General features: G+C 37.4%; 100 protein-coding genes, 1 tRNA gene and 1 pseudogene (2 of these 102 cut by a window edge). 49 read left to right on the top strand and 53 right to left on the bottom strand.

Features of this window, described 5'->3' with window-relative positions:
* From AC1Z3T_RS13270 to AC1Z3T_RS13280, 3 genes are all read left to right on the top strand, one after another.
* Nucleotides 1–85, top strand: the final stretch of a protein-coding gene (locus AC1Z3T_RS13270) for a tRNA threonylcarbamoyladenosine dehydratase (protein WP_046761446.1). 686 nt of this gene lie to the left of the window's left edge; 85 of the gene's 771 nt are visible here — the last part of the coding sequence; its start codon lies beyond the left edge, outside the window; its stop codon occupies nt 83–85.
* Between the two features lie 558 nt (nt 86–643).
* The gene (locus AC1Z3T_RS13275; RefSeq protein WP_100884514.1) at nt 644–1753 is read left to right on the top strand and encodes a DUF695 domain-containing protein; all 1110 of its coding nucleotides are present in this window, start codon (nt 644–646) and stop codon (nt 1751–1753) included.
* Between the two features lie 76 nt (nt 1754–1829).
* Complete coding sequence (locus AC1Z3T_RS13280) at nt 1830–2339, top strand: hypothetical protein (protein ID WP_100884515.1); 510 nt, start codon at nt 1830–1832, stop codon at nt 2337–2339.
* 176 nt (nt 2340–2515) lie between these two features.
* Here the strand turns inward: AC1Z3T_RS13280 and AC1Z3T_RS13285 are convergent, their stop codons facing one another.
* Nucleotides 2516–2653: a hypothetical protein gene (locus AC1Z3T_RS13285; protein ID WP_004827656.1), complete on the bottom strand. Its 138-nt coding sequence runs from the start codon at nt 2651–2653 to the stop codon at nt 2516–2518.
* Nucleotides 2654–2754: 101 nt separating this feature from the next.
* Here AC1Z3T_RS13285 and AC1Z3T_RS13290 point away from each other — a divergent pair, with 101 nt between their 5' ends.
* A complete protein-coding gene (locus AC1Z3T_RS13290; RefSeq protein WP_100884516.1) occupies nt 2755–3645 on the top strand; it encodes a LysR family transcriptional regulator in 891 nt (296 codons plus the stop codon).
* A 75-nt stretch (nt 3646–3720) separates the two neighbouring features.
* On the opposite strand, the gene dusA is transcribed toward AC1Z3T_RS13290, so the two are convergent.
* The 5 genes from dusA to AC1Z3T_RS13315 form a co-directional block, all read right to left on the bottom strand.
* Entirely contained in the window at nt 3721–4725 is a 1005-nt protein-coding gene (dusA, locus tag AC1Z3T_RS13295; RefSeq protein ID WP_100884517.1) for a tRNA dihydrouridine(20/20a) synthase DusA, read from the bottom strand.
* A gap of 459 nt (nt 4726–5184) precedes the next feature.
* Nucleotides 5185–6426, bottom strand: a complete 1242-nt coding sequence (locus AC1Z3T_RS13300) for a hypothetical protein (protein WP_483396685.1) — start codon at nt 6424–6426, stop codon at nt 5185–5187.
* Nucleotides 6427–6572: 146 nt separating this feature from the next.
* Nucleotides 6573–8081, bottom strand: coding sequence for a BCCT family transporter (locus AC1Z3T_RS13305; protein ID WP_483396696.1), 1509 nt, complete (start codon nt 8079–8081; stop codon nt 6573–6575).
* 341 nt (nt 8082–8422) lie between these two features.
* Nucleotides 8423–9943: an HAL/PAL/TAL family ammonia-lyase gene (locus tag AC1Z3T_RS13310; RefSeq protein ID WP_100884520.1), complete on the bottom strand. Its 1521-nt coding sequence runs from the start codon at nt 9941–9943 to the stop codon at nt 8423–8425.
* A 759-nt stretch (nt 9944–10702) separates the two neighbouring features.
* Nucleotides 10703–11425 carry a FadR/GntR family transcriptional regulator gene (locus tag AC1Z3T_RS13315; RefSeq protein WP_004818986.1) on the bottom strand — a complete coding sequence of 241 codons (723 nt, stop codon included), beginning with the start codon at nt 11423–11425 and terminating at the stop codon, nt 10703–10705.
* Between the two features lie 128 nt (nt 11426–11553).
* Between AC1Z3T_RS13315 and AC1Z3T_RS13320 the strand changes: the two genes are divergently transcribed.
* The 9 genes from AC1Z3T_RS13320 (at nt 11554) to AC1Z3T_RS13360 (ending at nt 20751) form a co-directional block, all read left to right on the top strand.
* Complete coding sequence (locus AC1Z3T_RS13320) at nt 11554–12306, top strand: SDR family oxidoreductase (RefSeq protein ID WP_100884521.1); 753 nt, start codon at nt 11554–11556, stop codon at nt 12304–12306.
* Nucleotides 12307–12332: 26 nt separating this feature from the next.
* Nucleotides 12333–13175 carry a fumarylacetoacetate hydrolase family protein gene (locus tag AC1Z3T_RS13325; protein WP_100884522.1) on the top strand — a complete coding sequence of 281 codons (843 nt, stop codon included), beginning with the start codon at nt 12333–12335 and terminating at the stop codon, nt 13173–13175.
* 113 nt (nt 13176–13288) lie between these two features.
* Entirely contained in the window at nt 13289–14566 is a 1278-nt protein-coding gene (locus AC1Z3T_RS13330) for an L-fuconate dehydratase (protein ID WP_004827672.1), read from the top strand.
* Nucleotides 14567–14796: 230 nt separating this feature from the next.
* A complete protein-coding gene (locus tag AC1Z3T_RS13335) occupies nt 14797–15621 on the top strand; it encodes an amidohydrolase family protein (protein WP_046761375.1) in 825 nt (274 codons plus the stop codon).
* Nucleotides 15622–15656: 35 nt separating this feature from the next.
* Nucleotides 15657–16439, top strand: a complete 783-nt coding sequence (locus AC1Z3T_RS13340) for an SDR family oxidoreductase (RefSeq protein ID WP_100884523.1) — start codon at nt 15657–15659, stop codon at nt 16437–16439.
* 29 nt (nt 16440–16468) lie between these two features.
* Nucleotides 16469–16804, top strand: coding sequence for an L-rhamnose mutarotase (locus AC1Z3T_RS13345; RefSeq protein ID WP_483396687.1), 336 nt, complete (start codon nt 16469–16471; stop codon nt 16802–16804).
* Nucleotides 16805–16829: 25 nt separating this feature from the next.
* Nucleotides 16830–18059, top strand: coding sequence for an L-fucose:H+ symporter permease (gene fucP / locus AC1Z3T_RS13350; protein WP_009585742.1), 1230 nt, complete (start codon nt 16830–16832; stop codon nt 18057–18059).
* 90 nt (nt 18060–18149) lie between these two features.
* The gene (locus AC1Z3T_RS13355; RefSeq protein ID WP_100884524.1) at nt 18150–19466 is read left to right on the top strand and encodes a carbohydrate porin; all 1317 of its coding nucleotides are present in this window, start codon (nt 18150–18152) and stop codon (nt 19464–19466) included.
* Nucleotides 19467–19746: 280 nt separating this feature from the next.
* A complete protein-coding gene (locus tag AC1Z3T_RS13360; RefSeq protein ID WP_005030994.1) occupies nt 19747–20751 on the top strand; it encodes a GntR family transcriptional regulator in 1005 nt (334 codons plus the stop codon).
* A gap of 27 nt (nt 20752–20778) precedes the next feature.
* On the opposite strand, the gene AC1Z3T_RS13365 is transcribed toward AC1Z3T_RS13360, so the two are convergent.
* The 10 genes from AC1Z3T_RS13365 to AC1Z3T_RS13410 form a co-directional block, all read right to left on the bottom strand.
* Nucleotides 20779–21969 carry an ABC transporter substrate-binding protein gene (locus tag AC1Z3T_RS13365; protein ID WP_005030992.1) on the bottom strand — a complete coding sequence of 397 codons (1191 nt, stop codon included), beginning with the start codon at nt 21967–21969 and terminating at the stop codon, nt 20779–20781.
* A 229-nt stretch (nt 21970–22198) separates the two neighbouring features.
* Nucleotides 22199–23428, bottom strand: coding sequence for a carbohydrate porin (locus AC1Z3T_RS13370; RefSeq protein WP_483396688.1), 1230 nt, complete (start codon nt 23426–23428; stop codon nt 22199–22201).
* 267 nt (nt 23429–23695) lie between these two features.
* The gene (locus AC1Z3T_RS13375; protein ID WP_046761381.1) at nt 23696–24664 is read right to left on the bottom strand and encodes a CobW family GTP-binding protein; all 969 of its coding nucleotides are present in this window, start codon (nt 24662–24664) and stop codon (nt 23696–23698) included.
* 2 nt (nt 24665–24666) lie between these two features.
* Entirely contained in the window at nt 24667–24963 is a 297-nt protein-coding gene (locus AC1Z3T_RS13380; RefSeq protein WP_100884527.1) for a hypothetical protein, read from the bottom strand.
* 19 nt (nt 24964–24982) lie between these two features.
* Nucleotides 24983–25732 (bottom strand): SDR family NAD(P)-dependent oxidoreductase, encoded by a 750-nt coding sequence (locus AC1Z3T_RS13385; protein ID WP_005030985.1) that lies wholly within the window; start codon nt 25730–25732, stop codon nt 24983–24985.
* Nucleotides 25733–25819: 87 nt separating this feature from the next.
* Complete coding sequence (locus tag AC1Z3T_RS13390) at nt 25820–26590, bottom strand: SDR family NAD(P)-dependent oxidoreductase (protein ID WP_100884528.1); 771 nt, start codon at nt 26588–26590, stop codon at nt 25820–25822.
* Nucleotides 26591–26600: 10 nt separating this feature from the next.
* Nucleotides 26601–27980 (bottom strand): MFS transporter, encoded by a 1380-nt coding sequence (locus AC1Z3T_RS13395; protein ID WP_228153663.1) that lies wholly within the window; start codon nt 27978–27980, stop codon nt 26601–26603.
* 22 nt (nt 27981–28002) lie between these two features.
* Complete coding sequence (locus tag AC1Z3T_RS13400) at nt 28003–28887, bottom strand: polysaccharide deacetylase family protein (protein ID WP_100884529.1); 885 nt, start codon at nt 28885–28887, stop codon at nt 28003–28005.
* A 55-nt stretch (nt 28888–28942) separates the two neighbouring features.
* Nucleotides 28943–30289 (bottom strand): amidase, encoded by a 1347-nt coding sequence (locus AC1Z3T_RS13405; protein WP_483396689.1) that lies wholly within the window; start codon nt 30287–30289, stop codon nt 28943–28945.
* A gap of 738 nt (nt 30290–31027) precedes the next feature.
* Nucleotides 31028–32068, bottom strand: a complete 1041-nt coding sequence (locus tag AC1Z3T_RS13410) for a LacI family DNA-binding transcriptional regulator (protein WP_167387347.1) — start codon at nt 32066–32068, stop codon at nt 31028–31030.
* Nucleotides 32069–32232: 164 nt separating this feature from the next.
* Here AC1Z3T_RS13410 and AC1Z3T_RS13415 point away from each other — a divergent pair, with 164 nt between their 5' ends.
* The 6 genes and pseudogenes from AC1Z3T_RS13415 to AC1Z3T_RS13440 all read left to right on the top strand — a co-directional run.
* Entirely contained in the window at nt 32233–33123 is an 891-nt protein-coding gene (locus tag AC1Z3T_RS13415) for a nitrilase family protein (protein WP_100884532.1), read from the top strand.
* A gap of 17 nt (nt 33124–33140) precedes the next feature.
* Nucleotides 33141–34301 carry a hypothetical protein gene (locus AC1Z3T_RS13420; protein ID WP_100884533.1) on the top strand — a complete coding sequence of 387 codons (1161 nt, stop codon included), beginning with the start codon at nt 33141–33143 and terminating at the stop codon, nt 34299–34301.
* A gap of 29 nt (nt 34302–34330) precedes the next feature.
* Entirely contained in the window at nt 34331–35695 is a 1365-nt protein-coding gene (locus AC1Z3T_RS13425) for an amidase (protein ID WP_100884534.1), read from the top strand.
* Between the two features lie 69 nt (nt 35696–35764).
* Complete coding sequence (locus AC1Z3T_RS13430; protein WP_100884535.1) at nt 35765–36934, top strand: hypothetical protein; 1170 nt, start codon at nt 35765–35767, stop codon at nt 36932–36934.
* A 274-nt stretch (nt 36935–37208) separates the two neighbouring features.
* Nucleotides 37209–37853, top strand: a complete 645-nt coding sequence (locus tag AC1Z3T_RS13435; protein WP_100884536.1) for a HEPN domain-containing protein — start codon at nt 37209–37211, stop codon at nt 37851–37853.
* Between the two features lie 179 nt (nt 37854–38032).
* Nucleotides 38033–38182 (top strand): annotated as a pseudogene (locus AC1Z3T_RS13440) (IS3 family transposase); the annotation flags it as partial.
* A gap of 22 nt (nt 38183–38204) precedes the next feature.
* Here the strand turns inward: AC1Z3T_RS13440 and AC1Z3T_RS13445 are convergent.
* The 4 genes from AC1Z3T_RS13445 to AC1Z3T_RS13460 form a co-directional block, all read right to left on the bottom strand.
* Nucleotides 38205–38624: a hypothetical protein gene (locus tag AC1Z3T_RS13445; protein WP_100884537.1), complete on the bottom strand. Its 420-nt coding sequence runs from the start codon at nt 38622–38624 to the stop codon at nt 38205–38207.
* A 68-nt stretch (nt 38625–38692) separates the two neighbouring features.
* A complete protein-coding gene (locus tag AC1Z3T_RS13450; RefSeq protein WP_009585720.1) occupies nt 38693–39112 on the bottom strand; it encodes a lysozyme inhibitor LprI family protein in 420 nt (139 codons plus the stop codon).
* Between the two features lie 494 nt (nt 39113–39606).
* The gene (locus AC1Z3T_RS13455) at nt 39607–40797 is read right to left on the bottom strand and encodes an MFS transporter (RefSeq protein WP_100884538.1); all 1191 of its coding nucleotides are present in this window, start codon (nt 40795–40797) and stop codon (nt 39607–39609) included.
* Nucleotides 40798–40819: 22 nt separating this feature from the next.
* On the bottom strand, nt 40820–41251 hold the full coding sequence (locus AC1Z3T_RS13460; RefSeq protein WP_004827725.1) for a RidA family protein: 432 nt from the start codon (nt 41249–41251) through the stop codon (nt 40820–40822).
* 72 nt (nt 41252–41323) lie between these two features.
* Between AC1Z3T_RS13460 and soxR the strand changes: the two genes are divergently transcribed.
* Nucleotides 41324–41914 (top strand): redox-sensitive transcriptional activator SoxR, encoded by a 591-nt coding sequence (gene soxR / locus AC1Z3T_RS13465; RefSeq protein ID WP_009585678.1) that lies wholly within the window; start codon nt 41324–41326, stop codon nt 41912–41914.
* A 63-nt stretch (nt 41915–41977) separates the two neighbouring features.
* On the opposite strand, the gene AC1Z3T_RS13470 is transcribed toward soxR, so the two are convergent.
* Together AC1Z3T_RS13470 and AC1Z3T_RS13475 are read right to left on the bottom strand one after the other, a co-directional pair.
* Complete coding sequence (locus AC1Z3T_RS13470) at nt 41978–42853, bottom strand: S66 peptidase family protein (RefSeq protein ID WP_004827730.1); 876 nt, start codon at nt 42851–42853, stop codon at nt 41978–41980.
* Between the two features lie 24 nt (nt 42854–42877).
* Entirely contained in the window at nt 42878–43804 is a 927-nt protein-coding gene (locus AC1Z3T_RS13475; protein ID WP_010590755.1) for a DMT family transporter, read from the bottom strand.
* A gap of 929 nt (nt 43805–44733) precedes the next feature.
* On the opposite strand from AC1Z3T_RS13475, the gene AC1Z3T_RS13480 reads away from it, so the two are divergent.
* The 4 genes from AC1Z3T_RS13480 (at nt 44734) to AC1Z3T_RS13495 (ending at nt 48484) form a co-directional block, all read left to right on the top strand.
* Nucleotides 44734–45861 (top strand): Re/Si-specific NAD(P)(+) transhydrogenase subunit alpha, encoded by a 1128-nt coding sequence (locus AC1Z3T_RS13480; protein ID WP_004827733.1) that lies wholly within the window; start codon nt 44734–44736, stop codon nt 45859–45861.
* Between the two features lie 11 nt (nt 45862–45872).
* Nucleotides 45873–46193, top strand: a complete 321-nt coding sequence (locus tag AC1Z3T_RS13485) for a proton-translocating transhydrogenase family protein (RefSeq protein ID WP_005030974.1) — start codon at nt 45873–45875, stop codon at nt 46191–46193.
* Nucleotides 46194–46196: 3 nt separating this feature from the next.
* Complete coding sequence (locus tag AC1Z3T_RS13490) at nt 46197–47651, top strand: NAD(P)(+) transhydrogenase (Re/Si-specific) subunit beta (RefSeq protein WP_009585734.1); 1455 nt, start codon at nt 46197–46199, stop codon at nt 47649–47651.
* A gap of 125 nt (nt 47652–47776) precedes the next feature.
* The gene (locus tag AC1Z3T_RS13495; RefSeq protein WP_100884539.1) at nt 47777–48484 is read left to right on the top strand and encodes an XAC2610-related protein; all 708 of its coding nucleotides are present in this window, start codon (nt 47777–47779) and stop codon (nt 48482–48484) included.
* Between the two features lie 295 nt (nt 48485–48779).
* Here the strand turns inward: AC1Z3T_RS13495 and secF are convergent, their stop codons facing one another.
* The 9 genes from secF to queA form a co-directional block, all read right to left on the bottom strand.
* Nucleotides 48780–49751: a protein translocase subunit SecF gene (secF, locus tag AC1Z3T_RS13500; RefSeq protein ID WP_085944225.1), complete on the bottom strand. Its 972-nt coding sequence runs from the start codon at nt 49749–49751 to the stop codon at nt 48780–48782.
* A gap of 7 nt (nt 49752–49758) precedes the next feature.
* Nucleotides 49759–51660 (bottom strand): protein translocase subunit SecD, encoded by a 1902-nt coding sequence (gene secD / locus AC1Z3T_RS13505; protein WP_004827743.1) that lies wholly within the window; start codon nt 51658–51660, stop codon nt 49759–49761.
* 53 nt (nt 51661–51713) lie between these two features.
* Nucleotides 51714–52043 (bottom strand): preprotein translocase subunit YajC, encoded by a 330-nt coding sequence (gene yajC, locus AC1Z3T_RS13510; RefSeq protein ID WP_004827744.1) that lies wholly within the window; start codon nt 52041–52043, stop codon nt 51714–51716.
* Between the two features lie 134 nt (nt 52044–52177).
* Nucleotides 52178–53308, bottom strand: coding sequence for a tRNA guanosine(34) transglycosylase Tgt (tgt, locus tag AC1Z3T_RS13515; RefSeq protein WP_004827745.1), 1131 nt, complete (start codon nt 53306–53308; stop codon nt 52178–52180).
* Nucleotides 53309–53535: 227 nt separating this feature from the next.
* Nucleotides 53536–53952, bottom strand: coding sequence for a hypothetical protein (locus AC1Z3T_RS13520; RefSeq protein WP_004827746.1), 417 nt, complete (start codon nt 53950–53952; stop codon nt 53536–53538).
* A 290-nt stretch (nt 53953–54242) separates the two neighbouring features.
* The gene (locus AC1Z3T_RS13525; protein ID WP_005030971.1) at nt 54243–54812 is read right to left on the bottom strand and encodes a LemA family protein; all 570 of its coding nucleotides are present in this window, start codon (nt 54810–54812) and stop codon (nt 54243–54245) included.
* Nucleotides 54813–54831: 19 nt separating this feature from the next.
* Nucleotides 54832–55857, bottom strand: coding sequence for a membrane protein (locus AC1Z3T_RS13530; RefSeq protein ID WP_046761394.1), 1026 nt, complete (start codon nt 55855–55857; stop codon nt 54832–54834).
* A gap of 101 nt (nt 55858–55958) precedes the next feature.
* Nucleotides 55959–56975, bottom strand: a complete 1017-nt coding sequence (locus tag AC1Z3T_RS13535) for a hypothetical protein (RefSeq protein WP_100884540.1) — start codon at nt 56973–56975, stop codon at nt 55959–55961.
* 118 nt (nt 56976–57093) lie between these two features.
* On the bottom strand, nt 57094–58149 hold the full coding sequence (gene queA, locus AC1Z3T_RS13540; protein ID WP_046761451.1) for a tRNA preQ1(34) S-adenosylmethionine ribosyltransferase-isomerase QueA: 1056 nt from the start codon (nt 58147–58149) through the stop codon (nt 57094–57096).
* 184 nt (nt 58150–58333) lie between these two features.
* Between queA and AC1Z3T_RS13545 the strand changes: the two genes are divergently transcribed.
* Both AC1Z3T_RS13545 and AC1Z3T_RS13550 read left to right on the top strand, forming a co-directional pair.
* Nucleotides 58334–58420: transfer RNA gene (locus AC1Z3T_RS13545), tRNA-Leu, on the top strand.
* Between the two features lie 423 nt (nt 58421–58843).
* On the top strand, nt 58844–59860 hold the full coding sequence (locus AC1Z3T_RS13550; RefSeq protein WP_100884541.1) for a Fic family protein: 1017 nt from the start codon (nt 58844–58846) through the stop codon (nt 59858–59860).
* Between the two features lie 277 nt (nt 59861–60137).
* Here the strand turns inward: AC1Z3T_RS13550 and AC1Z3T_RS13555 are convergent, their stop codons facing one another.
* Entirely contained in the window at nt 60138–61304 is a 1167-nt protein-coding gene (locus tag AC1Z3T_RS13555) for a hypothetical protein (protein WP_100884542.1), read from the bottom strand.
* 383 nt (nt 61305–61687) lie between these two features.
* Here AC1Z3T_RS13555 and AC1Z3T_RS13560 point away from each other — a divergent pair, with 383 nt between their 5' ends.
* The 3 genes from AC1Z3T_RS13560 to AC1Z3T_RS13570 all read left to right on the top strand — a co-directional run bounded on the left by AC1Z3T_RS13560 (nt 61688) and on the right by AC1Z3T_RS13570 (nt 65175).
* Nucleotides 61688–63085, top strand: coding sequence for an amino acid permease (locus tag AC1Z3T_RS13560; RefSeq protein WP_058967306.1), 1398 nt, complete (start codon nt 61688–61690; stop codon nt 63083–63085).
* A gap of 98 nt (nt 63086–63183) precedes the next feature.
* On the top strand, nt 63184–64056 hold the full coding sequence (locus AC1Z3T_RS13565) for a DMT family transporter (protein ID WP_100884543.1): 873 nt from the start codon (nt 63184–63186) through the stop codon (nt 64054–64056).
* A 219-nt stretch (nt 64057–64275) separates the two neighbouring features.
* Nucleotides 64276–65175, top strand: a complete 900-nt coding sequence (locus AC1Z3T_RS13570; RefSeq protein WP_004827757.1) for a LysR substrate-binding domain-containing protein — start codon at nt 64276–64278, stop codon at nt 65173–65175.
* 19 nt (nt 65176–65194) lie between these two features.
* Here the strand turns inward: AC1Z3T_RS13570 and AC1Z3T_RS13575 are convergent, their stop codons facing one another.
* The 3 genes from AC1Z3T_RS13575 to AC1Z3T_RS13585 form a co-directional block, all read right to left on the bottom strand.
* Complete coding sequence (locus AC1Z3T_RS13575) at nt 65195–65773, bottom strand: pyridoxamine 5'-phosphate oxidase family protein (RefSeq protein ID WP_100884544.1); 579 nt, start codon at nt 65771–65773, stop codon at nt 65195–65197.
* A gap of 68 nt (nt 65774–65841) precedes the next feature.
* Entirely contained in the window at nt 65842–66033 is a 192-nt protein-coding gene (locus tag AC1Z3T_RS13580) for a 4-oxalocrotonate tautomerase (protein WP_004827759.1), read from the bottom strand.
* Between the two features lie 64 nt (nt 66034–66097).
* On the bottom strand, nt 66098–66799 hold the full coding sequence (locus AC1Z3T_RS13585; RefSeq protein ID WP_005030959.1) for an SDR family oxidoreductase: 702 nt from the start codon (nt 66797–66799) through the stop codon (nt 66098–66100).
* Nucleotides 66800–66917: 118 nt separating this feature from the next.
* Between AC1Z3T_RS13585 and AC1Z3T_RS13590 the strand changes: the two genes are divergently transcribed.
* Nucleotides 66918–67790: a LysR substrate-binding domain-containing protein gene (locus AC1Z3T_RS13590; protein WP_228153664.1), complete on the top strand. Its 873-nt coding sequence runs from the start codon at nt 66918–66920 to the stop codon at nt 67788–67790.
* Between the two features lie 383 nt (nt 67791–68173).
* On the opposite strand, the gene AC1Z3T_RS13595 is transcribed toward AC1Z3T_RS13590, so the two are convergent.
* The 5 genes from AC1Z3T_RS13595 to AC1Z3T_RS13615 all read right to left on the bottom strand — a co-directional run bounded on the left by AC1Z3T_RS13595 (nt 68174) and on the right by AC1Z3T_RS13615 (nt 76826).
* Nucleotides 68174–71107, bottom strand: a complete 2934-nt coding sequence (locus tag AC1Z3T_RS13595; protein WP_100884546.1) for an FAD-binding and (Fe-S)-binding domain-containing protein — start codon at nt 71105–71107, stop codon at nt 68174–68176.
* Between the two features lie 86 nt (nt 71108–71193).
* Entirely contained in the window at nt 71194–72477 is a 1284-nt protein-coding gene (amaA, locus tag AC1Z3T_RS13600) for an L-pipecolate oxidase (protein WP_004827763.1), read from the bottom strand.
* Between the two features lie 137 nt (nt 72478–72614).
* Entirely contained in the window at nt 72615–74108 is a 1494-nt protein-coding gene (amaB, locus tag AC1Z3T_RS13605; protein ID WP_005030953.1) for an L-piperidine-6-carboxylate dehydrogenase, read from the bottom strand.
* Between the two features lie 46 nt (nt 74109–74154).
* Nucleotides 74155–75534: a 2-oxoadipate dioxygenase/decarboxylase HglS gene (gene hglS / locus AC1Z3T_RS13610; RefSeq protein ID WP_483396690.1), complete on the bottom strand. Its 1380-nt coding sequence runs from the start codon at nt 75532–75534 to the stop codon at nt 74155–74157.
* Between the two features lie 14 nt (nt 75535–75548).
* A complete protein-coding gene (locus tag AC1Z3T_RS13615; protein ID WP_100884548.1) occupies nt 75549–76826 on the bottom strand; it encodes a 2-aminoadipate transaminase in 1278 nt (425 codons plus the stop codon).
* 253 nt (nt 76827–77079) lie between these two features.
* On the opposite strand from AC1Z3T_RS13615, the gene AC1Z3T_RS13620 reads away from it, so the two are divergent.
* From AC1Z3T_RS13620 to AC1Z3T_RS13635, 4 genes are all read left to right on the top strand, one after another.
* Nucleotides 77080–78351, top strand: a complete 1272-nt coding sequence (locus AC1Z3T_RS13620) for a Glu/Leu/Phe/Val family dehydrogenase (RefSeq protein WP_042089526.1) — start codon at nt 77080–77082, stop codon at nt 78349–78351.
* Between the two features lie 535 nt (nt 78352–78886).
* Nucleotides 78887–80164 (top strand): sensor histidine kinase, encoded by a 1278-nt coding sequence (locus AC1Z3T_RS13625; RefSeq protein ID WP_100884550.1) that lies wholly within the window; start codon nt 78887–78889, stop codon nt 80162–80164.
* A 153-nt stretch (nt 80165–80317) separates the two neighbouring features.
* Nucleotides 80318–83068, top strand: a complete 2751-nt coding sequence (gene glnE / locus AC1Z3T_RS13630; protein WP_151712739.1) for a bifunctional [glutamate--ammonia ligase]-adenylyl-L-tyrosine phosphorylase/[glutamate--ammonia-ligase] adenylyltransferase — start codon at nt 80318–80320, stop codon at nt 83066–83068.
* A 26-nt stretch (nt 83069–83094) separates the two neighbouring features.
* Nucleotides 83095–84021, top strand: coding sequence for a branched-chain amino acid transaminase (locus tag AC1Z3T_RS13635; protein ID WP_004827770.1), 927 nt, complete (start codon nt 83095–83097; stop codon nt 84019–84021).
* Between the two features lie 91 nt (nt 84022–84112).
* Here the strand turns inward: AC1Z3T_RS13635 and AC1Z3T_RS13640 are convergent, their stop codons facing one another.
* Together AC1Z3T_RS13640 and AC1Z3T_RS13645 are read right to left on the bottom strand one after the other, a co-directional pair.
* Nucleotides 84113–85135, bottom strand: a complete 1023-nt coding sequence (locus tag AC1Z3T_RS13640; RefSeq protein WP_100884552.1) for an NAD-dependent epimerase — start codon at nt 85133–85135, stop codon at nt 84113–84115.
* Nucleotides 85132–86301, bottom strand: a complete 1170-nt coding sequence (locus tag AC1Z3T_RS13645) for a nucleotide sugar dehydrogenase (RefSeq protein WP_100884553.1) — start codon at nt 86299–86301, stop codon at nt 85132–85134. Before AC1Z3T_RS13645 ends, AC1Z3T_RS13640 begins: the two co-directional genes overlap by 4 nt.
* A 235-nt stretch (nt 86302–86536) precedes the next feature.
* Here AC1Z3T_RS13645 and AC1Z3T_RS13650 point away from each other — a divergent pair, with 235 nt between their 5' ends.
* From AC1Z3T_RS13650 to AC1Z3T_RS13690, 9 genes are all read left to right on the top strand, one after another.
* Nucleotides 86537–87307: a hypothetical protein gene (locus tag AC1Z3T_RS13650; protein WP_004827776.1), complete on the top strand. Its 771-nt coding sequence runs from the start codon at nt 86537–86539 to the stop codon at nt 87305–87307.
* A gap of 40 nt (nt 87308–87347) precedes the next feature.
* Nucleotides 87348–88355 (top strand): capsular polysaccharide biosynthesis protein, encoded by a 1008-nt coding sequence (locus tag AC1Z3T_RS13655; protein WP_100884554.1) that lies wholly within the window; start codon nt 87348–87350, stop codon nt 88353–88355.
* On the top strand, nt 88345–89103 hold the full coding sequence (locus AC1Z3T_RS13660; RefSeq protein ID WP_004827780.1) for a glycosyltransferase family 25 protein: 759 nt from the start codon (nt 88345–88347) through the stop codon (nt 89101–89103). Before AC1Z3T_RS13655 ends, AC1Z3T_RS13660 begins: the two co-directional genes overlap by 11 nt.
* 107 nt (nt 89104–89210) lie before the next feature.
* The gene (locus tag AC1Z3T_RS13665) at nt 89211–90125 is read left to right on the top strand and encodes a glycosyltransferase family 32 protein (RefSeq protein ID WP_100884555.1); all 915 of its coding nucleotides are present in this window, start codon (nt 89211–89213) and stop codon (nt 90123–90125) included.
* A 73-nt stretch (nt 90126–90198) separates the two neighbouring features.
* Entirely contained in the window at nt 90199–90978 is a 780-nt protein-coding gene (locus AC1Z3T_RS13670) for a glycosyltransferase family 25 protein (RefSeq protein ID WP_100884556.1), read from the top strand.
* A gap of 12 nt (nt 90979–90990) precedes the next feature.
* Nucleotides 90991–91764: a glycosyltransferase family 25 protein gene (locus tag AC1Z3T_RS13675; protein ID WP_100884557.1), complete on the top strand. Its 774-nt coding sequence runs from the start codon at nt 90991–90993 to the stop codon at nt 91762–91764.
* A gap of 93 nt (nt 91765–91857) precedes the next feature.
* Nucleotides 91858–92652 (top strand): glycosyltransferase family 25 protein, encoded by a 795-nt coding sequence (locus AC1Z3T_RS13680; RefSeq protein WP_042089514.1) that lies wholly within the window; start codon nt 91858–91860, stop codon nt 92650–92652.
* Nucleotides 92653–92754: 102 nt separating this feature from the next.
* Entirely contained in the window at nt 92755–93522 is a 768-nt protein-coding gene (locus AC1Z3T_RS13685; RefSeq protein WP_100884558.1) for a glycosyltransferase family 25 protein, read from the top strand.
* Between the two features lie 86 nt (nt 93523–93608).
* Nucleotides 93609–94616, top strand: a complete 1008-nt coding sequence (locus AC1Z3T_RS13690; protein ID WP_100884559.1) for a capsular polysaccharide synthesis protein — start codon at nt 93609–93611, stop codon at nt 94614–94616.
* A gap of 14 nt (nt 94617–94630) precedes the next feature.
* Here the strand turns inward: AC1Z3T_RS13690 and AC1Z3T_RS13695 are convergent, their stop codons facing one another.
* The 4 genes from AC1Z3T_RS13695 to AC1Z3T_RS13710 form a co-directional block, all read right to left on the bottom strand.
* Nucleotides 94631–95497: a lysophospholipid acyltransferase family protein gene (locus AC1Z3T_RS13695; protein ID WP_483396692.1), complete on the bottom strand. Its 867-nt coding sequence runs from the start codon at nt 95495–95497 to the stop codon at nt 94631–94633.
* 10 nt (nt 95498–95507) lie between these two features.
* Nucleotides 95508–95726 (bottom strand): hypothetical protein, encoded by a 219-nt coding sequence (locus tag AC1Z3T_RS13700; protein ID WP_005030934.1) that lies wholly within the window; start codon nt 95724–95726, stop codon nt 95508–95510.
* A 138-nt stretch (nt 95727–95864) separates the two neighbouring features.
* Nucleotides 95865–97652, bottom strand: coding sequence for an aspartate--tRNA ligase (aspS, locus tag AC1Z3T_RS13705; RefSeq protein WP_005030933.1), 1788 nt, complete (start codon nt 97650–97652; stop codon nt 95865–95867).
* A 249-nt stretch (nt 97653–97901) separates the two neighbouring features.
* Complete coding sequence (locus AC1Z3T_RS13710; protein WP_100884561.1) at nt 97902–98672, bottom strand: DUF4184 family protein; 771 nt, start codon at nt 98670–98672, stop codon at nt 97902–97904.
* A 121-nt stretch (nt 98673–98793) separates the two neighbouring features.
* On the opposite strand from AC1Z3T_RS13710, the gene AC1Z3T_RS13715 reads away from it, so the two are divergent.
* The 4 genes from AC1Z3T_RS13715 (at nt 98794) to AC1Z3T_RS13730 (ending at nt 105352) form a co-directional block, all read left to right on the top strand.
* Complete coding sequence (locus tag AC1Z3T_RS13715) at nt 98794–100053, top strand: O-antigen ligase family protein (protein ID WP_100884562.1); 1260 nt, start codon at nt 98794–98796, stop codon at nt 100051–100053.
* A gap of 111 nt (nt 100054–100164) precedes the next feature.
* Entirely contained in the window at nt 100165–102267 is a 2103-nt protein-coding gene (gene znuD, locus AC1Z3T_RS13720; protein ID WP_100884563.1) for a zinc piracy TonB-dependent receptor ZnuD, read from the top strand.
* Between the two features lie 147 nt (nt 102268–102414).
* A complete protein-coding gene (locus tag AC1Z3T_RS13725) occupies nt 102415–103878 on the top strand; it encodes a phospholipase D family protein (RefSeq protein WP_100884564.1) in 1464 nt (487 codons plus the stop codon).
* 79 nt (nt 103879–103957) lie between these two features.
* Nucleotides 103958–105352: a tetratricopeptide repeat protein gene (locus tag AC1Z3T_RS13730; protein ID WP_100884565.1), complete on the top strand. Its 1395-nt coding sequence runs from the start codon at nt 103958–103960 to the stop codon at nt 105350–105352.
* A 26-nt stretch (nt 105353–105378) separates the two neighbouring features.
* Here the strand turns inward: AC1Z3T_RS13730 and AC1Z3T_RS13735 are convergent, their stop codons facing one another.
* On the bottom strand, nt 105379–105825 hold the full coding sequence (locus tag AC1Z3T_RS13735; protein WP_004827813.1) for a hypothetical protein: 447 nt from the start codon (nt 105823–105825) through the stop codon (nt 105379–105381).
* Between the two features lie 167 nt (nt 105826–105992).
* Here AC1Z3T_RS13735 and AC1Z3T_RS13740 point away from each other — a divergent pair, with 167 nt between their 5' ends.
* Entirely contained in the window at nt 105993–106490 is a 498-nt protein-coding gene (locus tag AC1Z3T_RS13740) for an RcnB family protein (protein ID WP_100884566.1), read from the top strand.
* A 150-nt stretch (nt 106491–106640) separates the two neighbouring features.
* Here the strand turns inward: AC1Z3T_RS13740 and AC1Z3T_RS13745 are convergent, their stop codons facing one another.
* Nucleotides 106641–107135: a phosphate-starvation-inducible protein PsiE gene (locus AC1Z3T_RS13745; RefSeq protein ID WP_005030925.1), complete on the bottom strand. Its 495-nt coding sequence runs from the start codon at nt 107133–107135 to the stop codon at nt 106641–106643.
* Between the two features lie 354 nt (nt 107136–107489).
* Between AC1Z3T_RS13745 and AC1Z3T_RS13750 the strand changes: the two genes are divergently transcribed.
* Complete coding sequence (locus AC1Z3T_RS13750) at nt 107490–107834, top strand: hypothetical protein (protein ID WP_004827821.1); 345 nt, start codon at nt 107490–107492, stop codon at nt 107832–107834.
* Nucleotides 107835–107898: 64 nt separating this feature from the next.
* Here AC1Z3T_RS13750 and AC1Z3T_RS13755 read toward each other — a convergent pair whose 3' ends face one another.
* The 5 genes from AC1Z3T_RS13755 to AC1Z3T_RS13775 all read right to left on the bottom strand — a co-directional run.
* Nucleotides 107899–109680 carry an acyl-CoA dehydrogenase C-terminal domain-containing protein gene (locus AC1Z3T_RS13755; protein ID WP_058967326.1) on the bottom strand — a complete coding sequence of 594 codons (1782 nt, stop codon included), beginning with the start codon at nt 109678–109680 and terminating at the stop codon, nt 107899–107901.
* A gap of 193 nt (nt 109681–109873) precedes the next feature.
* Nucleotides 109874–111676, bottom strand: a complete 1803-nt coding sequence (locus tag AC1Z3T_RS13760) for an acyl-CoA dehydrogenase C-terminal domain-containing protein (protein WP_010590750.1) — start codon at nt 111674–111676, stop codon at nt 109874–109876.
* Nucleotides 111677–112435: 759 nt separating this feature from the next.
* A complete protein-coding gene (locus tag AC1Z3T_RS13765) occupies nt 112436–112963 on the bottom strand; it encodes a hypothetical protein (RefSeq protein ID WP_100884567.1) in 528 nt (175 codons plus the stop codon).
* 166 nt (nt 112964–113129) lie between these two features.
* Nucleotides 113130–114776 (bottom strand): acyl-CoA synthetase, encoded by a 1647-nt coding sequence (locus AC1Z3T_RS13770; RefSeq protein ID WP_100884568.1) that lies wholly within the window; start codon nt 114774–114776, stop codon nt 113130–113132.
* A 233-nt stretch (nt 114777–115009) separates the two neighbouring features.
* Nucleotides 115010–115343, bottom strand: partial view of an AraC family transcriptional regulator gene (locus tag AC1Z3T_RS13775; RefSeq protein ID WP_100884569.1) — the 3' end only. Its footprint extends 716 nt past the window's final position; the window shows 334 of its 1050 coding nt (coding positions 717–1050); the start codon falls outside the window, past its right edge; it ends in the stop codon at nt 115010–115012.

Below are 115343 nucleotides of genomic sequence, written 5' to 3' on the forward strand. Positions count from 1 at the left end.
GGCTGTAGTGGTAACTTCTAGTTTTGCGATGGTTGCTGTTGCAGAAGTATTAAAAAAATTGGATCGTATTCGACCAATAAAGTAATTACGTGAGTTTGATAAAAATTCTTGATGAAAGATTATATCGTTAAACTGGCTGATTATTCATACGAGTGATTTCGATGATTCATTTATTTCGCCCTTTTGAATCATAGATGGTCTTGCTATCGAGAGGCGACATGGATGTCGCCGTTGGGTGGAGGTTCAGGACGTACTTCTCACCCAACGAAAGATTTTTGTCACTTTTCATCTCTGAAAAGTGAGGCATTGCCTTCGCAAAAGAATTTAAACTTTAGAAGTAAAGCGTGGCAGTGCAAGCTTTAGATCATCAAACAATCTATTGATTGCTTTCATTTTATTGATCAAGAGAAATGAAATGCTATAGATAGTTGCGCTTGCGGAGCTCCGCTCCTCATCCTAAAATTGCATGAAAACTCAGCAAGACTCCGCAGATATTTATGATTTTTCAATTGTTTGAAGATTTGATTGCATCGAACTCAGGTTAATTGTTAATTTTGCTTCATTATTGCTTGAGCACATTTAAAAACGAGATGAATTGAGTTAAATTAACCTGATTCATAAGCAATAATAGAGAATAATCAAAATGAACTTTTTTAAGAAACTATTTGGCAATAAACAACAAGCTACACAAAGTAATCAAAACCGTTATGCTGAATTTTGGCAATGGTTTCAGCAACATCAACAGCATTTTCATCGAATTGTCGATGAGATGAATCGAGACACGATTGAACAAGATTTTTTTGATCGATTATCGCCTGAATTAGCCAAAGTACATGCTGGGATTTTTTTTCTTACCGGAATGTCTGATCCAGAAACTGCTGAGTTGATACTGACGCCAGATGGAGTGATTGCTAATATTATATTTGTTGAGGAACTGGTGGCTGCTGCACCAGAAATTGCGGGCTGGAAATTTACCGCATTGAAACCCGCAAGTGACATTCATCAAACCAGTATTGCGATGCATGGACATGAATTTAGTCAAGACACCTTATCTTTTTATTTAAGAGATCATGCAGAATATCCAGATGAAATTGATTTAGTCGTTGCGCATGATCAATATAATGAAGAGCAAAAAGGTGAATTTTTACAAGCAGTTTATATTTTCTTAGATAATTATTTGGGTGAATACGATGCAATCACCAAACTGGATCAGGTGTCTGTTCAGTCAAAGCAAGATGCTGAAAAAGAATTGATGCCTATTGGCAATTTAAAAAATATTTTAATTTTAAAAAATAGTGAAATCTCGCGTTTAGATAAAGTCACACGTTCCAATACAGATGAAGATGAATATATTAGCCTGCAAGGAGAAACGAATGAGGGTTTGCCACTCATTGCAGTTCTAAACAGTACTTTGCTGGATTGGGATCAAAAAGCCTCACATCCATGGATGATGATTATTGAAATTAGCTACGATGGTCAAAACTCGAGTGGTATGCCACCAGCCCAAGTCTATGAGCAACTTGAAAATATAGAACAAGCACTATTGGCTGAGCTAAAAGATGTCGACGGTTATTTAAATATTGGTCGTGAAACAGGCGATCATTTAAGAACCATGTATTTCGCGTGTAAGGATTTTAGAAAACCGTCCAAAGTGATTGATCAAATTATTGAAAAGAATCACAAAGACTTCGACATCAATGTAAGTATTTTTAAAGATAAGTATTGGCGTAGTCTGAATAAATTTGGTCGATAAATTAAATATTTATGCGCTGAAATACTGATGACAGCGGTTTCAGGTTTAATCTATAAAATATGGATGTTGAATAACCATGTTTAGATGGGTAAATCATTTACAATTTAATCTTGGTCAGATCATACTGTTCATCTTGGTGATCATGGGTATAGGGTACGGTTGTTATGCAACTGTTCTCCACTTTCAAGCAGCCAGCCAGTTGAATGAAGCGCGTAAAGCAATGGATGATATCAGGCTAGTGCTGATTTGGTCAGTCAAGCAGCAGCCGAATGCTGTGGTAAAAACATGTAATTTTAACAATATACAACATGTGATCAAGCAAGATGAATTGAAGAGAATGAATCAACTACTCAATTGGAATCTAAATATTGTGCAGCAAACACAATATGTTGAGCATATAAAAGTGTATGCAATGAATGATTTACACACATGTATGATCAAAGCCTATTTTAAAAATGATCATTTTGTGAGTGAACACCTTGCTGGCAAGTATATTGCCTATCAATATGATCTAAAAAATAACAAAACAGAATGTTTGACTGATATAGAAAAGTATTCTTTAGTGAAATCCTGTACACGTTTATAGGATAACATGCCCAGTACTATTGATATGAATACATATCAAAGTTGTTTATAAATCTAAATCAAATCATGTCTGTTCTGATGGATGCTCTACTCATCGATGGTTGAATTTGAATAAGGATTTATCAGTATTCACAAACGATAAGCACTTGAGTTGCTACTTTAATAACGATGGTCAGTTTAGTCTTGTAAATAAATAAACGCTGATGGTTCGACTGCTTGCCCTGTTTGTGCAGAGATAAAACGATCAAAGCAACTCAATAAAAGAAAAATGCCAACGATACTGATAAAAATCAGGATTTGCTTAGAAATACTCATCGTTTTTCTGCCTAGATACTTTACTTAAATTCAGTCTAGTGATGTTTTTAAATCTAATCTAATATAGAAAAAAGCATGATTGATCTAATTTTGAGATGAATATGGCAACACTCAAGCAATTTAATTATTTGATTAGAATCGTTGAAGAAGGCGGGTTTATTGCGGCAGCAGAAAAATTATTTATCGCTCAGTCAGCATTAAGTCGGCAGATCAAACTATTAGAAGAGGAAATTGGATTTGAAATTTTTGATCGCAGTGACAAAAAAATAAAATTGACCAAAGCTGGGCAGTTTTTCTATTTGCAAGTGAAAAACAATTTGTTAAACCTCAATCATATTATTGAAAATGCAAGAGAAATCTCAAACGGTCTACACCGTTTAATTAAAGTCGCACACTCAAGCACCATCAGCATGAGTTTAGAAAAAGTTCAGTTATTTGATCAAGTCGCTAAACAACAAAGTATTAATTTTGAAATTAATAATTTATCTTCTGAGGATCAGGTCCTTGAATTATTGAAAGGCAATATTGATATTGGGTTTTTTCGCCCACCGATTCTAAATAGTATGGATGGATTAAGCGCTGTTCAATTATATGATGAACCTCTATATGTTGCTGTTCATCAAGATCATCATTTAGCAAAAGCAACTACGGTCAAAATTCAACAATTAGAAGATGAAGACTTTGTGTCAACACCTCATGCAGAACGTGGTGGGCTGAGCTATTTGGTGTCTAATATTTGTTTAAGTGCTGGTTTTGCACCTAAAAAAGCCCGAGTTCAATCTCGAAAAGTTTCGCAATTGCAATTGGTTGCTGCAAATATAGGGATTTGTATCGTTCCTGCTGAATTCAAAAATATAGTGCCTGAGCAAGTCAGGTTGATTGCTTTGGATATTGAACAGGTTCGCTCTGATGTTTTTATGGCATGGAACAGTCATGCTGATGATGCAGTGGTGAAATGCGCCAAAGAATTAGTCAAATGCTTTCAACAGTGAGCATTGATAAACGATGTACTTGAACAGCACATCGTTTAATATGAACTTAATTTTTGATGATTGTGATCAGTTGAATTAAACAGATTGCTCTCGAATATAGTCTTCAGTCCGTTTCATTGCTTCTTTAATATTGACAATAGCATGTTCAACATCAGCAAATGTTTTGGCATTGCCACCACTTAAAGCTTGACGCCATTTACGAGCACCCGGCAGGTTTTGAAATAACCCGAGAATGTGACGGGTAATAATTGACAACGGTGCGCCTTCTTGCATCCGTTTGGCAATGTAAGGCAACATTTGATCCATAATTTCAAAGCGATCAGGTAAATCTAAATTCCAAAGCTGTCCCAACTCTGCCAATAGATATGGATTATGATAAGCTTCACGACCAATCATGACCCCATCGACATGTTTTAAATGTTCCTGAGTTTCAGCAAAGGTTTTAACCCCACCATTGATTTCGATCAGCAACTCAGGACGATCTTGTTTTAAGCGATATACATCTTCATAACGGAGTGGGGGAATGTCTCGATTTTCTTTTGGTGACAAGCCTTGAAGTAATGCAATACGTGCATGCACAATAAAGTTATTGCATCCAGTTTTTGCTACAGTATCGACAAAATTTAGCATTTCATCATAAGATTGCATGTCATCAATCCCGATTCGATGTTTTACCGTGACGGGTATATCAACGGCATTACGCATTTCAGCGATACACTCAGCGACTAAATCTGGTTCAGCCATCAGGCAGGCGCCAATTTTGTTATTTTGCACGCGGTCGCTTGGACAGCCCACATTTAAATTGATTTCATCATAGCCCCAGTCTTGCGCCATTTTGCTACAGGAGGCAAGTTCTTTTGGGTTTGAGCCACCGAGTTGTAGAACAATTGGATGTTCTTCATGGTTATAGTCCAAATGACGATTTGCCCCACCATAGATAATGGCACCTGTGGTGACCATTTCTGTATACAGAATGATGTTTGGATTAAACAAACGTGCAAAAAAACGATAGTCACGAGTTGTCCAATCCATCATCGGAGCGACCGAAATACGGGGAGTTAGAGATTGGAGCTCAGACATAAAGTAAACCTGAAAAGATGAAAAAAGCAGAGTGCGGATTATACGTGCTTTATTTTAAAATCTATAGTCATATTCAAAAGATAGAATTTGTAAAATAAATTAACGTCATGATGTTGCTAAGTATTCTTAAACTAAAAAATGAGATTTGGCGTTCTTAATTCAAAATTTATCAATTTGGCACAAACACATCAAAAATCAAATAGATTAACTCATTGAATATTTTGATTTAAGAAAAAGGGGCAGGTGTTTGGAGCCTATCTCACAAGCATTCTGTAATAATATGAACGATCACTGTGATCTATATAAAGTACCAGTTTTAGTCAGTAAAAGAGAAAGTAGGCTAATTGCGTATTTTCTCTTTTTTGATGTTAAAAATTTCAAATCTTGTCAGACGAGTCTAATGATTAAGTGGATTTATATTAGAGATAAAATAATGATATTCATCAGAGCTACCTATACTTAAAAATAATAACCAATATTAACATTGACTTGATTTTCCCATTGATTGCTTCCACCTGCTGCAAGACTCTGACTATAACTACTTCCGCCGATATATGGGCTATTTTTTCCAAATAGCCATTCCGTAGCAATATATAGGTTTTTCTTATAGGTAAATGCTGAGCCGAATACCCATTGATGGGAGTCTAAAAATGCTTTTTTTGACTTGTCATATAAGCTGTAATGCATATATACATTGAAATCATTAATATCTTTTACATTAAATTCGGGGATTTTATAGTTTAAATCTAAACTGTAGAGTCTCCCTTCATTGGCGACATTGAAAGTTCCATCATAGGCGCCAAAAGTAGTTTGATCGTAAGGAGTATCAATATGATTGAACAAGCCGACGAACTTCAGACCTAAACGACCTTTGTTTATACCATAATGCAAAGCATAGATGCTTCTATACCCATCTTTATCTTCAGTCAGTTTTGACTTCAATTGAGCATAATATCCAGATATACCATAATTGGATGACCAATTTTCATACTGCTTAGAATAGTTATAATGTAAGGCAACTGCATCTTGTTCTTTATAAGAGGTACCATTGTCTAGATTTTTATCGGCAGGGATAATTTGATTAGAATAATAAGCACCTTGACTTGTTCCTTTTCCTTTCCAAGGATTGGTTGCATAGTAAGCTGCATAAATATCGTAATTGTCTTGCTTATAATGATATTTAGCGCCTACACGATATAAGTCTTCAATTCCTGCGATATAAGCCAGCGACTCAATAACGGTACTGGTGTAATAGGGTTGAAGACCAATAGGAACTTGATTTAAACCGACTTGAACTGATTGTTGTGAATCTACCGTATATTCAAGATACGCTTTTTTAGTGAAGTTAATATCGCCAATATGCTCTGTATAGTCATAGGTATATGCTCCACCTAAAAATCGATGCTCTATGTGACCAGAGAGTTGGTCATAATAAAAATCAAGTTTCACTATGGCAGTATCAAAACTTAACTTTCGAATATCTCGATCTGGATCATAATCAAAGCGCATACGTATAGCTCCACCAAGTTCTAAACGGTTTTGGATGGTATGTGTCTTATCCGCTATTTCGTCAGCATAACTTGGCGCATTCATCAGTGTGAATGTACAAAACAAGATAAGGGCTGAAAAAGTTTTAAATTGAAGTATCTGAGTAGATAAAACACAGCTCATCAATGCTGATATATTTAATAAAGTTTGCATATTTCATCCTTGAATATATTAGATCTGCCTTTGAATGACAAAACTTATCTTCTCGGTAAATCGAGTGTTCTTTAAATTATACTTTTTAATTTTAAGAGCAGTTTTTCCCGACTAAATCCAGTTTAGTCGGGAGAGGGAATATCTACCTACTCAACAGGTTTGTCATAGAAAAAAGTTTTAATAATTGAAAGCAGTTGCAGCATAAAGATAAATAGCACACAGAAGCCGCCACATACAGCTAAATATTTAATGCCATCAATTCCTTGACTACCACCGCCGAATGCGCTCATGATGATTGCAATCGAGCCAATCAAAACACCCCAGATAATACGTTGATAAGATGGTGCTTCCTCACCGATAGGGACATTTTTGCTACACATACCTGCGATTGTCGTCGTAATACTGTTGGCAGCAACAGCTGAAGAAAACAATGTTAAAACAAGGATTAGCGGTACAATGACAATACCTAATTTAAATGGGAGGTGTTGTAAGAAAGCCCATAGCCCCGAGACTGCACCATTATCCTTAATAATTTGAACTAAATCTAATGCTCCACTTTGTTGTAGATAAAGGGATGTGCCTCCCCAAACTGAAAACCAAATAAGGGCAAAACAAGAAGGTAGAATCCAGTTAACGATGATGAATTCTTTCAAGGTGCGTCCATACGCTATTAGTGCTAAGAACATTCCCATCAATGGTGCATAAGCAACCCATACCGCCCAATCAAACAAAGTCCACCACTGGGTTAAGGCTGGACCGCCAATATCAATTGGATCAAGACCCCAGAGAAAAAAGTTATCTAACCAAATCGCCATACCTGCGGTGGATGATCTGAGGATATAAAATGTTGGACCAGTGATAAATAATAAAATAAGTAGGAAATATAAAACTTTAGACTTGATACTTGCTAAAACTTTAAAACCTTTATCTAGTCCTAAATAAGAGGAAAAGGTAAAAAGGAAAGTGGTCAATGCACCCAAAAATATCCATAAAATTGTGGTTGCATGGTATCCGTAAGCAACTTTTAAACCAGTTACAACAACAGTTAAGCCTGTACCTAGACCAGATGCTAAGCTTAAAATAATAGCCATCGTTGCAAGAACATCAATAATATCTGCAATAATCCGATTCTGCGCGTATTTTCCCAGTAATGGTTCCAGAGTTGCTGCAATGGATAAGCCTCTTTTCTTGTTGTAGTACATATAAGCAGCGATTAAACCTGATAGGGTGTACATTGAATAAGGAATAAAACCCCAATTATAAAATACACGATCAAGACTCCAAATAGCAGCTTGATGTGTGAGTGGTTCCACACCAACCTGATTCAGTTCGCCATAAACGTTCCCAAAATAAATAATGGGTTCGTTAACGCCATAGGTAATTAGCCCTGTTGCAACACCACTACTTAGTGCCATTGCGAACCATCTTCCAAAACTAGTGCTTGCTTTAGCGTCTTTTCCTCCAATACGGATATGTCCATACCGTGATATCAGTAAGATTCCAACCAAGATAAGCGAAATCATTGAAATCCATTGGTATAGCCAGCCAAAGTTTTGGAGAGACCAGTTAAAAAAATCCTTTGTTAAACTGATCAAAAAATTACTATGTAAGATGCCAATAATCACTGAAGAAGAAATTAATAAAAATAAGGGAATAAAGACTCCCTAACGTATAGTTTTAATCTCTTGAGAAACATTTTCCATATACTCATCCTTTTGTATTTGGTGGAAATCAATTCAATACATGTCAGCAGTTAATCTATGTATTGATTGTTTTTTACTCAGATTAAACATTACATGCTTTAGCATGTATATACAACTAAAATTTTAAATTTAACTCATTGTTTTTTATTGAATTAAAATAATTTGAATGAGCGGGGCTGTGACCAAATTAAATGAATAAATGGCTAGATATTTTTTGAGCTTTGATATTTTTTCTACGATTGAAACTAGAATAATAATTGCATTTAAATATAAAATTTGAATGCTTTCATTATTTAATCTAATTTTTCAATTTTATCTTCAATCATTTTTAAAAGTACGCCATCGTGAATCATTCCTTTGATTTCATTAATAAAGCTGTAAAAATAGGTATCTTTATCTGAGATTTTGATACGTTTTTCTAAGGCTAGAATAACTGCCTGCATTGGAGGGCTTCGTCTTTTATTTTTTGGTAAAAAATGATGAGCGTAATAACCTGATAATAATTCAATGGCTAGAATATATTCCAACTTATCAACTATCGATATCGCTTTTTTTGCAGCGTTGTAACCCATTGCGACATAGTCTTCTTGGTTACCACATGTGGGAGTATTATCAATCGTTGAAGGGTGAGATAGAATACGCATATCATTTAAAAGCGCAGCTTGGGTGTATTGTGGGATCATCAATCCTGAATTTAAGCCAGGTTTTTGAATGAGGAAATAGGCAAATCCAGATAGGTGTCCATCAATTAAACGATTGTTCCTACGTTCAGACATCTTCGCTAAATTTGTTGCTGCAATTGCCGCTGTATCCATTGCTATGCCAACATAAGATGAGTCAGGATTACAGGCAGAAATGACTTCTTGCTGGTTTTGATCATGCCAAATGATCGGATTATCGCAACAAGCATTCATTTCAATTTCGATTGTGATTAATGCATCATTCAGAACTTTTTTTACAGCACCATGAAGTTGAGGTATGCATCTGAGCGAAAGTGCATCTTGTAATTTTGTAGGATGTCTGAGTTGAGCCAATTCTGAATCTTTCAATAAACGTCGAATATTAGATGCAGTTTGTGCTTGCTCTGGGTGAGGGCGTACATTCATTACCCGTTCATCAAAAGCAATTAGAATTCCTTCAAGTGACTCTAGGCTTAGAGCTGCAATAATATCAGCAGATTTAGCAGCATTTTGCATATCATACAGTGCTAAAGCAGCAAGAGCAGTGGTTGAGGTTGTGCCAGAAATTAATGCTAAACCTTCTTTGGCTTGTAATTTAATAGGTCGTATATTTTCCTCATTGAGTACTTCTTGAGCCGAACGCAATTCTCCATTTTTATAAAGTTTCCCTCGTCCTGTTAGTGTAAGTGCCAAATGCGCCTCGGGAGCTAAGTAGCCAACGGATCCTTCTCTCGGCATCCACGGAATTAAATTTAAGTTTAAAAATAAACGAATTTGATCTAATACTTCAAAACGTACACCACTATAACCTTGCCCTAAGTTTTGTAGAATCATCAGCATACAGGCACGAACTTGTTCTTGGTTTAGGGGGTCACCCACAGAAACAGCATGTGATAAAATTAAATTTTCTTGTAATTCTGCTGTTTGTTGTGGCGATATTTTTTCTGAACAGAGCGCACCAAAACCTGTGGTAATTCCATACATAGGTTCATCTGTTGACATCATGATATCTAGGACGCTACGTGATTTTTTTACACGTGCAACATAGTTTTCTGAGAATTCAAGTTGGGTCTTAAAACGAGCAACTTGAATAAATGTGTTGAGATCAATTTTGTCACCTAATTGAATGTTCATTGTTTCATCCTGATACGTTGTTTTCTGCCTGTAATCCCTGCATTTTCTTTTTAGAATGTTAGAGAAAAGCATTTCCATCGCTTTTCATTAAGGGAATTTACTTCCCAACATAACATAATGTATTTACTTGTATAGACATATTTATACTAGATTAAATTTAATTTTAAAAACATTTTTAATATTTTTTATACAAGACAGCTAAAATTTTATTTAATTCAGTAGATGTTGAAGATTGAGAGCCGCTATTGTTACTAGAACTATTTCATAATGCTGTTCCAGCTTCATGATTTACAGTTTGTGAATTTACAGGTCCATTTGGAGTAGAAATTGTATTAATCATTGCCAAATGTTTGAATCCAAACATTACAAACGAACTTATTCCTTCATTTCAAATTCACAACATATAAAGTGTGACCTCGACAAAAGCGAATAAAATTAGAATTTTCTAATAGAAAACTCCTCACAAGTTGATGATGTTATTCAAGTTGCTCAGTATTTGATAAATTGCGAATCTGCATGGATGAAACAGTCAGAATTGATACAGACTTAACTGATATACTTCACCTTATAGCCAGATAAAAACAACAGCCTTAAATATCCCACAATTCAGATTTTTATAGTCATATATAAATACTTCAATCTTTTTTAAGATTGATTCATGGACTTGTATTAAGGCGTTGTTACAATAACAAGCCGCACGTTAGCACTTTCCCAGAAGTACCCAACATTAGCTTAGTACCACAAAAACATACATTTAACCTAAACCTTCCTTGAAAAGATATTGATGACATTCTGCAAATGTTTTTGCATGGCTTTATATGCCGCTGCTCCATCTTGGCTCTGGATTGCTGCCATGATTTCTTGATGTTCATGCTGAGATCTTAATGGCATATCTTCAGGGGTATATAAACTACGCATACGACTGAACAGCTCGGTATATTGTTTCCCGAGCAAATATTTCAGAAAAAAAGAAAAAGCGCTATTTTGACTCGCTTCAGCAATACGAATATGAAATAAACGATCACCAATATGCTCGCTAGAATGTTCCAGATTATCTCGAACATTCATAAAAAATGCTTCTTTAATCTCTTCTAATTGTTCATCCGTACGATGCTTTGCTGCCAGTTCTGCAAGATAGGGCTCAATCTGCAAACGGGCTTCTAAGACTTCAAATGGCGTAACCGCGGAATCTTCTTTTAAATGAGGAATCAGCAAAGGATGTATATTGGTATTAAAACCCGTTTGTTCTAAATCCTGATCTTGTTGATCTTTAATGACATAGACACCACTCCCCAGTTTTACTTCAACAATTCCATTCACTTCAAGCGCAATGATTGCTTCACGTACTGAGGTACGACTTACACCTAACTGCTGCGCAAGATCTCGTTCAGGCGGTAACTTTGAACCTAACTGATAAATTCCATTCTTTATATCATCTTGAATCTTATTAAAGATATTTTGATAGAGACGAGTTTGAGTCATAAATTTCAACTTTTACAAAAATTGGTCTTGCCAAAACACTTTTGATCAATTAAATTGACTAGACCAATTAATTGGTCTAGTCAATTTGGCGTTTACCATAGTATAAAGTAAAAAGCAGGGACGAAGGAATGAGATTGATAAATAAAACGTGTGTGATTACGGCAGCTGCTCAAGGAATTGGTAGAGCCACTGCATTAAGCTTTGCAAAAGAAGGTGCAAGGGTCATTGCTACGGACATTAATTTAGAACTGCTTGAAGAACTCAAAAGCCATTCTGACAATATTCAAGTGGAATATTTAGATATTACTAATCGTCAGCAAATTATTGAATTTTCAAAAAAATATCAGCAAGTTGATGTGTTGTTCAATTGTGCTGGTTGGGTTCCTGCAGGTTCAATCTTAGAATGTGATGAAACACAATGGCAGCGTGCTTTTACGATGAATGTCGATTCGATGTACCACATGATTCAGGCTTTTTTACCCACAATGTTAAAAAGTGCCACTGCTTCAATCATCAATATGTCATCTGCGGCATCAAGTATTAAAGGTGTACCGAATCGCTTTTCCTATAGTGTCACTAAAGCTGCAGTTATTGGTATGACCAAATCGATCGCAGCAGATTTTATCGGTCAAGGAATTCGTTGCAATGCGATCTGTCCGGGAACTGTAGACTCTCCATCACTACATGATCGTATTGAAACCCAAGCCAAAGAGCAAAATAAAACCATTGATGAAGTTTATGCTCAGTTTGTTGCTCGCCAACCGATGGGAAGAGTTGGTAAGGCCGAAGAAATAGCTGCATTAGCGCTTTATCTGGCAAGTGATGAATCCTCATTCACAACTGGAACCATCAATATGATTGATGGTGGTTGGTCAAATTAATTTTCAAACAGATCTAGGATAGAACAATGAAATTATTAAGATATGGTGTAAAAGGACAAGAAAAGCCAGGAATCTTAGACCCACAGGGACAAATTCGGGATTTGTCTTCAGTGGTTCAAGATATCAATGGTCAGGTGCTCGCCACCGAGTTAGATAAGATTCGAAATCTGGATCTATCGAGCCTGCCTTTGGTTGCCGAGGATGTGCGCCTTGGTGCATGTGTGGGTAATATTGGTAAATTTATCTGTATTGGTTTGAATTATTCTGATCATGCCGCGGAAACAGGTGCAGAAGTTCCTGCTGAACCAGTGATTTTCAATAAATGGACCAGTGCAGTGGTTGGACCAAATGATGATGTGGAAATCCCAAAGCATTCATTCAAAACCGATTGGGAAGTTGAGTTGGGTGTCGTTATTGCTAAAGATGGTCGTTACATCAGTAAAGAACAGGCAATGGACTATGTTGCAGGTTATTGTGTGATTAATGACGTTTCAGAGCGCGCATTTCAGCTTGAAGGCACAGGGACTTGGGACAAAGGCAAAGGTTGCGACACTTTTGGTCCAACAGGTCCATGGCTCGTGACCAAGGATGAGATCGAAAATCCACATCAGTTAAAAATTTGGTTAGAGGTGGATGGTCATCGTTATCAAGATGGCAGTACCAATACCATGATTTTTGATATACCCACCATTGTGAGTTATTTAAGCCAGTTTATGAGTTTACAGGCCGGTGATGTGATCTCTACGGGTACGCCACCTGGTGTAGGGCTTGGGCAAAAGCCACCTGTGTATTTAAAAGCAGGGCAAGTGATGCGATTGGGTATTGAGGGATTAGGCGAACAACAACAGAACGTTGTGAATGCTGAATAAGCCAGATTTATCTGAATAGATTTAATTTTTAAGTTACACAAACAAGGCATTTAAATTCGATGCCTTAGGAAGACTTGTCTTTAAAAAAGCTCAGCATTTAAAAAGGAATAGGAATGTTAAAGATAACGGATTTAGAAGTATTGGATATTCGTTTCCCCACTTCACAGCAATTGGATGGTTCAGATGCGATGAATCCAGATCCAGATTATTCAGCTGCCTATGTCATCTTAAAAACGGATCGTCCAGCGCTGACAGGACATGGTCTCACATTTACCATTGGTCGTGGTAATGAAATCTGCTGTGCAGCAATTGAAGCGATGCGCCATCTGGTGGTTGGTCTAGATATTGATGAGATTAAGAAAAATCCTGCCTTGATGTGGCGACATTTAACTTCAGATAGTCAACTCCGTTGGATTGGACCAGACAAGGGTGCGATGCATCTAGCGACTGGCGCAGTGGTAAATGCGATTTGGGATTTATGGGCAAAAAGTGAAGCTAAACCGGTTTGGAAACTGGTTGCGGATATGACCCCTGAACAATTAGTAAACTGTATTGATTTTCGTTATTTAACTGACTGTATCACGCCTGATGAAGCTTTGGACTTATTAAAGTCGAATGAAATTGGTAAAGCGCAACGTGAGAAAACTTTACTTTTAGAAGGTTATCCTTGTTATACGACTTCAGCAGGTTGGTTGGGGTATAGCGATGAAAAACTTGCGCGACTTTGCCAAGAGGCTGTGGATGAAGGCTTTAACTATATCAAATTAAAAGTAGGTCGCGATGTTGAGGAAGATAAACGTCGGGTCAAAATTGCACGTGAGATCATTGGTCCTGATCGTCACTTAATGATTGATGCCAATCAGATTTGGGAACGTGAGCAAGCCATTGAGTGGGTGAAGCAACTGGCATTTTCCAATCCATGGTTTATTGAGGAACCGACTTCACCCGATGATGTCGAAGCGCATCGTGCAATCCGATTTGCGATTCAGCCGATTCAAGTGGCGACAGGTGAAATGTGCCAGAATCGCATCATGTTTAAACAATTTATTATGCGTGAAGCGATTGATATTGTTCAAATTGATGCTTGTCGCATGGGTGGAATCAATGAAGTGCTAGCAGTATTGCTCATGGCAGCAAAATACAAACTCAAAGTTTGTCCGCATGCAGGTGGCGTAGGGCTGTGTGAATATGTTCAGCATCTTTCTATGATTGATTATTTATGGTTCTCAACCTCAAAAGAAGGTCGTGTCACAGAATACGTGGACCATTTGCATGAGCACTTTATCGATCCTTGTGTGATTCAAAATGCAGCTTATATGCCTCCAACTCTTGCAGGCTTCTCAATTGAAATGAAGCCAGCATCTATTGAGAAATATAGATTTAAGGGCTGATAGGCTGAATTTTTCAGTGACAAAAGTGATTCATGCTAAAGGAATGTAGCATGCAAATACGGTGAGATCAGCCTGATACACGAGAGTTAGACTCTAGTATCACAGGGCATGATTCACAAAGTAAAACGCGCTGATTTGTGGTTTTATCGTGGATGAGTTTTTAAGGATGATTTTACAGTTCATCCATTGAGAAAAGAATGAAACTGCATAAAGCCACAAGGAGTATATAAGTGATTGATAGCCATATTCATTTTTGGAAATACAATCCAGTTGAATTCCCTTGGATGACGGATGATTTAAGCGCCATTGCAAAAGACATGTCTCCTGAAGATTTGTTCATGCAATTGCCTGCCAGAATAGAAGGTTTGATCGCTGTTCAGGCAAGACCGTCTTGGGAGGAAAATGAATATCTGAATGGACTGGCAGAGCAACATTCGATTATCAAAGGCATTGTGGCATGGTTTGATTTTAAAAAAGACGCTGAAATGCAGTTGGAAAAATTCAAACAAAATAAGCGGATAAAAGGCTTTCGTCACATGCTTCAAGATGAGCCTGATCCTACAGCCTATATGTTGAACAACCACCAATTTAATCTGGGCGTAGAAAAAATTCAGCAAGCTGAGTTGCTTTATGGTGTTTTGATTCATCAGAAAGATTTGGATGCAGCCGTAAAATTTTCCCAACGACATGATCAATATGCGTTGGTGATTGATCATTTAGCCAAGCCACAGATCTATTCCAGTGATGGTTTTACTGTGTGGAAAAAGAACATGAAAGAATTAGCCGCATTAGCACATGTGAACTGCAAAATTTCAGGTTTGGTGACAGAGGCGGGTGCACACTGCAAAGCACAAGATTTTCAAGCCCACCTTGATATTGCCTTAGAACTCTTTGGTCCTGAACGCTTGCTTTGGGGATCGGATTGGCCTGTTTCTTTTGCGACCCATCGCTATGACACATTGTTGGCATTTTGGGATGAATGGACACGCAACTGGAGTGACTCAGAACGTAAACAAGTCGAAACAGATACACCTAAACGCTTATATAAGCTATGAAATTTAAAAGATTTTAAATGTAGGAGATAGGAAAGATGGATTTACACCTCAAAAATAAAGTCTTTATCGTTACAGGTGGTGGTGCCGGAATTGGTGGGGCAATTTCATTATTACTGGCACAAGAGGGTGCAACGGTTGCCATTTTTGGTCGTTCAGCCCTGAGTTCAGAATTCGAAGCATCTTTACAGGAAACACAGACGAACTACTCCTTTCATCAACTGGACTTGACCGATGAAAAAGCCTGCCAAGAAAACGTTCAGAAGGTTATTGATTTATATGGACGTCTAGATGGCTTAGTCAACAATGCTGGAATAAATGACAATGTCGGACTTGAAGACAGTATTGATGCGTTTAGAAAGTCCTTAGATAAAAACCTGATTCATTATTTTACAATGGCGCACTTTTGCATACCGCATCTCAAACAAAGCAAAGGCAGCATCGTCAATATCGGCTCTAAAGTTGCAGTCACAGGGCAGGGACATACCAGTGGTTATGCAGCAGCAAATGGCGGTCGATTGGCTTTGACACGAGAGTGGGCTGCGCAATTTAAAGATGATGGGGTGAGGGTCAATGCGGTTTTACCTGCTGAAGTCATGACACCACTGTATCAACGTTGGGTGGATAGCTTTGATAACCCGACCCAGAAATTAGCACAAATTACCCAAAATATTCCGTTTGGTCATCGTATGACGACGACCCATGAAATTGCAGATACCACGGTATTTTTACTGTCTGATCGTTCCTCGCATACCACTGGACAACTTTTATATGTTGATGGCGGTTATACCCATTTAGATCGTGCCTTAGATCAAGATTAAGACAGATATGCCGAAAACTGGAGCGAAAGATGAAACGCTATTGTTTGGCTTTAGACCTTGTGAACGATGCTGAAAAGATCCAGCAATATCAACAGTATCATCAAAAAGTATGGCCAGAAATCACCACCAATATTCGCAATCGTGGTGTGTTGGATATGCAGATTTGGCAAGTCGAAAATCGCCTTTTTATGATTATGGAAACCACTGACGATTATGACGCTGACCTAGCACAAAGTGTTGCAGTTTCAGAACCGAAAAATCTTGAGTGGGAAACTTTGATGTCGCAATACCAGCAAGTACTGCCAAGTACAAAACCTGGTGAAAAATGGATCGAAATGGAAAAAATATTTGATCTAAAACAATAATCCGAATGATATAAGGAATTCAGCCATGAAGGCAAAAATTACAGAACCCCAATTTAGGATGGGGTTGATATTGGTCACGACACTCTTCTTTATGTGGGGATTGTCGTATGGTTTGGTCGATGTTTTAAATAAACATTTTCAGGAAGCTTTGCATATTTCTAAAGCACAATCGGGGCTGATTCAGGCTGCTTATTTTGGTGCCTATTTTGTGATTGCTCTACCTGCAGGTTTATTTATTGAAAAAAGAGGTTATAAAGCAGGGATTATTCTCGGTCTTTCCCTTTATGCAATCGGGGCGCTGCTCTTTGTTCCTGCGGCTAATATGATGACATTTAGCTTTTTCCTATTTGCATTATTTGTACTGGCTCTAGGATTAGGATGTTTGGAAACGGCTGCAAATCCTTACTCATCTGCATTGGGAGATCCGTCGACTGCTGAACAGCGGCTTAATTTATCTCAGTCTTTTAATGGCTTGGGACAATTTTTTGGTCCGTTGATTGGAGGTTTGTTCTTCTTTAATTCGGTTGAAGGTGACAGTGCTGCAAGTTTTGATGCTGTGACTTATACCTATGTCGGTATTGCTGCAATTGTTATTGTTTTGATTGTATTTTTTGCTAAAGCAAAACTTCCTGATCTACGTGAAAACGAAGCGAAATTGGATGCAGCCAATCTTCAAAATAATAGTGCATCGATGTGGTCACATTCAGAATTTAAATTTGGTGTTATTACGCTGTTTTTCTATGTCGCAGCACAGGTTGGCGTAGGTGCATTTTTTATTAACTTGGTGGTTGAAACTTGGCCACAGAGTTCAAGCCAACAAGGCGCATATTTCTTATCTATTGCCATGCTGGCTTTTTTGATCGGGCGATTTGTCAGTACTGGCATCATGTCGAAAATCTCCGCGAATCATTTGTTGTTGATTTATGCCGTAATTAACAGTGTGCTGTGTGTCGTGATTTTATCTGGCGCTGAATATATTTCAGTGATTGCAGCGATTGGCATCTTCTTCTTTATGTCGATTATGTTCCCGACCATTTTTGCGATGGGTGTTAAGAATCTCGGTTCTAAAACAAAAATCGGCAGCTCATTTATGATCATGGCGATTGTGGGCGGTGCGATTATGCCTTTTTTCATGGGGAAATTGGCTGATCACTATGGAACACACATTGCCTATGTATTGCCATTGATCTGCTTCCTAATCGTAATTTTTTATGCGAAAAGCTACCAAAAAATCACACTGGCACAAGTCAATTAATAACCGAATTTTATCGCATTGAACGCGATAAATAAGAGAAAACCGCCATTTAATCATAAGGGCGAAGATAAGATCATTAAGGACAATATCATGAAAATTCAAAATGGAAGTCGTAGAAAAGTACAACTCACAATCATTGCATTATCAAGTGGGTTAACGATGAACGCTGCAATCGCAGCAGATGCTTTTCGTGTAGATAGCCCGTGGATGTTTGGAGATTGGAACGGTAAAAGAACCCAGTTAAAAGATCAAGGCTATGACTTTAATGTGGGGTATACAGGTGAGTTTGCAGGTGTCATGAGTGCTGATCGTGATGGCAAGGGCAATGCTTATGCAGATCAATGGGCTTTTGGTGCAAACTTTGATTTAAATAAGATATTGGGGTGGCGTGATACAGAAGCAAAAATTGTCATCACCCATCGTGGTGGAAAAGCACTCAATACCGAAGCCGATGTCATGGCGCCACAATTTAACCAGACGCAAGAAGTATATGGTCGAGGTCAAACTTGGCGTTTAACGGACCTCTGGATTAAAAAGAAATTTGTTGATCAGCGTTTGGATATCAAGTTGGGACGCTTTGGTATTGGTGAAGACTTTGCTGGATTTGATTGTGAATTTCAAAACCTTGCTTTATGTGGTGGTCAGGTTGCAAACTGGGCTGGAGATCAATGGTACAACGGTCCTGTGAGCCAATGGGCAGGGCGAGTTAAATACAATATTCATCCAGAATTAGCCGTTCAAATGGGAATATATGAACGCAATACTGTTAACGCCAATGCGACTACGGCAAGTGATGGTTTTAATTTAAGTACTGATGGTTCAGATGGTGCTGTGATTCCATTGGAAATTGTCTGGCAACCGAAAAAAACCAGTGCAAATTTAAGTTTACCGGGAGAATACCGACTTGGTTACTTTACCAGTACTGTGGACACACAGAATGTACAGGTGGATTATTCAGTTCCGGGAATTTCCCAAAAGTTTGATGCTGATAATCATAAATGGGCGGCTTGGCTTTCAGCAAAGCAGCAATTGACTCGTCACCATGGCGATGAATCTCGTGGTTTGACCTTGATGGGACAAGCGACATTTTATGATGATAAAACCAGTGCCTATAGTGATGCGCAAAATATTGCAGTGGTCTACAAGGGATTATTTGATGCTCGCCCAAGCGATGAAATTGGAATTGGTTTAGCGAGGATTGGTGTAAATACAGATGCAATAAAGTTTAAAGGCAAAGTCAACAATGAAAAGTTTGATGATGAGTTGGATGCAGAAATTTATTATGGCTTAAAAGCCGCTCCTTGGTTAACAGTGCGTCCAAATATTCAATATGTCAAAAATATTGGTGCCAATAAAGCCTATGGTGATGCGTGGGTAGGTGGCGTGAAATTTAATATGAATTTCTAATGCTGCACTACTTTAAATTTTGTTGTTATTGAAAATAGAAAAGTTACCTTGAATCATAGCGTTGTCGGGTTGTGATTAAAATAGGTAACTTTTTCTTTTGTTACGCCATATGAATTTTTATATTTGGCTATATTGACCTTTTTAAGATATAACATGAAAGCCAATTGAATCTGAGTCATTGTTTTCTAAAATTGTTTTGATCACATTGTCTAGCTTGATCATTATTGGTGTAAATTATGATTTACTAGATTCCAGTCCATTTTAAATTGTATATCCTGTTATGACGGCTCAAACATTTTCTCAGGCAAATTCACGCTATCAAAGTATTTTTGAGACTTTGCAAAATGTGATTCGCAGTCATACGCTTTCCACTGGCGTTGTTCTGTTAGAAGGACCGCTCTCGAATATTTTTAATACTAGCCGTGTTCCTGTTCGTAAGGCATTACAACTTTTATTTGATCAACAATTAATTTCACGTTTTGAAGGTCGAGGTTATTTGGTTAACCCAGAACAATCAAATGATATTGAACCGATTAGACTGGAGATCACTCGAGAATTATTGGGGCTAGCATCTGATGAGGACATTATTGATACCCGTTTATTAAGCGATAAAGTCTATGATGAGCTGTATCAATGCATATCTTATATTATTTTACATGGACACTATCGACTTGATGAACAGCGCATTGCTGAGCATTTTAATGTGGGACGCAATGTTGTACGTGAGGCATTAAAAAGTCTACATTTACAAGGCTTAGTCGAAAAAGAGGCATACGGAGATTGGCTTGCTGGTCCATTAACTGCACAAAGCGTAATCGAAAACTATGAACTGCGCTTAATTCTTGAACCATTGGCGCTAAAAGCCAATATTCATCATATTTCTTATGACGATATTCAGCAGATGTTAAATCGTATTCGCTATGCACAAACCCATAAACAGGATGTGAATGCCTCATTGATCCAACAGATTGAAGCTGATCTGCATCAAACCTTGTGCAATATCAAATGGCATAATCAGAAAATGGCAAATATTTTATACAATGCGCAGAGCTCTATTTTGATTAGCCGAGTGATCCATGATGCGATTCATCTGAGCAATTATGAGTTGATGTTAGAAGAACATAACGCAATTCTAGAAGCCTTGTTGTGTGGCTCGATAGATCAAGGCTTGGAATATTTAGAAAAGCATTTGATTAATGCAAAAAAGCGTTCGGTTGAATATTTAAAAGTCTTTTCAATTATTCCTGAACCGAATATTCCTCCATATCTAGAAAGAATTTCCTAATCATTTAAATGGAATAGCGATCGTAGCCTAGTGTTGCATCAAGTTTTTCCATTTTCTGACTAAGTAGTTGTGTTCATCCATAACAGAATTCCAGACTCCGATATGCCCCATTCTTTCTATATAGGAACCGCCTTGGCGCAGCATACCTTTTTTAATTAAAGGTTGTTGATCAATTCCCATTAACGCTTCCGCAGCAGGTTTACCCATATACCAAAAATCCCATTCAGCCGAGCTTAAATATTCTCGTGCTCGCAGTGGATTGGAAATATACATGCCTTGTCTTGCCATCATGGCACCTGCCCAACCATCAAGCCACCAGTTGAGATACGCATAAGCATGATCTTTCATTTGTCCCTGCAAATTTCGAGATAATGCCAATCCGCCAAACCAAGCACGGTATCCTTCTACAGGTTTTGCAATTTTAAAATCTCGTTTTGCTTTTAGTAATTTGATCAGTGCGGGGTACCATAAACTGCCGATATGAATATTTTGATCGACAATTAAATTATAAGCATGTGCATCATCAGCCCAAAAATCTTTGAAATGTTGTTGCTGTTTAAGCTCAAGTAAGATTGAAGTCAATTGATCAATTTCAGATAAAGATAAATTACCTATATCTTTAAACTGCAATTGACCCGAACCCTGTACTGCCATTGCTAAATCGAGTGCACCAATCGCAGCATCGTTTTGTACCGTGACACAACCATTCCAATTTTGCTCTAATAGCCATGCCCAACTTTCGGGTTGATCATGTAAGTTTTTAGGTAAAAATTTTGGAAAATAAATAAAACTGTCTACATTGTGGGTAAGGGGAAGCATGCTGATATATTCAGATTCCTGACTACTCAACGTACCATCTTTTTGTACATATAATCGTTGACTTGGAACGCCACCTTTTGCCAACGGTTGATCAGCAAGTAAAGTTCCTTTCTTTGCTAAATCATTGACTTCATCCCAGCGGTGAATTTTCTTAATTTCTATGGGCTGAATGGACCTGACTGGCCAAACAAAATCAATATTATGGAACCATTGATCATAAAGGTCATATTGATCTGGATTTAATACTGCAATACGTTGTGCGGTTTGAGGGTCGTGAATTTGATATTCAATATCAAAACCAAGATCTATTTCAGCTTGTTTTCTTATTGCTTCAATTAGGGTGACTGAAGTACCTAAGACCCTTAAAGTCGGTTTAGATGATGTTTTCAAAGTATGCATTATCCTGCTTTTTTAGGGACAAACGACCATTACAAACGTTGTCTTTAAACCAAAAATATGATTTAAAACCCTTAGAACTGATCATCATGATCAAGCTTAAGTATTGTATATGCTGATTTTACTTTTTTGTAAATGACAGGCTTTTGCTGACTATAACTTAGCTTTAAGTTAAAACGTAGTGTATACAAGTCACTACGTTTTAACTTGGTGGAGTGCTGTTGAAGCCATGTTAAAAGTTTAGATTAAACTTTAACCCAGCTACCCAGGCATCACCCTGATTTTTATTTGCGCCAATACGGTCAATATATTGCAGGTTGGGGCGCACTTTAAGCCACGGTGTTGCGAGCAGACTATAATACAATTCAGCATTGATCTCGTTATTCAAATGGGGATTTTGCCGACTGTCGACAGCAATTCGTGATATACCTAGCCCAATTTCATCTTGTTTACGCTGATCAAATAGACCTTTATAAGTCACAGCAAGTGTTTCTGCATCATTAAAAATACTGGTTTTATTGTCATAAACAGCAACTTGCCCCATCAATGTTAAACCTCGATTTACATCGCCAGCATGGCTTGTTAACTGTTGCTTGGCTGAAATCCAAGTCCCGTTCTTATGTTCTTTACGATCGTTTTGGATTTGCACGTTTGTTACATCAGCTGTGCTGTAGTAATAACCTAAACGATATTCACCAGCCAAGTTTTGAATTAAATTTTCAGATTTCCAAATCAGCTCTATTGGAAGCAGTGCGCCCTTGGAACCATCTGTACTCAGGTTAAAGCCTTTGCTTCTTTTTAGATTTTCAGGATTGTATTCATAGACACCAACTTGCGCTGATAAATTTGGAGAGATATTCCATTTAACACGAGTTGCCCATTGGCTTACAGGACCGTTATACCATTGATCTCCTGACCAATGTCCAATTTGACCTGCACATAGAGCAAGATTTTGAAATTCACAATCAAAACTGGCAAAGTCTTCTCCTTCACCAAATCGTCCGATTTTTACATCTAACTTCTGGTCGAAGAATTTCTTTTTAATCCATAAGTCCGTTAAACGCCATGTTTGTCCTCGACCATACACTTCTTGAACTTGACTGATATGTGGAGACAACACCTGTGACTTATTTTCAACTTGCTGACCTGAGCGATAAGTAATATTGATCAACGCTTCAGTATCGTTCCAATCCAAAATTTTATTTAAGTCAAAATTTCCCAAAAAGCTCCATTGATCTGCATAAGCCGAGTCTTTTTCACTACTGATTTGGGTATCAAGTACGGTTGCACCTTGCCCCGTATAACTTATGCCAAAATCATAGCCTTTTTCAATTAAAGCTGTACGTTGACCTTGTCCATCGCCCAACATCCATGGGCTGTCACTTGCAAAAGCATTTTTTGCATAAATAGATGATGTTGATGATAATCCTGCGAATGTAATTGCCCATACGATTTTTTTCATTTTTTGCACCTTATTTTTGAGTAACTCATGTTCTTTTCTCGATAAAAAAAACAGAAGATTTAAACGTTCAGTATCCCTACTTTATGAATTGTTTTAGTCCATGATGGCTCCTTAAACTTTGCTCTATTTATTTTTTAGAAGTCGTGTGAATTCTGAGAAAACTGAAAATTTGGGTCTATAAAAAAAGGCTTTTTAGCCAAATCAAGACGCAGAAACCCTATTCCATGCTTTAAAAAACATAGAACTCTAAATGCTTTAGTAATTAACTTAGTTCAGCTTTTCCATAAAAATTTGAAATGACTTTTTTATCTGTTCAAGATCAACATGTCTCACAATCATGACAATACGTGAATAGTGATCTTCCCACGGCCATTGAGCTAAATGCTCTGGTGGGTATAAACAGTGTTGTACGCCGTGAATCAAAACAGGTTGGTCAAATTCAGTTAAGTTTAAAATCCCTTTTATCCGTAGAATATTTTCACCATATTGTTTGAGTAATAGATTTATCCATAGTCCGAATACCATCCAATCCAGTTTTGTTGTCCATTCCAGCACGCAACTTTGAGTCATTGCATGCTGGTCTTGTTGAGTTTTTAGAAAAAATTGCGGTCGTGAAAGATGTTGTTGCTGCGCTAAATCTTGAGAAAAAATGTCATCAACGCAATCAATTTGATTGATGGATTGAATATTCACTTCAGGGTGAAGCTGTTGGATTTTCTCAGATAAAAGCTGTTGTGTTGAAAGATCAACCCGATCAGTCTTACTCAAAATAATCTGATGTGCAGCAACGACTTGGGTTAACCATTCTGGATGCAACCTAGCCTGTAAATGACCTAACTCGGCATCAACAACCGTACTTAAGCCATGTACATAAAACTGATTTTTAATATGTGTATCATGATGAATTGTATTTAAAATCGCTGCTGGATTAGCTAAACCTGTGGTTTCAATAATGACACGCTTAAAATCTGGAATCTCTCCCTGTTTACGTTGTTGTAAGAGTTTTAACAAGCTATCTTTTAAATCGGTTAAAACACTGCAACACATACAACCATTGGCGAGCAAATAGGTATTCTCAGCGACTGTTTGTACCAACAGATGATCAATACCGACTTCACCCAATTCATTAATTAAAACGATCGTGCTGTCATTTTGTGTTTGTGTCAGTAGTTTTTTTATCAACGTGGTTTTTCCACTGCCTAAAAAACCAGTCACAATATGCACAGGTATCGTCATATTTATAAAGCCTCTAAATGTGATAACAGTCGAGGATCAAGAACATCTATTTTTTGCCCCGTTAATTGCTGGATTTCGTTCCATAATTGATCAAGCCCATTGGCAATACTTTGTTTGCCGGTAGGTGTTTGAATTAGATAATTCACGCCCTGAAAGTCAGTAATTGATAAGCGATAGGGTGCAGTAATGTGATTAAGCATTTTAATTTTACGTAAACGCTCTCGCCGTCTAGGCAGATCAGAACTTAGGCTGTCTGTCCAATCCTGTTGTTCACCTATCAATCCACATAATCCACACATTGCACTATTACTCCATTGATTAAGGCATCACATCGCCACTGTTTGGTCCGAGTGTCTGACCCACGTACAAATTACCGCCAGGATCCGACGCCAATAAAATTACGGTTGGCGCAATTTCTTCAGCTGTTCCAAAACGCCCCAAAGGTAATTGTTTGGCTTTTTCATCTTTCCAGCTTTGGCTAATACCATCGACCAGTGGTGTGGCGATTGGACCCGGTGCTATTGCATTGACCAATACATTATCTTTAGCGACTTCTTGAGCTAAAGATTTGGTAAAACCGATTACACCGGCTTTGGCTGCGCAATAATGTGCCAGTTCAATCCCGCCTTTAATCCCAAGTTGGGAGGAAATATTAATAATACGCCCCCATTTTTGCTTGATCATATGAGGTAAGGCCCGTTGACTGGTTAAAAACACACTGGTTAAGTCAATACGAAGCATGTCGTCCCACATTTTCTTGCTGAGTTCTGTACACGGGGCTTGGGTTAAAATGCCTGCGTTATTGACTAAAACATCTATTCCACCATAGGTTTCAACACAGCAATCCACAGTTTGATGCGCACCTTGTTCAGTGCCCAGATCTGCGATAATGGTGGTCACTTGCGTAGCAAATTGGCGGCAGAGCAGGGCAATTTGTTCTAGACCTTCAGCATTTAAATCGCATAACACCAAACGGCTATTTTGCTTAGCAAATGCTTGTGCAATCGCAGCACCAATACCACTGGCGGCTCCCGTCACCACAACACGACATTCATTTAATGGTTTCATGTATTCTTCCAATAAAAAGAACAGCTTGACCTCATCAATAAATTTCAAAATCAAGCTTGTTCAACATATGAGTAGGGGGATTGTTGATTAATCAGGCCAACGAATGGTTAGCCCACCATCAACAATAATGCTTTGTCCTGTGATATAGCTGGCATCATCACTGGTTAAGAAGCGAACCAGTTTGGCAACTTCATCGGCACGACCGACACGTCCTAAGGGAATTTTCTGTCCAGCAAGTTTTAAACCTTCAGGACCAAGAGAATTTTGCGCATCTAAGGATTGTGGGGTTTCAATCAAACCGGGAATAACCGCATTACAACGAATTCCTCTAGGTGCCAATTCAACAGCCAAAGATCTACATAAGCCGGGGATACCTGCTTTGGCAGCAGCATAATGGCTATGTGCTTGCCAACCATAAACACCCCCTGCGATAGAGGAAATGGCAACCATTGCACCTGAACTTTGCATATATAGACTTGCTGCACGGAAGGTACGCATTACACCAGTTAAATCAACATTTAACATTTCATTCCATGCTTGATCTGTCATGTCGATGATTGAGCTTTGACGTAACAAACCTGCATTGGCAATCGCATAATCTAAGCGCCCAAAATGTGTTATTGCACTTTGTACTGCGCTTTGTACAGACTCAGTATCGGTCACATCTACTGCAACCATGACACATTGTCCGCCTGCCTCTTTGACCAGTTGTTCAGTGATGTTTGGGTCATGTGGATCTTTCTCAAAATAACCGCCAACTACTCGAATATTCTGTTTTGCATATGCAACAGCCAAAGCTTGTCCAATCCCACTGGCAGCTCCAGTAATAAATGCTACGGGAGTATTGTTTAAATTCATGCTCATTTCCTTATTTCACATCTTCAGGTTTTACATGGCGTGCCATAAGCATGACCAAACCAGACAAGAAGCAAGGTAGGGCACCAAACCAAATTGCCGCACTTGCCCAAGCTCCACCACCAGTGAGAATACTGGTGATACCTGCACCAGCTAAAATTGCACCGATCGGTCCCATCGCATGCACAATTGCGCCACCCGTTGCGCGTATGCGTGTTGGAAAAGATTCCCCCATAAAAAACAACATTGCAGAGTAAGGACCTGTTAAGAAAAATAAACCAACACTATAAAGGGCGACCACTGTGACCAGGTCATGAGAAGCAACGATCATGGCATAGAACGCCACACCACCACACATCCAACCCATGGCAACAGTATTACGACGACCAATACGATCTCCTAACCAACCGTGAACCAAATAGCCAACAAAACCGATCAGATTCGAGAGAATCAAAATGATTAAGGAGTTTTGAAAAGACAAGTTGTGAACATTCACCAACACAGATGTTCCCAATACACTAAAGACTTGGATGGCAGACCAGTTCAGCAAAATCGCTAAACTTAGTACTAATGTTGGGCGTAATGCCGAACCTTTAAAAGCAGCCATCACGCCCACTTTTTGTTGTTCTGGGTCATCTAAATGGTACTGACGAGCCAATTGATCTGCTTGTTCATTTTCGCCAGACTGTTTCAGTTGATTAATTTTTTGCACAACTTGAAACTGGGGACTTTCTTTTAAATTTCTGGCTAGAAAAGCAATGATAAATGCTGGAATAGCAGCAAAAATAAAACAACCTTGCCAACCCACATAAGGAAGTAAAATTGCAGTCAATGCTGCTGCAAGTAATGCCCCTACAGGCCAGCCACTTTGCACCAAAGAGTAGATAAAGCCTTTACGTTTTTGAAATTTTTCATCTTTTGACGTGGCATACATTTCGGTGAGATAAGTTGCATTTACCCCTTCTTCGGCATAACCCAGACCAGCAACAGAACGAATGGCAACCAGTGAGCTTTTTCCAACTCCTGCCATGGCGGTCATCGCTGTAGCGATTGCTGTACCTGTCATGGTGAAAATAATCCCTTTACGCCGACCAATACGATCTACAATTGGTCCAATAGCGAACGCAACAATTGCACCGCCGATGGCAATCCAAGTGACTAAACTGGCTTGTTCAGCTTCATTCCAGTTGAAATGACCGCCCATGACAGGCAATAAAGTACCAAACAAAATAAAGTCATAAACTGCAAACACCCATGCAAAAAAAGCAATCCAAGATGCATAAGTGATATCTTTTTGCTGAATTTGCTCAGGATGCCAGTTGATTAATTTATCTTGCGAAGCAGCCTGATTCACATCAATGCTGCTTTTAACATCTATGTTTTCGCTCATCATTCCTTTTCCTTCTATGGAATTTTTAACCTTTGCGAGGACAGCGCTGCGCGAAGTCGTTTGCAATTTCATCCATGGTGACGAATTTCACCCCATCGTGGGCTTTGAAGTGTTCAATCAGACGTTCCAACATCAATAAAACTTGTGGTCGACCAGAAACGTCTGGGTGTAGGGTGATCGGGAAAACGGCATAATCCATTTCTCGATAGACCCAGTCAAATTGGTCTTTCCACATTTGTTCGATATCACGAGGATTGACAAAACCATGACTATTTGGAGATTTTTTAATAAACATCATCGGGGGTAAATCATCGAGATACCAATTGGCAGGAATCTCAATCAAGTCCGTTTCCTCACCACGAAGTAGTGGTTTCATCCATGTTTCAGGCTGTTGGCTATAATCAATTTTGGTCCACGAATCACCCACACGAACGTAATAAGGTGTGAAATCGTTATGCATCAAACTATGGTCATATTTGATGCCTTTTTTTAACAAAAGTTCGTTGGTAACATTACTGAATTCCCACCATGGTGCGACATATCCTGTTGGACGTTTGCCCGATAATTCAGTAATGAGCGCAATTGCTTTATCCAGCACTGCTTCCTCTTGTTCAGGTGTCATCGCAATTGGATTTTCATGGCTATAACCATGCATACCAATTTCATGTCCAGCATCTACAACGGCTTTCATTTGTTCAGGGAATGTTTCTACAGAGTGCCCTGGAATAAACCAAGTGGTTTTTAAACCAAACTTTTTAAATAGATTCAGTAAACGTATTGCCCCGACTTCACCTGCAAACAAGCCTCGTGAAATATCATCTGGCGAGTCTTCACCGCCATAAGATCCTAGCCAACCAGCGACTGCATCAACGTCAACTCCAAATGAAACTAAGATTTCCTTTTTAGCCATGTCATCATCCTCGATAAAATAAAGTTAAGTGTGTGGTGGAACTAAAATGATTGTGCTAATCATTGTTGTGAAGAATATGTTCAATACTCAGGGCGACAGATAAAAGGCTTTGATCATTACCACTGTAGCTTGAGAGTAAAATTCCTGTAGGGCGCCCATTTGAGTCGGTTCCATTCGGAAGTGAGATACTTGGCATATCTAAATAACTGCCGGGCATGGTTAATCTAAGCGTGTTGAGATTTGTTTGGATAAATAAGGCTTCATCTGCCTCTAAAGGTGCAAGTTCAGGTGCAGTATGTGCAGTAGTTGGCGTCAGTAAAAATCCTTCAGCCAGTTCTTTTTTTAAGCTTGCTTTTAAATGCTGTGCCATTTGATAAAGATGGATTTGGCTAGAAGCCAAGGTATCTTTTGCCGAAAGCAGGCGTTTTCTCACCCGCTGATCCATGAGTTCTGCTTGATCACTGTATAATAAGGCTTCATGTAAGGTATATGCCTCAGCAGCACCTAGCCATTGACCTGAGTCAATCAGGGTTTGTGCTTGATCAAATGCACCTATGCGTTTATGCACCACACGGATTTCTGCTTGTTCGAGTATTTCAATCGTTTGTAAGAAATTATGCTTCACACAATCCTGAACGCTTGGGTGGTTAAGCATGTCTAAATCGACATAGATTTGCATGTTTTTTGATTGCGGTTGAGAGGGGATATTTGACTGAATTTGTCCAAGCATAAGCTGATCTAAAACAATACAGTCACGAACACTACGACTGATTGGACCTACGCTATCTAAGCTTGCGGCAAGAGGAAAAACGCCTTTTTTACTATAACGTGAACTGCTACTTCGATAACCCACTAAGCCATTAAAGGATGCAGGAATCCGAATTGAACCTGCGGTATCCGTACCCATAGAAATAGGAACAATTTTTTGTCCTACAGATGTTGCTGCGCCAGATGATGATCCCCCAGGAATACATCGTGGATCAACCACATTCTTAGGTGTGCCAAAGTGTGGGTTTAAACCTAACCCAGAGTAAGCAAATTCAGTCAAATTGGTTTTTCCCAGATTGACCATACCCATACGAGTCAGTTGCATGACGCCATCTGCATCTTGCTGTGCAACGGCATGATGCTCTCGGGTTTTTGAACCTGCTGTGGTCACAGTTCCTTGCACATCAAAAAGGTCTTTCCATGCAATGGGAACACCATCAAATAGAGATAACGGTGCATGAGCTTTCCAACGTTCAGTCGAAGCGTGTGCTTCTCGATAAGCACGTTCTATGCTTAAGGAAATAAAAGTGCTGTCATTTACCTGTTGTATAACATCAAACGCTCTTTCCAACTCTTGAATTGGATCGGTGATTCCTTGTGCATATTGCTGTGATAAGGAAATTGCGTCATCCATGCCATTCTCCTAATAATTGTATATTTTAATAATATATACATTTTTTAATTTATTTAATCTTAGGTTAAAAAATCAAAAGAGTAAATAATGTACGATTAAAAAATAAATTATTTTTTATTTTTTCTGTAATTATTTTATAATTATCAATCATTTATTGATAAAAATATAAAATGTATTTTTTAAAAAAAAGATCATTAAGTGATGATTTCACTTAACTTGTTGTTATTGTGTTGTGAATTTTGGATATTGAGCAAACTATGACAATCTGGAGTTTTATCATTAATCTGTTGAGCAATTCATATAGCAAAATATAATTTTTCATAATCAATAAGATTAATCTTAAGAGGATTTTGTTTGATGATAAAAATTTTTCGCTGAGTGAGGGGTATATGCTTAACATTAACTCAATATAGTGGCATCTATGTTTTTTCATGATTGTAAGGTTATTTATGATTCAAAAGGACTTTGTTGCATAAATACGTAAGAAATTGATTTTAATAAAATTAATTTCAGATCAAAAAACACTAAAAACTTTTTAAATCAGATATTTAAGTAGTCTTTATGCAACAAAGCCATTCAAAAGTACAAAGTTAATGAATTACTAAATCTTCTAAAGATTTATATAAAAGCGTAAAGCTCATCGGGTAAGTATTGCTTTTTATTTTAAGGCATTGATTTTAATTGCTTTATTTATTAATAGGTAATCGTGAAATTTTTACACAACAAATCCCCTTGAAATTATTCAACTAAATAATCTAGAGTACTATTTCTTTTGATTAATTTTGGACGTAATTTTATAGAGTCAACTTGTTCTTTATTTATCTTTTTTAATAATAATTCCATCGCCGTAAATCCCATTTCGGACATCGGTGAAGCTATGGTTGTAAGTGGAATAGGAAGTTGAGCTGTTAAAGAAATATTATTAAACCCGACGACTGCAATATCTTTTCCGGGAATATAACCCTTGTCCTTGATTGCCCCCATTACACCAATCGCAATAAAATCATTCACTGTGAAAATTGCTGTGGGCAATTCATTTTTGGATAGAATTTCAAGTCCAGCTTGATAGCCAGAGTCAACATCAAAACCGCAATTAATGATGTAGTCATCTGGAATCATTATATTTTTGCTGGAACTATAGTCTTTGAATCCTTTGGTTCGTAATAGACCAGTACTGGCAAAAGCTTCACCCGAAATGATAGCAATCCGACGATGACCCTCAGTGATTAAATGTTCTGCTGCTAAGCTTCCACCAAGATAATCATCACAGGTAACAGAGGTAAAGTTTTCTAAACTACGGCTTACAAGCACAAATGGAATATCTCGTGCTATTAATTCATTGAAAAACTGATGTGAATCTTCAGTTCCTGTATGTGCATCAGCAATGATTAAACCATCCACTTTTCTAGAAAGGGCCATTTCACCCAATTTTTTTTGGTTGATCGGCAGATCATTAGTATTAGAAACAAATGTAAAATAATTATTTTGTGTGGCGGCAGCATCAATGCCTTCATAAATATTTGCTAAAACAAGATCTGATAATTTTGGAACTAAAACCCCAATTACATTGGTTTTCTGGCTCTGTAAACTTTTTGCTAAAGTATTTGGTCGGTAGTTTAAATCGGCTGCTAATTTTTTTACTTTTTCTATGGTTTCTGGGGCTGCTGCGGAACTGGCATTATCCATAGAGCCGTTCAGTATTCTTGAGACTGTAGAAACATGTAAGCCGAGTTCTTTTGACAGAAATTTTAAAGTTACATTTTTATTTGATCGATTCATATGAAACCATAATAACAAGTAGCAACATTTTAACATTTTCTCCCTCAAAAGTTAGAGAAATTATTGGATTATTGTTTAAAATTTGACAAGAGCAAACGTTTGGGTTAAGTTTTTAACACAACCCAAACGTTTGGGTTGGTATGGATAATCAATGAGGTAAGGACATGGAAGAAACTTCAGTTAGCCCAGTAAAAGTGGCAGTCATACAATTTGATCCACAAGTGGGTATGGAAAATAGAGAAAGGAATTTACGCCATGGGTTAGATTTGGCGCTTCAGGCTGTCAACAATGGTGCAAATCTTATCGTCATGCCTGAGTTGGCAAATACAGGCTATTTATTTACAAATAGAAAAGAGGCATTTGATCACGCAGAGGAAATTCCAAATGGACCAAGTATTCAAGTCTGGCAAGATTTTGCACGTAAGCATTCAATTTATTTAGTTTCAGGAATTGCAGAAAGAGAGGGTGTTCGTCTTTTTGATACTTCCGTTTTAATCGGACCTGATGGGCTTATTGGAAAATATCGCAAGGCACATTTATGGAATCTTGAAAAACTTTGGTTTACGCCTGGTGATACAGGCTTCCCTGTGTTTGAAACACCAATTGGAAGAATTGGGATGTTAATTTGTTGGGATATTTGGTTTCCAGAAGTTCCAAGAATATTAACCCAACAAGGTGCGGATATTATTTGCAGTGTAAATAATTGGGTTTGGACACCGCCTCCATTATTTGATGAAAGTGGTAAGTGTATGGCTTCATATCTCACCATGACTGCCGCGCATGTGAATAATGTCTACATTGCTGCTGCAAATCGAGTTGGAACTGATAGAGGTGAACGTTTTCTTGGATGTTCATTAATTGCAGGCACCAATGGTTGGCCAATCGCGGGTGTTGCAGATGCAGAAAAAGAAATGATTCTATATGCAGATATTGATTTGGTTGCTGCTCGTGGTGCGCCGATTTGGAACAAGCATAATGACCTAATCCGAGATAGACGAACGGACATCTATGATGAGATGTTAGGTTATAAATCTCACAATATTTTCCCTCGCTAATGTATGAGGAGGGATCTATGAAAAATTATCAAGGGATTGATATTGTTTTAGCTGTTTTGATGATGCTGTCAACAATAATCATTGTTGGATGGATAGAAAGAAGCTCAATCCAAGTTTGGGATAATTACTTAACAATGCAACCACCGACATCCGCCTTAACTTGGTTAAGGTGGGGGCTGGGCGATATAAGTGAGGCTCAATTTTATAAAAGCGAATTAGCTTCACTTGGGTTGTTAATGGGTTCAGTGATTGCTTACTTTTTTTCAAAATTCAGTTCTAAATGGCAAGGCTTCAAATTAAGTTATGGGACGGGTCTGTTTCCATGGATTTTATTGAGTTCAAGTTTAAGTTTGATTCTGAGTAATATCATTTGGGGATGGACGATTATTGAAAGTAACTCGTGGCAGCCCACATTTGTTACTTTTGTATCATTACCAGCTGCGACGGTACTGATGTATGGGCGTGGTTTTAAAATAGCAATGATTGGTGCAGTTGCTGGTGCATTATTCGTAACACCTTCTTCGCTCATCATCGTCAACTATGTATGTATCCCTTTAAATTTACCAAGTATTATTGGTAACGTTTTAGGTATGGCAATTGGTAGCTTAATCGGATTTATTATTTTCAAAAAATTCAATTTAAGTTGTTTAGTCCAAGAAACAGAAACAAAAAAACAAGAACCAATCGAAGAAGAAAAGATTGAACGAAAGGATACAAATCCATTTTGGGTTGTAAGACGAGCGCTTGCTGACTTCTCTGAATCTCAATTTATTGCAAATGAATGGGCTGGATTAGGCTTAATCATTGGCGCTTTGTTGGCAATTTATCTGAACCCTTTAAGTATTGCATATGGAAGTGGGCTGATTGGAAACATATTAATTAGTCAAATGTTAGCTGCACTGACGGCAGTTATTCTATGGAAAAGTAAATGGGAAAAATATGGATGGTATCCGACATATATTCCGATTTCTTCAGTTGCTCCAGTCTCTGTTTTAGTCTTCGGTGGAAGTCTAAGCTCCATTATTTTAGGTGCATTTATTGGTGCATGCGTTGCTCCACCTTTAGCTGCTTTTATTTCAAAGAAGCTTCCTAAATACCAACATCCATATATTGGCAATGTGATTTCCATGGCAATTACATCGCTCTTGGCTTTGGGAACAATTCATCTGGTTTCCTGAATCTATATTTTTATATATAAGGAGTTGTAATGTTAATGTGTCCAGTAAAAGGCTATTTTTCTGAACTTGATGTTGAGCAAATTGCGAATATGCTTAGGTCAAAAGAAATTACTGCTAAAGCACTTACACAGCACAGTTTAAAGTCTATTAATCAGCATAAAGCGCTAAATGCATTTTGTTATATCGATGATGAATATGCGATACAACAAGCCGAATATGCAGATGAACTTTTTAATCAAGGAATAGATCTTGGCCCGTTACAGGGTATACCGATTGCGATCAAGGATAATATCGAGACTGCTCAACTTATAACCTCTATGGGCTCCAATTTCTTCAAAAACTATTTACCCGAAGTCGACGCGGAATGTGTGCAAAAACTTAAAGCTTTAGGCGCGGTGATTATTGGAAAAACCAACACGCATGAGTTTGCTTATGGACCAACAGGGGATATTTCTGTACATGGTGCGACAAAAAACCCATGGAACCTTGCAAAAATTTCAGGTGGATCTAGTTGTGGTAGTGCTGTAGCGGTTGCTGCTGGACTTGTACCTATTGCAATTGGGACAGATACAGGCGGCTCGATTCGTATACCTGCAAGCTTAACAGGAGTTGTGGGCTTTAAACCGACTTATCAGCAATTTTCAATGAAAGGTGTTTTCCCTTTGTCTAAAAGCTTAGATCATTTAGGCATATTAGCAAAAAGCGCTCAAGAGATTGATTTGGTTGTTTGTTTATTAAAACAGGGAAATTATAAACAAAATCATAAATTTGCCTCCAATACGTTAGCAACGAGATCACCGAAATTAGGTTGGGTATCCATTGATAATTTTATTGAAAACTATGATTACCCTTTATATCAGAAATTAAAGCAGCAAGTTTTTTCACTTTGGAACAATCAAATTGATGAAGTATCGAGTGTTTTAACGAATTTCAAAGATATCCATCGCTATTTTTATGCTATTCAAAATAGCGAGGCATATACCGTCCATCATCATCAAGTAGAGCATTCTCCAGAGTTATTTCAGAAAGATGTGTTGGAGAGGTTGCTACAAGCCAAACAAACCAAAGGTTGGGAGTATGTGAGCGCATTAGATTTTCAAAAAAAGTATCAAGAAGACCTTGCTAAAATTTTTGATCAGTACGATTACCTCATCATGCCGACATTGCCGATACAAGCCACTGATCTCTATCAAAAAGATTTGTATTTAAATGGTGCTTTTATAAATATTAAATCAGCTTTACTTAGCCTGACCAATATATGGAATTTTTTGGGAAATCCTGTAATCAATGTTCCGATATGTTATGAAAATAAAATGCCGATTGGTATTCAGATCATTGGTGCAAAGAAAAGTGATCGCCATCTTTTGGCCTTTGCAATGAATAATGGTTTTTAGTTTTTTTTAATTTTTTCAGTATTTAAGGTCTACTGACCTGTTAATAAAATGATAATCAAGGATGATTTTATGAGACATGATTTGTTTAAATATACGATATTCACACTACTTTTAAATGTGCCTTTACTTGCAAATGCTACGATGGAATTTGAGAATAAGGATAAAGATTCTAAGTTAACTGTTTCTGGCGAACTACGAGCAAGTTATCAAGAAAATAACTTTGAGAATAAGGCTTCGGATCAAAAAATAAAATTTAATACAGCTATTTTAAATATTGGCTATAGCTCTCCCAACATATTCAGTAATTTTCAATATCGCTGTTATCAATTTGATACCTTATGTGATTTTTCCACATTGGTACAAGCCAATGCTGGCTATCATTTAAACTCAACAGACAATCTTAAAGTTGGTTTACAGCCGATTCCTTTTGGTCTAGGACAATTTTGGGACAGTAGTTTCTATGAAGGAATCAATACAACAATGGGACTTCAAGATACGATGAATTTAGGTGTTAACTACCATTTTGAGTTGCCCTCATTCACAAAGGTTGATTTGGCTTATTTTGTAGCTGATGGCGGAAATTATTATGGAAAAAGTAAGGATGCTGCCCGTTATACTGCAAATATGGTGAAATCAGCTGATTTGATGAAGACAAATCTGAATGAGAAAAATATGTGGCTCGTACGAGTTGATCAAGACCTTAAATTTTTAACGACCGAGGACCTTAAAGTATCAGTAGGTGGAAGTTATTGGTATTCAGAAATTGAAAATAAGAAAATTGTTGATGATGGTGCAAGAAATTCTTGGGCACTCTTTAATCGTATTCGCTATAAAAATTTAAATGTGATGCTCACAGGAGGTAAGCAATCAATTAACAATAAAGATCTTTTCAGTCCTTATAGTTCAACTTTTGGTTCATATGATGGTGAATATGACATTGCAAATAAAGGCTTCTTCTATACGGTTAACTCCAGCTATGCTTTTAAGAATGTATGGGACTCATTCAATATAACGCCATATATGGTATTTAGTGGATTTAATAAGAAAGAAAAGGACTTCGATGATTCTAAGCGCAATATTTTGGGTGTGGAATGGGATTATAAGAAGATCACTTTATATACTGAATATATGATGAGCAAAAATGATCCGTTTATTGGGGGAACAGCTAGCTCGCTTGCTACTGGTGATGGTGGTAAGTGGAAAAACCTACTCAACATGATGTTTATTTACAAATTTTGAGATTTAGCCTTTCATTTAATGGATTCCTCTGAATAGCTCAACTTATGATTGAGCTAAATCAGATATAGAAAAATTAAAATCAGAAATAAATGAAACCTCAAAAAATAAATTAGCGTAAGATTTGTAAAACTGATGATCAAATTAATTTGGATTAGAAAAAATACATTTTTTAATTTGCATAAAATTTAATTTTATAAGCAGTTTGAAACCACTTGCTCACCACACTGTCATTGCGTAAGGTAAATCATCAAAAAAATAATCTAAGGTATTGGGGATGTTGGTTTTAGAAGAAGTTTATAAAAGTAAAAAAGCGGAAAATTCTGAGCAATTCAATTTACGTATACATCGTGGCTTGAGCTGGCTCAAAAAAGCTGTGATTTTGGAAAGCGATCTTGATTTGAAATTTATCAGTTTATGGATTGCTTTAAGTGCAATCACACCACAATTGGTTAAAATCAAAGACGGTGAGCAAGATTTTAGTCAATTTTTCAGCGGTATAGTGAGATTTGATCGAGAGCAAAAAATTCAGCATATTTTATGGGATAGATGTCATGATGCAATTGCTCGACTGATTGAAAGTCCTTATACATTTCAAAATTTTTGGGATGATCAAAATCAAAAAATAAATCAGAAAGCATGGAAGCAAGCATTTATTGCAGAAAAAATGCGTGCAACGGAAGCACGACAGGCACAGGATTCGATCACATTATTAGAGATTGTTTTTCAACGTTTATTGACTTTACAACATCAAATTATTTTGGGTGGAGCAACCTATAACAGTTCAATGAATCGCAAATTGCTACAAGACAGTTGTAATATCTTGATTGCCGTAATCCCGGCAAGTATGCATATTATTTTGGAAAATCCTCAAAATTTTGATTTGGATACGCCATTTTATCCATTATTACAAGTGTCATGAATTGAAAGAAAACAAGCCCTCTAACACATGAGGGATTGTTACATAGATCTTTTTAAGCAGATTGGATTTTATCGATATAAAGATGATCTAAAAGAGAAAACAGCGTTGCTCTAAATACTAAACTTAGTCTAACCAAGCAGGTTATTGTCCAGCCTCCGTGATGCTCAGCATATTTGCTAAAACAAACAAATTCAGTCTTGTTTGAATAGATTGAAGTTTATTTCAATCAAATCAGAAGGCATTCTGCAAATGGTCGGTTAAGCTCCGAAGTATTTGAGCAAAAATATTTTAAGATTTTAGAGCGAAATCCTGTCTACAATACTGATTAGTATTCGTTTTAATTTATGAGACTCAATAGTGTCTGAGTTTATCCGCAAGATTAGCTATACGGTTCAGGCGGCAAGACTGTGCATCTAACATTTGTCCCTGTCCTTCGGTTTTAGAATCCCAATTACAATACTTGTTGGTGTTTTCCCACCATGCTGCGATCTCATCCATCTGTTGGTCTTTTTTCACACTGTCTGGACGACTGATGATTTTGGCAAAGGCCTGTTCAACGCGGTTCTTATGTTGAGCATATTCTTGGTCCATACAGCTTTGCATTTCAAATGTTACAGCACCACTTTGCTTGATACATTGAGCATAACTGCTGCTTAATTTGGCATGAATATAAGAATCATCTGGAAGAGGATGAGACATTTCATCATTGGCAAAAGCAGCAAAAGGAAGAAGAGAGATAAACAATAATGTAGTACTTTTAAATTTTTTCATATGTTTAACCTTTAGTTTTATCTTGATCTCGATGTTCGTTCTTGAGTATTTCTATGCTTTGATTTGCATTATTGCAATAAAATCAGATAGCGTTGCAATTGCGCAGTGCGGGCTGCTGTACGTTGTATCTCATTAAGTTCAATTTGCAAGTTGTCTGGCTGTGATTGACCATACAACGTTGTTTCCAGTTCAGCATCACTTTGACGTGATTGTAGCCAAATACGTTGTGATGCAACTAGTTTCGTTTTCTGGGTAGCATTCAAATGTGATTGTAATTTTTTATAGATACTATTCAATTGCTTATCTTGACGCTCCTCCTCATCTTTTAGACAAGCTGCCTGTTCAATAATGCCTTGGGCACTGTTATCACAGTTTATAAAAGCTTGGCTTAATAATAAGTTTTCATTTCCTATTGGTGCAGCAGAGACCAAGCTTGAAAAAGTACATAAAAAACTGATCGGTAAACATGCTAATCGTATTTTTTTCATAAGGGATAAACTCTTGGTTGATCTATGAGGATGAATGTTGGTTATTGTGCGAGTTGAAAAAACTTACTTGAATGTTGTCAATCACGCTTTAACAGAGACAGGACAGGGTTATCATTTTGACCAAAGTGTATCAACTTTAAATTTGAATAATCATGGATATTTGGATGTTTTTTTCCAAAAATATTGATTGTCCTGTACAAATTTCTTTAAAGTTCTGAGATTTATCTTCCGTATAATTACTGCTCCTCAACTGTTTATTCATATAGCTTCAAGATAGTAACCCGCATATCCATTTAAATTGTGTGCATCGCATTTTTTGGAATTTTATCGCAGACTATTAATGTGAATATATTATGATCGATTTTTTCACACAATAGTTACAGTGAATATTATTCAAATAGAATGATTTCAGTGTCCGTATTTTTATTAAAATAATAAGTCTCTTAAAAAATCAAAATCCCCCAAATTTTGAAGGATTTTGATTTTAGAATGCTTTAAATGGTCTGTGCTCTATTGAGATATAGACGATCTAAAAGAGAGAACAGTGCCGCTCCAAATACTAAACTTAGCCCAACTAAGCAGGTCATTGTCCAGCCTCCGTGATGCCAAGCATATACGCCCAGTGCTGAACCACATGCACCCCCAGTGAAATAGGCAGTCATGTAGATAGAGTTGATTCGAGATTTTGCATCTGGGCGTAGGCGGAAAATGATGTTTTGATTGCTGGTGTGTACCACAGCCAATCCAAAACTAATAAGACCATAGCCGAGAATGTATGCAGTTAAGTTGGTTCCCCCTAGATAGAGTAGTCCCCAACTTAAAATCATGACTGCGATTCCAACCCAAGTCAGAATTGTGGTATGTCCTCGATCGGCGATTTTTCCAATCTTTGCAGTTGCTAAGGCACCAAATACACCAATCAATGTGGCTACACCCACCAATACATCTGGCAGTTTAAAGGGTTCTGAGGTCAGTAAAACGGCAATCGTAGAAAACAAAATACTCATGGCTGCGAAAACAAAACCACCAATAATGGCGCGGTAAATTAAACGTCGTTCATCTTTAAGTAGCAAAGCCATCGAATGAAAAATTCGAGCATAGCTCATTTTTAAAATAGGCACATGGGGTAGGCGAGTTTTCAGTAAATAAGCCAAAATGAGCATCAATACCGCACTAACAAAATAAATCAATTTCCAGTTAAATAAGTTTGACAACAAGCCTGCAAGACTGGTTGAAAGCAATAACCCGACCAAAAGACCACTCATGAGGAAACCAACCACTTCACCCGTTTTTTCAGGTTTTACTGCCATGGTCGCAAGCGGGATGAGAACTTGTGCAGCAACAGAAAATAGACCTGTAATGATGGTACCTGCCCAAAGCATAGGAAGATTGATGGCAAATGCACACATCAATAAACCAATGGCAGCACAAAACATCAGCCACGGAATAAATTTAATTTTATTGACAATATCACCCAGAGGCACAATGAATAACAGCCCAAGCGCATAGGATACTTGGGCAAAAGTCACAGTAAGCGCAACTTGCGATTCAGGCATATTAAAGTATTGTTGAATCGAGTGGATTAAAGGTTGGCTATAGTAGTTTGCTCCCGCACATAAACCACAGGCAATCGCCATTAGCCAAAGTAATGCTTTATTTTGGCTAATATCGAGTTGAGCATTCATAAAAATTTCCTAGTTCTCGAAGTTACATACAATAAGCGGTTGCTTCAATTTCAATGAGCATCCCTTGTAAGGCAAGACACGGGACAGGAATTAATGTGCAAGCTGGAAAGTTTTGATTTTTCCAAAGCTGTTGCATTTCCTGAATTAAAAACTGATGTTTTTTAGGGCTATGATCGACCACGAGTATTCTTAAAACAGCAATATCCATTAATGATGCATCTACTGCATGTAAAGCGTGTTGCAGATTGATAAAAGCTTGATGAACTTGTTGCGCAAAATCTTTGGATAATTGTCCTTGTTGGTTTTCACCACCTTGTCCAGATATGTGCAAAATACGTAAATAATGACGCACTTCAGCCACATGACTATACGCAAATGCTGTGGGATTATAAAGAGTATTTGGGTTGGTCATCTGAAATGATTTGATTTGTGGAAGATCTGATTTCGAATTCATATTGTCAACATTCTATCAATGGGAAACTTTTGCTAGTATCAAAGCTCAAGTTAACTGTAGGTCAAGCAAAAATTGAAATTAAATCATTGCGGGAAACAAAAACAGCCAGAGCAAACAAATTCAAAACAGATTGATCAACAGAATCTGATTCAAATGCTTGATGAAGAGCAAAATCAGCTTGCGGAAAAGCACTTGGGACAATGGTTGACCATCGGCGAGCTTGCTCAACGGAGTGGTGTAAGCGTACCTGCGATTCGCTTTTATGAAGATAAAGATTTGATTTGGAGTACGCGTACGCAAGGGAATCAAAGACGCTATCAGCGTGCAATGTTAAGACGTGTTGCGATTGTTAAAATTGCACAACAAGTCGGCATCAGTTTGCAACAAGTCAAGGATGCCTTCGCGATATTGCCTCGTCAGAAAGTTGCCAGTAAGTCCGATTGGCAGGAAATGTCTCAAGCATGGCAAACCCAATTGGATCAGAAAATTATGGATTTGCTGAAATTACGTCAACAGTTGGATAAATGTATTGGTTGTGGTTGCTTATCCTTGCAACAATGCCCCTTACGAAATCCAAATGATGAATTGGGACAAACTTCAGCAGGGGCTCATTTTCAGGAAGTGATCAGCAATTTAATCAATATGCAGTTTTTTCAAGATTGAACATCACGATCAGTGTTGAGTTCCGTTATTTATACCGCTTGATTCAATCGGTTTTATGTAGCCTCACCCAATGATTAACTGAGTACCTGTAATTTTTCCTTTCTGACCAATCCAAAAAGGGCGGTTGACTGCACCATGACCAAACCAATCACATTGGTAAAGTGGAATGTTGAGCGCTTCTAAGTGTTCCGCGACAATCTCTGCAATCGTTTGAGGTACGTTTTTCTGTGGACACTGATAAAAATCACCTAACACCACAGCTTTGAGGTTTGATGTATGAATACTTTGTAGAAGTTGAGTGAAAGCGCGTTCAATTCGATAATATGGTTCACCAACATCTTCAATCAGTAAGACACTCGGTTGATCAAGCACTAAACCATGAGGTGTTCCTTGTAAGCTACAAAGTACTGTCAGATTACCCCCTAATATATGTAAGTTCTCAAGCACTTGATTTTGATTAAACCTATTTATAGCAGATAATGCATACAGGTTTTGTTTGTGAGAGTCCGCAGTTAATAGACTAACGGTTTTTAATGCATCATAAGATAATGGTGAATTATCTAAGTTCTTAACCGCAATTTCTTGAAATACGGGGGCGTGTAAAGCTTGACCACCATGCATGGCAATATAATTTAATAATACGGTTGTGTCTGAATAACCAATAATTGGCTTATTTAAAATCCATTCACCTAAAAAGGGCAATAACATCGCAGCGCCTGTACCACCACGACCACACCAAACAGCATCTACGGTGGGATCTAAACAAGCTTGTTTTAAATCTTCTACACGCTGTTCGATCGTACCAGCCAAATAACGGTATTGTGCAAAAACATGTTGTCCTAAACTGACTTGATGACCTAAGCGTTCTAAATGAGTTTGAGCCAATTTGATATTTTCAATATCTACGCACGCACTTGGCGATACAATTTTAAAATGCATATTTCTTCCAAACTTTTACAAAACTTAGTGTGCAAGTTTCTTTTTAGATAAGGTGATCATCATGACACCGATGATATTCAACAAGCAACCAAACCATTGTATCGCATTCATATGTTCACCCAGCAAAGCAACTGCCAAAATAATGGTGAGAATGGGACCAATTGAACCAATCATTGCAGCTTGTGCTGCTCCCAAGCGAGAAATACTCTGAGCTACCAAAATCGTAGGTAATACAGTAACCAATAAACCCAAGGCTATACCATACCAAATGACGGTCATCGGCAGTTGATTGAGGAGTTGTATTGGGTGGGGTGTCGCAATAGCAAAATGCGTTAAAGTACCAAAACAGGCAATGCTTAAAGCCAAGCCTGTATAATTCCATGAGCCAAACTTTTGAATTAAACGGGGTGTCATCAATAAATAAGTAGCAAAGGATACCGCACTGGCAAATACCAAACTTACGCCTAGCCAGAAATTTCCTTCATGTGGCACAGTACTTTGCTCTTGGAGCATCACAATGACGGTTCCGCCATAGCTTAATGCAATTGCGATGATGGTTCTAAGATTTAACTTCTGTTTATAAATAAAGCTTGTGGCGATTACAGTCAGTGTAGGGTAGAGAAATAAAATAATTCGTTCAAGTGAAGCGCTGATGTACATTAAGCCAGCAAAATCTAACCAACTTGAAAAATAATACCCCATCAAACCAGCAGCGACCAATAAACCCCAATCCCTAGGTGTGATGTTTTTGTTATGGTGGCGGTTGAACCAACATAATAGAAGAAAGAAGGGTAATGCACTTGCCATTCGTAAAGCCATAAGGACTGTACTATCGACTAATGGCGATAAAGCATAGGCTTGTTTAATAAAAATAGCTTTAGTACTAAACAAGAAAGCTGCACCCAGTGCGAAAATTGAACCAAGCTGTGTGCTAGAGATAGAAAATTTCATGAATTTGACTGCATTAACGATGTCGTCATTCGACATGTATATTTGAACAAGCAGTATAAATGTTGTTTTTCATCAGGTGAAATGCAAAAAAGCAATGAATTTGCATAATAAAAGGAATACTACACAAGCAAATAATGCTTTATGCAATTTTTTACTCGGCAATGAGCTCGTATTAAAATAAAAAATTGATCAAAATCAACGCAGAATAATTTGTTTTTGTCGGTTTGAGATTGTTGTATTGTTTTTTGCACAAAAGTGGTGCAATTTATAAGCAACTCATCTGAATGGTGTTCGGTACTATTAATTGACAAAATGGCAAATTGAAAAAGAGTAAAAATTTTTGTAATTGGTTTTGACTTGGATATAGGTTAATGAGGTTATTTATTCCAAGTACTTTTTTTTATTAATGAAATTAAAAAATGGAATGAAAAATAACTTACATTTTTGACTAAAAAAATGTCATAAAAAGCCAATTGAAGTAGGATGAAAACAGTTATAAATTGTCAGAAATGCCAATACTGTGAATGATATTTAGGTTAAATCTATTGTTTTATAGCGTATTTAAGCCACAATGGATACGCTAGAAAAAGATAAAAAAATGCCATAAATGCCAATTCATTGAAGCAAGTTTTGATGAAAAACAGTAAAGATATGATGAAAAAAAGATCAATTAGTCAAACTGGAGTCAAAGGATGTTAGAAAATGCAGGATCTGCAATACAGGAAAAATACAATAAATTGAATAGTAGGTATATCTTACAATTATATTTGTGAATCATCAGTTCAAAATATGGGTATTTATTAAATAAATATTGGGTGGTATTTTAAAAAAGTTCAATTAGAATCCAAAAATTCATAACAAACGCATCTGGGGGAAGCATCGTTTATTGACGATGTTGACTTAAAGAAAAATTAGCTTGAGGAACGCTCATGCAGATTGGAATCCCAAAAGAAACTGTCATCGGTGAAAACCGTGTAGCTGCAACGCCAGAGACAGTAAAAAAGTTGATTAGTGCTGGTCATAGCATTGTCATTGAACGTGGAGCTGGTAAGAAAGCTGCGTATATTGACAGTGCTTATGAACAAGTCGGCGCTAAGATCACGGATGATGCCTATACGGGCAGTCAAATGATTCTGAAAGTTCGTTCACCGCAAGGAGACGAAATTCAAAAACTTGCTGCGGGTACAACCGTCGTGGCGATGTTTGACCCGTATCGCAATACTGAACTTGACCAATTTGCGTCACAACAAGTGTCTGCATTTGCGTTAGAGCTTTTGCCTCGTACACTTTCACGTGCGCAAAATATGGATGTATTGTCCTCTCAAGCCAACCTTGCAGGTTATAAGTCAGTGCTTCTTGCTGCTGCGGAATATCAACGAATGTTCCCGATGCTGATGACTGCTGCGGGTACAGTTAAACCAGCACGTGTTGTCATTATGGGCGTTGGGGTTGCAGGTCTTCAAGCAATTGCAACAGCAAAACGCTTAGGAGCTGTGGTTGAAGCTACTGATCTACGGCCAACTGCTCGTGACCAAGTTGAATCATTGGGCGGAAAGTGGTTAGACGTTCCAATGTCTGATGAAGAAAAGCAAAAGGCTGCCGATGCTGCTAAAAATGGTTATGGCTGGATGCCTGGTGAGCAGTACATTCAAGATCAAGCTGTCATCGTAGATAAAGCAGTGTCAAATGCAGACATCGTGATTACAACTGCGTTGTTGCCAGGTCGTGATGCTCCACGCTTAATTAAGGCTGAGACCGTTGCCAAAATGAAACCAGGTTCAATCATTTTGGACATGGCAGTAGAAACTGGCGGAAACGTTGAAGGTTCCAAGAATGGTGAAAATGTTGTCACAGACAATGGCGTGACTATTTTGGGTATTCCAAATATTCCATCTACAGTTTCGACTGAAGCTTCAGCACTGTACGCACGTAATGTATTTAATTTCGTTGAAACTTTATTTGATCAAGAGAAAAACTTTGCGATCAATCAAGAAGATGAGATTCAAAAAGCACTTCTAGTAACTCATGGCGGTCAAGTACTGCTGAAGCGTGGTTAAGGAGAGTCATCATGGTTGAAACTATTACTATTTTCGTCTTAGCCATCTTTGTTGGTTACTACGTGGTTTGGGGAGTAACACCTGCATTACATACGCCGTTAATGGCGGTAACCAATGCATTGTCCTCAATTATCGTTGTTGGTGCGATGATACAAACTGTTGGAATTCCAGGTGTTGTTGAAGCAAATGTACAATTTCAGTCTGTGAATGTTGTCAGTGTACTTGGTGCAATTGCAGTGTTCTTGGCAAGTATTAACATTTTTGGTGGTTTCGCAGTGACTGCACGTATGCTTGAAATGTTTAAGCCAAAGCAAAAGAAAAAAGAGGGCTAATCTATGGAATTTATTCGAGAGTATGCGGATTGGTTCTACCTTGTTGGTGCGGTCCTTTTTATTTTGACGTTGCGTGGTCTTTCAGGTCCTAAAACTGCGATTGCTGGTAACCGTTACGGTATGATCGCGATGGCGATTGCTGTGATCACCACATTCTTTGTTGCAGATCATCCAGTCGTTTGGATGATTGGTGGTGCAATGGTGCTTGGTGCAATTGTGGGTATTGCACGTGCACGTACTGTTCCAATGACACAAATGCCTGAAACTGTAGCATTGATGCATTCACTTGTTGGTTTGGCTGCGGTATTGATTGCGATTGCTGCGATTTTACATAATAACCAACTGACTGCTTTATTTGCGCAAAACGAATCTGCTTTAACTGCTGCTGGTGTACAGCATGCACATATGAGCAAAGTTCATTTGTTTGAATTGTTCGTGGGTTGTTTTGTTGGTGCGATTACCTTTACTGCATCTGTATTTGCTTATGGTAAGTTGGCTGCAAAGAAATGGGCAAAAACCATTTCTGGTGCTTGGGTTAAACCTGTTCAAGCGATTGTTTTTCTTGCGATGCTGGCTTGTGGTGTGTACTTCTTTACCACTGGCAATATGCAGGCTTTCTGGGCGATGACAGCACTTGCACTAGTCTTTGGCTGGGTGTGGATTGCTCCAGTCGGTGGCGGTGATATGCCAGTTGTGGTTTCGCTACTGAACTCATTTTCTGGTTGGGCTGCGGCAGGTATTGGTTTTACGCTTGAAAACAACATGCTGATTGTTGCAGGTTCACTGGTGGGTTCTTCAGGTGCGATTCTGTCTTACATCATGTGTAAAGCAATGAACCGTTCAATCATCAATGTCTTGTTTGGTGGTGCAATGGGTGGGGCAGCTGTTGCTTCTACGGACAAAGGTGAACAAGTTCAGCGTAACTACCGTTCAGGTTCTGCGGATGATGCTGGCTTCTTGATGTCGAATGCGGATAGTGTTGTGATCGTACCAGGTTATGGTATGGCGCAAGGTCGTGCACAAAATGCCGTTAAAGAGCTTTGCGAAATTTTGAAAGAACAAGGTGTAACAGTTCGCTTTGCGATCCATCCAGTTGCAGGTCGTATGCCGGGTCATATGAATGTATTGTTGGCTGAGGCTGACGTTGCATATGAAGACATCTTGGAAATGGATGAGATTAACTCGGACTTCCCTGCAACAGACGTGGTGTTGGTTATTGGTGCAAATGACGTTGTTAACCCAGCAGCTAAAGATGATCCAAGCTCACCGATTTATGGTATGCCGATTCTTGAAGCACATAAAGCTCGTACCATTATGGTGATCAAGCGCTCTATGGCAACAGGTTATGCGGGTCTAGACAACGATTTGTTCTACAATGACAAAACCATGATGATCTTTGGTGATGCCAAGAAAGTTGTTGAAGAGATGACCAAAGCAATTAATGGTGGTGGGCACTAAACTGCTATCGGATTAAATCCACCCCGACCCTCCTGTGATTAAGGAGGGAACCTAACCGCCTTCGGGCGGTTTTTTATTCTTCACTGTTTGATGTTATGATTTTAATCAAAATTGACTGAATAAAAATGATGAAGCAAGTAATTAAAACGATCTGTCAAAGCGTGAGCATTTATCTAGTATTTAGTTTGTCTATAGCACAAGCACAAGTTTTTGAAATTAAGAATGGTTCAAAACACTATGATGTCATTATTGATACTGTATGTGAGAAGGAAAAATGTGGTGACAAGGCCGAAATAAAGTTATTTAAAAAGGGCAGTAAAGCAGTATTTCAAGCATTTCACTCTGATGAACTGACCATATATCTAGATAAAAATTTTAAGCCCAATGTTAATGTGGTACAACTTTATGATGAACGAAGTCCTTTAATTTTTGCTGATTTTAACTTTGATGGAACACAAGACCTTGCAATAAGGAATGGTCATTATGGTCCCTATGGTGTTGTTATTTATGATATTTATGTGTTTAATCAAAGCAAGCATGAATTTGTTTTAAGTTCTGAACTCTCAGCACTTACCCGAGAAAATATAGGGATGTTTCAGTTAGATAAAAAGCGTAAACGAATCATCACCTTTAACAAAAGTGGTTGTTGTTATCATATGCGTTCCGAATATCGAATTGTACCTAAAAAGGGGCTATTACTGGTTCGAGAATTTATTGAAGATGCAACTTTATCAAGAGGTAATCAAGTTGAGGTAACAGATCGTAATTTGGTTAATGGAAAATGGAAACAAAAAGTAAAATATTATCCAAGTGAAAAATATTATGCTCAGTAGTCATAATTTATATGGTTTACATGGTATCGCTATTCTGTACTGAACCACCTAATTATTTATACACCTGATTTGCATCGAGTCATTGATTATAAATAAAACCTATGCATTTTATGAGCCTTTAAAATTGTGGGTGTTTAATTCGTTTTTGTGCTTGTGAATTCTAGATGGTTATTCAATCGTTTGGCAGACTAGGGTCTTAGTCATCACAACTCGACCATTTTCTTTGCATTGTGAGGTAAATTTTAAGCATAAAAAAGCCCATCCAAAGATGAGCTTTTTCAATTAAAACTGAAACTTAGTGAGGAATATGTTCTTCATCTTCAAATTCAGGTTTAACTTGAACAATAAAGTCTTGACGGTTAAGACCACGCCACAAAGCAAATGCAGTACCGATATAGATTGACGAATAAGTACCTACAAATACGCCAATAAACATCGCCACAGAGAACCAGTGTAAACCATCACCACCCAAGAACATCATTGCAAGTACAACCAGTAATAGGGTCATTGAGGTATGAATGGTACGTTTTAAGGTCTCAGTCAATGCAATATTGACGATCTCTAATGGGGTTGCACCACGAATCTTACGGAAGTTTTCACGAATACGATCCGATACAACGATGTTATCGTTTAGTGAGAAACCAATTAACGCAAGAATCGCTGCCAAGACTGTAAGGTCGAATGGCCACTGCATCATTGCAAAAATACCAATCGTTACGATTACATCGTGCAGTAATGAAAGGACTGCACCCACTGCAAGTTTAAACTCGAAGCGAATGGTCACGTAGATCAGCATAAGCAACATTGCAAGTGCAACAGCGCCGGCAGAACGTAAATACAGTTCATTACCTACCTGACCACCGACAGAATCCACTTTATGAACAACAGCAGCATTATTCGGTAATTGAACAGCTTTAGTAATGGTATTGCTTAAGTCTTCAACTTTTAGATCTTGCGCAGGCATACGAACAATAAGATCTTTGTTTGAACCTAATGTTTGTACAACAGCATCTTTAAAGCCAGCTTGGTCTAGATTGGCAATTACATCAGCAGGTTTTGCTGCGTGTTGATAATTCAACTCAGCAGAAACACCACCTGTGAAATCTAATCCTAGATTTAAGCCTTTGGTTGCAATAAAGAAGATACTGGCGATGGTCAAAATGATCGAGATGATTGCCGCAGGTTTGGCAATCTTCATGAAATTAATTACATGCTCATCATCAGGGCGACCATATTTCTTTTTCGGTTGAGTCACATCAGTCATCATCGATCTCCTATATGCTCAACTTATTCAAGTTACGTTTACGACCGTACACGAGTTGGACAATTGCACGAGTGACTGTAATTGCAGTAAACATTGAGCAAATAATACCAATCATCAGTGTAACCGCGAAGCCTTTAATCGGACCTGTACCAATCGCGAACAGAATAAATGCAACCAAGAATGTGGTTAAGTTTGAGTCGAGAATGGTGTTATAGGCTCGATCATAACCTGCAATAATCGCTTGTTTGGGCGAGGCGCCCCAGCGCATTTCTTCTCGTATTCGCTCGCAGATCAGTACGTTAGCATCGACCGCCATACCAATCGTGATCACGATTCCCGCGATCCCCGGTAAGGTCAATGAAGCGCCAATCCAAGACATGACTGTCAAAAGCATTGCCAAGTTAATCACTAGCGCAATATCTGCGATTAAACCAAATAGGCGGAAGAATACGATCATCCAAAGCGCAACAAGGATGAAACCAACTTGGGTAGAAAGTACACCTTTATCGATATTTTCTTGACCTAAGCTCGGACCAACCACACGTTCTTCAACAAAGTACATTGGCGCAGCTAATGCACCTGCACGAAGCATCAAAGCAAGTTCAGACGCTTCTTGAGGTGAGTCTAAGCCTGTAATACGGAAAGATGAACCCAATACAGCTTGAATGTTCGCAGCATTGATCACAACAGATTCTGTATATGGTGTACGGACTTCAGTCATTGCTCCTGTAACAGGATCAGGAACCGAGGTAATTTTTTGTTTATTTTCAATAAACAAAACTGCCATACGTTTACCAACTGCGTTACGTGTTGCATCAGACATCAACTTACCGCCAGCAGTGTCTAAAGTAATATTTACTTCAGCGCCACCAGTATCTTGGCTAAAGCCACTTGATGCATTTTGGACACGTTCACCCGTTAAAATACGGTTGCGGTTTAATAATAACTCACGACCACTGTCTAACGATTCATAAGCAAAAACCTCAGTACCCGGAGGTAAAGGTTGCCCATTATATTTACCGGTAAAACGGTCAATATATTGATCATTTAAATCTGAAACTAAACGGAACTCTAAGTTTGCAGTGCGACCTAATACACGTTTTGCTTCAGCAGTATCTTGTACACCTGGCAGTTCAACCACGATACGGTTACTACCTTGACTTTGCACCAAGGCTTCAGCCACACCTAATTCGTTGATACGATTTCGTAGTGTGGTTAAGTTTTGGTTTAACGCATAAGACTGAATGTCTTGCTTGGTCGCATCGTTATAGGTCAACTTAAGCGTAGAGCCAGTATCTGTAGCTAAAGCTTGTTGATTATATTTATTTCCATCGCGACGTAAGAAATCCATCACCGCTGCACGGTCATCATTATTGGCAAACTGAATGGTAATCACATTGTTATTCAATGCAAGACTATTGAAATTAATCTTGTTGTCACGGAATTCACGACGTAAATCAGTTGCTGATGTTTCCATACGCTGTGCAATCGCTTTATCCATATCTACTTCAAGTAGGAAATGAACACCACCACGCAAGTCCAAACCGAGCTTCATTGGTTTAGCACCAATTTTTTGTAACCACTCAGGTGTTGTTGGCGCAAGGTTTAACGCAATCGTATAGTTTTCACCCAAACCTTTGCTTAGTACATCTTTTGCCTTTAATTGGGCTTCTGATGTGCTTAAACGTAAGAGGGCAGCATTGTTGGTGAAAGTATTATCATGGCTGCTAATATTTTCACTTTTTAAAATTTGCTCTGCTTTTTGTATCACTGATTTGTCAATCGTGGTACCAGCCTTGGCACCCGAAATTTGAACAGCAGGTTCATCAGGATATAAACTTGGCAGCGCGTATAATGTACTGATTACTAGTACCACTAGAATCAATAAATATTTCCATGCAGGGTAACGCATTCGCTTTCTTCTTAAAATGAAAAAGTCGTGCTAAGTGCACGACCGTTTTATGATTAAAGGTTATTTAATGTGCCTTCAGGCAGAACTGAAATAACACTTGCACGTTGAATTTTCACTTCATTTCCTTTGCCTAATTCAACCACTGCAAAGTCTCCGTCGATTTTCAGAATACGACCCATTAAGCCGCCTGCAAATACAACTTCACTGCCCACACCTAAGCTTTCAATTAAAGTACGGTGTTCTTTTGCACGTTTTGCTTGAGGACGCCAGATGAGAAAATAGAAGATCGCGATAAATACAACGATCATCAAAATGTTTGCCATCATGCCTGGACCTTGTGCAGGCGCTGCCGCAGCGTGAGCAGAAGAAATAAATAAACTCATTTCAGTTTCCTAATGTTAAAAATTTTCTGCCATTTGCATGGCTTTTAAATCGACTTGTTCTGCAATTTACCTTGTCTTGGGTTTCAGCGCAAATACTGTTGAATTAATCTTCAATTCAGCTTTATATTGGGGCGTTAGTCCACAGGACAAGGTGGAACTTCTAAACCGCGACGTTGATAAAAATCTGTCACGTATTCATCAAAAGTACCTTGATCTAAAGCATCACGAATATCTTGGGTAAAGCGTTGGTAATAACGCAAATTATGGATGGTACCCAACATTGAACCGAGCATTTCACCACATTTTTCTAAATGGAATAAATAGGCACGAGTGAAGTTGGTGCAGGTATAACAGTCACAATGCGGGTCTAATGGACGTTGATCATGGCGATATTGGCTGTTACGAATTCGCACTAAGCCATCTGTAACAAAATAATGACCATTACGTGCATTACGTGTTGGCATCACACAGTCAAACATATCCACACCACGACGGATTGCTTCAACGATATCTTCTGGTTTGCCTACGCCCATTAAATAACGTGGTTTATCTGCTGGCATTTTCGCTGGGAGATAATCCAAAACTTTGATCATTTCTTCCTTTGGTTCACCTACTGAGAGTCCACCAATTGCAAAACCATCAAAATCGATTTCTTTTAAACCATTTAAAGACTCTTCACGAAGATCTTCATACATGCCACCTTGAATAATTCCAAACAAGGCATTTTTATTTTTAAGCACATCATGATGTTGAGTTTTACAACGTTTTGCCCAACGCAATGACAATTGTAATGACTTTTGGGCTTCCTCATGTGTTGCAGGATATGGTGTGCATTCATCAAAAATCATCACAATATCTGAGTTCAAGGTATGTTGAATATCCATTGAAATTTCAGGTGATAAAAAGACTTTTGAACCATCGATTGGAGAGCGGAAGGTCACACCTTCTTCTTTGATTTTGCGCATTGCTCCAAGACTGAATACTTGGAAGCCACCTGAGTCCGTCAGAATAGGTTTGCCCCATTTCATAAACTCATGCAAACCGCCATGTTCACGAATAACATCTAATCCAGGGCGTAAATAAAGGTGAAAGGTATTTCCTAGAATAATTTGTGCTTGGATATCTTCAATATCACGTGGCAACATCCCCTTAACAGTACCGTAGGTACCGACAGGCATAAACACAGGAGTCTCTACGACACCATGTGCTAAAGTTAAACGACCACGACGAGCACGCCCCGACTGACCTAATTTTTCAAACTTCATAAATGACCTAAATCTGGCGAAAAAACAGTTCGCTGATTGATAATTGCAAAAGGGGCTATTTTCCCTGATTTTAGGGTTGAATACCAGTCATGTTATTTTTCATCATGTTAAAAATTGAAGATATGACTTGATTTATATGTATGCGAATAGATAGTTGCAGGTGTTTGTATTTTATTCTTTATAAAAGAAGCGGACTTTGGTCCACTTCTTTTAGGTTAACCGTCCGATTAATCTTTGGCTTTGCGCCCCATGACGATTAACCCAATAATCGCAAGAACTAAAATAAAAATGCCATAATGATTCCAAAAATTGCGTTGCATTTTATTTTCTTGGTAATCAGGATTTTTACTTAATGATGCAATCACATCTTCAGGTAATTCATAAAAAGTATCTGGTTCAGCATCAGTCATTCCAACCAGTGTACAATCCCATGTTCTCACATCTGCCCATAAAATTCCGAAGTGACTACATTTGTAGCCTACATTTAAGCTTTTAAGGTCTTCATATTGGCTGATGAGTTCTTGTGGAAATGCACCAACTTTAAACATTTCATCACCTGTATTGAAAACCAAGAGTCCTTTTGCTTGAGCAGGAGCTTGCCATATGAAACACAGACAGAACATCATGAATAGTTTTTTTAACATTGTATAACTCCAATCTTTAGATTGTTTTTTATAAGTTGATCGTTTTGTTCTAAAAATAGTCATTTTTTTAGCGGTTTGAAAAATATCAGAAAATGATCGAAATGTCATTTTTTAATCTAAAAATAGCTGTATTTATCTTCAAAGATGATCGAGATTTGCAAACGATGATTTATATTTTGGTTTTAAAATAAGTCTATTTGATGCATTCATAGTATCAAATGAAAATTCAAAAAAACCTTCTTAGCATTTATCTAAGAAGGCATACAAAAGGTTTAGGGTGATGTTGGTGACTAATTGAAATTTGGTTTGTAATCGAAGTTTTGAGTTACAACATTATCTGAAAATGGACGAATCGTCTTCTTCGCTAAAGTGATGGTGTTAATCATATTATTCGGGAAGATTTCGATGGTGTTGTTAAATTCTTCAACATTACGATTGAAGATTGTAATCGCTGCACCGACATTTTCATTTTGCTCTTGAATATCATCCATCATTTTTGCATACAGTGTATCAGCCTTAAGTTCAGGGTAATTTTCAACAACAACATTTAGACTTTTCATTAAGTCTTGGTTGAGTTTTTCCACATGTTGTAATTGAGAAACATCAGTATTGTTTAAATTTAAATTCAAAATTTGCTGACGTAATTCAGTCACTTTTTCTAAGGTGGATTTTTCAAATTGAGTATATTGCGCCAGTGTCTGTTCTAAAGTCTCAAGCGTCTTTACTTTTTGACGTTCAAAATTCGCCACTTCGGCCCATGCACGTTGGGTTGCATTGAAATAACGCACAATATTATTTCTGACTAAAATGCCCCAAACGATAATGGCGATAAAAATCCCAATAAATATGATTAAACCCATTCTGATTATTCCTTATGATTTATGAAATCAAGTTTAGCATGCTCTGTTTGAATTTTTCATATTCAGGCATGGTTAATGTTCTTAAATGTCCACGTAGTGCCGAGATATCTTGAGGGCTTTGCTTTTTTCGAGCAATTCGAAATAAGTTTTGATCACCCATATAGCACAGCATATTTTCCTCAAAATGATAAACAATATCACCTGAATATTGTTGAAAAAAATCACTTAATTTTAAGGTAATACTTGGGCTGATGGTTCGTGCCAATTGATGTTGATTATAGCCAAAAATATATAAGTTTTGGTTCACCATAATATCGGCTGTTTTCCAGCGCTGTGTATACGGCGGTGTGAACTCATGATGTTTGTTGCTGGCAGCAAATCCAAGTGCAGGCATTTGAAAAATAAAAGCGCCCCATTGGTCTTTGTGAATTTCTCTGATTTTTTGCTTTTCACCTTGGCTATTTGGGAGTGAAAACTCATCAATATAATGATATTGAAACAACATCACATGATGTTCTTGTTCTCCATCAAACCAAACTGTAGAGGCAAATTGTTCGATTTCATTTGATACATTGCCTTGGGCAAAAAAAGGAAAGGTTTGTTTTAATCTGCTCATGACCAATAAGGTATTGCTTGTGGTCGAGATATGAGTTGGTGTTTTATTGAAATGCAAGTCATACCGCAACAACATTATTTTCTGCTCTAGAAAATTAATGACTTCGTCAATTGGGTCACTGGGCTCATAAATTAAATAGGCAGCAAAACAGCATAATAATCCAGCTAAAAGCACCAGTGGATAGGGGATAAATGGATGAAAAAACCAGCCAATTAGCGCAGTTGCTATCCCCAAAATAAACAAAAATCGAGGAATTACATTATAGAAAAACAGATCTTTGCTTTCACCCCAGGGATGTAGACCATCCAAAATATCTTGCGCAGATTGAGCCTGTTGCCCAATCTCCCACAATCGAGCAATATTACGCATCACATGTTGATTTTTTCGAGTGCGGTAATGCAGTAATCGTTCAACGGTTTCTATAGGCATAATTGCTCATCATGATTTGGCCTTTCAGCAACTAAAATTTTAAATACTTTATCGATAATTATGCGATAAATCACATTAAATACCAATTAACTTATTTATTTTTAAAACTTATTTGTTTCAGTGTTAGGTTGAACTTCTTGCAATATTGTTATGAGTGATTGTTTAAGTTGCTCATAATCAGGCATGCTCATGCTTTCCAGTTGAGCTGCTAGGTCATGTACAGTCTGGACTTGATTCACTTGCAAATGCGGTTTGGTGATGTCAATCTTAAATAACCAACACAGTGCTGGGTGTTGTGGGTGAATGTAAAAATCACCTTTGAAATTCGACATCGCCTGATCAAGCATGAGTACATGATTGGGACTGAAAAATTTAGCCAAACGCATTTCGTTGGTTCCGCTGAGTTGATATTGATTGTCAAAACGAATATCGCCACTGGACCATTTCGTTCCAAGTCGGCACGCGCGGTTTTGTTTGGAAGAAATACTGATACCTTGGGTGGGAAAATTCTCAACAATGATTCCCCATAAATCGTAATGGCGATATTCAGTTTTTGTTTTACCATCCGAATCGCGAGTTTCAACTTCATCAACATAATGATAGTTAAACAACATATATGGATAGATGAAACCATTAATTTGCCAAGTACCATAAATGGTATTGCGAATTGAATTTTCATAGTCCCCTAAGCCAAATAATGGAAAATCATAAGGAGAGATAATTTTGTTATCGGTCTCGTTCGGAAAGAAGCGAATTTGATATTTTGCCTCTAAATTCTTTTGCTGGAGATAATCTATGAGTTGATTGAGTGGCTTGGTTGAAGTACGTTTATAAAAAGCAAAGACAATACTGGCTATTGCAAATAAAAATAGAATTGGATGAGTAAAAAAAGCCAAAATGGCAACGCCTATACCCACACAGATAAAAAGCCAAAAAGTATAATTTTGAATAGACAGGCTTGGATCATCTTGCCAATGCTTTAACTTTTCGATCAAGTGCTCAAAATTTTCAGTTGAAGCTAATAATCGGTTGATTGAATCAATATTACTTTGGGTTTTACCATTATTGACATGTTGTTGACTAAACGCATTTTGAATTTTTGTTGGTAAATCATTCATCTTTATTCATTATTGTGACGAGTTTTCAGAAGCTTAATTGTAACGAAAAAATGATTTTAAATGCAAAGCATCCTTTGAATGAATACTTTGCAGGTCGTGCTGTAAATTATGGCGTAAACTATTCTGCTGTCATTTGTTCTGTATTTGCATTTTCAATCAGCATGGCATCGCCATAACTAAAGAACCGATATTTTTGCTCAACTGCATGTCTATAAGCATTTAAAATATTGTCTCGATTGGACAATGCCGCAACCAGCATTAACAGCGTTGATTCAGGCAAGTGGAAGTTAGTGATCAAGCGATCCACCACACAGAACTGATAGCCAGGATAGATAAAGATTTGGGTATCTCCTGTCCAAGCCGCAATTTTACCACCTGAAGCTTGTGCAGCACTTTCCAATGCACGTGTTGCTGTGGTCCCTACTGCAATGACTTTATTCCCACGTGCTTTGGTTTCTTGAATAAGTTTTGCGGTTGCCTCAGGTACATCGCACCATTCACTGTGCATAATGTGATTTTCGATATTGTCTGTCCGCACAGGTAAAAATGTACCTGCACCGACATGTAAGGTCACAAAAGCTTGTTGGATACCTTTTTGTTTTAATTTTTCCAGTAAGCTTTGATCAAAGTGCAGACTTGCGGTCGGTGCTGCAACACTTGCTAACTTGGTTGGATCATTGAATACGGTTTGATAGCGTTCAGTATCGATCGCTTCAGCTTCTCGATTAAAATAAGGTGGTATAGGTAATTGCCCATACAAATCCAGAACCTGCAAAATTGGCTGAGAAAACTCGACAATAAATAAGTTTTCATGACGCCCTTGTACAATGGCTTTAATACCATCTACACCAATAAATAGTTCAGCACCTGCTTTAGGTGAATTACTGGCTTTGATGTGACAATGTGCAATAGTTTGATCAAATATACGCTCCACCAAGACTTCAACTGCACCTCCAGATGCTCGTTTACCTTTAAGGCGTGCCTTCATCACTTTGGTATCATTGAGTACCATCAAGTCACCTTCATCGAATAAATCTAATATATCGGTGAAACTGTGATCTTGATATGAGCCATCTGCATTGAGATGTAAAAGGCGAGAAGCGCTACGTGTTTCAAGCGGGTAGCGTGCGATAAGTTCATCGGGAAGTTCGAAACTAAAATCAGAGAGTTGCATCATGGGAAAGAAAAACTGACATTGGAGATTTAAAAACTGCGCTTAGTATAGTCTTTTTTCAAATTAAAGGCTGAAATTGGTGATTTATAATCCAAAAAAACCAGATATGCATTAATTTTATACAAATGTGAAAACTTGTCGTTGACAAGAAAATGAAACGCGCTATTATACGCACACAACCTCTCCCGAGGTGGTGAAATTGGTAGACGCGGTGGACTCAAAATCCACTGTCAGCGATGACGTGTCGGTTCGAGTCCGACCCTCGGGACCACTTATTTAAGCAATAAGTTATATTAAAATAATTTTTATAAACAATTAAAATTTTGTGGCTTTTTTCTAAATTTACAACTCTCTTGTAGACAAATGCTAATATTTCCATATCTATTATCTTCAAATGTTCTGAATGGTCGGTATTTGCATGGCTACCTATGAAGTTTCTAAATCTTTTGTTGATAAAGTTGAGTTTGGAAAAACAGGTCAATAAGCCGATCATGATTCTTCTTTGGTAGGTTCTGCTCTTCGTTTTACCCAGAAATCGAAAGCGTATATTGCAGAACGCCGCAAAAACAGAAAAAATTATCGTATTGAGATTGGTAAACATTTTGGTCCATACTGGCTATATTAGAGGCAGTTTATTGAATAAAGCATTTTTTGATAAATTGGGTTTATCTTCAAATTAGTTGAAATTTTACTTATGAAATACCAACCGCCTTATAGCATCACATCCAAAATCATTCATCTGATTGCGCAGATTAGTGAGAATATAGGGCGTTTGACTGTTTTAGAAGAAATCCAAGATAGTCTAAAATTAAGGAAAGTTAATCGTATCCGCACTATTCAAGGTTCATTGGCAATAGAGGGAAATACGCTCAGTACAGAACAAATCACAGCGATCTTTAATGGTAAAACAGTAATTGCACCTCCAAAAGAAGTGCAAGAAGTGCGTAATGCTATCAAAGCCTATGAAGGCTTTCAGCAATGGCAACCGGGTCACGAAGTAGACTTATTAGAAGCACACCAAATTTTAATGACGGGCTTGATCGATGAAGTCGGTCAATATCGTCATGGTGGTGTCGGTGTAATGTCAGGCGATCGAGTTGTGCATATGGCGCCTCCTGCCAATCAGATCAATCGACTGATGGCTGATTTACTCGATTGGTTGAATGATAGTGAAATACATCCATTGATTCAAAGTTCAGTATTCCACTATGAATTTGAATTTATTCATCCATTTTCAGATGGTAATGGGCGGATGGGGCGACTATGGCAAACACTGATACTGAGTAGATGGAATCCTATCTTTGTCAATATCCCAGTTGAAAGTCTGATCTATCAAAATCAAAAAGCCTACTATGAGGCTTTACAAGCAAGTACTGATCGGGCTGATTCAGCGCCATTTATCGAATTCATTTTACAGATGATTTTAGATGCAATCCTTAGTTCAAATGACACCGCTCAAGATAGCGATCATGCTACCGCTCAAGCTGATGCAGAAGCTCGTTTAGAACGTAGCGATCAAGTAGAACGTTTAATTTCAGTAATGAAACAAGAAGACTATACGTTGACTGAGTTGATGCAATTGGTGGGGTTAACGCATCGAGCAACTTTTCAAAAGAATTATCTCAATCCCGCGATAGAGGCGGGTTTGGTTGATCGTACTATTCCTGACAAGCCGAAAAGCCCAAAACAGAGGTATCGTAAAATTCTATGATGAACACCGTAGTTATTGTTAACAACTAAAGGTAGGCATAAAGTCTACAAAAAATTCTGTAGCTTTTCTGTAGACAGCTAGATTATTTTTTCGTGACTTGAGCTGTTTTGAATTATCAGTACTTATCGGTAATCCCCCCTCAAAATAATTGAACTCAAAAGTAGAAAACCGAAGGAAAGTTCCCACGATTTGATTAAGATATGACTCTTGAGCAAACTGGAGAACTTTCTTTTCTACTATGATCGTATGATTAGATTGAAAATAATAATCAAGTAAATTAAAAATTATAGAAGAACAATAAATTTAACATTTTATGGGTCGGTTTATTATCAGCTATTGCTAAGGATTGCATATTTCCGTTAATAAATGGATCATTTTTTCCAAAAATATATTCTGTTGCAAAAGAGAACTTTTTCACATCAAGTTGTGCTCCAATCGTATGACGTGTTGAGTCTTTATAATCATCAATATTTTTATTATATAGCGAATAAGTCGCATACGGTGTTAGATTAAAACGACCATTTGGATCTTTATAAGCATAATTAATATCGATGGCATAGAAATCAGCATCATTTGCAACATAATAGTTTGTATCAAATGCTCCCATGACGGAATAATTAGGTTGTAATAGATCTTTGTTTTTAATTTTGTTCCTACCAGTCGTTAATGTTAAATTAAAGTTATTATAATGAGCACGAGAGAAAATAGCCCAACTATTACGATGCCCTGTCTGATTATTGGTTTTATTATCCAATTGTGAATACCAATAAGAGCCTCCTGCGCTTAGATTCAGTCCGTCAATCCATTGAGGTAATTTTTGATCGATACGTGAAACGAGCATATTTTTTTCTTGCAAGCGGGTTTCATTCGGATCATTGGGATTGACATAACTGGCAGAATATCGTGCAGCATTTTTACTATCTCCTACATAACTTCCCGCATCACGGGCGAAATAGGCGAGGTCGATTGTCGTATCATCAGAGAGCTGAGTATTGAAGTTCACGCCCAAATGGTGAATATCTGATAAACCTGAAGTCACAGTAATGTCTCCAAACCAATTGGTTGACCAGCCACGACCAGGTCCGAAAGGTACATCCTGTATCCCAATAGTTATACGATTACTTGGATTAATCTTATAGCCAAGATTGGCATTGACCAAAGAAGAAAAATCACAGATTTCATCAAATTGATAACAACGATATTCAAAATTACCAAAGAATTGGGTTGCGTCATATTGAATGGCTAATTTTGCTGCATCAAATTTGAGCTTATGTTCATCATTAGAATAGTTTTTATCCTGAATATTGGCACGTAGCCATCCTGAAAATGTAAGTGCCCCAAGATTAGATTGGGGATCTCCGATTTGAGAGGAAGCTTGTGTCATCTGAGGATAAAATATAGATAATAGGGTCAAGTTTATAGCTAAGTATTTGAATTTAAACATTGATATCTTCCTTGATATTGATTTACTGAATTTATTTTTTTGTGCTCCAGACTGAAGCTTGAAAATATATTTGTTATGAATTTCTATATGGAGAAATTTAGAACATGGATTTTCTTTGATTTATTAATAGCAAAACACGAAAAGAAAAAGAATATTGCATGCATTAAATGTCTACGAAAATAAGTCGTAAAGACATTCCCTTTTTTCGTTTGTAGGTCAGAATCAGTAAAAACATACTAAATTAGTTTATTGAAATTGATAGTTTTGTGAATCGATCAATTATCTACAGTTATAAAATGGAGTGTACTGTAGTCGTTTATTAGAATTTTTCTAAATTTAATATATGGATCAATAAACAATTAAAATTTATAAGGAAGGATTCAATGGAACAACATGACAATATATCTAATCGTAGTGATACGGACAATAAATTATGCCACAGTTTATCAAGCCGACAGGTGGGTATGATAACAATTGGTGGAATTATTGGTGCAGGTCTATTTATTGCATCAGCATCAGCCATTAATACGATTGGTCCCACGATATTATTTTCTTACATGATTGTAGGTATTCTAGTGTTCTTAGTGATGCGTATGCTGGGTGAAATGGCAGTGCTACATCCAGACTCAGGCTCATTTTCAGTTTATGCTGAAAAAACATTAGGACATTGGGCTGGTTTTACCACAGGTTGGTTATACTGGTGGTTTTGGATGTTAGTTGTTGCTTTTGAAGCAATAATGGGGGCAAATATATTAGTTGCTTATTTTCCTGATGTACATCCCGCTATTTTTGCTTTTAGTATTCTTTTAATCTTAACCTTGACAAATCTTTTCGACGTAAAAAAATTTGGTGAGTTTGAATTTTGGTTTGCTTTAACTAAAGTTGCTGCCATAGTTATTTTCATTGTTATATGCGTTTCAGCAATTTTGGGTTATTGGTCATTAAATCCAAATATTAGTGGTATTGCTAATTTATATCAGCATGGCGGACTATTTCCTCATGGCTATGGGGCTATTCTGTCTGGGATATTAATTGTGATGTTTTCATTCTTTGGTGTGGAAATGTTGTCAATTGCTGCTGCAGAGGCAAAACATCCAGGCAAGGAAATTCGCCGTTCAACCAATCTGGTGATTTATCGTATTGCAATATTCTATGTACTTTCCATTTTTCTAGTGCTGTGTATCGTGCCATGGACAGATAAAGGGTTACAGGAAATGGGAACGTTTCAGTATGTTCTGCATGTTCTAAATGTACCGGGTTCAAAACTCATCATGGATCTGGTTGTTTTCGTTTCGGTAAGCAGTGTTTTAAATACAGGCACCTACATAAGTTCTCGTATGTTGTTTTCTTTAGCAAGTCGTGGAGATGCACCTAAAATTTGCGCTAATGTAACCCGGGCAGGTGTACCACGAACAGCAGTTATCGTCACCACCATTTTCTCAATCATTTGTTTAGGACTTAATTATTATGCTTCTGAGGGATTGTTTTTCTTCTTTTTATCTACCTTAGGCGCAATTAGCTTACTCATTTATTTAATTATCGCGTTATCTCAATTAAAAATGCGTAAATCATTAGACAAACAAGGTATTCAGCTTGATTTTAAAATGTGGTGTTTTCCATATTTGACTTATGTTGTCATTGCTTTAATTACACTCACATTGGGATATATGTTTGTGAATGAAAAGTATCAGTACGAAACCATAGTCACTTTAGTTTTGGCAATTGGTACAGTGAGTGCTAGTTTCATTGTTAAATTCATAAAGAATAAATCGAATTCTTAAATATACGAGACAACTATCAAAAAGAATTCTTTAATCAAATGAGTTCGAGCTCTTGTGGAGCTCGAATGTTATGAATGCTCTGAGGAGTTAAGGACACTATGTTGCGTGCTTATGCTGCACTTGTCTTACTGGGTATCATTTGGGGAAGCAATTTCATCTATATGAAATGGGCGACCGCTTTAATTTCTCCAGCTCAGACGGTATTCATGCGGATTTTCTTTGCTTTCATCCCTCTTTTAATCGTTGCTTTGTATACAGGAAGTATTTCATTGAAGCAACTACGTTATCTAAAGCATTTTGTGGTCATGTCTGTTTTAGCAGCGATCCTTTATTACTATGGTATTGTTGCTGGAACGGCATTATTACCAAGTAGTATCGCTGGATTATTAAGTGGAATTATTCCTATTTTTACTTTACTTGCAGCACTCATTTTTTTGCGTGAAGATCGATTGTCACTAGGCGTCATTATGGGCATTGCGCTCAGCTTTTCGGGGATTATCTTAAGTGCTCGTCCGTGGGAAAGTTCAGAATTTATTTCATTAATGGGAATATTCTGGGTAATGGTCGGATCTTTGAGCTTCGGTATCTCATTTGTTTATGCCCGATATTATCTTTTGCCATTAGAGATACCATCCATTGCACTTGCAACTTGGCAATTAGGTATAGCCGTATTGACACTTTTTTTATTCATTGATTTTAAAGGTATTACAACAATATATTCTGATACACATGTACTTATAGGTACTATTATTGGGCTAGGTGTAATGGGTACGGGAGGAGCTTTTCTTTTGTATTATTACATTATTCAAAAATTAGGAGCAGTGAAAGCTTCAGTTGCAACATATATAGCACCTGTGATTGCTGTGATTATTGGTGCTGTAATGGGGGAAAATGTAACAGTAATTGAGTGGTTCGCGCTCACACTTATTATCGGAGGAGTCATTGTCATCCAAACTACAAAGTTAGGTTAAGGTGATTGTTGTTAAAAAGGACAGCGAAAAGATGAAAAAAATCTGCTTGATTGGGTATTTTTTGAATTTTTTTTTTTACTGAATGAGTTAAATTGAAATTCGTATTATTGAGTCAGTGATCTAAAGGTATTTGGTCAAAGCAATGATATGGCAGACTAAAAAACAAGTAACTTTCAATGGATTTGGGCACTCTTCAATATAAAAAAAGGAATTTAAAAAATGCATAAAATGACATCCAGAACTTTTCCATCGACGACATCATTACGATGCTTTGAAGCTTCTGCTCGATTTTTAAGTTTTACCAAAGCTGCTCAAGTCCTCCACATGACTCAAAGTGCTGTAAGTAAACAAGTCATCCATTTAGAGGATAGCCTTAACACGACTTTATTTGACCGTTCTTTAAAGGGTTTAAATCTTACTCCTTCAGGTAAAATATTCCTGGCAGAAGCCCAAAAGATACTCAATCAAATCGAAATCTCTGTTTTAAATATATTGGCACATGGGAGTGAAGCAGAGACGGTGAATATCGCTGTTCACCCTACGTTATGCGCGAGATGGTTGATTAAAGCATTAAAAGGATTTGGAAAATCTCATCCCAATATACATCTCGATGTTCAAGAACAAATTCATGATTCGGAAATTGAAAATTTACAAGCAGATATTGCCTTTTTATATGGTGAAGGCGTCTGGAGGGATATGACCAGCATCAAATTATTTGAAGAGCAGTGTGTAGCCGTGTGTTCTCCTGAAATTACACAAACGCCTTTTAATAGTTTAGAAGACTTTCATTGTCATGTTTTAATTCAATGTCGATCACGTCCTAGAGCATGGGATGAATATTTTCAAATGCAAGAGTTCGTAAATGAACACCCATTTATTGGTCCAAGATTTGATACTTTTTATTCATGTATTAATGCGGCAATAATAGGTTGTGGTGTTGCACTTATTCCCAAATTTTTGATTGAAGAAGAGTTATTAACTCAAAAATTAATCTTGGCTTGGCCTTATGAATTAAATAATACCAAAGCTTATTATATGACTTATCCAACATCGATGGCGAAAACGCCAAAAGTCGTGACAATTACACAATGGATTCAAGATCATTTAAATGAATGTTAAAACGCAAAAGATTGGATAATTAAGGGACTAACCACTGTCCTTGCCATTCTCCATTTTTATCTTTTTCAAAAAAACATCTTATATGGGGATTTTCATTCAGGTCCAACCACTCTAAACTTGTTATGTGGATATCAATAAGATCAAAAAAAATCGATGGTTCTTTATTGCCATATTCTTCATCTATATATTTGACTTCGTGAGGTGAAGCAATTTTTTTGCCAGGTGAAACCGATGTTTTAAACAGTAAATGGGTGTGTTGTTTTAATTTATGCCAAGCTTCTTTTTTTGTTTGCGTATCTTGAATAATATTTGCTTCACCTTCGATTCGTAATTGGGTTCCTTTAGGATCAAATGCAGCTAAAGCAACTTTATGATTATTATTTATTTCTTCTATTTTTTGAGAACGTGTATCAGTAAAAAAAGAAATTATTCCTTTCTCTGCGTTGAAGTCGCGAAGTACAATTGTCCTAAGCTTAGGTTCATTTTTTGAATTTATGGTCGCAAGTTGCATCAGGGTAAAAGGGGAGCGCTCTATAGAAGCTTGGGTTAGGTGATCCATAATTTGTTTGAATAAATCACTTTTAAGCGGTATACCCATATAACACCTCGGATGACCGATAGGATAAGGCTGTAAGATTTTAATTCCAGCCTTATATCATTAAAATCTTATTGATCAGGTTCAGCGTAAAACTTTCCTGCATGTGCCCAATCAGATGATGGTATTTCTTTAAAAATAATATCAATGGTCTCTGTTGGACATTTTAATATCACTGAAGTCAAGGTTGTGACTTCTTGCATAAACGCTTTCTTTTGCGCATGTGTACGCCCTGGGGCAAGTTCAATTGTAATTAACGGCATTTTGTAAAACTCCCAAAGGGATAAAGCTACATCGCTTTATCCCAATAATCACTGATATTTGTTATTAGATCGAACGAGCTAGACCGCCATCTACACGAATGTTTTGACCAGTAATATATGCAGCACCTTCTGAAGCTAAGAATGCGACCGTCGCTGCAATTTCTTCTGTAGTACCATAACGTTTCATTGGAACACTATCACTGCGTTCGTTTGTCATTGGCAAACTATCAATCCAACCTGGTAAGACATTATTAAAACGTATATTGTCAGTGGCATACTGATCTGAGCAGATTTTTGTAAAGGCAGCTAGACCTGCACGAGCAACCACCGAGGTTGGGAATAATGGACTTGGTTCAAATGCCCATGTAGTAGAAATATTAATAATCACACCACTTTTCTGCTTTTGCATAATCGGTACAACTAAACGAGTTGGACGTACAGCATTTAAAAAGTAAGTATCAATACCAGCATGCCAATCTTCATCCGTTAACTCTAAAATTCCTTTACGCGGACCGTGACCAGCACTATTAACTAAGACATCAATTCGTCCCCAACGTTTAAGCGTTTCATCAATCAGGCGTTGAATATCTTCAGGAGACTGGTTTGAGCCAGTCACACCTAAACCATTTAACTCTTGAGCAAGCGCTTCCCCTTTTCCTGAAGAAGAAAGAATGGCTACTTTGTATCCTTCATTGGCCAATTTTCTTGCGACTGCGGCGCCCATGCCACTCCCTGCGGCTGTAATAACTGCAACTTTATCAACCATTTTCATTTTCCTCACTATAGATGGTAATCATTTTATTTATTGAGTTTAAGTGTTGAGTACACCGCAAACAAACGATATTATTTTGTATGATCAGATAGAAAAACTATTGGCTAAGTTCATGAGAAAGCTTCCATCGTTAAAAGGTTTATATGTATTTGAAGTTGTATCAAGGCACTTAAATTTTAGATTAGCTGCTGATGAGTTAGGGGTCACACAAGCTGCTGTGGCTCAACAAATTAGAGGCTTAGAGGAGGAGTTGGGTCTCAAATTATTTGAAAGAACACCAAGAAAGTTAACAATGACTGAGAGTGCTTATCGATATGCGATAAGTGTAAAACAGGCATTTAAAATATTAGAAGAAGCAACAGAAATATTACATCCGACTCAACCCTATCTTACTATCAGCGTTCCCCCCTCATTTGCTGCGAAATGGTTACTTCCACGTTTAAATGAATTTGCAGAGACTTATCCTGATTTGGATTTAAGAGTTGTTGCGAGTCCAAAGGTACAAAATTTTGGCACAGATGGAATTGATTTAGCTATCCGTTTAGCAGCCCCACCTTTTGAAAATAGTGTGAATGCCGATTTGCTTTTTGAAAACCAGGTGGTTGCTGTAGCAAATCCTTTGCTCATTGAAAAAATAGGGCATCCGCATGATTCTAAAAGTCTTCAATCGTATACTTTAATTCATGATGCCCATAATTTTTGGCCTAAATATCTTCAGGTCGCTTTTCCTGATCATGATTTGTTTAATTCTAAAAATATTTATTTTAATCAGACCTCACTTGCCATTGATTCAGCAATTGCTGGGCAAGGGATAGCCTTAACTTGCCTAAATTTTGTCAAAGATGATATAGAGGCAGGGCGATTAATACGTTTAAACTCAATTACACTCGATACAGGATCAGGCTTTTACCTCATATCACCACGAAAACCTCATCAACCAACTTCATTGCCATTGGTAAAGTCATGGTTAATGAATTCACAATGATTTATTAATTTGAGTCAAGCACTTGATGATTCAGACATGTGATTTGAATCGTTCATATCCAATGTACTTGATACTTTTTATATGAATTTTTAAAAGTTTTGCTTAAACATATTTTTTGCATTTTTGAGTTATAGATGGTCTTTCTATGGCGAGGCGACATCGATGTCGCCATGTTGAGCTGGGAGATATAAGCAAGGACAAAGCCATACTTTATTTTTGCTCAGGGTTGTGGCTAAACTATCTTAACCATGCATTATGGAACTTAAAAATAGTTACGCAATTTTCTTCGTTTCATGCTTTAAAATGTATCGGTCTCATGCCCAATTTTAACCTATAACAAGAGCAATTTATAAAAGGTCAACAGACCCGATGATATTTAAGACTCAGCCCAATTTTTCTAACAGAACCTGAATAGGATGGCGAAGTTGATTTTTTTCTAAACGTTTGACTTGAGTTCGACATGAATATCCAGTTGCTAAAATCCATTGGTGGTGCAGTTCTACCTTACTTTGCCATGATTGTTGATAAATCATTTTTGATTGGTTTAAATGTTCAGTTTCATGACCATAGGTTCCAGCCATACCACAACATCCCAAAGTAAGTGATTCAAGTTCTAAGCCAAACACTTGGAAAATATCTTTCCACATTTGATTCGATTTAGGTTCTTGTGTTCGCTCAGTGCAATGCCCAGCTAAATAATAAATGGATTGAGTTGTTGATAATTTTGGCAGTTCAAATTCGTCCAAGCGTTGCTTTAGCCATTCTTGTACCAACATGACTTGATAACGATGTTCAGGCAATTCTTCAGTAAATCTCTTATGATATTCTTGACGAAAAACTAGCGTCATTGCTGGATCCAAACCGACTATAGGATAACCTAAATCAGAAACTTGATTTAAGAGGGTAATATTTTTTCTTCTCAGCTTTTCAAACTCATCAAGGAAACCATGCACATGCAAAGGTTTTCCGTTGGGGAAATAGGGCAATACATAAGGGATAGCCCCTAATTTTTTTATTAGCGTGATTAAATCCAAAAAGACAGAAGTATCAAAATAGCGTGTGAATGCATCTTGTACAATGAAAACCACATCATGCTCATTACTGGGTAAATTATTTAAGTCCTGATCAACGAGGACAGCACCATATGTTTGTAATCTTTCCTTCACTTTAGGATGAAACAATGGGATATCTGTCATTCTGAGTATTTTTTTCTGGAATGATTTTAGTAAGGTCAGTCTTTGTGTCACATTATATAAAGATGAGATCGATGCGACTTGGGGTAAGATAAATTCCAATTTTGCCAATATATAATCACGAAGTTGACGAGGATATCGTTGATGATAGCGGGCTAAGAAACGTGCTTTTGCATCAGGAATGTCTACTTTAACAGGACATTGTCCAACACAGGATTTACAAGACAAACAACCATGCAAAGCCTCATATACCTCCTGATCAAAACCCATACTAGATTGTTGATTTTCCTCTCGTCTAAGCCACTCTTTCACTAATGTTGCACGTCCTTTGGGAGAGTGAATACGATTTCGTGTCACTTTATAAGAAGGGCACATGGGATCATTTAAATCATAATTAAAACATGCGCCATTTCCATTACAGTGCATGGTCGTGCCAAAATTCTTCCAGTCGATCTTTGAAATTTGACGATCATAATCCCCGCGTAGCGGAATTTCGGTGAGTCTGATCAATTTACTGGTGGGTAATGTTGCAGGCGTTGCAATTTTCCCAGGGTTGAGTTGATTAAATGGATCAAAAAGCGCTTTGATTTGTTGTAATAGGGGATAGGCTTGTCCAAAAAATATAGGGGCGTAACCAGAACGTAAGCCTTTACCATGTTCCCCCCATAACACACCACCATAATGATGCGTTAATTCGACGACCTTCTCTGTAATTAATTTTATCATTCCCAATGACTTGGGGTCTTTCATATCCAATGCCGGGCGTACATGCAGTACACCAGCATCAACATGTCCAAACATGCCGTATTCCAGACCATGATGATCTAAAAGCTGTCTAAAATCTGCTATATACTCAGCCAAGTACTCAGGGGGAACGGCTGTATCTTCAACAAAAGGCTGAGGTCTTTTTTCCCCTTCGACATTACCCAATAATCCGACTGCACGCTTACGCATTGCATAAACGTGATTAATTTCAGTTTCTCCCCACGCAACAGTGGTACTGAGTCGTTCGATCTGTCTGTCTTGAGATAAATGCTGTAAAAAATCTTCTAGATGTTGTTTTAATTCAATTTCAGTTGTTGCATCAAGTTCAACTAAATTAATCCCCTCAATCGGTTTTTCTAAATGATTGTCTGGAAAAAATTTTGCGACATTGTGCCAAACGATATCATTTTTAGCTAAATTTAAGACTTTGGAGTCAACCGTTTCAATTGATAGTGGCTTATGTTGCATGAGCACATTGGCATCTTTTAATGCATCCTGAAAGTTGGTATAGCCGATATTTATTAACAGTCGATACTTTGGAATCTCTAAAACGTTTAATTCTGCCTCGACAATAATGCCTAAAGTTCCTTCACTACCACAGAGTAGGGCGTTTGGATTAAAATATTCATCATCCAATAAATTAGGCAAATCATAACCCGTCAATGATCGATTCAACGATGGGAAACTATTTTTAATTATGTCTTGATTAATTTTAGCGACTGTAAAAATCTGGTGGTATAAATTTTTCTGAAAGGGAGTTTTATCTAAAATTTGTTGTTGCCATGATTCTCGTTTTAATGCTTGGGAATGTAAAATCTCACCCCCCCTTAATACTGTAGATAAACGCGTTACGTGATGATGTGTTTTTCCATATCGGCAACTCCCTTGTCCACTTGCATCTGTATTAATCATTCCTCCAATGGTTGCTCGATTTGAAGTAGACAGTTCAGGAGCAAAAAATAAACCATATTTTTTTAATTCAGCATTGAGTTGATCTTTGACGACACCAGCCTGAACAATAGCCTTTTTTTGTTGAACATCGATCGATAATATTTTATTCATGTGTCGAGAAACGTCGATGACAATTCCATTTGTTAAAGATTGTCCGTTCGTTCCTGTACCACCACCGCGAGCAGTCAATACTACAGATTGATATTGATGTTCACTCACAAGACGCATAATCATTTCAATATCATGTTGATGTTTCGGATAAATAATCGCTTGCGGATGATATTGATAAATTGAATTATCTGTAGAAAATACTTGGCGAGTCGCTTCGGAACAATCTATTTCACCTTCAAAACTGGATTGGAGTTGTTCAATAAACTGCTGCGTTATAATTGCTAAATCCTGTTTCATATATATGCCTTATTAAAATCACGAACAAGCATTGTCTTGCTTTGGCAATGACAGTTTTAGTTAAGAATTCTTTAACTCCTGGTCATTTAAGAGATAATTCTTAAACATTGACCTGCGTGATATAAGGTAATGCCACAGTCATAGAACATTGCTCGAGCATTACGGAAAGAGACTTTGCTTGATTCCAGATCACTAAAAGGTAGCGGTAAGTTTTCACGGTCATCATCTTGAAGATACTGAGCAAATGCTTTTCCCATTAATGTGCCAGTTGTGATCCCTCGACCATTAAAGGCAGTTGCAGCCACAATTCCTGGTGCGGGTTCAAAAATACGCATAATATGGTCTGTGGTAAATCCAAATTTTCCAGTCCATTGATATTGCCATTTGAGTTTACCCAATTCAGGAAAGTATTTTTGGGTGATTAGATCAGCCCAAGAATGATAAATGCTCTCTTTTCCTTCATGTCCACCGACAGTTCCGAGTAACAGACGATTTTCTTTATCTCGGCGAATACTTGATAACGCTAAACGTGTATCCCATGAACCATTTTTATAAGGTAAAATTTTATCTGCAATTGAGCCAGTCAAAGGTTCAGAGGCAATTTGATAATATTTAACAAAATAAATAGTTTTTAGAATTTCAGTCCATTCACCTTGTGTGTAAGCATTGGTTGCTAAAACAACTTTATCCGCAGTAATGCTTCCGGAGGTGGTTTTAACACACCATTGAGAGTCGCTTTTCACAATCTCATTCACAGATGAATTTTCGTAAATTTCAACATTTAAACGCTTGGCAGCTTGTGCTAGACCTGTGACATAGGCATATGGGTTTATGGTTCCTGCTCGCTTATCAAGTAACGCTTTTTGAACCACTTTTGTCCCACAATATTCATGACATTTTGCACCTGTCAACACTTCAACATTTGCACCGCGACGACTCAGTTGAAGGTAACGGTGATCAATATCAGCTTCACCTTCCGAGTTATGCGCCATGTGTAGATTACCAGTGCGAGTATCTTGTGCTTGTATACCTAAGCGATCAATCGTATCAAAGACCAGTTGTGGTGCATGACCTAATGCTGTGGTCAACTTTTCTCCGACTTTTTCTCCCAAATATTTATTTAGCTCATCTGGTTGAGCCCATGTTCCTGCATTGACCAAACCGACATTACGCCCAGATCCTCCAGAACCAACTTCTAAACTTTCTACGACTACGACACGGTGTCCTGCTTCTGCTAAATGAATTGCTGCTGATAGACCAGTGAATCCGCCACCAATAATACAAACATCAGTATTTATATCTGTTTGTAATTGAGGGAAATGAGGTACATTATCCACGAGGGTTGACCATAATACTTGATTTTTTAACATGATTATTGCTCTATCCTTATAGCAATCGAATCGCAACATCAAAATGTTGTTGTTTTTTAGATCATTCAATATACTTTTGCATTTTAAGGGTTAAATAAGGTTATATGCTCATTTAACCCTTTGATTATAATAAATAATTAACCAAAGTTAATCCCTTGAGCTAAAGGTAATTCTCGAGAATAGTTGATGGTATTTGTTTGTCTGCGCATATAGCCTTTCCAAGCATCTGAACCAGATTCACGCCCACCGCCTGTCTCTTTCTCACCACCAAATGCACCACCAATTTCTGCACCACTCGTACCAATATTGACATTCGCAATACCACAATCACTCCCAACAGCACTGAGGAATTTTTCAGCTTCACGAATATCGTTGGAGAAAATACATGAAGATAATCCTTGAGGAACATCATTTTGGAGATCGAGGGCTTCGTCAAAATCCTCATAGCCAATCACATATAAAATCGGTGCAAAAGTTTCTGTTTTAACGACATCATCTTGTGCCGTCACTTCAACCAATGCTGGTTTGACATAGTAAGCATGAGGAAATTGATCTGATAATACTCGTTCACCACCTGTTACTTTTGCACCTGCTTGTTGCGCTCGAACAAGCATTGTCTGCATTTGATTAAAAATATGTTCGTCAATTAATGGTCCAACAAGATTACCTTCTAAAGGGTGTCCAATTGAAACTGTGGCATACGCTTTCTTTAATTTTTCAACAACCTCAGCTTGAATCGATTTATGCACAATTAAACGACGTAGTGTAGTACAACGTTGACCTGCCGTACCTACTGCTGAGAATAAAATACCGCGGATGGCTAAATCCAAATCAGCTGTTGGCGCAAGAATCATGGCGTTATTCCCCCCCAATTCGAGAATACATTTGCCAAAGCGTTCTGCGACTTTCGGACCAACAATTTTACCCATACGTGTACTACCCGTTGCACTAATCAATGCAACACGCTCGTCAGTCACTAGTTTTTCACCAATTGAAGCATCACCAATGAGTAATTGGGATAGCTGTGCAGGTGCATCACGACCAAATTGTTTAACCGCTTTTTCAAACAATGCCTGACAAGCTAATGCAGTAAGTGGCGTTTTTTCTGAAGGTTTCCAAATTACAGCGTTACCACAGATTAAAGCCAATGCTGTATTCCAAGACCAAACGGCAACAGGAAAATTAAATGCGGAAATTATGCCGACAACACCTAATGGATGCCAAGTTTCGCGCATGTGATGTCCTGGTCGTTCTGAAGCAATCGTTAAACCGTACAATTGGCGTGATAAACCGACTGCAAAGTCGCAAATATCAATCATCTCTTGAACTTCGCCTAGACCTTCCTGAGCAATTTTACCTGCTTCCCACGAGACCAAAGCGCCAAGTTCATTTTTATATTCGCGTAAAATTTGCCCAAAAATACGCACTAGTTCGCCACGTCGCGGAGCAGGGACTTTTCGCCATTCTTTAAAAGCAATGAGTGCCTGTTGAATACAGCTATCAGCTTGTTTAAGATCATTTACAACAACCTGTCCAATGACACTTCCGTCAATTGGAGTTTTTACGGTTAATGAACCTGTTTGATACGCTTCAGCAGCAACACCTAATTTATTTAATAATTCCTGAATCATGTTATTTCCTTTCCATCATTAAAATGAATAACTCATCAAAGCCTTGTTATACCTTTGACACAATTGATTGATTTAAAGTTGCTAAACAAGCCTCTATTGATTGCTGTTGAGCCTGGGCATAAAGTTGGATTTCATCAAATACTTTTGTGCCTAAACACTGCTCAAAAACGTCTTGATTTGAAGTTGAGCTGTAATCTGTTTGTTCATTTCCGCCCAAATTGGACTGAAAAATTCCTGCTGCAGAGACAGGTAAAAAATCTTCATAGACAATCGGTTCAATTCGAACTCGACCTGTATGAATCAATTCAGGCAAATCCGTTTCTGTCCATACCTGATGAGTGCTAAATGGTTGTGCGTAATAATAAAAGTAAGCTAAATCCTCTACGGCCAATGTGGTGTAACAATCTGGAAACGCTTTGAATGTTTCCTCTAAAATCTGCATATATTGCGCTGCATTTTCTTCAGTCGCGATACCGCCTAATTGCTGTTGTGCTTTGACAAGCAATTCATCATAAAGTTGACGACCTTTTGGTGTAAGCGCGACGCCTCGTTGTTCAATTTCACCAAAACGAGCAGTATGACTTCCTTGTTGATCTGTAAAGATCACTTGTTCCTGTAAAGCTTTAAAGCTGGTTTGACGCAATAAAATCGGACAACGTCGACGAGGTGGTCCTTCGATTATCGCTTTAGGTGTAATCCCACGTCCCATCATTCCATTTTGAACTTGGTCAATATCAAGTGTTCTCGGTGTTAAATGATTGATATGTGGTCCTTTAAATGCAACAACATCAGCAATTAAACGATGTTGGTCATGTAATGCTTGATATAAATCAGCAGTGACTGGTGCATGAGTATGCCAACGGAATGTCTCTAAAACTTCAATAATAAACAGATCTGCATCATCTACACTCAATCCACCTTGCAGTTCATGTTTTGCCGTCAAAGCCAGCGCTTTTTCAGTAAAAATTTGACGTTTTGCCAGCGTTTCTTTTGCGAGTTGGCGTAATTCAGAATGATCCACTAACTCCAGACGTAATAAAGAAGTAAATACTCGGAATGGACTATGATTTAAAGCATCTGTTTGGATTGCCCGAAATGCAGTTGCATGTACAGGAACACCAGCAGGTACTAAGTCATAATAACCTACAGGGTACATTCCCATCACCGCAAAAATGCGACGCATATTATGAAGTTCTTCTGCTGTTCCCAGTCGAATTGCGCCGTGGCGTTCTTGTGATAAACGAGTTAATTCACCAGTTTGTTGTAATTGCGCTTTTAAAATAGTTTGCTGTTCTAAAACAGATTGGTTTACGTCATCCACTAACTCTATTAAATCACCATATAATGGAACTTCGTTTTGATACAACTCTGACATTAACTTTGAGAATTTCGCTCGGATCTCATCCACATTGATCCAATTAGTCATGACTATCTTCCTTTTTAAACACTTGTCATCATTTTTTGATGAGCAGTTTCTGCCAAAATTTGTTCCAATATATTCAGACCTTCTTTTAATACTTTAGGTTCTATCGTCAATGGGGTTAATAGACGAATAATATTTTTCTCTTGTCCGCTTGACATGAGTAATAGACCTTGATTTCTAGCCTGAGTCAGAATGTTTGCTAATACATGTGTACCTGCACCAAATTGGGGGTGGTAAAGTTCAATACCACGCATCGCGCCAATACCGGTTAAACGTCCCAACCAAGGTGTTAAATTCTGTTGTTTCCACTTTGAATAATAAGCTTCAATTGTCTCAATATAATGTTGAATATTTTCTTGGTAAATTTGAGATCGCATGATGTCGAGTGTGGCTAAACCTGCTGCACAAGCAATCGGATTACCTGAATATGTTCCACCTAAAGCCCCTTTATGTGGATGATTCATGTATTCTGCTCGACCAATTAAAGCGCCTAAAGGTATGCCACCTGCAATACTTTTTCCGAGTAACAGTAAATCAGGTTCAATCCCTAACTTTTTAAAAGCAAAAGCTTCACCTGTACGACCAAAACCAGATTGAATTTCATCCAGAATGATTAAAATGCCATTTTTTTGACAGAATTCTTGTAAAAAATGAGCAAAATCAGCATTCATGATGTGAAAGCCTCCTTCACCTAAGACCGGTTCAAATATAATTGCCGAGATATTTTTTATATCCACTTCGACTTGGAACAATCGAGCCAAAGCTTTTTTTGCTTCCTCGGAAGTTATATCGTTGTCTTTGCTCGGATATGGAATATGATAAACAGGACCGGGTAAAGCACCGAGCCCATCTTTATAAGGTGCTACTTTGCCGTTTAAATTCACAGCAGCTAAGGTACGACCATGGAAGCCACCATCGAAAGCGATGACACCGGATCTTCCCGTAACTGTACGAGCTACTTTTAATGCATTTTCGGTTGCTTCGGCACCGCTATTGGTGAGCATTCCTACAATTGGATATTCAACTGGAATAAAATCAGTGAGTTGTTCCATAAACTGTACATAAGGCTGATGATGTGCAGCATTAAAAGCATAATGAGTAAGTTTTTGGGCTTGGTGCTGGATCGCTTTGACAATTTTTGGATGACAATGCCCAAAATTTAGGACACCAATCCCACCAATAAAATCAATATACCTTTTACCATTTTGATCCCAAACTTCTGCATTCAGACCTGTCTCAAGTGTAATGGGGTGAATAAGTCCTAAAGCACTTGAAATTCTTTGATAATTATCCACTTCATTTTTCTCGATAGAATTTATTTGATGTTGTTATTTAAACCTTCGAAATATCGTCCTACAAACGAATTAAAATACTCGCACTATTCCTTTTTTTCGTATCACTTTTTCCGAAAATTGCTTTCATAAACAAAAAAATTAACCTAGTTTAATTGATTAAAAGTTAAGTAAATATCTTTGAGAAATTTGTGTATTTACTTAGACATTATTAATAACGTGATAGAGCAGAACAAATATCAGTTGGATATTCAATATGACAAAACTCTCTTATATCCAAGCAAATGATGCAGCTTGGTTAACTTTTCTTGAACAAATTGAACGCGTATCTCCCTATTTAGAGCATCTAAAACAACATATTGAGATATTAAAAAGACCCAAAAGAGTTCTTATCGTAGATGTACCGATTGTCATGGATGATGGTTCAATTCAACATTTTGAAGGTTATCGTGTACAACACAATTTATCACGTGGTCCTGGTAAAGGTGGTATCCGCTATCACCAAGATGTCAATCTGAATGAGGTTATGGCACTTTCAGCATGGATGACGATCAAAACAGCGGTATTGAACCTACCATTTGGAGGTGCAAAAGGGGGTGTCCGTGTCGATCCACGTAAATTATCGGCTCGAGAATTAGAGCGTTTAACTCGTCGCTATACCAGTGAAATCAGTCATATTATCGGTCCTCAAAAGGATATTCCTGCACCAGATGTTGGAACAAATCAACACGTAATGGGGTGGATTATGGACACCTATTCATCAGGTCAGGGATATACGGTTACTGGTGTGGTCACTGGTAAACCTATCCACTTGGGTGGTTCATTAGGTCGTGTAAAGGCAACTGGTCGTGGAGTATTTGTTACAGGTCGCGAAGTTGCGAAGAAAATTAAGCTCTCCCTTAAAGGAGCTAAAGTTGCTATTCAAGGTTTTGGTAATGTAGGGAGTGAAGCTGGTTTTTTATTTGTGGAATCAAATGCAAAAGTTACTCACATTCAAGACCACACAGGGACTATTTTCAATAAAAACGGTATTGATCTTGAGGCATTACGTGATTATGTCACTGTGAATGAAGGTGTCGGTGGTTTTACTGGTGCACAGCCCATTGCTGATGAAGAATTTTGGTCAGCAGAAGTTGATATCATGATTCCTGCGGCTTTAGAGGGGCAAATCACCATTGATCGTGCTCAGAATATTCAAGCTCAACTGATTTTAGAGGGGGCAAATGGTCCAACTTATCCAAAGGCAGAAGATATATTGGTTGAACGAGGTATTGTTGTCGTTCCTGATGTAGTCTGTAATGCGGGTGGGGTGACTGTAAGTTACTTCGAATGGGTACAAGATATGGCAAGTTATTTTTGGAGCGAAGAAGAAATTAATGAGCGTTTAGACAAACTCATGGTTCAAGCAATTGAGGATGTTTGGAATACGGCAAACAACAATACATGTACCTTACGTACAGCGGCTTATATCTTGGCGTGCGAACGTATTTTAAAAGCGCGTAAAGAGCGTGGTGTTTTCCCTGGATAAAGAAATAAATGACTCAAGAAATATGTTTTACTGGATGGCTATTAGCAGTAATACATGTGTTTTGGAGCGGTAATTAACTATAAATATTTAAATAAAAAATAATTGTTTTGCTGCTTTTATTGACACGATGTTTATATAAAATCATGTCATTCAAAAATCTACTTTCAGTGATGGCATATCGGTTTACACGCTCTCCTTGCCCATCTATAGAATGATTCTCTATTCAACAGAACCCAAGCGAATACAAATGGCTTGGGTATTTTTTTCAGTTCACAGAATTAAATACTATTGTGATTTGATAGACGGTGTTTGATTACAAAAATATGATTTTTTTTGAAATTTTTAACTTTTCTATTTTAATTAAAAGTATTACTGCTATAGTGTTTTATGTGAACATTTGTAAATGTACAGCGACGTCTTTGATGCTATTTTTTTATTTTTCGAATTAAGTTTTTATCTATTTAAAAGAAATTAATATTAGAAATGGGTGAGTTTAATCAATAACGTGTGAACTGAAAGTGAAAATGAGGTAAACATGAAACTAGAATTCTTAGACTCTCATCAAACTGAGCAACTCAGTGCATGTCGATTGTCGCTCATTTTAGGGGCTTATACACCAGACAATAAAATTGAACGCTATCTGAAAATTGTCCGTGCTATTTTGAATGTCGAAAATGCCTTTTTTAGCTTTCACAATGAACCTTATGCATGGGTTGCCAATAGCGAATGTGACTTTGTTGCCGCTTATCTTTCTCCAAAGCCTAGTCTTTTACCAGATTTTCAAAATACGTTAATTGTTGAGGGTACACACCCAAGTTATCCAGAATGTTCAGATTATATCACGGAGATCGGTCTTAGCCATACACGACTTATCGCTTATGACTTTAGACTTCAAGACAGCGAGTCCATCGCGCATGTCTATTTTTATGATCATCAAACCGAGAATTTCTCGGCTAAACAAAAACTATTATTAGAAGAGTTGAGTGATGATCTCGTGACGATATTGCAGCGCAAGTCGGAGTCCCAAGACTATTATGAACTTTATGAACAAGAACGTGCTCTAAATTTCAGTAAAACAAAGTTTTTTCAGGTGATTGCCCATGATTTACGTGCACCATTTCATGGATTGATTGGTTTTTCAGATGTTTTAGCCAATGAGCGAGAAACCTTGGATGAAGAGAATATTCATAGTATTGCACAATATTTGCATGATACTTTGCAGTCTACATATGCTTTACTTGAAAATTTACTCAATTGGGCGATGTCAGAAGGAGGTCGTTTTGTCTATCACCCGATTAATTTTAAGCTCAAACAGACCACCAAAATTGTTTATGATGTACTGCAACCCTTAGCAGTCAATAAAAATATTCAATTGATTGAAAATGTTGCTGATGATCTAACGGTTTTTGCAGATATGAATATGGTAACCTCCATTATTCAAAACTTAGTGTCCAATGCTTTAAAATTTACTCAAACTGATGGTTTAGGCAAAGTGACGATTTCCGCTCAACCTGTGGGAAATCGTATTGAAATCGTTATTCATGATACTGGTTTGGGTATGACTCAGGCACAGATTGAACAGGTTTTTGAACCGCAACTTAAAGCCAGTATAAAAGGTACGATTGGTGAACAAGGTACAGGCTTAGGATTGGTATTGTGCAAGAGATTTGTTGACTTAAATCATGGGCAAATATCAGTTAGCTCTCAAAAAGGTGAGGGAACAACTTTTGTCGTTGCCCTCCCTGCGGCAAAAAATGCCCATCAGTCTTTGCTAGATACAGACCTAAAATCAGATAAAGTAAAAATTTTCTAATCTTCAACGTATGCGATGAAATTTTAAAGTGATTGATGTGTGTTTTTTGATGTTTTTTTAATCTGTGCTTTTTTATACAACGATAAAAGATTCCCTAACAGTCAAGCAAACTGCTATAAATAATCATATAAAACATCAGTACAGGCTTTTCTAATGAATGCTGAGCAATTGCAAAAAACCTTACATGCCAGTCAGTATGCAGAACAAGTATTAAGTCTACATCAAAGTGTATTAGAACATGATTATGCAATTGATCAATTTCAAGTACCGCTCAGTACCCCGCAAATTCAACAACTTGTTGATGATAATTTAGCAGCTATTCAAGATGAAATTACATGGATGCGCGTGTTAAGGATACTTCGTGCACGTTTGATGTTCCGTTGGATTTGGCAGGATGCCAATCAACTCACCGATGTAGTGACATTGACCCGTGAACTTTCGGATTTTGCAGATATTTGTATCGTTGCAGCCAAAGATTTTGCACGGGTTCCACTCATTGCCAAACATGGTGAGCCAGTCGGGTATAACGGTAAAATTCAAGATCTGATCGTGATTGGTATGGGGAAGCTTGGCGCACAAGAGCTTAATTTATCAAGTGATATCGACCTGATTTTTGCTTTTGATGAACAAGGTGAAACCAATGGACGCAAATGTATTGATGTACAGCAGTTCTGTATTTTGTGGGGACAGAAGCTGATTTATTTGCTGGATCATATTACTGCGGATGGTTTTGTTTTTCGTGTAGATATGCGTTTACGTCCTTGGGGGGATGGTTCAGCCCTCGCGATTAGTCATGTGGCATTAGAAAAATATCTCAGTCAGCATGGACGCGAATGGGAACGCTATGCATGGATTAAGGCACGTATTATTACGGGTGGGCAAGAGGGTGATAGTCTATTGGATATGACGCGTCCATTCGTATTTCGTAAATATGTTGATTACACCGCATTTGAAGCCATGCGTGAAATGAAAGCCATGATTGAGCGCGAAGTGGCACGTCGCAATATTGCCGATGACATCAAGTTGGGTGCAGGTGGGATACGTGAAGTTGAATTTATTGTCCAAGTTTTTCAATTGATTTATGGTGGCGCTAAATTAGAGCTGCAAGATCGCCAATGTCTCGTCAGTCTTCAGCATTTAGGTGAGGTTGGATTACTCGATTCACAATCTGTTGTTGACCTTGAAGATGCCTATTTATTTTTACGTCGCGTTGAACATGCGATTCAAGCACTGAATGATCAACAAACTCAATCTTTGCCGACTGAGCCTGAGTTACGTCAACGGCTGATTGATACATTGGGCTTTACTGATTGGGATAATTTTATTGATTTTTTAAATCAAAAACGAGAAAAAGTGACCTTCCAATTTGAGCATCTGATTAAAGAAAAAGGGCTTGAGTCACCTATTGAAAGTTATAGTCAGCTTGAGAGCCAGCTCAATGAAATTTTAGATGATGATGCTAAAAACTTAATTCATGAGTTTTGGTATGGTCATGCCATCAAAAAATTACCTGCAAAAGCCGTTCAACGTCTAAAAGAGTTTTGGCCACATTTGGTTGAAGCAATTTTACAGTCGAATAGCCCGCAAGTTGCGTTGATGCGTTTAATGCCATTGGTCGAGTCTGTCATGCGCCGTACGGTGTATTTGGTCATGCTGATCGAAAGTAAAGGTGCATTGCAGCGGTTGGTTAAAATGGCGACAGTAAGCCCATGGATTTGTGAGGAATTAACGCATTATCCAGTGCTTTTGGATGAGTTCCTTTCGATGGATTTTGAGCTTCCATCAAGACATTATTTGGAGGATTCTTTACGTCAACAGTTGCTACGTATTGAAATTGATCAAGTTGAAGATCAAATGCGAGTACTGCGTCTGTTTAAAAAGTCCAATGTACTGACAGTGGCTGCAAGTGATGTATTGGCTGAAAGTCCGTTGATGAAAGTGTCTGATGCTTTAACGGATATTGCGGAAGTTTCAGTTATTGCAACATTGAACTTAGCTTATCAAACGGTGGCGAAACGTCATGGATATCCAATAGATGCAGAAGGGCAGCGTTGTTCTTTGGAGCATATGGCATATTGTGTGATTGGTTATGGTAAGGTCGGGGGAATTGAACTCGGTTATGGTTCTGACTTGGATTTGGTGTTTATTCATTATATGGATGAACAAGCAGATACAGATGGTCAAAAAGCCATTAGTGGCTTTGAATTTGCCATGCGTGTTGCTCAGAAGTTTATGTCATTGATGACAACGCAGACCTTAGATGGTCGTGTTTATGAAGTGGATACGCGTTTGCGTCCTTCTGGTGAAGCAGGACTTTTGGTAACCAGCTTAAAGGCATTTGAACAGTATCAACTGAAAAGTGCATGGTTATGGGAGCATCAAGCCATTGTTCGAGCACGTTCGATTGCTGGTGAGCCAACATTGAGAGCCAAGTTTGAGGAATTGCGCTGTAAGATTCTTACCTTACCAAGACAAGAGGAAACGGTTCGTCAAGAAGTCCTCAACATGCGCCAAAAAATGAAAGATCATCTTGGCTCATCAAAAGATCAGAAAAAAGATGGAATTTTTCACTTAAAACAGGATGCAGGTGGTATCGTTGACATCGAATTTATGGCACAGTATGTCGTATTAGCCTGGAGTGGGACGAATCCTGATCTCGCCCATTATTCCGACAACGTACGAATCCTTGAAGATGCCGCAAAGGCAGGTTGCTTATCCAGCGACGATGTATCCGCATTGATTCAAGCTTATCTCAGTGAACGCGCCGAGAGCCACCGTTTAGCACTTGCAAATCATAATATGCAAGTAAGTGCTGCGGATTGGCACGATACCCGAGAGGTCGTTTGCAAGTTATGGCAAAGATTAATTGATCCAACAGCGACTTTCGCTTTGGAAAGTGAATAATTGTGTAAAAATTTGGAGTGTGCGCCATGAATTTGGCTGATCGTGATGGTTTTATTTGGCAAGATGGACAAATGGTTGAATGGCGTGAGGCTAAAATTCACGTCTTAACACATACTTTACATTATAGTATGGGTGTGTTTGAGGGTGTCCGTGCTTATGAAACACCAAATGGTACCGCGATTTTCCGTCTCCAAGATCACACAAAACGTTTGTTAAATTCTGCAAAAATTTATCAAATGAAAGTTCCATTTGATCAAGCAACGCTTGAGCAAGCTCAGATTGATGTGGTTCGTGAAAATAAATTGGCATCATGCTATTTACGCCCAATTATTTTCATTGGTTCGGAAAAATTAGGTATCGCTGCAACAGATAATACCATTCATGCAACAGTTGCTGCATGGAGCTGGGGTGCATATCTTGGTGATGAGGCAATGGCGAAGGGTATTCGTGTTAAAACCTCATCATTTACCCATCATCATCCAAACGTGACGATGTGTAAAGCCAAGGCTTCAGGTAACTATACTTTGTCAATTCTTGCTCACCAAGAAGTGGCACATTCTGGTTATGACGAAGCGATGTTGATGGATCCACAAGGTTATGTATGTCAGGGTTCTGGTGAAAACGTATTCTTGGTGAAAGATGGTGTTTTACATACACCAGATATCGCAGGCGGTGCTTTGGATGGTATTACCCGTCAAACGATTATTACCATTGCTAAAGATCTTGGTATTGATGTCGTTGAACGCCGTATTACCCGTGATGAATTCTATATTGGTGATGAAGCATTCTTTACCGGGACTGCTGCTGAAGTGACGCCAATCCGTGAATATGACGACCGTCAAATTGGTTCAGGTGCACGTGGTCCGATTACTGAGAAGATTCAAAAAGCATTCTTTGATGCTGTTCAAGGTAAAGATCCAAAATATGCGCATTGGCTGACTTATGTAAAATAAGCCATTCAATGCTAAAAAGGATTCCATATGGAATCCTTTTTTTATTTTTAAATCAATGTATTAAGATCGGTCTAAAATAAATAGTATGAGATTAGACTTTATAAAATTCTCGGTACCAATCAACAAACTGTTTTACACCTTCATTTACAGAAACTGATGGTTTATAACCCACCATATTTTCCAAGGCACTACTATCAGCAAAGGTATCTGGAACATCACCTGGCTGTAAGGGTAATAATTCTAAAATAGCGTCTTGACCGACAGCCTTTTCAATCGCATGAATATATTCGATCAATTTGACTGGATTATTATTGCCGATATTAAAAATACGGAATGGCGCATAGCTGGTCGATGGATCTGGATTTTTGCTGTCCCAATTTGGATCAGGCTGTGCAATTTGATCACTTGAACGAATAATACCTTCGACAATATCTGAGATAAAAGTAAAGTCGCGGGTGTGATTGCCATGATTGAAGACAGGAATAGAGCGACCTTCAATAATATTTTTAGTGAATTTAAATAGCGCCATGTCTGGACGTCCCCAAGGACCGTATACTGTGAAGAAGCGCAGTCCTGTCGTGGGTAAATTAAATAAATGGCTATAACTGTGCGCCATGAGTTCATTGGCACGTTTGGTTGCCGCATAGAACTGAACAGGGTGATTGACACCATGCTTTTCACTAAATGGCATGGTGGTATTGGCACCATAAACACTACTGGTGCTGGCATAAGTCAGATGTGGCGTTTTGGCATAGCGACATGCTTCAAGAATATTGGTAAAGCCAATAAGATTACTCTCTACATAACTAGACGGGTTTTCTAGAGAGTAGCGTACACCTGCCTGAGCTGCTAAATGAATCACTCGATCAAATGAATGATCTTGGAAGCATTGGTCAACAATAGTTTTATCAGCAAGGTTGGCACGAATAAAAATGAAAGAACCTTGAGCGTGTTCTGCTGTATTTTTTAAAACGTCTAATCTGGCTTCTTTCAATGCAGGATCATAGTAATCATTGACATTGTCAAACCCAACAACATCATCACCACGTTCTAATAGTTTTTTTGCAACATTGAAACCAATAAATCCTGCTGCCCCTGTAACGAGAACTTTCATTCATCTGCTCCGAAAATATCTCGTGTATAAACTTTGTCGAGTACATCACTGAGATCGCTTGAAATACGATTGGCAATAATTACATCACTTTGCTGTTTAAATTGCGCTAAATCATTGACCACTTTTGATTTAAAGAAATCATCATCTTGTAAAGTTGGTTCATAGACAATCACTTCAATTCCTTTTGCCTTGATACGTTTCATCACGCCTTGAATAGCTGAAGCCCTAAAGTTGTCTGAACCACTTTTCATAACTAAACGATAAATTCCGACCGTATTTGGGTTGCGTGCAATGATCGAGTCAGCAATGAAGTCTTTACGTGTGCTATTTGAATCAACAATGGCCTGAATCAAATTGCTCGGCACATGATGATAATTTGCTAGAAGTTGCTTGGTATCCTTAGGGAGACAATATCCGCCATAACCAAAAGATGGGTTGTTATAATGATTCCCGATGCGTTGGTCCAGACAAACACCCTCAATAATTTGTTGAGTATCTAAACCAAAAATTTGCGCATAAGTATCAAGTTCATTGAAGTAAGCAACACGCATCGCCAAGTAAGTGTTGGCAAATAGTTTGATGGCTTCTGCCTCAGTAGAGTCAGTAAATAATACTGGACTATCTTTTTTAATTGCGCCTTCGATCAGTAAATCAGCAAATTGCTGCGCACGCTCAGACTTTTCACCCACAATAATTCGTGATGGGTATAAATTGTCATGTAGTGCTTTGCCTTCACGTAAAAATTCAGGTGAGAAAATGAGATTCTCAGTATTAAATTTTTCTTTTAAATTTTTGGTAAAGCCAACCGGGACAGTGGATTTGATCACCATTACAGCATGAGGATTAACTGTTAAGACTTGCTGAACCACACTTTCCACACTTTGCGTATTAAAATAATTGGTTTTGGTGTCGTAATCTGTTGGTGTTGCGATGATCACAAAATCAGCATCTTGATAAGCTGTTTCATAATCTGTGGTTGCTGTGAAATTCAGTGTTTTTTCTTTTAAAAATAATGAAATATCAGCATCTTGGATAGGCGATATTTTATTGTTGAGCATGTTAACTTTAGATTCTAAAATATCAACAGCAACAACTTCATGATGTTGTGCAAATATCATTGAATTGGATAAGCCAACGTAACCTGTTCCAGCGACTGCTATTTTCATAAAAACCTAATATAGAAAATGTGCTTGCAAAAGTTGTGTTCGGCATTTTAACGAATTGTTTAAAGCATCCCATCCTCAAAAAAATGGAATAATGAAATAAACATCATACGTATAAATGGCTTGAGCATCATAGCATATTCTGATGAAACAAATTGTTCAGCATATGCAATCGAATACAGTAACTTGGCTATGGTAATGGTATGATATAGAGATTGCTCAGGTGGAAGATTGATGCATGCAGGTTAATGAATCAAATTTACAGTCAAATAATTTAGTTGAATCAGAACAAAATATTGTTTTGTGTATGAAATGGGGAACCAAGTATGGTGCAGACTATGTCAATCGACTGTATAACATGGTCAAAAGACATACCACCATTGATTTTAAAATGGTCTGTTTGACTGACCGTACAGAAGGTATCAACCCAGACATTCAATGTTTTCCAATTCCACCATTAGCATTGCCTGAAGGAAGCCCAGAACGTGGCTGGAACAAATTATCGACTTTTGAACCTGACTTATATGGTTTAAAAGGGAATTTACTGTTCTTAGATCTTGATGTGGTGATTGTTGATAATATTGATGATTTCTTTACTTATCCGGGTGAGTTCTTAATTATTCATGATTGGAAACGCCCTTGGCGAGTCACAGGAAATAGTTCTGTGTACCGTTTTAAATTGGGTTCTTTTCCAGACATTTTGCCTTACTTTCGAGAAAACTTTAAAGAAATTAGTCATAAGTTTAGAAATGAGCAAGAATATTTGTCGTGGTATGTCGATCAGCAGAAAAAGCTCAGCTATTGGCCAAAAGATTGGTGTAAGAGTTATAAATATCATTGTTTACAAAAGCTGCCATTGGCCTATTTTAAGCCACCAGTAAAACCACAAGATGCCAAAATCATTATTTTTCATGGTGAAATTAATCCACCTGATGCAGTCACGGGTGGCGGTGGTAAATGGTATCGTTATGTATTGCCTTCAGACTGGATTAAAGACGCTTGGCAATAATGTCATTCATATTATTTGATAAAATTTGAGAACAAGATAGATGCAGAACCTTGATATCGTGATTGCTTGGGTCGATGGCAATGATGTTGAGTTAAAACGTAAACGTCATTTGTACCTGACAGGCAATGATGCCAGTGATGCTGTCAGTGAAACCCGTTTTGCCAGTAATGATGAAATCTATTACAACATTGCATCTATATTGAAATATGTTCCTTTTTGCCGTCATATTTTGATTGTTACGGATGGTCAGCAACCTGAGTTTTTAAATGAATTTGTCGTACAAGGTCTTTGCGATACAAATAAAATCCGAGTGGTTGATCATCGAGAAATTTTTGCAGGCTTTGAACAATTTCTACCGACTTTTAATACCCGCTCTATAGAAAGTATGTTGTGGAATATTCAGGGCTTGTCAGACTATTTTATCTATTTAAATGATGATTTCTTTTTTAATGCATCGGCTCAGGTTGAAGATTTTCTTGAACAAGACAAAATCGTGACCTATGGGCATTGGAAAAGTTGTTTTAGTTACAAGACTAAACTGAAATATCGTCAATTTTTAAATCGAAATTTTAACATACCCATTCAACCTGGACATGTCATTGCGCAGATGTTGGGTGCTGATATCTTAGGGTTTAAAGAATTTTTTGAAATCCATCATTATCCGCATTGTGTAGATCGTAAAATTTTAAGCGAATATTTATTGAATCACCCAACCTTATTAGAAACACAAATTAAATATAAATTTCGAAGTGTTGAGCAATTGAATCCAATTTCGTTGATGAATCATTTAAAAATTCAAAAAGGTGAGGCAGTGTTAAAGCCAGATTTAGCTTTAGCCTATTTAAAAAATGCTGAAAGTTTAAATGTGTTTATACAAGCTCTAAATCAAGATCAGATTAAATATGGCTGTATTCAAAGTTTGGATCAGTTGACTCCACAAGATGCAGTCCAAGTCAAAAATGCAATGATTGCTAAGTTTAGTGATTATCTACCTCAGTCTGTCATCTCAAACGACGTTTTGTCATTGGAAGTTTTTCATGAAAGTTGAAACATATCTTATTAATCTTGATGGCAGTGATGAGCGACTTCAACGAGCAACGGAACAGTTACAAGCAGTTGATTGGTCGTTCCAACGATTTTCTGCCTATGATGGTCGAGGGCAGGATTTAGCTTCATTTGAAAATTATGATGATGTTGCAACACAACAAACTTTAGGGCGTCGACTGCTGAATTCTGAATTAGGTTGTTATCTCAGCCATTATGGTTGTGCCGAAAAGTTTTTACAAACTGATGCAGATTATTTGGTGGTTTTAGAAGATGATATGAAAATCACCACTGACTTTAAAACATCTGTAGAGCAAATTTTGTCATATTTAGATCAGCATCAGGATCTAGATTGGTATCTGATAAATTTGGCTGCCAAGAAGAAAAAGTTTGCAAAAGATATCGTAAAAATAGATGATTTTTCACTATGGCATGCTTATTATTTCCCGATTCGCGGATTAGGTTTAATATGGTCAAGAAAAGGTGCTGAAGCATTCGTCGCTTCTGGTAAAACGATGACCATGCCAGTAGATATTTTTTTCCAAACATGGCTGAGTAAAAATGGCAAAGGCTTAGGTGTTTGGCCAGCCTTGGTGAAGCCGGCTGGTTTAGATAGTGATATTTTGGGTACTGTGGCAACACAGGGGATTTCTCGGAAAGAGAAGGAAAATCGTGACAGCTCTTATGGCTTAAAAAAACAAAAGCGGATGTGGCGTGATCGTCTGTATGCTTTTAAACATCTTTATTTTTGAATGAATTAAGATTTTAAGTTCTGGGGGTATTTAATATTTTGAATACTGTTTAGGGCGCTTGTTATTGTCATTGTTGTTGTGTGCTTATAAAAGTATTAGGTCTTTATATGAAAATTTTTAAAAAACTATTCTATTTGGCTAAATTTCATATGATGTACTATTACAAAATTAGACATACCAATAAAAAGATTGATAATTTTGCGGGACAACTGGTTTTTAATCCTGTGAATACGCCCATCGAATTACCAAAGAAAATTTGGATATATTGGGAAGGTGATTTCCCCGAATTTGTAGAAAAGTGTATTCAAAATATTCGCAAAAAAAATCCAAATTATGAGGTGTATCTTCTTAATCCTGAGAATGTTAACCAATACAGTCTAATTGACTTTTCACTTTTGCAAGATCCTACGCCTCAACAAAAGGCTGACTTGTTGAGATTTGATTTACTTTATCAACATGGTGGCATATGGTTAGATGCCAGTATTATTGTTTATGAAAGTCTGGACTGGATTTTTGAACTGATACAACAAAATCGTACAGAATGTTTTGCTTACTACCGTAAAAAAAATACAACAAATTTGAATTATCCCGTATTAGAGAATTGGTTACTAGCGAGTGTCAAAAATAACATATTCTTTAAATATTGGTTTGATGAACTTTATTTAGCCATCCAAAAAACACCGAAAGTTTATGTGCAAGAGATTAAAAATACTGAAAAAAATCCAGCTGACATTTTCCAAAGGATTGGCAATTTGGAATATTTAGTTGCTTATGTTGCCTGCCAAAAAGTATTTAGAAAATCTTTTCCAAGTATCAGCTTAATTAATTGTGATGAAAATGCCTTTTTTTATCAGTTCACCAATCGATGGATCAAAGAGAAGATTTTGATTGATTTCGCAATTAATTATCCCCCAGTTGAATCACCTAAGTTGATAAAGTTGGCTGGAAAAGAAAGAAAAACAATAAGTTACTACTTTGCTAAAAAGATGTATTTTAAGGGTTCTTTTATTGATATTTCTTAGAAAGCTATTAAGTAAAGGTGATTGATCTACAGAAAAATAGTAAAATGCTTGTATTGTTTATAGATGCACCCCTATGAAGAAAATCGTTATTAGCCTATCGACAGCAGTTGAACGTAGAAAACACATATCGAGTGAATTTGCTCAAAAAAATGTAGACTTTGATTTTTTTGATGCTTTAACTCCAGAACCAGCTACGAGTTTTTCACAAGAATTGGGACTTAAAATTGATGAGCGTATTCTAACCAAAGGTGAGCTTGCTTGTTTTATGAGCCATGTTTTTCTGTGGAAAAGAATGATTGATGAGAATATTCCGTATATGGCGATATTCGAGGATGATATTTATTTGGGGGATAATGTCGTTGACTTCTTAACGGATTCATCTTGGATTAATGATCAATGGCATTTGATTAAGTTGGAGGAGTTTACGCATAGAATTGCATTGGGTAAGCAAGTTAAGAATTTTAAAGGACAGATTCAAAGAAGTATTTTTGAATTAAAAAGTAAGAACTTAGGTACGGCTGGTTATATTTTATCTTTGCATGGTGCTAAAAGTTTATTAAGCTACATTCAAAAGTTAGATAAGCTAATCGCTTTAGATCATTTAATGTTTGAACATTTGATTTATGAAAATATTTTTTCAGTGTACCAAATGAAACCTGCTTTATGTATTCAGGATGTGACACTATATTCGTGCAAAGATAGTGTGAAGTTCGCAAGTCATTTGTACAAAGAGCGCTTAACAAGAAGAAAATATAATAAAAAGAAAGGTATGAATAAAATTATTTTAGAGCTTTATCGCATATTACATCAGCTAAAAAGCATCATTTTCTTTAGAACAGTCGGTTTTAAATAGTCAGAGTAATTTATGAAAAGTTTTGTGATCAGTTTGACGTCAGCAGAAGATCGAAGATCCCATATCAAAGAGCAATTTGGCAACAAAGATATTCCCTTTTCTTTTTTTGATGCAATTGAGCCGATGCAATTAGATCATCAAGCACAGAAAATTGGTTTAGCGATACAGCAAAATAATCTGAGTAAAAATGAGTTGGCATGTTTATATAGCCATATTTCTCTATGGAAAAAAGCTGTAGATGAAAAAATGCAAGCAATCGCCATTTTTGAGGATGATATATATCTAAGTGCAGACGCAGAACTATTTTTAAAAGATTCAAATTGGTTAACTGTTGACATTGTTAAAGTTGAAAAATCTTATAATCATGTAATTTTAGATTTAGAGAAAATACGCGTTTTTAAAAACCAAGATTTTGTACTGAGGAAATTAAAAAAAGCTCATCTTGGTGCTGCGGGTTATATACTTTCTTATAAAGGTGCTGTTGAACTTTTAGATTATATGCACAAGCAAGCGTTTTTTGATCATGTAGATCAACTTATCTTTCGCAAGTATGTTTCAGATGGGGCTTTGGCTATATATCAAGTCAATCCGACTTTGTGTATTCAAGATTATTTATTAAATCCAAATAATCAAAAATTTAAGACGAGCTTGCAATGGCGTGATCAAGTTGTAATTAAACCAACTGGATTGCAAAAAATTTTTAGAGAAATAAGTCGCATATTTATTCAACTTATGGCTATTCCATTTAAAACAAAACTTATATTTACAAAAAGCTCAAAAGAATAGTTTATTTAAAATCAATCAAATAAATTTAATAGCAGTTCTAAAAGTGCTCAATTGTTATATAATCACTTTTGAATATATAGAGATCGTTTTTTTGTGAATTTTGTTATTAGTTTAGATTGTGCGCTTGAAAGGAGAGCACATATCGATTCAGAGTTTAAAAAACATTCAGTATCATTCAGTTTTTTTGATGCTATTACACCTTCTACGATTGTAGAAAGTGCCAAAAGCCTAGGTGTTAAAATAACAAACGCTGGTGTTTTAACACAGGGTGAGATTGCCTGTCTTTTAAGTCATGTCTCCTTATGGGAAAAGATTGTTGAAGAAAATATAGAATATATGGCGATCTTTGAAGACGATATACATTTTGGGGAAAATGTCCAAAGTTTTATCCATGATTTTTTATGGATTCCTAAGAATGTGCATCTCATAAAATTGGAGGCTTTCGATAGAAAGGTCGATCTTTCTTTTTTTCCAAAAGCTAGAGTGAATGATAGAGCATTGTATCAACTTAAAGCTAAGCATTTAGGTGGGGCAGGTTATATTCTATCTAATCAAGCTGCAAAATACTTTCTAGCATCTATACGTAATATGGATGAATTAGTTCCTGTAGATCACATATTGTTTGGTTGTAATGTAAAGTATGTAAAATATAAGACTTATCAAATGGTACCTGCTATTTGTGTCCAAGATTTTTATTTGCATAAAAAATATGATAATTTTCCTAGCCATTTGGAAGATGATCGTGCAATTCGACATGAAGCAGATCGAATAGAGCAATGTAGACAAAAAGCTGCGATGACTATAGGAAGTAAAATTCGAAGAGAAGTTTTCAGATTGCTTTATCAAGTTTGTAAATTGTCAGCATATCGCTCTGTAAAGTTTAAATAAATTTACTTTCTTTTTTTGGAATATTGATATAAAACAAAGCTTATTTAAACCAGAAATATGAATCATTCTGCTTTAATCCATATCTTGTTCCGGATGTAATATATGAATTTTGTTATAAGTTTAGCTTCTGCTAAAGAGCGTAGACTACATATCGTGAATGAGTTTCAAGCTCAAAATATTGAATTTATTTTCTTTGATGCGATTCAACCTGAACAGATTTCTTCGATGGAGGAGAAGTATGGAATTTCACTCATAAATAGTGGTTTGACTGCTGGAGAAAAAGCTTGTTTCTTTAGCCATGTAGAAATATGGAACATAGCTGTTTCTAAAGAAATGAAATATATCGCTATATTTGAAGATGATGTTTTTTTAGCTAAAAAAGCAAGTAGTTTCCTTAAAAATTGGGACTGGATACCTCCAAAAATTAATATTATTAAGTTGGAAATGTTTGAACAATATGTGTTAATGAGTATGAATAAAATACAATTGAAAAATGAAAGATTTTTGAGGGAGTTGAAAGAAAAACATTTAGGTACTGCTGGATATATATTGTCATTCGACGGAGCAAAGAATTATTTAAAATATATAAAAGATAAGAATATTGAATCACCTTTAGATCGATTAATTTTTGAAAATTATTTAAATGATGGATATGAAATTATTTATCAAATGGTTCCTGGATTATCGGCTCAAGCGGATAGAATTGGTAAAAGTGAATTTGAAAGTCAGCTTGAAATTGATCGTAAAAAAAATCAATTAACAAAGGATAAGCATAAACAAAAGCTTAGTTTAGTGCAAAAGCTGAAACGTGAAATTTTGAGGCTTGTTTATCAATTAAGACTAAGATTTTGTAAGATTGGGTTTTATTGATTTAATTTGATGGTTAAGTTTAATTCTAGATCTAAAATATATTTTAGATCTTAGGTGAAGTAGATTTTAAAATGAGTTGAAATTATATGGGCGATATATCAAATATTTTTAATTCAGAAGCTAATTTTAAGAGTAATATTGATAGACTCAGTAAATTTCCATTCCGTATCTTTTATTTTACATTTGTTCCTAAAAGTTTTCGAAAAAAGCTCAACAGAAAAGCAAATATTTTGCAAAAAAAACATGTTGAATTATGTTGGGATATTTTCTTAGACTATTATTTTTCTAATCAATTAGAAAAGTATCAACTAAAAGAGAAAAAGCAATTTAATGATCAAAAAATTATTTGGCAATATTGGGGTCAAGGTATTCAAAGTGATTTACCTCATATTGTTAAATTATGTTTTTCTTCCGTTGATCAATTTAAAGCTGATTATCAAGTAATTAGACTTGATGAAAGTAATATAAAAGATTATTTGGATCTTCCTGATTTTGTTTGGGATAAAAGAAATAATTCTAAATTTAAACATGCCTTTTTTGCAGATCTTATCCGTCTTGCTTTACTCAATGTTTATGGTGGAGTTTGGTTAGATGCAACAATTTTATTAACCGCACCTATTGAAAGTGAAATATTAGATACAGACTACTTTATGTTTCAAAGACATAGGGATACGCCAGAAAAACAGCTTTGGTATGATCGTAATCATGATTATTTTGATTGGTCCGATGAGCAAAATGTGAATGTTTTAAACAGCTTTATTGTTGGAAAAAAAGGCAATGAAGTTTTACAGATTTGTTTAGATGTTTTGCTGAATTTCTGGAGAACACAAGAGAATATTCCTCATTATTTTTTCTTTCAAATTATGTATGATGTTTTAATCAAAGATCGATTTAAATCTCAACAATGTGAAATTATAGATGACACTTTACCTCATTTGTTGCAATTTAAATTAAATGAGCAATTCAGCTCAGTTGAATACAATCAAATTTTACAACAGATAAATATTCATAAAATGAACTATATAGATAAGGTTGTCGAAAACTCATATTATGACTTTTTAACAAAACAGTTTTTGTCCAATGAGAACAGTTAAGTTTATTTAATTTTTTATGGTTTATACAAATTCCGGTCACCCTCTAATTTACGGAAACGTTTATAGCCCCATAAATACTGTTCTGGTGCAACATTAATCATCCGTTCCATTTCTTTATTGAGTGTATCAACAGAAAGTTGTACATCCTTGGAATTAATATCTGGAGACAATGCTGTAAAATGCAAATCAAAACCAGCGTAATCTGCACGACGAATACAGGTGAGTCCAACCACAGAACATTGGGTTTTCGCTGCTAGTTTAGACAGTAAGGTTGATGAAAAAGCCTTTTGTCCAAAAAAGTCCGAATATACACCGCCAGATTCTTTGGGAATATGATCTGGAAGTATGGCTGAAAAGCCACCTTGTTTTAAGTGTTTAAATAAAGCACGTACACCCGTATCATCTGTGGGAACTAATGTTGCATTTAATTGTTGTCTAGACTCTAGCATAAATCGGTCTAGATCTTTATTTTTACTCGGTTTATACATAATGACAGGATGTGTGTGCTGGTTCACCCAAGCATTCATCAATTCCCAATTCCCAAAATGAGGAACAACACCTAAAGTTCCATTAGGATTTTTTAACGCATTGAGAAAAATTTCAGCATTATGCACTTGTTTGATTTGATTTAAGGCAAATTCAGGAGGAGAGCCCCACACTTTGATCGACTCTACATAGGTCATGCACTGACTTTTCAAACTGGCTTTAATCAATGTCTGGCGTTGCTGTTCTTCAAGCGTAGGATAGGCTGCTTGTATATTGATTTCTGTAATTCGTTTTGCTGAGGAGTTACTGATAAATAATAAACTGCCAACCCCTCTCGCAATAGTCTGAATCATGCTTAAAGGCAAACGAGAAAAATTTTTAAGTAAGTTATACATGGATTAGAAATTAATCGCGATCAGCATTGCCTTTTAACACTAAATAAATCAGTGCCACAATAATAAAAAAACCAGCAATAAAACTACTCGCACTGAAATAGAGAATACGTTGGTGGGTGTCTAAGTTAAATAATTGATGGTTAAGAATATAACGCATGAATCCCCATTGAACCACTGAAAATACAATGACAATAATTGTATGACGAAGTACATTGGGACGCATAGCCATTGGTTTTTACCTTAAAATTTAACCTGTATATTATGCCATTTATGAGAATTTATCTCAATTCGAACATCAATAAATAGGATCATACTTAAAAATAAAAAACCCTGTTCAAAAACAGGGTTTTTCATGCTGAATAAAGAATTAAGCTTCTTTGGTTTCAACTTTTGCTTTTTCACGTAAGCGAATACCAAGATCACGTAATTGATTTGGTTCTACTGGTGCTGGTGCTTGTGTAAGTGGACATTCAGCTGTTTTGGTTTTCGGGAATGCAATCACATCACGAATCGAAGATGAACCTGTCATCAACATAACCAAACGGTCAAGGCCAAATGCTAAACCACCATGCGGAGGAGCACCGAATTTTAATGCATTTAATAAGAAGCTAAATTTCTCTTCAGCTTCTTCTTCGCCAATACCTAATGCTTCAAAAATCGCTTTTTGCATTTCTAAAGTATAGATACGAAGTGAACCGCCACCAATTTCAGTACCGTTAAGTACCATATCGTAAGCGACTGAAAGTGCTTGACCAGGATTGTTTTTCACCTCTTCAACACTGGATTTTGGTAGTGTGAACGGGTGATGAACAGAGGTCCATTTACCATCATCAGTTTCTTCAAACATTGGGAAGTCAACCACCCAAAGCGGTGCCCACTCACAAGTCGACATGTTCATGTCATGTCCGATCTTGATACGTAACGCACCCATTGCGTCATTTACGACTTTGGCTTTATCTGCGCCGAAGAATACGATATCACCATTTTCAGCACCAACACGTTTTAATAGATCGAGTACGATTGGCTCGATAAATTTAACGATAGGTGACTGTAGTCCTTCAACACCTTTTTCAAGTTCATTGACTTTAATATATGCCAAACCTTTTGCACCATAGATACCAACAAATTTTGTATATTCGTCAATTTGGCTGCGTGGTAAAGAACCTGCGCCTGGAACTCGTAGTGCAACAATACGACCTTTAGGATCTTTAGCTGGACCTGCAAACACTTTGAACTCAACGTCTTGCATCATGTCGGCAACGTCTACAAGTTTCAAAGGAATACGCAAATCTGGTTTATCTGATGCATAGTCACGCATTGCATCTGCATAAGTCATACGCTGGAATTTATCGAATTTCACGCCAAGAAGTTCATTGAACATCTTCACAGTCATGCCTTCCATCAAATCCATAATATCGTCATCGTTTAAGAACGATGTTTCGATGTCGATTTGAGTGAATTCTGGCTGACGGTCTGCACGTAAGTCTTCGTCACGGAAACACTTAGCGATTTGGTAATAACGATCTACACCGCCAACCATTAACAATTGTTTAAATAATTGTGGTGATTGTGGAAGAGCATAGAAGCTCCCATTTGAAACACGGCTTGGTACTAAATAGTCACGTGCACCTTCTGGAGTAGCACGTGTTAAAATAGGTGTTTCAACATCAAGGAAACCATGTTCGTCTAAGTAGTTACGAATTAATGTTGTTACTTTAGAACGGAAACGTAAGCGATCAATCATCTCTGGACGACGAATATCAAGGAAGCGATATTTCAGACGAATTTCTTCAGAAATGTTGGCATTTTCATCATTCAATGGGAATGGTGGGGTTTCAGATGCAGCAAGAACTTCGATTTCTTTACCTAAAACTTCAATTTGACCGCTCACCATATTGGCATTTTCAGTACCTTCGTAACGACGACGTACACGACCAACTATTTTTAATACATATTCTGAACGTGCTTTATCAGCGGTTGAAAATGCTTCTGGTGTATCAGGATCAATGACCACTTGAACGAGACCATCACGATCACGCATATCAAGGAAAATTACACCACCGTGATCACGACGACGATGTACCCAACCACACAGGGTTACAGTTTGGTCAATTTGAGCTTCGGTTAAAGAACCGCAATAATGAGTTCGCATCATAGCGTTAGAAATCCAACTATATGGGTTAAGGAAGCGAATACGTAAACAGCGCATCGCCTAAAAATGTAATGTGAGATTATGCCTCTTTGGGCGATGAGTCACAAGGACTTGTGCTAAAAACTACAACATTGCCTGATGAATTTAAGCCAATTTGTGTGAAATTTTGCTGACTCAACCTGCAAAGTTTAAACGAAAGTATTTAGTGTCTATTGACAATGCAAGCATGTATTTGTGACGTGTCAACAGACTCTAAACTGAGTCAAAATATTTTTTATGCTTTAAATAAAGAAAAAGACAACAGCCTAAGCTAAAGCAGATCATGGAAGCTTGAGTAAAAACTTTCATAAAGAAACCAATCAGTACATAAAGATCTGTTTGTTGGGGAATTATGCCACTTTCATTTGCTGTATGAATGTAATAAAGACAGCCACTAAAGAAAGAAATTGCAAATAAAGATAGACAGAAAATGAATACTTTGCGGTTAAGTGGTTCAGAACTTCTATATTTAAAAAAATAGTGGAGTCCCATCCAGAATAAGAATGGCAAAGCAACAACTGAACAACCGATTTGTAGGACTTTATGCATTGGGTACACATGGTCAAAGATTGAGACAGATTGTGCTAAAAAGTCGTTAAAAGCAAAAGTTCTAAAATCTAAATGTGTTAAACCATCCCAAATAATATGGGTAGCTGTACCTAATATAATCGCCAATATCATCCAGAATAAAAATTTAAAAAAACTTAAAGCTGAATGGATGTTGAGTGGCTTAGAAAGCCCCAAAAACCTAAACAATAAGGGGCGATACAGTACATACCACAATAGGCAAAATAACAATCCAACATACAAATCTGGATAAATTAGACCTTTAAACTGATGATTTAAATGGATTTCAGTTTGTACTAGCACACGATATAAATCAGGCGTCATTGTGCCAATTGCGAGCGCTGCGATCGGTAAACGATTACCTGAAAGTTTAGACAGTGGTGGCGCTAAAACAGCATGAGACAGTGTAAAAGGCATTGAAAATAGGTGGTTAAAACTTATGGTGAAAAATTATTGGTTAATTTCATGTGTCTATCAATGAATTAAATGTAATTTCAAAGTAGAATATTACAAAAAATTGTGTAGATCTAAAGTGTCAATGTTAGAAAGTTATTATTTAATGATAAAAGATAAGAAACTTATTTTTTTAATTTCGATTCTTTTTTTCACTGTATTTTTTCATTATATTTTTAATGATAATTTTAGTCATTGGAATATTTCTATCGCCTTTATTTTGATTTTTATTTATTTTTTTATAAAAGGCAGGGTGATAAAACCAAATTTTTACCTTATCGCATTTTGCTGTATAGGCTCAATCAGTGTCACATTGTTAAATCATTTACTTTTTCGACTCGATTCAGTTCCTGAAAATTTATTAAGTACTTATAAGAAAATTACCAATCAGTATATTTGGTTTATTCCATTTATTTTTTTACCCACAATTTATTATAAAAGTCACTTTAATGCTGAATATTTTTATCGGATATTATTTCTTGTTATTTTATTTTTGACACCATACTTATTGTATTGGGGGATAATGTTAGAGTTTGATCGAGGTCTTTTTAGCATCTTTTTTAATCCAGTGATTAGTTATGACATCGGCTTTATTTCTCTTACAATATTGTTGCTCTGTTATTCATTTTATTCAAAGGGTAAACAATCCTATTTATATTTAATTACCAGTTTACTCTGCATGTTTCTTTTAATCCTTCATGGTACTCGAGGTGCGTGGGTTGGGCTACTTTTTGTCTTTGCTTTCTTAGTTGTTTTTTATGCTAAGACGGAACTTAAAAAAATTATTTTAATGTTGAGCTTAGTGGTTAGTTTTTTGGGGATTAATATGATTATTCCAAACTCGCCATTACTGCAAAGGGTTGAGAATTTTCAATCAGATTCACTTAATATTCGAAATAATAACTATCAAAATAGCTCAGGAATTAGGTTGTTTCTTTGGGGAAATTCAATTGAAATGTTTAAATCCAAGCCCTTCACTGGAATTGGAATGTACGACATTGAAGCTGAAAATTGTCGTCTCTATGAACGTGGTGATTTACCTCATTGTTTTCAGCACATGCATAGTATCTATTTTCATGAATTGGCTGCCAATGGTTTGGTTGGATTGATTGGTTTATTGATGACTTTCTTGGTGGCTTTGATTTATTTTATAAAGAATATTTTTGTTAAAGATGGATTAATAAAAAATTTAGCAATTACGGGTGCATTATTTGTAATTTATTATATGTGTAGTGGGTTGACCGAGTATTATTTATTTTTTCAAAATACCACCTATGTTTTTTACTGGATCGTAGCCTCACTTATGAGCTTTATCTATATTCATAAGTTTATGAAAGTAAATTAAATTTAGCATTCACATAAAGGAAATCGGTTTTGATTTCCTTTTTTTATTGCAAAAATATTGAAATGTTATAATATAACATAAATTCAAAACATCGAGCTTCGAGAGCACCTCATGTCTTTTTCTAAAAGCGTACTGACACTTTCAATAACAGCGATCATTTCGACCTCTATTTGGGCAGAAGATCAGACCAATACAGAGAAAAATCCACAACAATTAGAAACCATTACAGTTGTTGGTCATCCACTGGTTCCTTCTAGCCAAGATTTTGGTGCTGCAGATGAAACTGTTTCACGTGAAAAATTACAACAATCAGGAACAACTTTGGGGGAAGCGCTGAAAGATGAGTTAGGGGTTTACTCTAATACATTTGGTACAGGTTCGAGCCGTCCAGTCATTCGAGGTCAGGAAGGGGCTCGTGTAAAAGTTACACAAAATGCGACAGAAACGATGGATGTTTCTAGTTTATCGCCAGACCATGCTGTCACTGTAGATCCACAGCTTGCACAAAAAGTAGAAATTGTTCGTGGACCGTCCACATTACTTTATGGTGCAGGTTCAGTCGGTGGTTTAGTCAATGTGATTGATAGCAAAATCCCAACTGCAATGCCTGAAAATGGTTATGAAGGGAATGTGGGACTTCGTTATAACACAGGCAATGATGAAAAAATGGCACATGCAGGCGTCACCGTTGGACTGGGTTCAAATGTGGCTTTGCGAGTTGAAGGATTAAAACGTGATGCGAATGATTACATTACGCCAGACTATATGGTCACAGAAGAGCATGGTGATCACGCACATACAACGAAAGAACGTCGTGTAGGCAATACTTTCTCAGAATCGGATAATGTCAACGTCGGTTTGTCATGGATTGGTGAGCGTGGTTTCGCCGGAATTTCTTATAGTAATCGTAAAGATCAGTATGGTTTGCCTGGACACAGTCATGAGTATGAGTCATGCCATTTGCATGGTTTATCATTACATTGTGGTGCGCATGATGATGGAAATGACGATGATCATGCTGGACATGATCATGGTGAAGAGGGTCATGATCATGCAGAAGCCGGTCCATGGATTGATATGAAAACGGATCGTTATGATTTCCGTTCTGAGTTAAATGAGCCATTTGCGGGCTTCAAGAAACTCAGAGCGCAGGCAAGTTATACAGACTACAAGCATGATGAAATTGAAGATGGTACGCCAATGACAACGTTCAAGAGCAAAGGCTATGAAGGTCGTGTCGAACTGGTACATAATCCCGTTGCTGCATGGGAAGGTGTTTGGGGTGTACAAGCAAGCCAACAAAAGCTAGATATTACTGGAGAAGAAGCTGTTCTTGCTCCAAATAAGACACAAAAATATAGCCTGTTTGGCTTAGAACACCGTCAAATTGGTGATTTCCATGTTGAATTGGGTACCCGTTTTGATCACCAAACTGTCGATGTCGATTCTGAACAAAAAGATTTCGATGGAAATGCATTCTCATATTCAGGTGCTGTAAATTGGGCTTTCTCACCGAATTACACGCTCTCTTTAACTGGTTCTCATCAAGAACGGTTACCTTTGGCGCAAGAGCTTTATGCGAATGGTAAACATTATGCAACCAATACATATGAATTGGGCAATGAAAACCTAAATAAAGAAAAGTCAAACAACGTTGAACTCGGATTACATTTTGACAATGACAAGCTCAGCTATCATGTGCATGTATACCACAATTGGTTTGACAACTATATTTATGCCAAAACGCTAGATCAATATGAAAACTTCCGTTTAATTAAATATAGCCAAGACAAAGCCAAGTTCTACGGTACTGAAGGTGAAGTTGCATATCAATGGAATGAAGTCTATAACACCAGTTTGTTTGGTGATTATGTTCGTGGCAAAATCGAAGATGAAAATGCTCCACGTGTTCCAGCAGGGCGTTTAGGTGCACGTGTAAATGCTGAGTTTGACGATCATTGGTCTGGCTCTGCTGAATATTCGCATGTATTTAACCAAGACAAATTTGCGTCTTATGAGCAAGAGACCAAAGGTTATAATATGGTGAATGTCGGATTGGCTTATAAATACCCAATGTCAAATCAGCAAGAAGCAAAAATATTCTTTAAAGCAAACAATCTGTTAGATGAGAAAGTATATAATCACACTTCTTTCTTAGCGAACATTCCACAAATTGGACGTAACTTTGTGATTGGAATGGACTATAAGTTCTAAGTTATTTATTCTCATTCACCAAATCGTTATTGAAAAATAAAGGAATTCGACCTAGGCTCTAAGGGTCTGTTCATGATTGATCAATCTTTACTTAAACGTAAGTGATTGATCACTTGTACAGACCTTGAATTAGTCTAGGTCTTTTTTATGCGTATCTTTAATAGAATTCACAGCAAGCTGAATTGGTCAAAACGCCGCTATTTCGGCATTATTTTGAGTGTGTTGGCTTTGGGTTATCTCGCATCAGCGATTTACCACACCTATAAACCAATGCCGAAAGGTTTAAATTTTACTGGACCTTTGCGTCATGCAGATGTGAAATTCATTGCCGATGAAACCTATATTGATGCGCAGGGTAAACAACAACTTGATCAGCATATTTTTGATCAAGTCTTACAATTGATTAAACAAGCAAAAACCACCATTGTCATAGATATGTTTTTGTTTAATAGCGAAGTAGGTGAATCAAAAGTTCAGCAACGTACATTAACTCAACAGTTGACACAAGCTTTAGTCAATCAGAAAGTTGTGAATCCAGCATTGGAAATTAAGTTTATTACTGATCCAATTAATTCGGTGTATGGTGGTATTCAACCTGAACAATATCGGCAATTACGCTTGGGTGGAATTGAGGTCATCGAAACCAATTTAACGCCATTACGAGCTTCGAATCCAGCATGGTCTGGGATTTGGTATCTGTGCTGTCAGGATATTGGAAATAATCCTGAAAAAGGATGGTTGAACAATCCTTTTGGTAAAGAAAAAATCACCGTACGTAGTTATTTAAACTTATTTAATTTTAAGGCCAATCATCGTAAAACCATAGTCGTGGATACGGATGAAGGCTGGAAAACGCTAGTCACTTCTGCCAACCCGCATGATGGAAGCTCTCGCCATTCCAATGTTGCTTTGTTGGTTAATGGTGCGATCGCAACAGATCTTTTGACATCAGAACAAGCTGTTGCGCATTTATCTGGTGCAGATACACCGTTTATTGTTTTTGGGAAATTGCCAGAAAACCCAAATGCTCCGCAAGTGCAAGTGCTGACTGAAAAAGCGATTTATGAGGCAGTTTTAAACATGCTGGCATCTGCAAAAGCCAATGATCAAATTGACTTAGCGATGTTTTATTTATCTGAGCGCAAGATTGTTCAAGCATTGATTGCTGCAAAACAACGTGGGGTAAAATTAAGAATTTTACTCGACCCCAATAAAGACGCTTTTGGTCGTCAGAAAAATGGTATTCCAAATCGACAGGTTGCTTCAGAATTACATAATGAAGGTATTGATGTCCGTTGGTGTAATACACAAGGCGAGCAATGCCATAGTAAGATGATTGTAAAACGCAACGCACAATCAGTAGAGTTGATTTTAGGTTCAGCCAATTTTACCGCACGTAATTTGAAAAACTATAATTTAGAAACCGATTTACGGGTCTTAGGCAATCCACAGCAGCAAGTATTTATTGATGCTGAACAGTATTTTAATACAGCTTGGTCAAATCTCAATGGTCGTCAAATGAGTGTGGATTACAGCAAATATGCGGATGATTCGAAACTGAAATATGGAGTTTACCGATTTATGGAGTGGAGTGGTTTATCCACCTTTTAAAAAAATATGTACCGAAATGAATGGTTTTCGGTACATAATCCCCAGCTGAGTATATTTTAATAACAAAGCTGAGCTTTTTATGAGAACTTTACAAACTTCATTTTTAAAATCCTTTTTTACATTCAGTCTTATTATTTCACCATTGAGTTTTGCTGAAAATCCTTTATTAACTCAAGCAAAAATATTGCAAACAGGTAGCCCAACCGTTTTAATCAATACGGATAAAGCAATTCAGTTACTTCAACAGGCATCCGATCAAGGAGACGCAGAAGCTTACTTTTTACTTGCGAAGTATTATTCTAATTCAGCAGATTATCGGTTTTTACCTGAAAATAATCATTTATATAAAAAATTACGCTTAGAAGCTGCACAGCGTGGAAATTTTGATGCCTATTTATCATTGGATTTAGAAGCAGAAGTGGCTGAAGGCTTTGGTATTTCTAGCGATATTAAGCAAAATTTATTAAAAATTCGCCCGAAAATTTTACAACTTGCTGAACAAGGTGATACAGGTGCAATGCGTACTTTAGTTTATGCATTAGATAATGATGCTGACGGGTATAGTGATGAACAGTGTCAGTGGTTATTTCAGGCAGTCCAAAAAGGAGACATATTAAAAGCTGGAGCACTGATTCAAAATTGTCCAGAGAAAATATTAAAAAGATTGGGGGCAAAGACTAAACAAGACTATGCAAGAGCCTATAAAGACAGTGATTTAGCTTATTTTAAAATGCTTCAGCAACGTTCTAATCAAGGCGATATTGATGCAAAAATCAAATTACTTGATGATTATGCTTCAGACTCATATTTATCAGACAAGGAGATTAAGCAACTAGAAAATTCAATTTTAGCACACTATGAAAAACAAGCTGCCAAAGGGGCAAGTGATGCGTATTTGATGCTCGCATTAAAAAAAGACACAGATAAAGATAAGCAAGATTTGTATAGCAAAGCGGCTTTACTCAATAATCATGTTGCATTAACCGAGCTTGGATCTGATTATTTATTGGTGAATGATGAAGATCAAAAAGATATTCACAAGGGATTAGATTATTTAAAGAAAGCGGCTGCCCAAAACGATCCTGAAGCAATAAATTACCTTGGTGTTTGGTATTTCAATGAAGAAAATGAAGATTATGATGAAGTGCTTGCCCAAAAATATTTTAAGCAGGCTGCGGAATTAGGATCAGTCAATGCAATGGATAATCTTGCGCGTATTATGGATCAGCCTGAGGATTATCGTTGGGCGGTTTTAGCTTATGAAAATGGATCATCTGAGGAAGATACGCAAAGCAAAGCTTTAGAGGCGTATCAAACAGGTAAGGGAACAACGAAAGACCCCGTTAAAGCGAGAAAGCTTAAAACCTATATTCAGATGCGTGCGCAATTCAATAATAACCTCAGCGGTCTGATGAAAAGTTTGAATAATGACAGTGAGCAAGCTGAAACCGAATCTAAGAACCGAAAAAGATAAATTCGGTTCTTAGAATTTTACACAGATTATGGATTTGGCGGAATAATCTGATCCAAATCCTGATCAGAGACTTGATCCAACTCATGTAAATCGGTCTTTATTTTCCATTTTTCAAGGTCGTCTACCGGCTTGGGTAAACGTGCTTCTAACCAATCACAGACCACATCTGGGGAAAAGTCTGGATGATTACATTGAATGACCCAGGCTAAAAACTGCTTTGCTTCACCATTCATATAGGGTGGTGGAGAAACAGGTAGAAACTGAGTAGGAAGCCGTTCATTTTTAGAAATGTAATTTAAAACATGACCCAGTTCTTGTACAGTTTGCCATGCGAGTGGATGGTCAATATTGATTTGAAACTTGAACCACCAAGCTTGTTTACCATCTGAACCATAGCTATCAATAAATGCTTCTTGCACACTTGGGACTTTGCAAAAAAATTGATGTAAACGGTCAAAGCTCAGTTCAGCCACAATACAACACTCATCAGATTAAAATCATATTTTATCAGATTGATGTCAGAATTTGCCCAAGTTGATGTATAAACAATTAAACAAGATAAATAATGCTTGTTATTTATCCATAATTTCTCTGGAATGATGTATTAAAATAATCTATCTGCTGAACTTTGGAGGTTGAAATGAAACAGATACTCAGTTTAAGTGTCTTGATGTTGATGCTTTCAGGTGTTTCGGCAACGACATGGGCAGATGGTAAAGATTGGGGCAACTATCGCAGTGTTGAACGCCCTCAAAAGAGATATCCGACCACGACGTACAAATACACAGATCAATATGGTCGACAAATGACGCAGGAAATTCCTGTCCGTCCACAACACCCACGACCATATCCATCTTATCCAAGCTATCCAAATCGACCTTATCCTCATTCAAATCAACCCTATCCAAATTATCCACCACAAAATGGTGTGACGATTATTTATAACCATCAGTTTCCAACACGAACGGAGTATTCAGGCAATAGTTATGGTTATGTGAATGGAGAGGGTGGTCAGATTGAAAGCTCGCATTACACTTTAATTAGTGATTGGCGTCGTTATGGTTTACCTGATCCCCAGGTTGGAATGCATTGGATTTTTGAAAGTGGACGTTATTTACAAGTGCCGAATGACCGTTAATTCTGTTTACTATGGATTATGTTTGGAAATGAAATGTGAACACACTAATCTAAACATGATTGCAGCCTTCTTTGGCGATGTGAATCAAATTTGATGTTGATTTCACAACGCTGAAGGTTTTATTTCAGATATAGATAAAGAAATTTGATGTTAGGCTAACTCATCATCTTCTGGTCGTGGCGTTTTTCCATGTGCCAATGGTTTTTCACTATGTTTATCTCGAATCACAGAGGGATAAGTCCAAGATGCATAACGTACAATCAAGATTGCAATTGCCAAAATTAAAACTGAACCTGTAATAATCACCAAATCAATATCCGCTTTATGGTCATGTTGGATATCTGAAATCAATAATCGAGTCAGTGCTGTAATCGCGATATAAATTAAAAAACGTACAGGCATATGATTGGTTTTAAAGTAAATCCCCACCATTGCCCCTAATTCTAGGTAAATAAATAAGAGTAAAATATCATCAATGCTGGCGTATTGTTTTACAGTCAAAATTTCGATGATGGTATGCACTGCGGACCATGCAATCATACAACCGATGATAAATAGGGCAATATAGTGAAAAGCTTCTACGGCAATATTGCCTAATTTATCGAGGAGGTTTTCTATTTTTTCTATACGTGGATCTTTGTTCATAACTTCCTCCATTTCTATGTTGTATTGTGAATTAAACATCATGCAAATTTCATGCACATGAAAGTTATATTTATTTTTTTTTATCTTGGATTTGTTTCAGCAACTTAAAGAGTAGGATCTATGATTACAAGTTGAAAATAAAATTCACGTGATCAGCTATTTGATAAAATCGTCTTTCACTATAAATTCAATCAAAATAAAACAAACTTTTCACTATGGTGGAATCAGTGAAAATTCTTGTATCGTCTCTATACAAGATAAACCAATAGTGTAAAGTCATTAATATTCAGTCATGTTAGATTGTGATGTCGATAATTTTTTAAATTAAATTTTAATGATCAACGGATAGAAAAGATGAAAATAACCCGCATAGTTGCATGTTTCAATATTCTATTATTTAGCCAGTTTTCGAGTGCTGATACGATCAAAGTCCCTACAGTTGCAGAAGCAAAACAAGCCACAGCTGAGTTGTTGGGAACAGAAATCGGCGCAATGATTTCAGAAATAAAATTAGGTACATGTATTCCTGCTGTAAATCCGACACATCCAGAACAAATTGCATGTACGATTTCAGTCAAGTTAGGCGCTGCAACCAATGAAACACAATCTGATTTTTACCAAGACAAAGGTAAATGGGTTGCAATGCCTAGCGAGTCTCAGGATAAATTACCATTTCCAGATCCAAAACTACTTGAATGAATGATCAATGAAAAACGCCCGATGAATCGGGCGTTTTGATTACTGGCTTCAATTCATTTTGAACTTAAGCTTGCGTCGTAAAATAGTCTTCACTGAAGTTCATTAATACTTCTGCACCTGCTTTGATTTTTGCAATACGTGCATGTAAATCAGGCAAAATACGTTGAATGAAGTAATGCGTTAATGCCAATTTATCTTGGTAGAACTGACCATCTTTATTTTTTGCAGCATTGGCAATGCGTGCAAACATATAGCTAAAGCTTAACAAGCCTACAGCGTGTAGATAGTCCACAGCAGCAGCATTAGCGAAATCTGCATTTTCTTTGGCACGTTCTAAAATGTGCTGAGTGATCATGTCCACTTCAGTCGCAACGTCTAAGGTTGCATCTTTGATGAAGTTAAGATCTGTGTCTAAATCATTAGCGAAATCACGGATTTCAGCAATATATTCGGCAATAAATTCGCCATTGCATTTAATGGTTTTACGACCGATCAAATCTTGTGATTGTACGCCGTTTGTACCTTCATAGATTTGGGCAATACGTAAATCACGTACGCATTGTTCCATGCCCCATTCACGAATGAATCCGTGACCACCGAAAACCATTTGCGCATCAATTACTGCATCAAAAGCAGTATCAGTTAAATAGGCTTTCGCAATTGGGGTTAATAGTGCAACTCGATTATTGGCTTTTGCTATCGCTTCGGCATCAGTAGAAAACTTAGTAATGTCGAGTTGTTGCCCAACATATACAGCAAAGGCACGAGATGCTTCATTATTGGCACGTGCATTCAATAACATGCGACGTACATCACCATGAACAAGGATGCTGTCTGCCGGTTTGTTTGGAGATTGAACACCATTTGCGCTGCGACCTTGCAGACGATCAGTCGCATATTGAGCTGCATTTTGATAAGCGTATTCAGAAGCACCAAGACCTTGAATACCCATCGACAGACGTTCGTAATTCATCATCACGAACATTGCAGCTAAACCTTCGTTTTCTTTACCAACCAAGTAACCTTTGGCAGCGTCAAAGTTCATGACACATGTTGCAGAGGCTTTGATTCCCATTTTGTGCTCAATTGAACCAGGACCAGCTGTATTGCGTTCACCCAATGAACCGTCGGCATTGACAATAAATTTAGGTACGATAAACAGCGAAATGCCACGTGAACCTGCTGGAGCATTCGGTGTTTTTGCTAAAACAAGGTGAATGATATTTTCAGCTAAATCATGGTCACCACCAGTAATAAAGATTTTCGTACCCGTAATGTTGTACGAACCATCTTCATTTGGTTCGGCTTTAGTTTTGATGATCCCTAAATCCGTACCTGCATGTGGTTCAGTTAGACACATGGTGCCAGACCATTCACCTGAATAAATTTTAGGTAAGTAGGTTTCTTTTTGCTCTTGAGAGGCATAGCTGTTTAACGCCATACCAGCACCCACAGAAAGAAGCGGGTAGAGCATGAAAGAAGGGTTGGTTGCAAATAGCATTTCGTCTGCAAGGACAGTCAGCATTTTCGGCATTGCCTGACCGCCCCATTCTTCATCTGCGCCTAAACCGATCCAACCACCTTCAGCGTATTGTTGGAAAGCTTCTTTAAAGCCAGCAGGTGTCGTTACTTTGCCATTTTCATAATGTGCGCCTTCTTCGTCACCAGTACGGTTGAGTGGAAGCGTAACATTTTGAGCAAATTTAGCCATTTCTTCTAAAATCGCTTCAGCCGTTGCTGCATCAACATGTGCAAGCTTTTCATTGGCTTGCCAGAATTGTTCTGCATTGAAAACGTCATTCAGAATGAATTTCATATCTGCAAGTGGCGCATTATAAATTGGCATGTTCGTTCACCTGTTTATTGTTTGAATCTGTAGACTCAGACCAGTCTAATCAACAATGATGAATGTTGTTAAATGATCTAAGTAAAATTACGGTCTATTTATAAAGAAAAAGGACTGCCAAAGCTATGACCGTCCTTTTTCTATTTCTGCACTCTTGAGTACAGTTTTTTAAATGTCTAATTCGACATTCTATTTAGAATGCAAAATCTTCAGCATCTAATGACATCAAAGGATCTAAGCCACCTGCAATCACATCTACATGTGAGCGAACACGTGGAAGAATCTTTTTGAAGTAGAAACGAGCAGTCTTGATTTTTGCGTTGTAGAAGCCAGTTTCGGTAGAACCTTCAGCTAATTTCTGTTGAGCAACAAGCGCCATGCGCGCCCACAAGAATGCAAGTGTTACATAGCCAGAGAAGTATAAGTAATCTACTGCTGCAGCACCCACTTCATCAGGGTTTTGCATAGCTTTCATACCGATCTGCATGGTTAAATCACCCCACTCTTTGTTCAGAGCAGCCAATGGTTCAACAAATTCTTTTAGATCAGCATTGTCTTTGTTTGCTTCTGCAAACTTATGGATAATCTTGGTGAAGTCTTTCAACATTGCACCTTGAGTTCCCAATACTTTACGACCTAGCAAATCAAGTGCTTGGATTTCAGTCGTCCCTTCGTATAAGCAAGAGATACGTGTATCACGTACAATTTGCTCCATACCGTGTTCAGAAATAAAGCCGTGACCACCAAAGACTTGCACACCATGTTTCGCTGACTCTGAACCTGTTTCAGTTAAGAATGCTTTTGCAATTGGTGTTAATAAAGACAAGATGTTGTCAGCGAATTTACGATCTTCTTCAGTAACGCCTTGTTCAACGATATCTGCATATTGAGACAAGAAGTAAACCAGTGCACGACCGCCTTCAGCAAATGCTTTTTGCGTCATGAGCATGTTCCGTACAGCAGGGTGAACGATGATTGGATCTGCTTCTTTCTCTGGTGATTTTGGACCAGAAAGTGAACGCATTGCTAAACGGTCTTTGGCATAGGCAAGTGCGCCTTGGAAAGATGATTCAGATGCTGTTAAACCTTGAACCGCTGTACCGATACGTGCAGTGTTCATAAACGTGAACATGCAGTGTAGACCTTTATTTTCTGGTCCAATCAAGAAGCCTTTCGCATTATCAAAGTTGATTACACATGTGGCATTACCATGGATACCCATTTTGTGTTCAATTGAACCACAACGAACGCCATTACGGTCTGCAATAGAGCCATCCGCATTGACATTGAATTTTGGTACGATGAATAATGAAATTCCTTTGGTGCCTTTAGGAGCGCCTGGTAAACGAGCAAGAACAATGTGAACAATGTTCTCAGCCATATCATGCTCACCAGCTGAAATGAAGATTTTCTCGCCAGAAATTGCATAACTACCATCTGCTTGTGGTTCAGCTTTAGAGCGGATGATACCAAGGTCAGAACCTGCATGAGATTCTGTTAGACACATTGTACCTGTCCATTCACCTGAAACCAGTTTAGGCAAATACGTTGCTTTTTGTTCAGCAGAACCATGGTGTTCGATGGTACGAACCGCACCATGAGAAAGACCAGGATACATGCCCCACGCCCAGTTTGCTGAACCTACCATTTCTGAAATAGCTGTTGCTAATGAGCCTGGTAAGCCTTGACCACCATGTTCTTCAGGAACTGAAAGAGAAGGGAAACCGAGTTCTACATATTTGTCATAAGCTGCTTTGAAGCCTGTTGGTGTAGTCACAACACCATCATCCCATTTACAGCCTTCACGATCACCGATCTGGTTTAAAGGAGAAAGTTCGTTTTCACAGAAATCCGCGCCAGCTTCTAAATACTGATCAATCAATTCACGGCTTACGGTTTCTTGGAACGCAGGGAGTTTAGCGTAATGTTCTTCTGCATTTAATAATTCATGCAAAACGAAGTGCATATCACGTAAGGGTGCTTTGTATTGTGGCATATCGGTTTCCTCAATACTGGTTAAACCAGATTTATAATCTTCATAAATACGATGTGTGTCTTCTATGACACATATTTGTTCTGCTACATCGTGCAACATCTTATAGTGACGTACAAGTATTTCATGGTTATTTCTCTGTGACTGTAAAGTCAAAGAAAAATAGCTTGAAACTTGTAAGTGCATTGAGTGTAAACAGTTTTCATTAAAAAATAAGGATACAAATAGTCAAAATCGTAAAAAGTTGTGTCCAATAAAATGACTGTAAAAGTAGGTACTATCGGATCAAGGTTGGCTACAAAATAACTAAACTATTCAAGTGATGAAGAGTTTTATAAAAAACGGTGTTTTATGCTGATTTTGTGATGAGAACAAGCCATTACATTTACTCTCTGATGTTACGCAGTAACTCTAAAATTAAATTTTGGAGCGAGAAGAATGTGGGGACGCGGAAACGTCATCCGCAATTGCTTGAGGCAGGACTCCTTCTAATAAGTAAAGTTTCTGCGAAACTTTGAATATTTTGACGATAGTGAACGAGTTCTGCGGTGAGCAGCGATGTCGCTGCGCAAGATAGTTGCCTTTGCGGAGCTTTGCTCCTCATGCCAAAACAAAAGTACCTCGAGCCGAAGGCTATTCCATAAATTTAAACTTCGGATGTAAGACTCCGTCGTGTAAATTTAGCTTTTTCTTTTTCACCTACTTAATTTCAATCAAGTTCGTAACATCAGTTACTCATAGAATTTTTAAAATAGTTGAGCATTATTTAGATCTTTTAGCCCAGAGTTGTTCTACAATTTCTTCAGTTGAATATTCAAAGTATTTACCATTCTGATCTTTATTACGCTGAAATAGGCGATGATGAAAATATTTAAAATTGAGTTTTAAAAAATTATAGAAATAACCACCCGGAAAGACGGTGCGAATATAAAAAGAATGAATAAAATTATTTTTATGTTGAGCAGTAAAATCTGATTTTTTAATACGTTGTACAATTTCAGTTAGTTCTTGTTTTGAAATATCCTTAATGATTTTAGGCTCGGGTAGGCAAATATCAAAGCTTAAGTTTTCAATTCCTTCGGCTTCCCACCACTCCCAGAGATCATATTGGTTGATATCTTTAAGGGTGATTTGTGTAAGTTTTTCACTGAGTTTTTGATATTCCACGGAGTCTTCATCACCGAATTCATCACAAAAGCGGGTGTAATTTGCAATTAATTCGAGCACAGTCGGATAAAGTTGTTGTGCCGTTTCGAAGTCGGGTTCTATTTCTATACGTAATTTATTCATGGCTTAGTATTTTATCGTATAAAACAAGGAACTAAAAAATCATCAACCTATCGGAGTCGCTTAGTCTATCATCAGGGCTTATCGTGTCCTCTCTTTTAGATCATTCACTTTGCTTAGACGAGCCAAAGATGATTTCTATGAAGAGAGAATCACGACATTTAAATCCTTACTGAAACTCACCTACAGCGCGTTCTTTTGCCCAGTCACGTAAGATAAATTTTTGTAATTTTCCTGTTGAAGTTTTTGGAATCTCACAAATCACCACGCTCTTTGGTACTTTAAAACGTGCCAAATGTTGTTTGCAAAACTCAATCACTTCTTCAGGAGTTGTTTCTGCGCCTTGCTTAAGCTCAATAAAGGCGCAAGGCACTTCTTGCCAACGTGGATCAGGTTGAGCAACGACCGCTGCTGTCATAATAGCAGGGTGGGTATAGAGGATTTCTTCGATCTCTAAAGAGGAAATATTTTCCCCACCAGAAATAATGATGTCTTTTGAGCGATCCATGATTTTTGCATAACCATCTGGTTGGCAGACAGCTAAATCGCCCGTATGAAACCAGCCCCCCTTGAATGCTTCTTCAGTGGCTTGAGTATTTTTTAAATAACCTTTCATGACAATGTTGCCACGGAACATAATTTCCCCCATGGTCTTGCCATCATTTGGAACTGGCTGCATGGTTTCTGCATCGAGAACACGCATACCATCTTGCAAAGGATAAGGTACGCCTTGACGTGAATGTAATTGAGCTTGCTCTTGAATTGACAAATCACTCCATCCGGCTTGTGATGCACATAATGCAGAAGGACCGTAGGTTTCTGTAAGTCCATAAACATGATTCACTTGAACACCAATATGATGCATACCCTCAATAATCGCTGCTGGAGGTGCAGCACCAGCCACCATGACTTCAACATGATGTTTAAATTTAATTTGCTTATCTTTTGGTGTGTTAATCAACATTGACAAAACAATCGGTGCGCCACAGAAATAATCAACTTTGTATTGATCAATCAGTTGATAGACCAGTTCAGGATCAATTTTCCGTAAGCAGATATTGGTGCCACCATTTGCTGCGATGGTCCAAGCAAAGCACCAACCATTACAGTGAAACAGGGGAAGTGTCCAAAGATATTTACAACGAGGGGTCATTCCACAGGCAATGATATTACTCGCAGCATTGATATAAGCCCCACGATGGTGATAGACCACGCCTTTCGGGTTGCCAGTAGTTCCAGATGTATAATTTAGGCTAATAGCATCCCACTCGTCTTGAGGTAAGTGCCATTCAAAATCAGTATCACCCCCTTGAAGCCACTGTTCATATTCGATTTGACCGATGCGAGAAGTAGAGTCATTTTTGTCATATTCAACGTCAGCAACATCAATGATATAGATATTCTGAGACAGCATGCCTACAGCTTCTTGCGCCAATGTCGCAAATTCAGGGTCAACCAAAAGCACTTTAGTTTCAGCATGTTCAAGCATAAATGCGATGGTTTTGGCATCTAAACGGGTATTCAAGGTATTTAATACTGCGCCAGCCATAGGGACTGCAAAATGCGCTTCAATCATGGCTGGAATATTCGGTAAGAGAACAGAAACCGTATCATTTTTCTCGATGCCTAGATTTCGTAATTGATGCGCAAATTGGCGACAACGTTGATAAGTTTCTCGCCATGAAATATGACGATGACCATGAACAATTGCATCCTGATCAGGATAAATATAAGCAGCGCGTTCTAAGTAACGTAAAGGTGATAATGCTACAAAATTTGCAGGTGTGCGTGGTAATTCGTCATATGCACTGACCATGTTGAGCTCCGTCTCTATTTGTTCTAATGTCCATGCTTAAAAGATAGGCATAAGATGATTAAAATTCATTTATGCTTTAGTCGAGTATTTGTAAAATGTAAATATGTTTACATAGTGTCGTCCTGTTGAAAGTTGAAAGTTTATTTTCAAAAATATGAATTAAATAAATATTTTAAGAAGTTTTTGGTTGTTGGAACATGTGTATACTGTATGTATATTTACCTATTTAAATACTAAGAAATTGAACTTAAGAGTTTAGTTTTTTTATACTCACTTGGAGAAAATCCTGTCCATTTCTTGAATGCACGACGAAACTCTCGAAGCTCACTAAAGCCTAAATTAAAACTGATTTGGCTGATTGATTGATTGTCTTCAAGCCATTGTTTGGCTTTTTTTTCTAAGACTTGTTGCTTTAAGTGCTGAAAACTCAGACCATCATTGAGTAGTAAGCGTCTTAGGTGGCGTTCGCTTAAATGGAAATGCTGTGCAGCTTGGTGCATATCAAAACGCTCTGGCAAATGGCTCTCAATTAAATGTTGTAATACCTGAACTATGCTGTGTTGGTTG

This window comes from Acinetobacter sp. B-6, assembly GCF_056930735.1.

Bases quoted from the DNA above. Each gene is read 5' to 3' on its own strand.
- AC1Z3T_RS13695 (WP_483396692.1), bottom strand. From the start codon at position 95,497: ATGTATAACTTACTTAAAAATTTTTCTCGTTTGCCTTTAAGCATGATT.
- AC1Z3T_RS13755 (WP_058967326.1), bottom strand. From the start codon at position 109,680: ATGCCAATTTATAATGCGCCACTTGCAGATATGAAATTCATTCTGAAT.
- AC1Z3T_RS13655 (WP_100884554.1), top strand. From the start codon at position 87,348: ATGCAGAACCTTGATATCGTGATTGCTTGGGTCGATGGCAATGATGTT.
- AC1Z3T_RS13690 (WP_100884559.1), top strand. From the start codon at position 93,609: ATGGGCGATATATCAAATATTTTTAATTCAGAAGCTAATTTTAAGAGT.
- AC1Z3T_RS13685 (WP_100884558.1), top strand. From the start codon at position 92,755: ATGAATTTTGTTATAAGTTTAGCTTCTGCTAAAGAGCGTAGACTACAT.
- AC1Z3T_RS13725 (WP_100884564.1), top strand. From the start codon at position 102,415: ATGCGTATCTTTAATAGAATTCACAGCAAGCTGAATTGGTCAAAACGC.
- queA (WP_046761451.1), bottom strand. From the start codon at position 58,149: ATGCAACTCTCTGATTTTAGTTTCGAACTTCCCGATGAACTTATCGCA.
- AC1Z3T_RS13565 (WP_100884543.1), top strand. From the start codon at position 63,184: ATGTTGCGTGCTTATGCTGCACTTGTCTTACTGGGTATCATTTGGGGA.
- AC1Z3T_RS13385 (WP_005030985.1), bottom strand. From the start codon at position 25,732: ATGAAACCATTAAATGAATGTCGTGTTGTGGTGACGGGAGCCGCCAGT.
- AC1Z3T_RS13410 (WP_167387347.1), bottom strand. From the start codon at position 32,068: ATGAATCGATCAAATAAAAATGTAACTTTAAAATTTCTGTCAAAAGAA.
- AC1Z3T_RS13525 (WP_005030971.1), bottom strand. From the start codon at position 54,812: ATGGGTTTAATCATATTTATTGGGATTTTTATCGCCATTATCGTTTGG.
- aspS (WP_005030933.1), bottom strand. From the start codon at position 97,652: ATGATGCGAACTCATTATTGCGGTTCTTTAACCGAAGCTCAAATTGAC.
- AC1Z3T_RS13320 (WP_100884521.1), top strand. From the start codon at position 11,554: ATGAGATTGATAAATAAAACGTGTGTGATTACGGCAGCTGCTCAAGGA.
- AC1Z3T_RS13415 (WP_100884532.1), top strand. From the start codon at position 32,233: ATGGAAGAAACTTCAGTTAGCCCAGTAAAAGTGGCAGTCATACAATTT.
- AC1Z3T_RS13425 (WP_100884534.1), top strand. From the start codon at position 34,331: ATGTTAATGTGTCCAGTAAAAGGCTATTTTTCTGAACTTGATGTTGAG.
- AC1Z3T_RS13275 (WP_100884514.1), top strand. From the start codon at position 644: ATGAACTTTTTTAAGAAACTATTTGGCAATAAACAACAAGCTACACAA.
- znuD (WP_100884563.1), top strand. From the start codon at position 100,165: ATGTCTTTTTCTAAAAGCGTACTGACACTTTCAATAACAGCGATCATT.
- AC1Z3T_RS13575 (WP_100884544.1), bottom strand. From the start codon at position 65,773: ATGGGTATACCGCTTAAAAGTGATTTATTCAAACAAATTATGGATCAC.
- AC1Z3T_RS13365 (WP_005030992.1), bottom strand. From the start codon at position 21,969: ATGCATACTTTGAAAACATCATCTAAACCGACTTTAAGGGTCTTAGGT.
- AC1Z3T_RS13400 (WP_100884529.1), bottom strand. From the start codon at position 28,887: ATGGCTAAAAAGGAAATCTTAGTTTCATTTGGAGTTGACGTTGATGCA.
- AC1Z3T_RS13520 (WP_004827746.1), bottom strand. From the start codon at position 53,952: ATGTTAAAAAAACTATTCATGATGTTCTGTCTGTGTTTCATATGGCAA.
- secD (WP_004827743.1), bottom strand. From the start codon at position 51,660: ATGCGTTACCCTGCATGGAAATATTTATTGATTCTAGTGGTACTAGTA.
- AC1Z3T_RS13360 (WP_005030994.1), top strand. From the start codon at position 19,747: ATGACGGCTCAAACATTTTCTCAGGCAAATTCACGCTATCAAAGTATT.
- dusA (WP_100884517.1), bottom strand. From the start codon at position 4,725: ATGTCTGAGCTCCAATCTCTAACTCCCCGTATTTCGGTCGCTCCGATG.
- AC1Z3T_RS13490 (WP_009585734.1), top strand. From the start codon at position 46,197: ATGGAATTTATTCGAGAGTATGCGGATTGGTTCTACCTTGTTGGTGCG.
- AC1Z3T_RS13495 (WP_100884539.1), top strand. From the start codon at position 47,777: ATGATGAAGCAAGTAATTAAAACGATCTGTCAAAGCGTGAGCATTTAT.
- AC1Z3T_RS13535 (WP_100884540.1), bottom strand. From the start codon at position 56,975: ATGAATGATTTACCAACAAAAATTCAAAATGCGTTTAGTCAACAACAT.
- AC1Z3T_RS13640 (WP_100884552.1), bottom strand. From the start codon at position 85,135: ATGAAAGTTCTCGTTACAGGGGCAGCAGGATTTATTGGTTTCAATGTT.
- AC1Z3T_RS13665 (WP_100884555.1), top strand. From the start codon at position 89,211: ATGAAAATTTTTAAAAAACTATTCTATTTGGCTAAATTTCATATGATG.
- AC1Z3T_RS13750 (WP_004827821.1), top strand. From the start codon at position 107,490: ATGAAAATAACCCGCATAGTTGCATGTTTCAATATTCTATTATTTAGC.
- AC1Z3T_RS13710 (WP_100884561.1), bottom strand. From the start codon at position 98,672: ATGCCTTTTACACTGTCTCATGCTGTTTTAGCGCCACCACTGTCTAAA.
- AC1Z3T_RS13405 (WP_483396689.1), bottom strand. From the start codon at position 30,289: ATGGATGACGCAATTTCCTTATCACAGCAATATGCACAAGGAATCACC.
- AC1Z3T_RS13560 (WP_058967306.1), top strand. From the start codon at position 61,688: ATGGAACAACATGACAATATATCTAATCGTAGTGATACGGACAATAAA.
- AC1Z3T_RS13550 (WP_100884541.1), top strand. From the start codon at position 58,844: ATGAAATACCAACCGCCTTATAGCATCACATCCAAAATCATTCATCTG.
- amaA (WP_004827763.1), bottom strand. From the start codon at position 72,477: ATGTTAAAAAATCAAGTATTATGGTCAACCCTCGTGGATAATGTACCT.
- AC1Z3T_RS13390 (WP_100884528.1), bottom strand. From the start codon at position 26,590: ATGAATTTAAACAATACTCCCGTAGCATTTATTACTGGAGCTGCCAGT.
- secF (WP_085944225.1), bottom strand. From the start codon at position 49,751: ATGATGACTGATGTGACTCAACCGAAAAAGAAATATGGTCGCCCTGAT.
- AC1Z3T_RS13760 (WP_010590750.1), bottom strand. From the start codon at position 111,676: ATGCCACAATACAAAGCACCCTTACGTGATATGCACTTCGTTTTGCAT.
- AC1Z3T_RS13310 (WP_100884520.1), bottom strand. From the start codon at position 9,943: ATGAACATTCAATTAGGTGACAAAATTGATCTCAACACATTTATTCAA.
- AC1Z3T_RS13345 (WP_483396687.1), top strand. From the start codon at position 16,469: ATGAAACGCTATTGTTTGGCTTTAGACCTTGTGAACGATGCTGAAAAG.
- AC1Z3T_RS13715 (WP_100884562.1), top strand. From the start codon at position 98,794: ATGTTAGAAAGTTATTATTTAATGATAAAAGATAAGAAACTTATTTTT.
- yajC (WP_004827744.1), bottom strand. From the start codon at position 52,043: ATGAGTTTATTTATTTCTTCTGCTCACGCTGCGGCAGCGCCTGCACAA.
- AC1Z3T_RS13580 (WP_004827759.1), bottom strand. From the start codon at position 66,033: ATGCCGTTAATTACAATTGAACTTGCCCCAGGGCGTACACATGCGCAA.
- AC1Z3T_RS13745 (WP_005030925.1), bottom strand. From the start codon at position 107,135: ATGAACAAAGATCCACGTATAGAAAAAATAGAAAACCTCCTCGATAAA.
- AC1Z3T_RS13445 (WP_100884537.1), bottom strand. From the start codon at position 38,624: ATGAAAAAATTTAAAAGTACTACATTATTGTTTATCTCTCTTCTTCCT.
- AC1Z3T_RS13285 (WP_004827656.1), bottom strand. From the start codon at position 2,653: ATGAGTATTTCTAAGCAAATCCTGATTTTTATCAGTATCGTTGGCATT.
- AC1Z3T_RS13395 (WP_228153663.1), bottom strand. From the start codon at position 27,980: ATGATGAGCGAAAACATAGATGTTAAAAGCAGCATTGATGTGAATCAG.
- hglS (WP_483396690.1), bottom strand. From the start codon at position 75,534: ATGACTAATTGGATCAATGTGGATGAGATCCGAGCGAAATTCTCAAAG.
- AC1Z3T_RS13370 (WP_483396688.1), bottom strand. From the start codon at position 23,428: ATGAAAAAAATCGTATGGGCAATTACATTCGCAGGATTATCATCAACA.
- AC1Z3T_RS13740 (WP_100884566.1), top strand. From the start codon at position 105,993: ATGAAACAGATACTCAGTTTAAGTGTCTTGATGTTGATGCTTTCAGGT.
- AC1Z3T_RS13355 (WP_100884524.1), top strand. From the start codon at position 18,150: ATGAAAATTCAAAATGGAAGTCGTAGAAAAGTACAACTCACAATCATT.
- AC1Z3T_RS13290 (WP_100884516.1), top strand. From the start codon at position 2,755: ATGGCAACACTCAAGCAATTTAATTATTTGATTAGAATCGTTGAAGAA.
- AC1Z3T_RS13455 (WP_100884538.1), bottom strand. From the start codon at position 40,797: ATGAATGCTCAACTCGATATTAGCCAAAATAAAGCATTACTTTGGCTA.
- AC1Z3T_RS13730 (WP_100884565.1), top strand. From the start codon at position 103,958: ATGAGAACTTTACAAACTTCATTTTTAAAATCCTTTTTTACATTCAGT.
- AC1Z3T_RS13485 (WP_005030974.1), top strand. From the start codon at position 45,873: ATGGTTGAAACTATTACTATTTTCGTCTTAGCCATCTTTGTTGGTTAC.
- AC1Z3T_RS13470 (WP_004827730.1), bottom strand. From the start codon at position 42,853: ATGCATTTTAAAATTGTATCGCCAAGTGCGTGCGTAGATATTGAAAAT.
- AC1Z3T_RS13450 (WP_009585720.1), bottom strand. From the start codon at position 39,112: ATGAAAAAAATACGATTAGCATGTTTACCGATCAGTTTTTTATGTACT.
- AC1Z3T_RS13595 (WP_100884546.1), bottom strand. From the start codon at position 71,107: ATGAAACAGGATTTAGCAATTATAACGCAGCAGTTTATTGAACAACTC.
- AC1Z3T_RS13340 (WP_100884523.1), top strand. From the start codon at position 15,657: ATGGATTTACACCTCAAAAATAAAGTCTTTATCGTTACAGGTGGTGGT.
- AC1Z3T_RS13635 (WP_004827770.1), top strand. From the start codon at position 83,095: ATGAATTTGGCTGATCGTGATGGTTTTATTTGGCAAGATGGACAAATG.
- AC1Z3T_RS13325 (WP_100884522.1), top strand. From the start codon at position 12,333: ATGAAATTATTAAGATATGGTGTAAAAGGACAAGAAAAGCCAGGAATC.
- AC1Z3T_RS13765 (WP_100884567.1), bottom strand. From the start codon at position 112,963: ATGAATAAATTACGTATAGAAATAGAACCCGACTTCGAAACGGCACAA.
- AC1Z3T_RS13420 (WP_100884533.1), top strand. From the start codon at position 33,141: ATGAAAAATTATCAAGGGATTGATATTGTTTTAGCTGTTTTGATGATG.
- AC1Z3T_RS13585 (WP_005030959.1), bottom strand. From the start codon at position 66,799: ATGGTTGATAAAGTTGCAGTTATTACAGCCGCAGGGAGTGGCATGGGC.
- amaB (WP_005030953.1), bottom strand. From the start codon at position 74,108: ATGATTCAGGAATTATTAAATAAATTAGGTGTTGCTGCTGAAGCGTAT.
- AC1Z3T_RS13380 (WP_100884527.1), bottom strand. From the start codon at position 24,963: ATGTGTGGATTATGTGGATTGATAGGTGAACAACAGGATTGGACAGAC.
- AC1Z3T_RS13650 (WP_004827776.1), top strand. From the start codon at position 86,537: ATGCAGGTTAATGAATCAAATTTACAGTCAAATAATTTAGTTGAATCA.
- AC1Z3T_RS13460 (WP_004827725.1), bottom strand. From the start codon at position 41,251: ATGAATTCGAAATCAGATCTTCCACAAATCAAATCATTTCAGATGACC.
- AC1Z3T_RS13530 (WP_046761394.1), bottom strand. From the start codon at position 55,857: ATGCCTATAGAAACCGTTGAACGATTACTGCATTACCGCACTCGAAAA.
- AC1Z3T_RS13280 (WP_100884515.1), top strand. From the start codon at position 1,830: ATGTTTAGATGGGTAAATCATTTACAATTTAATCTTGGTCAGATCATA.
- AC1Z3T_RS13570 (WP_004827757.1), top strand. From the start codon at position 64,276: ATGCATAAAATGACATCCAGAACTTTTCCATCGACGACATCATTACGA.
- tgt (WP_004827745.1), bottom strand. From the start codon at position 53,308: ATGAAGTTTGAAAAATTAGGTCAGTCGGGGCGTGCTCGTCGTGGTCGT.
- AC1Z3T_RS13625 (WP_100884550.1), top strand. From the start codon at position 78,887: ATGAAACTAGAATTCTTAGACTCTCATCAAACTGAGCAACTCAGTGCA.
- glnE (WP_151712739.1), top strand. From the start codon at position 80,318: ATGAATGCTGAGCAATTGCAAAAAACCTTACATGCCAGTCAGTATGCA.
- AC1Z3T_RS13475 (WP_010590755.1), bottom strand. From the start codon at position 43,804: ATGAAATTTTCTATCTCTAGCACACAGCTTGGTTCAATTTTCGCACTG.
- AC1Z3T_RS13660 (WP_004827780.1), top strand. From the start codon at position 88,345: ATGAAAGTTGAAACATATCTTATTAATCTTGATGGCAGTGATGAGCGA.
- AC1Z3T_RS13620 (WP_042089526.1), top strand. From the start codon at position 77,080: ATGACAAAACTCTCTTATATCCAAGCAAATGATGCAGCTTGGTTAACT.
- fucP (WP_009585742.1), top strand. From the start codon at position 16,830: ATGAAGGCAAAAATTACAGAACCCCAATTTAGGATGGGGTTGATATTG.
- AC1Z3T_RS13670 (WP_100884556.1), top strand. From the start codon at position 90,199: ATGAAGAAAATCGTTATTAGCCTATCGACAGCAGTTGAACGTAGAAAA.
- AC1Z3T_RS13300 (WP_483396685.1), bottom strand. From the start codon at position 6,426: ATGCAAACTTTATTAAATATATCAGCATTGATGAGCTGTGTTTTATCT.
- AC1Z3T_RS13645 (WP_100884553.1), bottom strand. From the start codon at position 86,301: ATGAAAATAGCAGTCGCTGGAACAGGTTACGTTGGCTTATCCAATTCA.
- AC1Z3T_RS13480 (WP_004827733.1), top strand. From the start codon at position 44,734: ATGCAGATTGGAATCCCAAAAGAAACTGTCATCGGTGAAAACCGTGTA.
- AC1Z3T_RS13430 (WP_100884535.1), top strand. From the start codon at position 35,765: ATGAGACATGATTTGTTTAAATATACGATATTCACACTACTTTTAAAT.
- AC1Z3T_RS13315 (WP_004818986.1), bottom strand. From the start codon at position 11,425: ATGACTCAAACTCGTCTCTATCAAAATATCTTTAATAAGATTCAAGAT.
- AC1Z3T_RS13590 (WP_228153664.1), top strand. From the start codon at position 66,918: ATGAGAAAGCTTCCATCGTTAAAAGGTTTATATGTATTTGAAGTTGTA.
- AC1Z3T_RS13770 (WP_100884568.1), bottom strand. From the start codon at position 114,776: ATGGTCAGTGCATATGACGAATTACCACGCACACCTGCAAATTTTGTA.
- AC1Z3T_RS13435 (WP_100884536.1), top strand. From the start codon at position 37,209: ATGTTGGTTTTAGAAGAAGTTTATAAAAGTAAAAAAGCGGAAAATTCT.
- AC1Z3T_RS13675 (WP_100884557.1), top strand. From the start codon at position 90,991: ATGAAAAGTTTTGTGATCAGTTTGACGTCAGCAGAAGATCGAAGATCC.
- AC1Z3T_RS13555 (WP_100884542.1), bottom strand. From the start codon at position 61,304: ATGTTTAAATTCAAATACTTAGCTATAAACTTGACCCTATTATCTATA.
- AC1Z3T_RS13700 (WP_005030934.1), bottom strand. From the start codon at position 95,726: ATGGCTATGCGTCCCAATGTACTTCGTCATACAATTATTGTCATTGTA.
- AC1Z3T_RS13330 (WP_004827672.1), top strand. From the start codon at position 13,289: ATGTTAAAGATAACGGATTTAGAAGTATTGGATATTCGTTTCCCCACT.
- AC1Z3T_RS13375 (WP_046761381.1), bottom strand. From the start codon at position 24,664: ATGACGATACCTGTGCATATTGTGACTGGTTTTTTAGGCAGTGGAAAA.